Annotated in this window: 111 protein-coding genes, 2 tRNA genes and 1 pseudogene (1 of these 114 cut by a window edge); 61 read left to right on the top strand and 53 right to left on the bottom strand. The window is 62.3% G+C overall.

The features are described 5' to 3' along the window. Positions 1-183: 183 nt before the first annotated feature. From QN219_RS16205 to QN219_RS16175, 7 genes are all read left to right on the top strand, one after another. Positions 184-558 carry a septal ring lytic transglycosylase RlpA family protein gene (locus QN219_RS16205; RefSeq protein ID WP_284000758.1) on the top strand — a complete coding sequence of 125 codons (375 nt, stop codon included), beginning with the start codon at positions 184-186 and terminating at the stop codon, positions 556-558. A gap of 138 nt (positions 559-696) precedes the next feature. Beyond that, on the top strand, positions 697-1,986 hold the full coding sequence (locus QN219_RS16200) for an RsmB/NOP family class I SAM-dependent RNA methyltransferase (protein WP_284000757.1): 1,290 nt from the start codon (positions 697-699) through the stop codon (positions 1,984-1,986). A gap of 147 nt (positions 1,987-2,133) precedes the next feature. Then, a complete protein-coding gene (locus tag QN219_RS16195; protein ID WP_284000756.1) occupies positions 2,134-3,414 on the top strand; it encodes an imelysin family protein in 1,281 nt (426 codons plus the stop codon). A gap of 329 nt (positions 3,415-3,743) precedes the next feature. Next, positions 3,744-5,291, top strand: a complete 1,548-nt coding sequence (locus QN219_RS16190) for a di-heme oxidoredictase family protein (RefSeq protein ID WP_284000755.1) — start codon at positions 3,744-3,746, stop codon at positions 5,289-5,291. Beyond that, entirely contained in the window at positions 5,291-6,418 is a 1,128-nt protein-coding gene (locus tag QN219_RS16185; RefSeq protein WP_284000754.1) for an imelysin family protein, read from the top strand. Before QN219_RS16190 ends, QN219_RS16185 begins: the two co-directional genes overlap by 1 nt. A gap of 212 nt (positions 6,419-6,630) precedes the next feature. After that, on the top strand, positions 6,631-7,620 hold the full coding sequence (locus QN219_RS16180; RefSeq protein ID WP_284000752.1) for a magnesium transporter CorA family protein: 990 nt from the start codon (positions 6,631-6,633) through the stop codon (positions 7,618-7,620). A 77-nt stretch (positions 7,621-7,697) separates the two neighbouring features. Continuing rightward, positions 7,698-8,780 (top strand): DUF1513 domain-containing protein, encoded by a 1,083-nt coding sequence (locus QN219_RS16175; protein ID WP_284000751.1) that lies wholly within the window; start codon positions 7,698-7,700, stop codon positions 8,778-8,780. Between the two features lie 11 nt (positions 8,781-8,791). On the opposite strand, the gene QN219_RS16170 is transcribed toward QN219_RS16175, so the two are convergent. Further along, entirely contained in the window at positions 8,792-9,346 is a 555-nt protein-coding gene (locus tag QN219_RS16170; protein ID WP_284000889.1) for a GNAT family N-acetyltransferase, read from the bottom strand. 219 nt (positions 9,347-9,565) lie between these two features. Between QN219_RS16170 and QN219_RS16165 the strand changes: the two genes are divergently transcribed. From QN219_RS16165 to guaA, 3 genes are all read left to right on the top strand, one after another. After that, positions 9,566-10,018, top strand: a complete 453-nt coding sequence (locus QN219_RS16165) for a PaaI family thioesterase (protein WP_173511520.1) — start codon at positions 9,566-9,568, stop codon at positions 10,016-10,018. After that, entirely contained in the window at positions 10,015-10,653 is a 639-nt protein-coding gene (locus QN219_RS16160) for a 5'-methylthioadenosine/S-adenosylhomocysteine nucleosidase (protein ID WP_284000750.1), read from the top strand. Before QN219_RS16165 ends, QN219_RS16160 begins: the two co-directional genes overlap by 4 nt. Positions 10,654-10,765: 112 nt before the next feature. Beyond that, complete coding sequence (gene guaA, locus QN219_RS16155) at positions 10,766-12,328, top strand: glutamine-hydrolyzing GMP synthase (protein ID WP_284000749.1); 1,563 nt, start codon at positions 10,766-10,768, stop codon at positions 12,326-12,328. A 645-nt stretch (positions 12,329-12,973) separates the two neighbouring features. Here the strand turns inward: guaA and QN219_RS16150 are convergent. Then, a complete protein-coding gene (locus QN219_RS16150) occupies positions 12,974-13,621 on the bottom strand; it encodes a TetR/AcrR family transcriptional regulator (RefSeq protein ID WP_284000748.1) in 648 nt (215 codons plus the stop codon). A 288-nt stretch (positions 13,622-13,909) separates the two neighbouring features. Between QN219_RS16150 and QN219_RS16145 the strand changes: the two genes are divergently transcribed. The 3 genes from QN219_RS16145 (at position 13,910) to QN219_RS16135 (ending at position 16,666) form a co-directional block, all read left to right on the top strand. Next, positions 13,910-14,803: an NAD(P)/FAD-dependent oxidoreductase gene (locus QN219_RS16145; protein WP_284000888.1), complete on the top strand. Its 894-nt coding sequence runs from the start codon at positions 13,910-13,912 to the stop codon at positions 14,801-14,803. 21 nt (positions 14,804-14,824) lie between these two features. After that, on the top strand, positions 14,825-15,298 hold the full coding sequence (locus tag QN219_RS16140) for an isoprenylcysteine carboxylmethyltransferase family protein (RefSeq protein WP_284000747.1): 474 nt from the start codon (positions 14,825-14,827) through the stop codon (positions 15,296-15,298). A 702-nt stretch (positions 15,299-16,000) separates the two neighbouring features. Beyond that, positions 16,001-16,666, top strand: coding sequence for a hypothetical protein (locus QN219_RS16135; RefSeq protein WP_284000746.1), 666 nt, complete (start codon positions 16,001-16,003; stop codon positions 16,664-16,666). 133 nt (positions 16,667-16,799) lie between these two features. On the opposite strand, the gene QN219_RS16130 is transcribed toward QN219_RS16135, so the two are convergent. Further along, the gene (locus QN219_RS16130) at positions 16,800-17,363 is read right to left on the bottom strand and encodes a TetR/AcrR family transcriptional regulator (protein WP_284000745.1); all 564 of its coding nucleotides are present in this window, start codon (positions 17,361-17,363) and stop codon (positions 16,800-16,802) included. 16 nt (positions 17,364-17,379) lie between these two features. On the opposite strand from QN219_RS16130, the gene QN219_RS16125 reads away from it, so the two are divergent. Then, the gene (locus QN219_RS16125) at positions 17,380-17,712 is read left to right on the top strand and encodes a nuclear transport factor 2 family protein (RefSeq protein WP_284000744.1); all 333 of its coding nucleotides are present in this window, start codon (positions 17,380-17,382) and stop codon (positions 17,710-17,712) included. Here QN219_RS16125 and QN219_RS16120 read toward each other — a convergent pair. The 3 genes from QN219_RS16120 to QN219_RS16110 are packed head-to-tail and all read right to left on the bottom strand — an operon-like array spanning position 17,654 to position 21,702. Further along, a complete protein-coding gene (locus QN219_RS16120; protein WP_284000743.1) occupies positions 17,654-19,312 on the bottom strand; it encodes a DHA2 family efflux MFS transporter permease subunit in 1,659 nt (552 codons plus the stop codon). The two genes, QN219_RS16125 and QN219_RS16120, sit on opposite strands and share 59 nt — an antisense overlap. Positions 19,313-19,369: 57 nt before the next feature. Beyond that, positions 19,370-20,605 carry an adenylate/guanylate cyclase domain-containing protein gene (locus tag QN219_RS16115; protein WP_284000742.1) on the bottom strand — a complete coding sequence of 412 codons (1,236 nt, stop codon included), beginning with the start codon at positions 20,603-20,605 and terminating at the stop codon, positions 19,370-19,372. Positions 20,606-20,646: 41 nt separating this feature from the next. Beyond that, entirely contained in the window at positions 20,647-21,702 is a 1,056-nt protein-coding gene (locus tag QN219_RS16110) for an HlyD family secretion protein (protein WP_284000741.1), read from the bottom strand. Positions 21,703-21,796: 94 nt separating this feature from the next. On the opposite strand from QN219_RS16110, the gene QN219_RS34000 reads away from it, so the two are divergent. The 3 genes from QN219_RS34000 to QN219_RS16095 all read left to right on the top strand — a co-directional run bounded on the left by QN219_RS34000 (position 21,797) and on the right by QN219_RS16095 (position 24,370). Then, complete coding sequence (locus QN219_RS34000) at positions 21,797-22,435, top strand: TetR/AcrR family transcriptional regulator (RefSeq protein ID WP_284000740.1); 639 nt, start codon at positions 21,797-21,799, stop codon at positions 22,433-22,435. A 200-nt stretch (positions 22,436-22,635) separates the two neighbouring features. Continuing rightward, a complete protein-coding gene (locus QN219_RS16100) occupies positions 22,636-23,262 on the top strand; it encodes a 2'-5' RNA ligase family protein (RefSeq protein WP_284000739.1) in 627 nt (208 codons plus the stop codon). A gap of 46 nt (positions 23,263-23,308) precedes the next feature. Next, positions 23,309-24,370 (top strand): succinylglutamate desuccinylase/aspartoacylase family protein, encoded by a 1,062-nt coding sequence (locus QN219_RS16095; RefSeq protein ID WP_284000738.1) that lies wholly within the window; start codon positions 23,309-23,311, stop codon positions 24,368-24,370. Positions 24,371-24,554: 184 nt separating this feature from the next. Here QN219_RS16095 and QN219_RS16090 read toward each other — a convergent pair whose 3' ends face one another. Then, entirely contained in the window at positions 24,555-25,025 is a 471-nt protein-coding gene (locus tag QN219_RS16090; protein WP_284000737.1) for an Lrp/AsnC family transcriptional regulator, read from the bottom strand. Between the two features lie 217 nt (positions 25,026-25,242). Here QN219_RS16090 and tatA point away from each other — a divergent pair, with 217 nt between their 5' ends. The 7 genes from tatA (at position 25,243) to QN219_RS16055 (ending at position 31,067) form a co-directional block, all read left to right on the top strand. Continuing rightward, positions 25,243-26,412 (top strand): tyrosine aminotransferase, encoded by a 1,170-nt coding sequence (gene tatA, locus QN219_RS16085; RefSeq protein WP_284000736.1) that lies wholly within the window; start codon positions 25,243-25,245, stop codon positions 26,410-26,412. A gap of 16 nt (positions 26,413-26,428) precedes the next feature. Further along, positions 26,429-27,061, top strand: coding sequence for a YitT family protein (locus QN219_RS16080; protein WP_284000735.1), 633 nt, complete (start codon positions 26,429-26,431; stop codon positions 27,059-27,061). A 66-nt stretch (positions 27,062-27,127) separates the two neighbouring features. Then, positions 27,128-27,478, top strand: a complete 351-nt coding sequence (locus QN219_RS16075) for an ArsC family reductase (RefSeq protein ID WP_284000734.1) — start codon at positions 27,128-27,130, stop codon at positions 27,476-27,478. Between the two features lie 10 nt (positions 27,479-27,488). Beyond that, entirely contained in the window at positions 27,489-27,959 is a 471-nt protein-coding gene (ybaK, locus tag QN219_RS16070; protein WP_284000733.1) for a Cys-tRNA(Pro) deacylase, read from the top strand. A gap of 86 nt (positions 27,960-28,045) precedes the next feature. Continuing rightward, positions 28,046-28,732, top strand: a complete 687-nt coding sequence (locus QN219_RS16065) for a glutathione S-transferase family protein (RefSeq protein ID WP_284000731.1) — start codon at positions 28,046-28,048, stop codon at positions 28,730-28,732. A gap of 279 nt (positions 28,733-29,011) precedes the next feature. After that, positions 29,012-30,268 carry an aminopeptidase gene (locus QN219_RS16060; RefSeq protein WP_284000730.1) on the top strand — a complete coding sequence of 419 codons (1,257 nt, stop codon included), beginning with the start codon at positions 29,012-29,014 and terminating at the stop codon, positions 30,266-30,268. Positions 30,269-30,458: 190 nt separating this feature from the next. Beyond that, positions 30,459-31,067: a pyrroline-5-carboxylate reductase gene (locus QN219_RS16055; protein WP_284000729.1), complete on the top strand. Its 609-nt coding sequence runs from the start codon at positions 30,459-30,461 to the stop codon at positions 31,065-31,067. Here the strand turns inward: QN219_RS16055 and QN219_RS16050 are convergent. After that, positions 31,046-31,906 carry an EamA family transporter gene (locus QN219_RS16050; protein ID WP_284000727.1) on the bottom strand — a complete coding sequence of 287 codons (861 nt, stop codon included), beginning with the start codon at positions 31,904-31,906 and terminating at the stop codon, positions 31,046-31,048. The genes QN219_RS16055 and QN219_RS16050 overlap by 22 nt on opposite strands. A 138-nt stretch (positions 31,907-32,044) precedes the next feature. Between QN219_RS16050 and QN219_RS16045 the strand changes: the two genes are divergently transcribed. Continuing rightward, a complete protein-coding gene (locus QN219_RS16045) occupies positions 32,045-32,542 on the top strand; it encodes a MarR family transcriptional regulator (RefSeq protein WP_284000886.1) in 498 nt (165 codons plus the stop codon). A gap of 52 nt (positions 32,543-32,594) precedes the next feature. Here QN219_RS16045 and QN219_RS16040 read toward each other — a convergent pair whose 3' ends face one another. The 3 genes from QN219_RS16040 to QN219_RS16030 all read right to left on the bottom strand — a co-directional run bounded on the left by QN219_RS16040 (position 32,595) and on the right by QN219_RS16030 (position 36,782). Beyond that, positions 32,595-33,185 (bottom strand): NAD(P)H-dependent oxidoreductase, encoded by a 591-nt coding sequence (locus tag QN219_RS16040; protein WP_284000726.1) that lies wholly within the window; start codon positions 33,183-33,185, stop codon positions 32,595-32,597. Positions 33,186-33,249: 64 nt separating this feature from the next. Next, positions 33,250-34,848: an exodeoxyribonuclease VII large subunit gene (gene xseA / locus QN219_RS16035; protein WP_284000725.1), complete on the bottom strand. Its 1,599-nt coding sequence runs from the start codon at positions 34,846-34,848 to the stop codon at positions 33,250-33,252. A gap of 77 nt (positions 34,849-34,925) precedes the next feature. After that, positions 34,926-36,782, bottom strand: a complete 1,857-nt coding sequence (locus QN219_RS16030; protein WP_284000723.1) for a hypothetical protein — start codon at positions 36,780-36,782, stop codon at positions 34,926-34,928. A gap of 257 nt (positions 36,783-37,039) precedes the next feature. On the opposite strand from QN219_RS16030, the gene QN219_RS16025 reads away from it, so the two are divergent. From QN219_RS16025 to QN219_RS16015, 3 genes are read left to right on the top strand one after another with little or no spacing between them, the layout of a single operon-like run. Next, positions 37,040-38,038, top strand: coding sequence for a glycosyltransferase (locus QN219_RS16025; RefSeq protein ID WP_284000722.1), 999 nt, complete (start codon positions 37,040-37,042; stop codon positions 38,036-38,038). Positions 38,039-38,055: 17 nt separating this feature from the next. Next, positions 38,056-38,751, top strand: coding sequence for a class I SAM-dependent methyltransferase (locus QN219_RS16020; RefSeq protein WP_284000721.1), 696 nt, complete (start codon positions 38,056-38,058; stop codon positions 38,749-38,751). 10 nt (positions 38,752-38,761) lie between these two features. After that, positions 38,762-39,127, top strand: a complete 366-nt coding sequence (locus QN219_RS16015) for a transporter (protein ID WP_284000720.1) — start codon at positions 38,762-38,764, stop codon at positions 39,125-39,127. Between the two features lie 39 nt (positions 39,128-39,166). Here QN219_RS16015 and QN219_RS16010 read toward each other — a convergent pair whose 3' ends face one another. Together QN219_RS16010 and QN219_RS16005 are read right to left on the bottom strand one after the other, a co-directional pair. After that, on the bottom strand, positions 39,167-39,946 hold the full coding sequence (locus QN219_RS16010; protein ID WP_284000719.1) for a helix-turn-helix domain-containing protein: 780 nt from the start codon (positions 39,944-39,946) through the stop codon (positions 39,167-39,169). A gap of 179 nt (positions 39,947-40,125) precedes the next feature. Further along, positions 40,126-41,112: a Gfo/Idh/MocA family oxidoreductase gene (locus QN219_RS16005; protein ID WP_284000717.1), complete on the bottom strand. Its 987-nt coding sequence runs from the start codon at positions 41,110-41,112 to the stop codon at positions 40,126-40,128. A gap of 288 nt (positions 41,113-41,400) precedes the next feature. Here QN219_RS16005 and QN219_RS16000 point away from each other — a divergent pair, with 288 nt between their 5' ends. Then, positions 41,401-42,351, top strand: coding sequence for an aldo/keto reductase (locus tag QN219_RS16000; protein ID WP_284000716.1), 951 nt, complete (start codon positions 41,401-41,403; stop codon positions 42,349-42,351). A gap of 104 nt (positions 42,352-42,455) precedes the next feature. Here the strand turns inward: QN219_RS16000 and QN219_RS15995 are convergent, their stop codons facing one another. Together QN219_RS15995 and QN219_RS15990 are read right to left on the bottom strand one after the other, a co-directional pair. Then, positions 42,456-43,073, bottom strand: a complete 618-nt coding sequence (locus QN219_RS15995; RefSeq protein WP_284000715.1) for a hypothetical protein — start codon at positions 43,071-43,073, stop codon at positions 42,456-42,458. Between the two features lie 60 nt (positions 43,074-43,133). Then, entirely contained in the window at positions 43,134-43,904 is a 771-nt protein-coding gene (locus QN219_RS15990) for an SDR family oxidoreductase (RefSeq protein ID WP_284000714.1), read from the bottom strand. Positions 43,905-44,113: 209 nt separating this feature from the next. Here QN219_RS15990 and QN219_RS15985 point away from each other — a divergent pair, with 209 nt between their 5' ends. Then, entirely contained in the window at positions 44,114-44,605 is a 492-nt protein-coding gene (locus QN219_RS15985) for a ferritin-like domain-containing protein (RefSeq protein WP_284000713.1), read from the top strand. Between the two features lie 96 nt (positions 44,606-44,701). On the opposite strand, the gene QN219_RS15980 is transcribed toward QN219_RS15985, so the two are convergent. Continuing rightward, positions 44,702-45,592: a LysR family transcriptional regulator gene (locus QN219_RS15980; protein WP_284000712.1), complete on the bottom strand. Its 891-nt coding sequence runs from the start codon at positions 45,590-45,592 to the stop codon at positions 44,702-44,704. Between the two features lie 188 nt (positions 45,593-45,780). On the opposite strand from QN219_RS15980, the gene QN219_RS15975 reads away from it, so the two are divergent. From QN219_RS15975 to QN219_RS15965, 3 genes and pseudogenes are all read left to right on the top strand, one after another. Next, positions 45,781-46,776, top strand: coding sequence for an aldo/keto reductase (locus QN219_RS15975; protein ID WP_284000711.1), 996 nt, complete (start codon positions 45,781-45,783; stop codon positions 46,774-46,776). Positions 46,777-46,887: 111 nt separating this feature from the next. Continuing rightward, positions 46,888-47,247, top strand: a complete 360-nt coding sequence (locus QN219_RS15970) for a nuclear transport factor 2 family protein (RefSeq protein ID WP_284000709.1) — start codon at positions 46,888-46,890, stop codon at positions 47,245-47,247. Positions 47,248-47,267: 20 nt separating this feature from the next. Then, a pseudogene (locus tag QN219_RS15965) lies at positions 47,268-47,640 on the top strand (VOC family protein). 203 nt (positions 47,641-47,843) lie between these two features. Here QN219_RS15965 and pheT read toward each other — a convergent pair. The 5 genes from pheT to infC all read right to left on the bottom strand — a co-directional run bounded on the left by pheT (position 47,844) and on the right by infC (position 53,043). Then, complete coding sequence (gene pheT, locus QN219_RS15960) at positions 47,844-50,270, bottom strand: phenylalanine--tRNA ligase subunit beta (protein ID WP_284000707.1); 2,427 nt, start codon at positions 50,268-50,270, stop codon at positions 47,844-47,846. A gap of 35 nt (positions 50,271-50,305) precedes the next feature. Continuing rightward, entirely contained in the window at positions 50,306-51,388 is a 1,083-nt protein-coding gene (gene pheS / locus QN219_RS15955; protein ID WP_284000706.1) for a phenylalanine--tRNA ligase subunit alpha, read from the bottom strand. A 195-nt stretch (positions 51,389-51,583) separates the two neighbouring features. Further along, positions 51,584-51,988 carry a 50S ribosomal protein L20 gene (rplT, locus tag QN219_RS15950; protein ID WP_136506619.1) on the bottom strand — a complete coding sequence of 135 codons (405 nt, stop codon included), beginning with the start codon at positions 51,986-51,988 and terminating at the stop codon, positions 51,584-51,586. Positions 51,989-52,025: 37 nt separating this feature from the next. Continuing rightward, the gene (gene rpmI, locus QN219_RS15945) at positions 52,026-52,229 is read right to left on the bottom strand and encodes a 50S ribosomal protein L35 (RefSeq protein WP_026613581.1); all 204 of its coding nucleotides are present in this window, start codon (positions 52,227-52,229) and stop codon (positions 52,026-52,028) included. Between the two features lie 277 nt (positions 52,230-52,506). Further along, complete coding sequence (gene infC, locus QN219_RS15940) at positions 52,507-53,043, bottom strand: translation initiation factor IF-3 (RefSeq protein ID WP_136506618.1); 537 nt, start codon at positions 53,041-53,043, stop codon at positions 52,507-52,509. A gap of 219 nt (positions 53,044-53,262) precedes the next feature. Between infC and QN219_RS15935 the strand changes: the two genes are divergently transcribed. Beyond that, positions 53,263-54,069, top strand: a complete 807-nt coding sequence (locus QN219_RS15935; protein WP_284000704.1) for an alpha/beta hydrolase — start codon at positions 53,263-53,265, stop codon at positions 54,067-54,069. 274 nt (positions 54,070-54,343) lie between these two features. Beyond that, complete coding sequence (locus tag QN219_RS15930; RefSeq protein WP_284000703.1) at positions 54,344-54,964, top strand: transglutaminase-like cysteine peptidase; 621 nt, start codon at positions 54,344-54,346, stop codon at positions 54,962-54,964. Positions 54,965-55,036: 72 nt separating this feature from the next. On the opposite strand, the gene mbfA is transcribed toward QN219_RS15930, so the two are convergent. The 3 genes from mbfA to efp form a co-directional block, all read right to left on the bottom strand. Continuing rightward, positions 55,037-56,020 (bottom strand): iron exporter MbfA, encoded by a 984-nt coding sequence (gene mbfA / locus QN219_RS15925; protein WP_284000701.1) that lies wholly within the window; start codon positions 56,018-56,020, stop codon positions 55,037-55,039. A 111-nt stretch (positions 56,021-56,131) separates the two neighbouring features. Continuing rightward, the gene (locus tag QN219_RS15920; RefSeq protein WP_284000699.1) at positions 56,132-57,373 is read right to left on the bottom strand and encodes a cyclopropane-fatty-acyl-phospholipid synthase family protein; all 1,242 of its coding nucleotides are present in this window, start codon (positions 57,371-57,373) and stop codon (positions 56,132-56,134) included. Positions 57,374-57,611: 238 nt separating this feature from the next. After that, the gene (gene efp, locus QN219_RS15915) at positions 57,612-58,181 is read right to left on the bottom strand and encodes an elongation factor P (RefSeq protein ID WP_284000697.1); all 570 of its coding nucleotides are present in this window, start codon (positions 58,179-58,181) and stop codon (positions 57,612-57,614) included. Between the two features lie 210 nt (positions 58,182-58,391). Here efp and epmA point away from each other — a divergent pair, with 210 nt between their 5' ends. The 6 genes from epmA (at position 58,392) to QN219_RS15885 (ending at position 64,421) form a co-directional block, all read left to right on the top strand. After that, positions 58,392-59,444 carry an EF-P lysine aminoacylase EpmA gene (gene epmA, locus QN219_RS15910; RefSeq protein ID WP_284000885.1) on the top strand — a complete coding sequence of 351 codons (1,053 nt, stop codon included), beginning with the start codon at positions 58,392-58,394 and terminating at the stop codon, positions 59,442-59,444. Next, positions 59,441-60,493, top strand: a complete 1,053-nt coding sequence (locus tag QN219_RS15905) for a lysine-2,3-aminomutase-like protein (RefSeq protein WP_284000695.1) — start codon at positions 59,441-59,443, stop codon at positions 60,491-60,493. The genes epmA and QN219_RS15905 overlap by 4 nt, the downstream gene beginning before the upstream one ends. A 198-nt stretch (positions 60,494-60,691) precedes the next feature. Next, positions 60,692-61,123, top strand: coding sequence for a carboxymuconolactone decarboxylase family protein (locus tag QN219_RS15900; RefSeq protein ID WP_284000694.1), 432 nt, complete (start codon positions 60,692-60,694; stop codon positions 61,121-61,123). A gap of 1 nt (position 61,124) precedes the next feature. Next, entirely contained in the window at positions 61,125-62,018 is an 894-nt protein-coding gene (gene sigJ / locus QN219_RS15895) for an RNA polymerase sigma factor SigJ (protein WP_284000693.1), read from the top strand. Between the two features lie 28 nt (positions 62,019-62,046). After that, on the top strand, positions 62,047-63,495 hold the full coding sequence (locus tag QN219_RS15890) for an MFS transporter (RefSeq protein WP_284000691.1): 1,449 nt from the start codon (positions 62,047-62,049) through the stop codon (positions 63,493-63,495). A 113-nt stretch (positions 63,496-63,608) separates the two neighbouring features. Then, entirely contained in the window at positions 63,609-64,421 is an 813-nt protein-coding gene (locus QN219_RS15885; RefSeq protein WP_284000690.1) for a class I SAM-dependent methyltransferase, read from the top strand. Between the two features lie 103 nt (positions 64,422-64,524). Here QN219_RS15885 and QN219_RS15880 read toward each other — a convergent pair whose 3' ends face one another. Next, positions 64,525-65,190, bottom strand: a complete 666-nt coding sequence (locus tag QN219_RS15880; RefSeq protein ID WP_284000688.1) for an OmpA family protein — start codon at positions 65,188-65,190, stop codon at positions 64,525-64,527. A 347-nt stretch (positions 65,191-65,537) separates the two neighbouring features. Between QN219_RS15880 and QN219_RS15875 the strand changes: the two genes are divergently transcribed. Then, positions 65,538-66,176, top strand: a complete 639-nt coding sequence (locus QN219_RS15875; RefSeq protein ID WP_173511240.1) for an exopolysaccharide biosynthesis protein — start codon at positions 65,538-65,540, stop codon at positions 66,174-66,176. Positions 66,177-66,266: 90 nt separating this feature from the next. Here the strand turns inward: QN219_RS15875 and QN219_RS15870 are convergent, their stop codons facing one another. Both QN219_RS15870 and QN219_RS15865 read right to left on the bottom strand, forming a co-directional pair. Next, complete coding sequence (locus QN219_RS15870) at positions 66,267-66,794, bottom strand: GNAT family N-acetyltransferase (RefSeq protein WP_284000687.1); 528 nt, start codon at positions 66,792-66,794, stop codon at positions 66,267-66,269. A 2-nt stretch (positions 66,795-66,796) separates the two neighbouring features. After that, the gene (locus tag QN219_RS15865) at positions 66,797-67,375 is read right to left on the bottom strand and encodes an XRE family transcriptional regulator (RefSeq protein WP_284000686.1); all 579 of its coding nucleotides are present in this window, start codon (positions 67,373-67,375) and stop codon (positions 66,797-66,799) included. Between the two features lie 180 nt (positions 67,376-67,555). On the opposite strand from QN219_RS15865, the gene QN219_RS15860 reads away from it, so the two are divergent. Both QN219_RS15860 and lepA read left to right on the top strand, forming a co-directional pair. Beyond that, positions 67,556-68,815 carry an MFS transporter gene (locus QN219_RS15860; protein ID WP_284000685.1) on the top strand — a complete coding sequence of 420 codons (1,260 nt, stop codon included), beginning with the start codon at positions 67,556-67,558 and terminating at the stop codon, positions 68,813-68,815. 82 nt (positions 68,816-68,897) lie between these two features. After that, the gene (gene lepA / locus QN219_RS15855) at positions 68,898-70,724 is read left to right on the top strand and encodes a translation elongation factor 4 (protein ID WP_405052144.1); all 1,827 of its coding nucleotides are present in this window, start codon (positions 68,898-68,900) and stop codon (positions 70,722-70,724) included. Positions 70,725-71,103: 379 nt separating this feature from the next. Here lepA and QN219_RS15850 read toward each other — a convergent pair whose 3' ends face one another. Genes QN219_RS15850 through QN219_RS15840 form a run of 3 tightly spaced genes read right to left on the bottom strand, consistent with a single transcriptional unit; the run spans position 71,104 to position 72,699 of the window. Further along, entirely contained in the window at positions 71,104-71,613 is a 510-nt protein-coding gene (locus QN219_RS15850) for a GNAT family N-acetyltransferase (protein ID WP_284000683.1), read from the bottom strand. 32 nt (positions 71,614-71,645) lie between these two features. Next, positions 71,646-72,197 carry a sugar O-acetyltransferase gene (locus tag QN219_RS15845; RefSeq protein ID WP_284000884.1) on the bottom strand — a complete coding sequence of 184 codons (552 nt, stop codon included), beginning with the start codon at positions 72,195-72,197 and terminating at the stop codon, positions 71,646-71,648. 22 nt (positions 72,198-72,219) lie between these two features. Then, the gene (locus tag QN219_RS15840) at positions 72,220-72,699 is read right to left on the bottom strand and encodes a GFA family protein (RefSeq protein WP_284000681.1); all 480 of its coding nucleotides are present in this window, start codon (positions 72,697-72,699) and stop codon (positions 72,220-72,222) included. A gap of 516 nt (positions 72,700-73,215) precedes the next feature. Here QN219_RS15840 and rnk point away from each other — a divergent pair. After that, entirely contained in the window at positions 73,216-73,611 is a 396-nt protein-coding gene (rnk, locus tag QN219_RS15835; RefSeq protein WP_284000680.1) for a nucleoside diphosphate kinase regulator, read from the top strand. A gap of 99 nt (positions 73,612-73,710) precedes the next feature. On the opposite strand, the gene QN219_RS15830 is transcribed toward rnk, so the two are convergent. Then, complete coding sequence (locus tag QN219_RS15830; protein WP_284000679.1) at positions 73,711-74,166, bottom strand: DoxX family protein; 456 nt, start codon at positions 74,164-74,166, stop codon at positions 73,711-73,713. Positions 74,167-74,433: 267 nt separating this feature from the next. Between QN219_RS15830 and QN219_RS15825 the strand changes: the two genes are divergently transcribed. Both QN219_RS15825 and QN219_RS15820 read left to right on the top strand, forming a co-directional pair. Continuing rightward, positions 74,434-74,715, top strand: a complete 282-nt coding sequence (locus tag QN219_RS15825; protein ID WP_284000678.1) for a SelT/SelW/SelH family protein — start codon at positions 74,434-74,436, stop codon at positions 74,713-74,715. 83 nt (positions 74,716-74,798) lie between these two features. Then, complete coding sequence (locus QN219_RS15820) at positions 74,799-75,143, top strand: VTT domain-containing protein (protein ID WP_284000882.1); 345 nt, start codon at positions 74,799-74,801, stop codon at positions 75,141-75,143. A gap of 3 nt (positions 75,144-75,146) precedes the next feature. On the opposite strand, the gene QN219_RS15815 is transcribed toward QN219_RS15820, so the two are convergent. Next, positions 75,147-75,773 (bottom strand): ribonuclease D, encoded by a 627-nt coding sequence (locus tag QN219_RS15815; RefSeq protein ID WP_284000677.1) that lies wholly within the window; start codon positions 75,771-75,773, stop codon positions 75,147-75,149. Positions 75,774-75,902: 129 nt separating this feature from the next. Here QN219_RS15815 and QN219_RS15810 point away from each other — a divergent pair, with 129 nt between their 5' ends. Next, positions 75,903-76,229: a hypothetical protein gene (locus tag QN219_RS15810; RefSeq protein ID WP_284000676.1), complete on the top strand. Its 327-nt coding sequence runs from the start codon at positions 75,903-75,905 to the stop codon at positions 76,227-76,229. Positions 76,230-76,384: 155 nt separating this feature from the next. After that, positions 76,385-78,352 carry an adenylate/guanylate cyclase domain-containing protein gene (locus QN219_RS15805; RefSeq protein WP_284000675.1) on the top strand — a complete coding sequence of 656 codons (1,968 nt, stop codon included), beginning with the start codon at positions 76,385-76,387 and terminating at the stop codon, positions 78,350-78,352. 99 nt (positions 78,353-78,451) lie between these two features. Here QN219_RS15805 and QN219_RS15800 read toward each other — a convergent pair. Then, positions 78,452-78,536 (bottom strand) — tRNA-Leu (locus QN219_RS15800). Positions 78,537-78,870: 334 nt separating this feature from the next. On the opposite strand from QN219_RS15800, the gene QN219_RS15795 reads away from it, so the two are divergent. Next, positions 78,871-79,323: a BA14K family protein gene (locus QN219_RS15795; RefSeq protein ID WP_284000674.1), complete on the top strand. Its 453-nt coding sequence runs from the start codon at positions 78,871-78,873 to the stop codon at positions 79,321-79,323. Positions 79,324-79,612: 289 nt separating this feature from the next. Beyond that, positions 79,613-80,659 carry a hypothetical protein gene (locus tag QN219_RS15790; RefSeq protein WP_284000673.1) on the top strand — a complete coding sequence of 349 codons (1,047 nt, stop codon included), beginning with the start codon at positions 79,613-79,615 and terminating at the stop codon, positions 80,657-80,659. A gap of 53 nt (positions 80,660-80,712) precedes the next feature. Here QN219_RS15790 and QN219_RS15785 read toward each other — a convergent pair whose 3' ends face one another. Beyond that, positions 80,713-81,045: a DUF6665 family protein gene (locus QN219_RS15785; protein WP_284000672.1), complete on the bottom strand. Its 333-nt coding sequence runs from the start codon at positions 81,043-81,045 to the stop codon at positions 80,713-80,715. A 414-nt stretch (positions 81,046-81,459) separates the two neighbouring features. Here QN219_RS15785 and QN219_RS15780 point away from each other — a divergent pair, with 414 nt between their 5' ends. Then, the gene (locus QN219_RS15780; protein ID WP_284000671.1) at positions 81,460-83,112 is read left to right on the top strand and encodes a hypothetical protein; all 1,653 of its coding nucleotides are present in this window, start codon (positions 81,460-81,462) and stop codon (positions 83,110-83,112) included. Positions 83,113-83,191: 79 nt separating this feature from the next. On the opposite strand, the gene rpsA is transcribed toward QN219_RS15780, so the two are convergent. The 4 genes from rpsA to aroA all read right to left on the bottom strand — a co-directional run bounded on the left by rpsA (position 83,192) and on the right by aroA (position 88,066). Continuing rightward, positions 83,192-84,898: a 30S ribosomal protein S1 gene (gene rpsA, locus QN219_RS15775; RefSeq protein ID WP_284000670.1), complete on the bottom strand. Its 1,707-nt coding sequence runs from the start codon at positions 84,896-84,898 to the stop codon at positions 83,192-83,194. A gap of 257 nt (positions 84,899-85,155) precedes the next feature. Further along, a complete protein-coding gene (cmk, locus tag QN219_RS15770; protein ID WP_284000669.1) occupies positions 85,156-85,794 on the bottom strand; it encodes a (d)CMP kinase in 639 nt (212 codons plus the stop codon). Continuing rightward, on the bottom strand, positions 85,791-86,603 hold the full coding sequence (locus QN219_RS15765) for a hypothetical protein (protein ID WP_284000668.1): 813 nt from the start codon (positions 86,601-86,603) through the stop codon (positions 85,791-85,793). Before QN219_RS15765 ends, cmk begins: the two co-directional genes overlap by 4 nt. 116 nt (positions 86,604-86,719) lie before the next feature. Further along, complete coding sequence (gene aroA / locus QN219_RS15760; RefSeq protein WP_284000667.1) at positions 86,720-88,066, bottom strand: 3-phosphoshikimate 1-carboxyvinyltransferase; 1,347 nt, start codon at positions 88,064-88,066, stop codon at positions 86,720-86,722. 283 nt (positions 88,067-88,349) lie between these two features. Between aroA and QN219_RS15755 the strand changes: the two genes are divergently transcribed. The 4 genes from QN219_RS15755 to QN219_RS15740 all read left to right on the top strand — a co-directional run bounded on the left by QN219_RS15755 (position 88,350) and on the right by QN219_RS15740 (position 90,785). Beyond that, complete coding sequence (locus QN219_RS15755; protein ID WP_284000666.1) at positions 88,350-88,739, top strand: TIGR02300 family protein; 390 nt, start codon at positions 88,350-88,352, stop codon at positions 88,737-88,739. Positions 88,740-88,983: 244 nt separating this feature from the next. Next, a tRNA-Ala gene (locus tag QN219_RS15750) sits at positions 88,984-89,059 on the top strand. Between the two features lie 194 nt (positions 89,060-89,253). After that, a complete protein-coding gene (locus QN219_RS15745; RefSeq protein WP_284000665.1) occupies positions 89,254-90,042 on the top strand; it encodes a YdcF family protein in 789 nt (262 codons plus the stop codon). A gap of 107 nt (positions 90,043-90,149) precedes the next feature. After that, on the top strand, positions 90,150-90,785 hold the full coding sequence (locus tag QN219_RS15740; protein ID WP_284000664.1) for a trimeric intracellular cation channel family protein: 636 nt from the start codon (positions 90,150-90,152) through the stop codon (positions 90,783-90,785). 12 nt (positions 90,786-90,797) lie between these two features. Here the strand turns inward: QN219_RS15740 and irrA are convergent, their stop codons facing one another. Next, complete coding sequence (gene irrA, locus QN219_RS15735) at positions 90,798-91,220, bottom strand: iron response transcriptional regulator IrrA (RefSeq protein WP_173511263.1); 423 nt, start codon at positions 91,218-91,220, stop codon at positions 90,798-90,800. Positions 91,221-91,706: 486 nt separating this feature from the next. Between irrA and fabA the strand changes: the two genes are divergently transcribed. The 3 genes from fabA to fabI are packed head-to-tail and all read left to right on the top strand — an operon-like array spanning position 91,707 to position 94,302. Then, complete coding sequence (gene fabA / locus QN219_RS15730; RefSeq protein ID WP_173511264.1) at positions 91,707-92,222, top strand: 3-hydroxyacyl-[acyl-carrier-protein] dehydratase FabA; 516 nt, start codon at positions 91,707-91,709, stop codon at positions 92,220-92,222. Between the two features lie 48 nt (positions 92,223-92,270). Continuing rightward, positions 92,271-93,491, top strand: a complete 1,221-nt coding sequence (fabB, locus tag QN219_RS15725) for a beta-ketoacyl-ACP synthase I (RefSeq protein WP_269279416.1) — start codon at positions 92,271-92,273, stop codon at positions 93,489-93,491. A 4-nt stretch (positions 93,492-93,495) separates the two neighbouring features. Then, positions 93,496-94,302 carry an enoyl-ACP reductase FabI gene (fabI, locus tag QN219_RS15720; protein WP_284000663.1) on the top strand — a complete coding sequence of 269 codons (807 nt, stop codon included), beginning with the start codon at positions 93,496-93,498 and terminating at the stop codon, positions 94,300-94,302. A 30-nt stretch (positions 94,303-94,332) separates the two neighbouring features. On the opposite strand, the gene QN219_RS15715 is transcribed toward fabI, so the two are convergent. The 11 genes from QN219_RS15715 to rimP all read right to left on the bottom strand — a co-directional run bounded on the left by QN219_RS15715 (position 94,333) and on the right by rimP (position 108,473). After that, on the bottom strand, positions 94,333-94,542 hold the full coding sequence (locus QN219_RS15715; RefSeq protein ID WP_284000662.1) for a hypothetical protein: 210 nt from the start codon (positions 94,540-94,542) through the stop codon (positions 94,333-94,335). A 275-nt stretch (positions 94,543-94,817) separates the two neighbouring features. Next, positions 94,818-95,834 (bottom strand): class I SAM-dependent methyltransferase, encoded by a 1,017-nt coding sequence (locus QN219_RS15710; RefSeq protein WP_284000661.1) that lies wholly within the window; start codon positions 95,832-95,834, stop codon positions 94,818-94,820. An 82-nt stretch (positions 95,835-95,916) separates the two neighbouring features. Further along, positions 95,917-98,070 (bottom strand): polyribonucleotide nucleotidyltransferase, encoded by a 2,154-nt coding sequence (pnp, locus tag QN219_RS15705; protein WP_173511269.1) that lies wholly within the window; start codon positions 98,068-98,070, stop codon positions 95,917-95,919. Between the two features lie 454 nt (positions 98,071-98,524). Next, the gene (gene rpsO / locus QN219_RS15700; protein WP_284000660.1) at positions 98,525-98,794 is read right to left on the bottom strand and encodes a 30S ribosomal protein S15; all 270 of its coding nucleotides are present in this window, start codon (positions 98,792-98,794) and stop codon (positions 98,525-98,527) included. A 326-nt stretch (positions 98,795-99,120) separates the two neighbouring features. After that, a complete protein-coding gene (locus tag QN219_RS15695; protein WP_284000659.1) occupies positions 99,121-100,860 on the bottom strand; it encodes a sensor histidine kinase in 1,740 nt (579 codons plus the stop codon). 343 nt (positions 100,861-101,203) lie between these two features. Next, complete coding sequence (truB, locus tag QN219_RS15690) at positions 101,204-102,139, bottom strand: tRNA pseudouridine(55) synthase TruB (protein WP_284000658.1); 936 nt, start codon at positions 102,137-102,139, stop codon at positions 101,204-101,206. Between the two features lie 11 nt (positions 102,140-102,150). Continuing rightward, entirely contained in the window at positions 102,151-102,555 is a 405-nt protein-coding gene (gene rbfA / locus QN219_RS15685; RefSeq protein ID WP_284000657.1) for a 30S ribosome-binding factor RbfA, read from the bottom strand. 180 nt (positions 102,556-102,735) lie between these two features. Then, positions 102,736-105,396, bottom strand: coding sequence for a translation initiation factor IF-2 (gene infB / locus QN219_RS15680; RefSeq protein ID WP_284000656.1), 2,661 nt, complete (start codon positions 105,394-105,396; stop codon positions 102,736-102,738). 105 nt (positions 105,397-105,501) lie between these two features. Next, the gene (locus QN219_RS15675) at positions 105,502-106,194 is read right to left on the bottom strand and encodes an RNA-binding protein (RefSeq protein ID WP_284000655.1); all 693 of its coding nucleotides are present in this window, start codon (positions 106,192-106,194) and stop codon (positions 105,502-105,504) included. Positions 106,195-106,199: 5 nt separating this feature from the next. Further along, entirely contained in the window at positions 106,200-107,810 is a 1,611-nt protein-coding gene (nusA, locus tag QN219_RS15670) for a transcription termination factor NusA (RefSeq protein WP_284000654.1), read from the bottom strand. A gap of 45 nt (positions 107,811-107,855) precedes the next feature. Next, the gene (gene rimP, locus QN219_RS15665) at positions 107,856-108,473 is read right to left on the bottom strand and encodes a ribosome maturation factor RimP (RefSeq protein WP_284000653.1); all 618 of its coding nucleotides are present in this window, start codon (positions 108,471-108,473) and stop codon (positions 107,856-107,858) included. Between the two features lie 277 nt (positions 108,474-108,750). Here rimP and QN219_RS15660 point away from each other — a divergent pair, with 277 nt between their 5' ends. Next, positions 108,751-110,367, top strand: coding sequence for an MFS transporter (locus QN219_RS15660; RefSeq protein WP_284000652.1), 1,617 nt, complete (start codon positions 108,751-108,753; stop codon positions 110,365-110,367). Positions 110,368-110,512: 145 nt separating this feature from the next. Beyond that, positions 110,513-111,016, top strand: a complete 504-nt coding sequence (locus tag QN219_RS15655) for a GrpB family protein (RefSeq protein WP_284000881.1) — start codon at positions 110,513-110,515, stop codon at positions 111,014-111,016. 10 nt (positions 111,017-111,026) lie between these two features. Here QN219_RS15655 and QN219_RS15650 read toward each other — a convergent pair whose 3' ends face one another. The 3 genes in view from QN219_RS15650 to QN219_RS15640 are tightly spaced (at most 50 nt apart) and all read right to left on the bottom strand, a layout consistent with a single transcriptional unit that may run on beyond the window. Next, positions 111,027-112,265 carry a lytic murein transglycosylase gene (locus QN219_RS15650; protein ID WP_284000651.1) on the bottom strand — a complete coding sequence of 413 codons (1,239 nt, stop codon included), beginning with the start codon at positions 112,263-112,265 and terminating at the stop codon, positions 111,027-111,029. Positions 112,266-112,304: 39 nt separating this feature from the next. After that, entirely contained in the window at positions 112,305-112,910 is a 606-nt protein-coding gene (gene recR / locus QN219_RS15645; protein WP_284000650.1) for a recombination mediator RecR, read from the bottom strand. A gap of 50 nt (positions 112,911-112,960) precedes the next feature. Next, positions 112,961-113,276, bottom strand: the 3' portion of a protein-coding gene (locus tag QN219_RS15640) for a LysE family translocator (RefSeq protein ID WP_269279467.1). The gene runs 296 nt beyond the window's last position; 316 of the gene's 612 nt are visible here — the last part of the coding sequence; its start codon lies off the right edge, out of view; the stop codon is at positions 112,961-112,963.

Below are 113,276 nucleotides of genomic sequence, written 5' to 3'. Positions count from 1 at the left end.
TTCGCAAGAACTTCGCGCAACGATTTAAACTAATTCAAACAATCTTCGATTTTAAATTTTGGCCATTTTTTAATAAATCCTAATCGAGCGTTAACGGTTGAAGCACGTTTTTGCCATTATTCACCCCAATTAGCTCGATCAGCAGGCAAAATTAACTAAACTTTCAAACCGTGGGGGTCTCGCTTGAAACCAGCGAAAATCAAGACTGCTGCCGCAGCAGTGCTATTCACCGCCGGGATGGGGTTGGTCTCGGTATCCGATAGTCAGGCAGCAGGGTCCGCTTGCGGCGGTGCATCCTGGTATGCCCTCTCGTCCAAGACTGCGTCCGGCGAAAGAATGAACGCCGCCCGCCTCACCGCCGCTCACCGCAGCCTCAAGTTCGGCACCAAGATCCAGGTCACCAACAAGCGCAACGGCAAGACCGTCGTCGTTCGCATCAACGATCGCGGCCCCTTCATTCGCGGCCGGGTGATCGATCTCTCCAAGGCCGCCGCTTCGCAGATCGGCATGATCCGGTCCGGAACAGCCAGCATCTGTTACCGCGTCATCAATTCCTGATCCGCCCAATACTTCCGCCCGATTTTCGCACCGGGCGGATTTGCTTACGGGAACTGTCGGTCTCCCGTATTTATGCCGCTTCCGTCTTGCTCTTCGACCCCATCGCCGCTACCACGGCGAAAAAGGAGTTCATCGAAGATGCGATTGGGCGGAAGACTCGCCGGGGCCATCGAGGTTCTTGACGACATAGAGAAGCGGAAGCGTCCCGTCGCCGACGCACTCAAGGACTGGGGCCTTTCCCACCGCTTCGCCGGATCGGGCGACCGCGCGGCCATCGGCAACATCGTCTACGATGCGCTGCGGATGAAACTCTCCCACGCCTATCTGATGGACAGCGACAGCGCGACAGCGCTTGGCCATGCGGTCATGTACCGGCAGTGGGGCTTTACCACGGAGACGCTTGCGGCGGAGTTCGCCGACGACAAGTTCGCACCGGAGTCCCCTTCGGCGGAGGTGATGAAAGCCTTTGCCGAGCGCCGGCTCGAAGACGCGCCCCTTCACGTGCAGGCGGACATTCCGGAATGGACGCAGGCTTCCTTCGAGGAGAACTTTTCTGAGGACTGGCTCGCGGAAGCCCAGGCGCTTGCCGGCCGGCCGACGCTCGACCTGCGCGTCAACACCCTGAAGGCGACCCGCGACAAAGTCTTGAAGGCACTCGAGCGGAGCGGCGCCGAGCCCGCAACGATTGCGCGCCACGGTGTGCGAATTCCGGCCGGCGAAGGCGCTTCGCGGCTACCGAACGTGACGGCGGAAATCTCGTTCCAGAAGGGCTGGTTCGAAGTCCAGGACGAGGGCTCGCAGATAGTTGCCGATCTCGTCTTCCCGCATGAAGGCGAGCAGGTGCTCGACTACTGCGCCGGCGGCGGCGGCAAGACGCTCGCCATGTCGGCGGCCATGAACAACAAGGGCCAGGTCCATGCCTACGACACGGATCGCAAGCGGCTGGCGCCGATCATCGAACGGCTGAAGCGCGCCGGCACCCGGAATGTGCAGGTGCACGAATCGGCGGAGGCCCTTGCGCCGCTTACGGGGCGATTCGATCGCGTGCTTGTCGATGCGCCCTGCACCGGCACCGGTACGTGGCGACGCCGCCCGGACACGAAATGGCGCCTCACGCAAAAGAACCTCGAGGAGAGGTTGGCGCAGCAGGACGAAGCGCTCACGAGCGCCGCCCAGTTCGTCCGCCCAGGCGGCCATCTAATCTACGTGACCTGTTCCGTGCTTCCCGAGGAGAACGAGTCGCAGGTCTATGGTTTCTGCGAGGACAATCCGGAATTCGAGATCCTCTCGGCCGCCGACACCTGGGCAGCACTCTTCGGCACCGACAAGCCGCAGCCGTGGTCCGCCGACATGAAGACGGTCACGCTGACACCCGCGTCCACGGGAACCGACGGTTTCTTCTTCTGCCTTATGCGCCGCAAGCTATAGTTACGGGCTGCGCTGGGCGAAGTAGCACATTGAAAACATTCTAAACTATACACTTTGACACAAGTTTACTTTTGGTCCATGAAAAGTTCGCTTTAGGGGCCCGGAGAGACCTTGCTCGCGGCCCTGGGAGAAGCAAAGGAGAGGGTCATGACCAAGAATTTCATCCGCACCGCCGCGCTGGCGCTCATGACGGCCACATCGGGGCTGGTGCTGCAGCCGGCGAATGCCGCCACCGACGCTGCTGCGGTCGTCAAGCACTATGCTGCCGTTGCACATGCCAAATACCAGGACGCGCTGACGACGGCCGAAGCACTCGACAAGGCGGTCGACGCGCTGATCGCAAGCCCGAGCGAAGACACCTTGAAGGCCGCGCGCGAAGCCTGGCTCAAGGCGCGTAACCCCTATCAGGAAACCGAGGTCTACCGTTTCGGCAATACGATCGTCGATGAATGGGAAGGCAAGGTGAATGCCTGGCCGCTCGATGAGGGCCTGATCGACTATGTCGATGCAAGCTACGGCACCGAAAGCGACGAGAATGCTCTGTTCGTTGCGAACGTGATCGCCAACAAGACGATCAAGATCGACGGCAAGGACGTCGACGCGACGAATATCACGCCGGAATTTCTGTCCGGGACGCTGCAGGAAGCAGGCGGCATCGAGGCGAACGTCGCGACTGGCTACCACGCGATCGAATTCCTGCTCTGGGGACAGGACCTGAACGGCACCGGCGCTGGCGCCGGCAGCCGCTCCTATACCGACTTCGACACCAAAACCTGCACGAACGGCAGTTGCGATCGCCGCGCCGCCTATCTGAAGGCGGCCTCCAGCCTGCTCGTCGCGGACCTCAAGGAGATGGTCGCCAACTGGACGCCGGATGGCACCGCCACCAAGGCAGTCGAGGCCGACCCGAAGGCTGGCCTTGCCGCCATTCTCACCGGCATGGGCTCGCTTTCCTACGGGGAACTCGCCGGCGAGCGCATGAAGCTCGGCCTGCTGCTGCATGATCCGGAAGAAGAACACGATTGCTTCTCGGACAACACGCACAACTCGCATCTCCACGACGCGATCGGCATCCAGGCCGCCTATACCGGTGAATATACCCGTGTCGACGGCACGAAGCTGACCGGCCCCTCGCTTTCCGAACTCGTCGCCGCAAGGGACGCGGCCCTCGACAAGGAAATGAAGGACAACCTCGCCGCCACCGTCGAAAAGATGCAGGCGATGGCCAAGCGCGCCGAAACAGTCGAGGCCTACGACCAGATGATCGGCGAAGGCAACGCCGAGGGCAATGCCACCGTGCAGGCCGCGATCGATGGCCTCGTCGCGCAGGCGAAGACCGTCGAACGCGTCATTGCGTCGCTCGAACTCGGTACGATCGAGCTTGAAGGTTCCGACAGCCTGGATAATCCTAGCGCCGTCTTCCAATAAGCCGAAAAGGCGGGCCGCCCCCGATGCGGCCCGACCCAAGTCCCATGCATGTGACATCCCGCCTCCTAGCGCTGCCGCTTGCCGCGCTCATCAGCGTCACCGCAACAGCAGCGGCGACGGGCAGCGGTCTCGGCCCCGCCGTCAATGCAGAATTCCAACTGAATGCCGCGGCTGAAATCGGGAAAGGCGGAGTCGACACCCCCCTCTGCCCTGCCGGGCATCTCCCCCACAAGGGGGGAGATTGGCCGGAAGCAAAGCCTTGCCTGACGGCGAGTGCGCAAAGGTCGGGGTCGAATACAACCGCACACGCAGCGAGTAATCGGTTAAGCGTGGCATCGCCGTCGCCCCTTGCTGATCTCCCCCCTTGTGGGGGAGATGCCCGGCAGGGCAGAGGGGGGTGCAGCGCCAGGCAGATCGCAGACAACCAGATCCCGTCCTCTTCACGCGAAGACCTTTCCGAGCACGACCGCTCGCGCGCGCTCACCGTCACCCGGCCGACGACGGATTTCTCCAAGGCCGAACAGTTCGAGGCCCTTTCCGCCGGCGCCGCAACGACGATTGCGCCGATCGATCGGCAAATCTTCTCCCAGTTTTCGGCGAACCTACCCTTCGAGGCCGAGCAGAACTTCAAGCTCGGCAAGGCGCTCTTCGAAAAGCTCTGGGTTTCGTCGCCCTCGTCCACGCAGGCATCCGACGGGCTCGGCCCGCTCTACAACGCCCGCGCCTGCGAGAGCTGCCACCCCCGCGATGGGCGCGGCCGCCCGCCGGAAGGGGCGTCCGACGCAACCTCGATGTTCTATCGTCTTGCCCGTGCACCGCGTGACGACACCGAACGGCAAGCGATCGCATCCCATGCCGCGCTCAATTTTCCCGATCCTGTCTACGGCACGCAGCTTCAGGACAGTGCCGTGCCAGGGATCGCGGCCGAAGGGCGCGTCACCATCGCCTACACGGAAGCGCAGGTCGCGCTCGCGGGCGGCGAAACGGTTTCCCTGCGCAAACCACATTACGCCGTCGCGGACCTTGCCTATGGTCCGCTCGATCCGACGACAACGCTCTCACCGCGCGTCGCCTCGCCGATGATCGGTCTCGGACTGATCGAGGCGATCCACGAGGCGGATATTCTGGCGCGTGCAGACCCCGACAACCGCGACGGGGACGGTATCAGCGGGCGGCCCGCCCTGCTCCGCGACGCCAAAACCGGAGCCATGGTGCTAGGTCGCTTCGGCTGGAAGGCGCAGAGCGCGTCGCTACGCCGCCAGGCCGCCGATGCCTTCGCCATCGACATCGGCATTTCCAGCCCGGACAACGACCGCAGCCATGGCGATTGCACCGAGGCGCAGACCGACTGCCTCGCGCTGCCGATCGGCGTTCAGGAACGGCTCGGTCCCGTCGAGGCGCCTGACCCGGTGCTTGGTCTCGTGACCTTCTATGCCTCAAATCTGGCGGTGCCCGCCCGCCGCAAGGCAAGCTTCCCGGAAACGCTTAGGGGAAAGCGGCTCTTCTACGAATCGGGATGTACGGCCTGCCATACGCCGAAATTCGTGACGCGACGCGATACATCGCACAAGGAGCAGGCGTTCCAGTTGATCTGGCCCTATTCGGATTTCCTGCTGCACGACATGGGTGAAGGTCTCGCAGACGGCCAGGAGGTCGGCGTCGCCGATGGCCGCGAGTGGCGCACGCCGCCGCTCTGGGGGATCGGATTGACGCAAACCGTCAGCGGCCACACCTACTTCCTCCACGATGGCCGCGCCCGTAACCTAATCGAGGCCATTGTTTGGCACGGCGGCGAAGCGGAAAAGGCGCGGAACGCCTTCGTCAGCCTGCCGAAGGACGACCGAAAAGCCCTGATCACATTCCTGGAGTCACTCTGATGCGCCTTCGGCATTTCCTGGCACTCGGCCTTCTCCTCATGGCGCACGCCGCGATGCCTGCAGTGGCGCAGGAGGGGAGCGCGCTTTCCCCGCGTGTCCTTGACGAGGCAGCCTTGCCGGGCGTCATGGCGAAGGCCGTGGATAACTTCGTCATTCCCGGCTATCGCGACCTGTCGCACTCGACGACCCTCCTCGTCGAAGCAACGTCGACGCTTTGCCACGCCCCGTCTGAGCCAGCGCTCGAGACGACGCGAGCAGCTTTCTCCGGCGTCGTTCGGAAATGGTCGGCGATCGAAATCGTCCGCCTGGGGCCGGCGCTGGAGCAGAACCGGTTCGAGCGGTTCCTGTTCTATCCCGATCGCAAGAGCACCGGCCTCAAGCAGGTACAGGCCATTCTTGCCAGGGGCGACGAGACAGCAACGGAACCGGGCCGCCTCAAGACAAAGAGCGTCGCGGTGCAGGGGCTGGGCGCGCTTGAATACGTCCTTTACGGCACAGGGGCGGAGGTGCTCGCCGGGAAGAACGGCGACTTCCGCTGCCGCTACGGCCGCGCAATATCGCAGAACCTGAAGGCGATCGCCGGCGAACTGCTTGTCGCATGGGAAAAACCGGACGGTATACAGGCTGCCTGGAAGAAACCCGGACCCGGCAATCCGCTCTTCCGCGACAACAAGGAGGCCGCGACGGAGCTGCTCGGCGTCCTGGTCCACAGCGTCGAGATGGTGAAGGACCAGCGGCTGCGACCCTTTTATGCCGGAGCGATCGACGGGAAGCGGGCCGAGGGTCGTCCGAAGCTCGCCATCTACTGGCGCTCGGAAAATACGATGCCGTCGATCTCGGTGAACCTCCGGGCGCTGCAGACGCTCTTCAACACGGCCGCGATGGAAAGCCTGCTTCCCGCCGACAGCCGCTCGATCGCCGGCTCGGTGAACTTCCTGTTCAAGTCGCTGATCGGCGCAGCGGACCGCATCGATGGTCCGATCGAGGCGGCGCTTGCCGACAGAAAACAGCGGGCCACGCTCGATTTCATCGCTCTCAACACGGCCGACCTGCTCGACAGACTGAACCGGAACTTCGGCGGAGCGATCGGACTTGGAGCCGGCTTTTCATTCGCCGACGGCGATTGACCGGTTTCAGAGAGCTGCCGGGCGCTCAGGTTGACAAGTCGGCCCTTTGGGCGCAAAGGGCATTCCGTGTCCGTCTTCGGGCATGTTTCACCACAAGGATCAACCGGAAATGAACCCCGACAGTCGAAGTCGAGCCTTCACGCTCACGGCCGTCCGGTCCTGATTGATCAGGGCTTCAGGCGGTCGGATGACTTGGCCCCATGGAGCCCCAAATGCTGCGCATCTACAAAAGCCAGAACAGCCATCTCGTGCTCGTCGATCTCCTCAACGGCCTGGCTTCGCCGGAGCCGGTGATCTGGTTCGACCTCTTCAATCCTTCCGCCGAAGAAACGCGGCTCGTCGAAGACAAGCTGGCAATCGCGATTCCTACACGGGACGAGATGCAGGAAATCGAACTTTCCGATCGTCTCTACCAGGAGGACGGCGCCGAGTTCATGACGATGACCGCGGCGGCGAAACTCGACAGCGACTATCCGGCCAAAGTGCCGGTGACGTTCATCCTCAAGGGAACGAGTCTCGTCACGGTACGTCACGCGGATCCGAAGTCGTTTCAGGTCTACGCCAACCGGATCCAAAAGCCGAACGGAGCGGCGTGCGAAACCGGTGAACTCGTGATGCTCGGGCTGCTCGAGGCGATGATCGACCGCACGGCGGATGCGCTGGAGCGCGCCGGCAACGAGGTCGATGCGATCTCGCGCGAAGTCTTCCGCAAGTCGAACGCCAGCGCCACCAAGAAGACGCGCGACCTGCAATCGCTGATCGAGCAGATCGGGCAGAAGGGCGACCTGTTGACGATCATTCGCGAAAGCCTGGTCAGCGTCGGGAGGCTTGTCGCCTATCACGTCGCGATCGAGGGAAATGGCCAGCGCAAGGCGGCAAAGGAGAGCCGTCAGCGGGTCAAGCTGATCCAGCGCGACGCGACTTCACTCGGCGATCACGCGCTGTTTCTCTCGAACAAGATCAATTTCCTGCTCGACGCGACGCTCGGCCTCATAAACCTCGAACAGAACCAGATCATCAAGATCTTCTCGGTGGCGGCTGTCGTGTTCCTGCCGCCAACGCTGGTCGCCTCGATCTATGGCATGAATTTCGACGTGATGCCGGAGTTGAAATGGCAGCTCGGCTACCCCTACGCACTTTCAATGATGGTGCTTTCGGCTTTGCTGCCCTTTCTCTATTTCAAGCGCCGGGGCTGGCTGTAGCGCGATTATCTGTTACACCCAATCGGGATCGGCGGCAGCATCACCGCCGCCATCGTCCCGTTTACGACAAGACGCGCATGAACGCGAAGAGCCTTATCGACCGACGCAGCTTCATCAAAATGGCAGGTGCCGCCTGGGTGGCGGCGCTTGCCCCGCGTGCTGCCCTTGCGCTCGAACGAGCGGATGCCGTCTTCGCTTCGGCCTTCATGGACCCGGACGGCAGCTTCGGTGTCGCGACGCTCACGGAAGAGGGCGAAATTGTCGACCGGACGCTGCTGCCGGCACGTGCGCACGGCATGACGTCCTCACCGGAAAGCCGCCGGGTAGTCGCCTTTGCCCGCCGGCCGGGTACCTATGCCGTGATCTTTTCGCCGGACGGCACGGCCGAGCCGGTCGTCATCACCGCCGCCGAGGGCCGGCATTTCTTTGGCCACGGCTGTTTTTCGGCCGACGGGCGCTTGCTTTACGCCACCGAGAACGACTTTTCCGCCAATCGCGGCATGATCGGCGTCTACGACGGAACCAAGGGATTTACCCGGATCGGAGAATTTCCGACCTATGGCATCGGGCCGCATGACATGACCCTTGCCGCCGACGGGAGGACGCTCGCGATCGCAAATGGCGGCATCGAGACCCATCCGGACTTCGGCCGCACCAAGCTCAACCTCGATAATATGGAGCCGACTCTCACGCTCGTCGACACCTTCACCGGCGCGCTCATCGAAAAGCACCTGCTGCCGAAGGAGCTTAGGCGGCTTTCGACCCGGCATGTGGACATCGATGCGGAGGGAAAGATCTGGTTCGCCTGCCAGTACGAAGGGGCGCGCAACGAGCTGCCACCGCTCGTCGGCCACTTTTCCCCGGGCGAAGACCTGGCCTTTCTCACTCTCCCCGAGCGGACGACCGAAGCGCTCGCGAACTATGTCGGCGCAATCGCCGTCAACCGCCGCGAAGGGCTCGTCGGCCTGACGTCCCCGAAAGGCAATATCGCCGTTACGCTCGATGCCCGGACGGGCACCGTTTTGAAGCAAGAACTTATCGCCGAGGCCGCAGGCGTCGCCGCGGCCGCGCATGGATTCGCGGTTTCCTCTTATGACGGGCGCTTCAAGGAGCGCAAAAGCGCCGTTGCCTGGGATCAGCATATCGTCAGATTGGGATAGACGCCGGCCGATCACATCGCGGCATTCCGGGCGCCAGAAAGCGCTGTGAGATCGTCCCAGCGATAGGCCACCTGATCATAGATTTCTCCGCCGACGCTGACGCGTCCTCGACCGACGACACGGGCACCGAGCCGTTCATAAAAAGCGCGGTTCGGATTGTCCGCCAGCACCCAGGCAAAAAGCGACGAGGCGCCCGTGTCCCGGCAATGCCCGGCAACCGTGCGCACCAGCGCAGAGCCGATGCCGGCACCCTGGAATTCCTCCAGGAGATAGAGCGTATAGAGTTCCCGGTCGAAGGCCGGCGGCATGGAACGCGCCCGCCCGTAACTCGCCAGGCCGATGACCTTCTTGGTGGCCATGTCGACCGCGACGGTGTGGAACACGCCTGCGACGCGCATCCGGCGCGCATGCCGGATCGCCTGATCCTCGACCGTCATCGCATCGAGATATGCATCGGAAATGAGCCCCCGAAACGTCGACCGCCAGGTTTCGACGAGCACTGACGCCATCATCAGGACGTCGTCAGCTACGGCCGGTCGGATTTCAATGCGTCTGATGTTCCTCATTGTAGACATATATGGATCAGCAGGGGTTCGCGAAAGCAAGCGCCGGTCCCAATTCGCGCATCTTTTGCCTCGATGCGGTGGAAGCGCGAAAGCTGGCGCCCGGCGGTTGTCCACGCGCTGATTTTCCGCATCGCTCATGCTTGTCCTGCTTCCGCGCGCGTGCCACTGTCGGGCGACAGCGGGCAGTCGGCCCCGCCCTCGGAAAGGCTTCTTCTATTGATCGACGACAGCGAGCCGCATGATTTTCACGCCCGCATCCGGGAAAGCTTCAACCGCCAAGCGGCAATGCACACCATCGGCGCCGAGTTGACGCGCATCGAACAGGGAACTGTCGAGATCGAATTGCCCTTCGACGGCAAGCTCACGCAGCAGCATGGTTTGCTGCATGCCGGAGTGATTTCCGCCGCGCTTGACGCCGCCGGGACCTATGCGGCCTATTCGCTGATCGACCCCGACGCATCGCTGCTGACGATCGAATTCAAGGTGAACCTTCTGTCGCCCGGCCGCGGCGACCGCTTTCTTTTCCGCGGCGAGGTGACAAAGCCTGGCACGACCATCATCGTTTCGGACGGGCGGGGCTATGCCATCCGCCCGGACGGGCCGGCAAAGCTGATCGCATCGATGACGGGCACCATGATGGTGGTGCGCGGACGCGAGGGGATCGAGGGATGAGCTTTGAACTGAAGCCCGTGGCCGGCCGGAAGATCCTCTACGTGATGGCGGTCGACGCGGAATACGGGCCAAGTCTGCGCGCCCGCATTGCACCGCTGATGACCGGCGTCGGCCCGGTCGAAGCCGCCGTCAGATTGACGCGGACGCTCGCCGCGCTCGATGCCGGCAACAACCTGCCCGATCTCGTCGTTTCGCTGGGCTCGGCGGGGTCCGCCACGCTCGAACAGACCGAAGTCTACCAGGCGACCTCGGTCGGCTATCGCGACATGGACGCGTCCGTGCTCGGTTTCGAGAAAGGGGCGACGCCGTTCCTCGATCTGCCCGCGGTCGTCGACCTGCCGCTACGCATCCCGGGCGTGAAGGAGGCGCGGCTTTCGACCGGCGCCAACATCGTCTCGGGAAAGGCCTATGACGGGATAGACGCCGACATGGTCGAGATGGAGACCTTCGCGGTCCTGCGCGCCTGCCAATCCTTCGGCTTGCCGCTGATCGGGCTGCGCGGCATTTCGGACGGAAAGGCCGACCTCAAGCACATCGACGACTGGACCGAATATCTGCACGTGATCGACGACAAGCTGGCCGCGGCGATCGACAGGCTGGAAGCGGCGATGGAAACCGGTGAAATCAGGCTCTGAAGGCCCTAAATTGTCGGGGTGCAATGTAATCGTTGCACTGATCCCGGGCTTTGATTAAAGGCTCGCCATGATTATGGGTCAGGACCTGACCCAGCTCGTTTGAAGGCCCGACATGACCCAGACAGCCCATCCCGATACCGTCCTCATCATCGACTTCGGCAGCCAGGTGACCCAGCTCATCGCCCGGCGCGTGCGTGAATCCGGCGTCTATTGCGAGATCGTGCCGTTCCAGTCGGCCGAGGAGGGTTTCAGGCGCCTGAAACCGAAGGCGGTGATTCTGTCGGGCAGCCCGGCCTCGACGCTCGAGATCGGCTCTCCCCGCGCGCCGTCGGTCATCTTCGACAGCGGCCTGCCGGTCTTCGGCATCTGCTATGGCCAGCAAACCATGTGCGCGCAGCTCGGCGGCAAGGTGGAAGGCGGCCATCACCGCGAATTCGGCCGCGCCTTCCTGGAGGTCGAGAAGGAATGCGCCCTCTTCGACGGCCTCTGGTCGGTCGGCTCGCGCCACCAGGTCTGGATGTCGCATGGCGACCGCGTCACCGCGATCCCGCAGGGCTTCGAGGTGGTCGCGACCTCGGCCAACGCACCCTTCGCCTTCATCGCCGACGAGAAGCGCAAATATTATGCGGTGCAGTTCCATCCGGAAGTGGTCCACACGCCTGACGGCGCCAAGCTGATCGCAAACTTCGTGCACAAGATCGCCGGCATCAAGAGCGACTGGACCATGTCGGCTTATCGCGCCAAGGCGGTCGAGGCGATCCGTGAACAGGTCGGCGACAAGAAGGTGATCTGTGCGCTTTCCGGAGGCGTCGATTCCTCCGTCGCAGCCCTTCTCATCCACGAGGCCGTCGGCGACCAGCTCACCTGCATCCTCGTCGACCATGGCCTGATGCGCAAGGACGAGGCGGCGAACGTCGTCGCCATGTTCCAGGAACACTACAACCTCCACCTTCTCCACATCGATGCCTCCGACCGCTTCATCGGCGAGCTTGAGGGCGTCAGCGACCCGGAGACCAAGCGCAAGATCATCGGCCGTCTCTTCATCGAGGTCTTCGAGGAAGAGGCCAAGAAGCTCGGCGGCGCCGATTTCCTCGCGCAAGGGACGCTTTATCCGGACGTGATCGAAAGCGTTTCCTTCACCGGCGGACCATCGGTGACGATCAAGTCGCACCACAATGTCGGCGGCCTGCCGGAGCGCATGAACATGCAGCTCGTCGAGCCGCTGCGCGAACTCTTCAAGGACGAGGTGCGCGTGCTCGGCCGCGAACTCGGCCTGCCCGACAGCTTCATCGGCCGCCATCCCTTCCCCGGGCCGGGCCTTGCGATCCGCTGCCCCGGCGGCATCACCCGCGAGAAGCTTGAAATCCTGCGCGAGGCGGACGCGATCTATCTCGACGAGATCCGCAAGGCCGGTCTCTACGACGCGATCTGGCAGGCCTTCGCCGTGCTCCTGCCGGTGCAGACGGTCGGCGTCATGGGCGACGGCCGTACCTACGAATTCGTCTGTGCGCTCCGCGCCGTCACCTCGGTCGATGGCATGACCGCGGACTTCTACCACTACGACATGGAATTCCTCGGCCGCGCCGCGACGCGCATCATCAACGAGGTCCGCGGCATCAACCGCGTCGTCTACGACGTGACGTCGAAGCCGCCGGGCACGATCGAGTGGGAGTGAGGGAAACGGCGATGATAGGCGGCTCTACCGTAGAATTTCCCAGAAAATACAATGATTTGTGGGCAGGGCAGACTGCTAGCCAGGGCACATTATCAATGGAATTGACAAACCCATCAAGTCATTGAAATCGTTGAGAATCGGAGCGCATGGCGCGGCTCGCAGCTTGTAGCAGATCACCTGACGGTACTTTTGACGGTGCTTTTCGCATCCGACAGAGCATTCTAAAAAGTACCGTCATTCGTTTTTAGGGTTTGACGGTACTTTTCTGTGTGTCAATCATTTGAAATATATAACGAAAATTGCCCGTAGCATGACATTTCCGCGCTGACGGTACTTTAGTTATCGACATACATAGTTTCAGCTTAGGCTGCGGTACCGATCAATGTTCCGGACCCGATTGCATATCGTCGGATGGCACCGTCGCATCACCTATCAAATGTTGTCCCGACTGCTGCCGGATCTGCGATGGAGAGAAGCGTCGACCGCATCCAGGCGGGAGCTTGGATGCGGTAGATGCGCGCGTCTTTTTATCGTTGGGAGAAAGATGAGGTGCCGCGATCTGTGTAAGCTCGGCCGCGCGCCGGCCCAATATGACGAAGCGCCTGGACCACGCTCCCGGCCAAGCTGCCCGTAGCAATCAAATGCTTATCCGCCCGCGTGGTCGTTGCCACCGTGCGCGGCGATGAACATGGCGACGGCCGACCGGCAATAGGATTCGATTTCGTTGTCGTCCTCTGCCCTCGCCTCATCGAAGCGTGCGATAATCAGGAGATCGGATCCTTTGAAAAGCGCGGCAAACAAGCGGGCGGACCGGAGAGGATCGGGCACGTTCAGAACCGCCTTCGCGTGCAACTGACGCAACAGGGCCTCGATTTGGGCGATGACATGGGCGGGGCCGGCTTCGTAATGGAGCTTGCTTAACGACTTTTGATTCGTCTTGTCGGCCATGATCATGGCTTCGACACTGCGGACGTCCGAGCTCAACAGCGTGCGAAGCAGGGATGATCCCACCGCCATGAGTTGATCTTCGGCCGAACCGTCGACGCCTTCAAAAAGGGCCTGTGGTGCAAACTGATGGCAGCGGGCCGCGATGGCCGCGCTGAACAGCGCCTCCTTGTTCTCGAAGTGCCGATAGATGCTGAGCTTGGATATCCTCGCCCGCTGGGCGACCTTGTCCAATGTCGTCGCTTGAAAACCCAATTCCACAAAGAGTTCGCACGCGGCGTCGACTATCGTTTGGCCAAGCGCCTGGTTGGCGGGCCGGCCGCGCCGGCCCTGGCTATTTTCGGTCACGACAATTCCAGTCCTTGACAGTATCCTAATTCTTGCATTACGATACCATGTAGTACCTGAAATATGCAAGCCAACGGGTAGATTTCAACTTGTCCTCCAAAGCAAGTTTCCCCGGGGCCGCCCGGCGATATCGAATGCGGCATTGTCCGGCCGGCCAAAACAGTGATGGGCGACTCTCTCGTCGATGCCGAAGCCCTGCTCGCTGCCCGTCTCGGGCGCGTATCGCTGGACGATATTTCGCGCCAGGCCCGGCCCAACCCCTCCATCCACAACACGGAGCTTATCACCATGGATGACGTCATCATCATCGGCGGCAGCTTTGCCGGTCTCGCCGGCGCCCTGCAGCTCGGCCGTGCCCGCCGCAAGGTCACCGTTCTCGATACCGGCCTGCCGCGCAACCGCTTCGCCGGCCACTCGCATGGCCTGCTCGGCCACGATCACAAGCCACCGCTGGACATCCTGGCCGAGGCGCGGCAGCAGCTAGCGCGCTATCCCACGATCAGGCTGGTTAATGCCCGGGCCGACAGCATCTCCGGCGCCATCGACGATTTCTCCGTCCTCACTGGCGATGGCGAAAGCCTTAGGGCGCGCCGCCTGATCCTGAGCTATGGCGTCGCCGACCAGATGCCTGATGTTCCGGGCTTTGCCGAAGGCTGGGGCACGTCCATCGTGCCCTGCCCCTATTGCGACGGCTTTGAAGTCGCCGGCCAGCATTGGGGCCTCGTCTGGTCCGGCCGGCAGTCGCACAATCATGTCAGACTGTTCCACGACTGGACCGACAGGTTGACGCTCTTCGCCGATGGTCACGACATTCCGCCCGATATCCGGGCCGATCTGGCGCGCCGCAACATACCTGTCGTCGATGGCCGGATCACCGAGATCGCCCATCACGGGGGCCATAACGCCACCGTCAAGCTCGATACCGGCCCCAATGTCGCGGTCGACATCCTGTTCGCGCATCCGCGCAACAAGCCGTCCGCAAGCCTGCATGAATCACTGGGCCTCGCCACGGTCGATACGCCCCTCGGCATCGCCCTCAAGGTCGACGAGCGCCGCGAAACCAACATGCCCGGCATTTACGCCGCGGGCGACCTCGCCAACCCCCTCATGCCCTCGGTCACTTTGGCATCATCGCACGGCGCGACCGCGGGCATCTCCGCCCAGCAGTCGATGCTGGTTTGAAAGCACAGATTGGAGATGAGCATGGCCGTCGAACCGGACAGCGCGGGGGTCCGCTTCCCTCCGCCCTTCGTCTATCTGGGAGCGCTGCTGTTGGGGCTGGCGGCGGAGCGGTTCGTCACCCTGCGCTCTTTCGGCATCGACTGGCGGTTGCTGGTCGCGACGGGCGCGCTGCTGCTCGTTGCCGGCGCGGCGATAATGCTTGCGGCGGCGGGGCTGTTCCGGCGGCTGGGCACCAACGTTCCGCCGTCGCAGCCAACGACCCTCATCGCAACGACCGGTCCTTATCGGTGGACCCGCAATCCCATGTATCTCGGCATGGCGCTTATCTATGCCGGCCTTGCGATCGGCTTCGACGGGCCGATCGCCTTCGCCTTGCTCCCGTTGGTGCTGATCGCGATCCAGACGCAGGTGATAGCCCTCGAGGAGCGCTATCTCGAAGCGAAGTTCGGCGACGACTACCGCCGCTACAAGGCCGAGGTTCGCCGCTGGCTCTGACTATTCCGCCGCTGCCGCCTGCGGGGCCTTCTGATAAACCAGCACCGGCTTCCTTGCCGCGACCCCTCCGGGAAGAAGTTCAGCAAGCGAGGGCGCGACATTGCACCTTGAACCGTGCTGTCGCGCCCTCGGAGCGGGTGGGTCTTGAGGTGTCCAGTTTATGCTGCCGGGAGTGTCTAGTTTGCACTGCCAGCGGTATCCAGTTCACCTACAAACGGAGAGGGACGGCGCTTGGATGACGCTGCCGCGGCGGGTCGCGTTGTGGCGCGCCCTCTGCTATGAAAGTTGGTGACGGTACTTTCTTCGTTCGCTGTGAAACCCACCTGAGTTGCCCAAAGTGGGTCCGGAAAGGCGATCGACTTCGATAGATGCCGAAACCGCACAAAATTTTCGTGCTATTTTTCCCTTTGAAATCAAGACCGTAACGTTTTGGCGGCCCATGGGTCGGCTTCTTGCGCGGCAACGAATAAAAAACCTAGCTATATTAATGGCCTAACTAGACTTAGAACAATCGAGTGGGAGTGATTTCTGCCCATCCGACGGTATCGGATTCTGCGCCAGAGCACGCCATAAATGCTGATACAAAATAAGACGCTTCCTATTGGCACCTATCGACGGGCATAGGGTCGATCTAGCAAAGGGTCACAAGTCGCGTCGTGTCGGGTGCGGCACTTCGCGGGAGGACGATCGGATGCACCTGACATGAGCACGCCTCCTCGCCGCAGCACCACCACTGGTCTGCGCCAATTTCTTGATCTTGAGCAGCAGCGCAATTGGATAGAAGGCGAGACGAACTTGCATGACGCCGACGAGCGTTCGGAGTCCCTGGAACAGCGGTTCAAGTACGTCGCGCGGTTTCAGAAGCTTCTTCGTCACCCGCAAGCACAAGAAGTTCTGGAGATTCTGAGACTCTACGGCCAAAACTGCATCCCCGTCCCGCGCAAGACCGAGCGTCACTACTGGTCGGTTTCTTGTCTGCCGTCGACCTCCGACAAGCCGCTTGTCCGCGTTAATGCGAGTTGGATGGAGCTTTTCACGGTCTATGCGGACGGCGAGGGCATCCGTGCGAGATTCCTGGTGCATCTTTCGGATTTCACGACGGACCAGTCACCCGCGCAGGGCCATGTGGACGAGCCCTTTCTCGAGCACTGCGTCACGACGGCTGAAGACGTCGGTTATTTCTTCCCGCGCGGCGAGGACATTTTCGGCATCAATGTGCGGGCCTCCGCTTCTATCCGCAAGTTCCTCGCGACCCGCCGCGTGTTGCGCGCCATTCGGACTTTCAATCTGACGCACATGAACCGAGGTCGGAACGCCTATCAGGCGAGCCACTGCTACAGCCTGGCGGATCACATGTTGGAAGGTTGAGCGGCTCTGGGTGCGCGCACCCTGGCGAGGTTGCCAGCCGCTGCGGCGTCGCTGGCCGCGGTCCCTCCCTTGTACGCGGCCATTGGCGCCCTGCCCCCTCAACCGTCGAAAAGCTTTGTAGCCGGACTGCGGCTCAACGGCGGTCCAGCAGTCTGGCCACCGCTTCGCGGACAAGCGCGGGGACGCTTTCGGGATCATCCAGATAGGCGCTTTCCAGCAAGCCGTCCGATACGGCGACGAGGAGAGAGGCCGTGACGGAAGGAACTGGATCGCCATCCGCGGCAAGAAGGTCGCGGAGGCTGTCGTGATACCATGAGCGGCGCGCATTAACCGCGTGCCGCACTGGGCTGGTCGGGTCGGGATATTCCGCCGCCGCGTTGAGGAACGGACACCCCCGCCATCCCCCCGCGACCACGGCCTCGCTGATGCGCCCCATGATAGCCGCGATCATTTCCCGTGGGGGCTGCTTCGGCAACGCTGCAGTTGCTGCCCGCCCGAGCCTGTCCTGCTCCTCGATATAGGCGACGACGAGTTCGTCCTTCGACGGAAAATGCTTGTAGAACGTCGCCTTGGCCACGCCGGTCTCCGCAATAATGCGGTCGATGCCAACGGCATGAATGGCCCCCTCGTAAAAAAGCCGGGTCGCGGTATCGAGTAAGCGGCGACGCGCGGGACTATCTTCAGGGCGGCTACGCAAAGTTACCCGCGAAATTATGGAACGCTTCAATAGCGCTTTTGAGGCGCACCGCCCCGAAGACCTCGACGACCTGATTGGCGAGGGCTGCGTTCTCGAGAATACGACGCCCGCTCCGGATGGAGCGCGCTACGAAGGACGTGAGGCGTGCCTCAACTTCTGGAAGGGAATCGCATCCTCCGAGTACCTTGTTTTTGAAGCGGAGGAGATTTGGGCCAGCGAGGACCGCGGGATCATCCGCTGGCACCTCCGCTGGAGCGAGCGTGAAGCGGACCAGGTTCGAGGCGTCAACGTCATGCGCGTTCAGGACAGGAAGATCGTCGAAGCACAGGGGTATGTAAAGGGACCATAGGGATCGAGGGACGCAAGCGGCGCGCAGCGCGCACTTTCGCATATCGGGAGAGTCCGATCTTGATGGCGACCAGCACAGGCGCGGCGATGACAAAGAGCAGGGCGACTGCGTTGAACGCGGTGTCGAAGGCGATCACGGTGGACTGGCCTGTGACGACCCTGCCGAGCAGGCTCGTCGCGGCTCGGCCGGCGGCCGCGGCGTCCATTCCTCGCGCCGCGAGCATGGCTGCCGTCTTCGTCAGCCGCTCGCCAACCGCGGGGCCCCCTGCGGTGACGTTGGCGCCAAGGACCGCGACATTGGCGGCGACGTCATGGTCGATGAGTGTCTGGAGTGCGGCGACCCCGATAAGGCCACCAAGCTGGCGACCCGTATTGAAGAGGCCTATCCCGGAGGCGAGATTCCGGCTGTTGAGGTTGCTGAAGGCGATCAGCGTGATCGATAGAAAAAGGAATCCAAGGCCGAAGCCGCGCAACAGGATCGCTGCCATCATGTCGTCCGCGCCGCTTTCGCTGGTCGATCCGGACAGCATCCACATCGCAGCCATGATCATCAAGATTCCGAAGGGCACCGTCGCGACCGGAGGAACGCGGCGGACCTGCACGAGAAAGGCGGCAATGAGGAGCGAGCCGATGAAAAGCGCGCCACTTGGCAACAGCAACTGGCCGGCTTCAGTGGGCGTGAACGCGAGGACGGACACGGCAAACGAGGGAATCAGGAATGCGCTCCCGAACAACGCGGCGCCGGCGACGAAACTGACGATAAAGGCGAAGCAAAAATCTTCCGATTTGAACAGGGCAAAGTCGAGCAGGCCTTGGTCCTTGGCCAACATTTGTTGACCGAGAAATGCCAGCAGCGCCGCTGCACCGACCACGGTCAGCCAAAGAATGCGAGGTTCCTCGAACCAGTCCCATCGGCTGCCCTGGCTGAAGACATAGGTGAAGCAGAAAAGCGCGACGGAGATCAGTGAGAAGCCGATCCAATCAAACGGACGTTGCGCGGCCTTGGCAAACATCGGGCTGTCTGCAATCAGCAGAAGTCCCGCGGCCGCCAAGGCCACCGGCACAATGCTGAAGAAGATCCATGCCCAAGACTGGCTATCGAGCAACCACCCCTGAAGGGCCGGGGCGATGGTCGCGGGAGCGACAACCGACCCCATGGCAAACAGGGCTTGAAGGATCGGTTGGCGGGATCGCGGATAGGCGACAAAAATGATCGCCTGGCCGCCGACAAGCAGGATGCCGCCGGAGAAACCCTGAACAAGTCGAAGCGCGATCAGCAGGTCCAGCCGAGCCGTGATGGCGGCAATGCCGCACGCCATGCCCATGAGGAGCGTTGAGCCGATGATCAGGCTCAGCGGATTGACACGGTTCATCAGCCAGGGGGCGGCCATGAATCCGATGAGCTTGAGAGTGGTGTATCCGATATCCAGCCAGGCGAACTGATCTGGCGTTGCATAGGTGTCGCCGATGATATCGCCGCGCCCGAGCGAAAGCACGGTGCTGGCGATCGCCTCCGTCAGCGTGGCAAGCACTATGCCGGCGACGAGAAGCGCTCCTGTCGCAGGTCTGTCGCGGCTCGGCGCGGCGGCGGCTGTGGTCATGAGCCACTCCCTCGATCAAGCTCGACATGCACCTCGGCATATTGGAGGTCGGCCTTCTTATGTCCCATTTGGAGCCCACCGTTGAGCAAAGCTGCCAGCGAGCGAGTAGAGTTCCGCCGGCTCGATAAATCCGGTGAGTGCATACCGGCCAGCCGCGATCGCTGTTCCGGAATCGAGGAGCATCGCAAATCGCTTGGACATCAGGAGGGGACGGCTGGTCGCGCTGCATACGGCTTGAATCCGGCTCACCAGATTGACGTCTGGCCCTATCACCGTGAAATCGAGCCGCCGGCCCGAGCCTATGTTACCATAACCGACCTCTCCATAGTGCAGCGCGATGCCGGCATGGAGTTCAGCATCGGGTGCCGCGAATCGACCCAGGCCTTCCAACGCACTTAATGAGCCCTGCAGTGCGGCAGAGCAGGACGCGGCGGGACTATCGCGATGAAAAAAGGCGAGTGCCGCATCGCCCATGAACTTGATCACCTCACCGCCCGCGTCGGCGATTGCCGGCACGATGCGATCGAAGTAGGCGTTGAGAAGTTCGAGCACCCGCTCTGCGGGCAATCGGTTAGACAGCGCCGTGAAGCCACGCAGATCACAGAGCATCAATGCGGCCTCAAGCGTTTCGATTTCGCCGCGGCGGATGCGGCCCGCCATTACGCGCCGCACTGTCGTCGCGCCGACATAGGTATCGAGCAGCGTCAACTCGACTCTCCTGAGAGTACGCAGCTCGCAGGCATTGCGCAGAGCCGGAACGATCCGGTCCAACGCAGCCAACTCGGACGGGGCAAAGCCGCTCGGGCATGTCGTCGAGAAGGTTGCGGCACTGACAAGGCCATCGGCATTGCACAGCGGGACGATGACGAATTCGATGAGACCGCGTCCGTGAAAGAGGTCCGTATGGACCCATGCTGGGTCGATGGAGCTATCGAGACGCACGATTACCGGCTTGCGCGTCTCCATGACGCGACGGAGTGGGCTGCCGGCAAAGCCCGGCGAAATTTCGGTGCCGTGCTCCCTGTCCCGAATCTCGACAGCTTCGTTGGGTGCCCAGGCCACGCTGCGGCCAAGAATTTCCGGGTGCAGCGTTCTTAAATTGAGCGTCAGCCGGTCGATTGGTAAACCGGCCGCTCGGAGGCGCCGTCCAAACCCGGCTGCGAGACCCGCGTCGTCCAGTTCGTGGCTTTCATCCCCTACCAGCCATTCGATCAGTTCGATCGTGGCTGCCGAACTAATGGGGCCGCCGCTAGCACCCGGCGGCGATCCGGATCTGCCACATGCTGCGATCATCTTTCCGTCTCTTTTCCTGAACACTCCGCCGTCACGGGCAATTAGCTTGGCGATTTCGTCGTCGCAAAGCCGCTTTCTCGATCGATCTCGACACGGGCGGACAAGCCGGGCACGAGCCGGCCGGGCAACGGATTGCTGGCAAACCGGATCTTCACCGGAACGCGCTGGACGACGCGAACGAAGTTTCCTGTTGCATTGTCTGCGGGAAGCAGGCTGAAGGCAGAGCCACTGCCGGGCGCAAAGCTGTCGACCACGCCTTCAAGCCTATCGTTCGGGTAGCCGTCGATGGTGATCCGGACGCGCTGACCGGACCGGATATGTTCGAGCTGGGTTTCCTTGAAATTCGCCACGACCCACACAGAGTTGACCGGAACGATGTCGAGCAACGAAACCCCTGGCGCGACAAGCCGGCCGATGCGGACCTGGCGGTTGCCGACAACGCCACCGACAGGCGCACGGACGACGGTACTATCGAGATCGATTTGGGCGAGATCGCGCGCGGCCTGTGCCTGCGCCACGGCGGCAACGGCAGCTTCGCGCTGAGCGGCAAGGACGGCGATGCGTTGCTGCTGAGCCTCTACCGTTGCCGAGGCGGCCGCGACGCCCGCCTCGGCTCTCGATCGTGCCGCATCACTTTCATCGACGTGGGCCTGGCTGATTGTATTGCTGCGGATAAGCTCGCGGCGGCGGTCGTAGGCCTTGATCGCGAGGTTCATCTCGGCCACAGCGGAACGTCTCTGGGCCGCAGCCTGTCGAACGAGGGCATGCTGAAGCTCTGTCTCCGCATCGACATTGGTGAGGCGAGCTTGGGCAGCTTCGACATTGGCCACTGCTTGCGCAAGCCGCGCGCGGTAGTCTCGATCGTCGATCCGGAACAGGATGTCACCCGCCCGGACGGCTTGGTTGTCCTCGACCTCCACCGCCGTGACGTAGCCCGCTATCTTTGGGGCGAGCGAGGTCACGTCCCCGCGGACATAGGCGTTGTCTGTCGAAATTTCGCCACTCGAGCGAGCCTGAGCCCATCCTGCGGCCACGACTATTACGGCGCCGAGGCACAGCAGCAAGCCGATGATCTTTTTCCTGTTGATCTGCGCCACGACGCCCTCCGGTAATGCGCGTTACCATTGACACATACGGTAACGGACGTTACCAGTCAAGAGGGTCGATTTTGATGAGAGGGGTTAGAAGGCCGTGGTTGCAGCAAAGTCAGGGCGGCCCAAACGTCGCCGAGAGATCCTTCTTCAAGCGGCCGCCGAGGTCTTTTTCGAACAAGGTTATGCGGCGACAAGCATCGACGCGATCATCGAGCGTGCCGGTGGATCGAAGCGCAACATCTACAATGAGTTCGGCAACAAGGAGGGCCTGTTCGCGGCCATCGTCGCCGAAAACGCAGACAAGGTGCTGTCGACCCTGGTAATCGAGGAAATCGAAGGGCACGATCTCGAGGAGACGCTGACAGCGTTTGGTCAACGTCTCATGGAGCTTTACAAATCGCCAACCTTGATCGGCATCTATCGAATTGCCATCACCGAGACCAATCGCTTCCCTGATCTCGTACGGTCGTTCCACGAACAGGGACCGGGCCGGGCCACGTCCCGGCTCGCCCAGGTCCTTGAGGTCGCGAGGCGACGAGGAGAAATTCGGACGGGTGATTGCCTGCGCGTGGCCGGGCACTTTGTAGGCATGATCCGCGACAATCTTCTTCAGGTCATTCTTGGAATCCGCCCGTCGCCATCGGACGAAGAATCGCGGGTGGCAGTCGCTTCCGCCGTAGAGGTCTTTTTGAACGGTGTTCGACCAAGGCAGGACAAGCAGATTGACCGCCCGTGAGTGACGTGATTCGGACGAAGTCTGCTGTGCATTCAGCGACAGCCTATCTACAAGAATAGCGCCATTGCTCCGGGGCGCCGAACTGCTGCGCTCCACTTGCCGCTCTGGACTTGGCACCATCCCGACCTAGGATTAAATTCACATATCCACAGAGCAGTTCGGGCGCCAGCCGCCGGCTTCGACGCCCTCGGGAGGACGGCATGGATCAGCTTTCGTTCGGCTTCGATACAAGGCCGGCGCAGGTCAGCACCGATCTTCTCTATTTTGCGGTTCTGCCGGAGCCGGCTGCGGCAGAACGCCTGGTCGAGACCGGCCGCCGGCTGAAGAAGAAATATGGCCTGTCGTGCCGGCTCTATCCGCCGGGGCGGCTTCACGTTTCACTTGCCGGTCTCGGCCGCTTCAGCGGCCTGCCGGAGGTGGCCGTTTCGGCCGCTTGCCGCATCGGCAGCAGGATCACGGCGTCACCGTTCAACGTGACGTTCGACCGGGCAGCAAGCTTCCGGACAGGAAGCAGTCGCGCGCTCGTCATGAGGTGTCGCGAAGGCGCTGGTGCGCTTCAGGCCATTCACAGGCAGATCATCGGCTCCCTGGATTGCTCCAGCCGACCGTTCGAGCCGCATCTGACCTTGTTCTATGACGATTACGCCGTACCGGGGGTGCACCTCGAGCCCATCACCTGGACGGTGCGCGATATCGTCCTCGTGCACAGTCTTTATGGCCAGGGCCGTCACCGTCATCTGCGCCGCTGGCCGCTCGCGCCTGATCTGCGGCGCGCCACAGGTCTGCTCGCCAGCCTGGCTTGCGCGGCGGGCCTCGTCAGCACATAAGCACATCCGATAGGGGCGTCGCCCCAAATCTTGAGGACGAGGCAAAGTGGAAATTTCGGAAATCATCATCGCCGGCGACACGCCGGGCGTCGAATGGCGGCTGCCGGTCTTCCGGTTCAAGGGCAGCAGGCCCGAAGCTCCCCGGGTCTATATCCAGGCGGCGCTTCACGCCAACGAACTGCCGGGCACGGCGCTCTCGCATTTCCTCCTGGAGAAGCTGCGCCAAGCAAATGCCGACGGCGCGATCCTCGGCGATATCACCGTCGTTCCGCAAGCAAACCCGATCGGTTCGGCGCAATCGCATTTCGGCGAACTGCAAGGTCGCTTCGATCTCGGCTCCCGCACCAACTTCAACCGCGATTTCCCGCTGATTTCCCTCGGCGAACGCGGCGACCTGCTCGAAGACCTCGACAGGCATTCGGCGACCGATCAACTGAAGCGACAACTGCTCTACATAGCACTCGGCGCCGACCTGGTGCTCGACCTCCATTGCGACGATGAAGGGTTGCAATACGCCTATATCGACGAGGCTTTCTGGCCAGAGGCGGCAGATCTCGCCACCGCTCTCGACATGAAGGCCGTGCTTCTCTCCGACGGAGAAAGTTCCGCTTTCGAGGAAGCTGTGGTCCATGCCTGGAAAAACGAAATCGAGGGCCGGAAGAAGACGGCCCTGCCCGACATGCTTTCCGTGACGGTGGAGTTGCGTGGCACGCGCGACGTCTATCCGGAAACTGCCCGGAAGGATGCCGAGGGCGTGTGGCAGTTTCTCCTCGGGCGAGGCGTCATCGCCGGCGCGCACACTGATCTTCCTGCCTTCGCCGGCAAGGTCGTGCCGCTCGACAACATCGAGATGATCCGCGCGCCTCAAGCCGGCGCGATCCTGTTCCATCGCGATATCGGAGAAAGCGTGAAGGCGGGAGACCTGCTCGCGACGATCATTGCCAAACCCGGGATGCCGGACGGCGCGGTCGAGGTCCGGTCGCCGCAGGACGGCCTTATCGTCACCCGCGTCTCGACGCGCCTCGCTCGCCGCCGGTCGGATGTCATGAAGATCGCTTGTGCGGAACCCTCGCGCGCGGCGCGCAAGCCGGGCACGCTCGAAGCGTGACCCTCTGAAATGGCCCTCATTGGCCCGCCGGCCACCTTTTCCCCGCAAGCGGGGCGAGGGAGACTCGCGGCAACGCTCCGCTCTCCAATCCCCCTTCTCCGCCGCCGAGGAGAGGAGACTGGCGGGCGCAGAACCGTCCCCCGCCAAAAACGGGGAGAAGGTCGCGGCAGCGGGATGAGGGGGCCTACGGCGCGACACCCGTGTGTATTTTCGGACTGTCGAGCAGGATGGTCGAGCGGAGCGTCTTGATTTCGGCGATCTGCTCGAACTCGCTCCAGAGCAGGCGCTTGTAGTCCGCGACATCGCGCACGGCGATCTTCAGCAGGAAATCGAAATCGCCGGCGACCGTATGGCATTCGACGACTTCCGGCATGCGCGAGACCAGTTCGATGAAACGCTGTCCCACCTTGCTGGCGGTGCGCTCCAACGTCACTTCGACGAATGCCTGGAAGCCGATACCGGCCGCCTTCGGATCGATGACGACCGTCTGGCGGATGATGCCCGCCGCATAGAGACGCGCCAATCGCCGTGACAATGGCGCCGGCGAGAGGCCGACCCTTTCCGCCAGTTCATTGTTGCTTCTCGATGCGTCCTCGACGAGCAGGCGGATAATCCGCCGGTCGATCGCATCCAGCTCCGTTTTTCCACGATCCATCCCAGTCCGCTCCAACCCACAACTGCGCAAATCCAGAGAAGAACCTGGCCGGAGTTGCGCAAAAACATGTAAGCAATTTTCAATCTGTTCGCAAATGCAGCGTCGAATTTGCGTTCGAACTGTCTTAGAGAGGTTACAAACAAGTCGCGCATATGGCTTGCCTTTCCGCCTGCCCAAAACGACTATTCCTCAATTGTTAGACCAGAGGGAACCCGGCATGTTTGATGCTCTCGCCCGTCAACCCGACGATCCGTTGCTGGCCCTGATCGGCCTCTACCGAAACGACGAGCGCCCCAGCAAGGTGGACCTTGGCGTCGGCGTCTACCGTGACGAAACCGGCCACACGCCGATCTTCCGGGCGGTGAAGGCGGCGGAGAAGCGGCTATTGGAAACACAGAACACGAAGGCCTATGTCGGGCCCGAGGGAGATCCACTTTTCCTCGACCACCTCTGGACGCTCGTCGGCGGCGACACGGTCGAACGGAGCCATATTGCAAGCGTGCAGACGCCTGGCGGCTCGGGCGCATTGCGGCTCGCCGCCGAACTCATCCACCGCCTGGGCGGCAAACGGATCTGGCTCGGCCTGCCGAGCTGGCCGAACCACGGGCCCATCTTCAAGGCGGCGGGTCTCGAGACGGCAACATACGACTTCTTCGACATTCCCACGCAGACGGTGCTCTTCGACAATCTCGTCGGCGCGCTCCAAGGTGCGGCGGCCGGCGACGCCGTCCTCCTGCATGCAAGCTGCCATAACCCGACAGGCGGAGCGCTGAGCGAGGCGCAATGGCTGGAGATAGCCGCGATTGTCGCGCAGCGGGGTCTCCTGCCGCTGGTCGATCTCGCCTACCAGGGTTTCGGCCGCGGTCTCAATCAGGACGTGGCCGGCCTCCGGCATCTCCTAAACGTCGTTCCGGAGGCGCTCCTTGCCGTTTCCTGCTCGAAGTCCTTCGGGCTCTACCGCGAGCGCACCGGCGCCATCTACGCGCTCACCGCCTCGCCGACCTCCGCCGACACGGTGCGGTCCAACCTCGCCGGGCTTGCCCGCACGAGCTATTCCATGCCGCCGGACCATGGCGCGGCCGTGGTGCGCACAATCCTGGCCAACGACGACCTCGCACGCGACTGGGCGGAAGAACTCGAGGCCATGCGCCTGCGCATGACGGGCATCCGCCGGGCGCTTGCCGAAGGGCTCAGAACGCGCTGGCAGGCGCTGGGCGCGATCGCCGACCAAGAAGGCATGTTCTCGATGCTGCCGCTCTCGGAAGCGGAAGTCATGCGGCTGAGAAGCGAGCACGGCATCTACATGCCGACATCGGGTCGCATCAACATCGCCGGCCTGAAGACCGCGGAAGTCGCCGGCGTCGTCGGCAATTTCACGAGCCTCTGACGGAGGCGGCGGAGAGATGAAGGTCGACGGAGAGGTCAGCATCGAGGCGCCAGTGGAACGTCACAGGGTTTATGAGGACGGGCTCGCGATCCTCACCGGCACGCTTATCGTTTCGCTGGGCGTCGTGATCTACAGCAAGGCGGTGCTTCTGACGGGCAGTACCGCCGGCCTCGCCCTGCTTCTGCAATACGCAACTGGAGCCGGGTTCTGGCTGGTCTTCTCGCTCGTTAACCTGCCCTTCTACGTTCTTGCCGTCCGGCGGCTTGGCTGGCCGTTCGCCTTGCGCACCTTCCTCGCGATCAGCCTCGTGTCGCTGTTTTCCCGGCTGACGGCTCAGTGGGTGGAGTTCGCGCGGATCGATCCGGTCTACGCCGCCGTCGTCGGCGGAGGGTTGATGGGCATGGGGCTGCTTGTTCTCTTCCGCCACCGCACGGGTCTCGGCGGCATCAATATCCTGGCGATCTACCTGCAGGAGAAGTGGGGAATCCGCGCCGGCTATTTCCAGCTTGCCATCGACCTGGCGATCCTTGCGGCCGCTGTCTTCGTGCTGCCGCCGGCCAATCTCCTGCTCTCGATCATCGGCGCTGCCGTCGTCAACATGATACTCGCGATCAACCACAAGCCCGGGCGCTACGTCGGAGTGACCTGAGGCGCGACGGCTTTTCTCGCGAAGCGTGTCGGGCTATGTGTCTGACCGACAACGCGGGAGTTGGCAATGACGGTTACGATCTACGGCATCAAGAACTGCGATACGATGAAGAAGGCGCGCAGCTGGCTCGAAGGCCGCGGCGTTACCTACAAGTTCCACGACTACAAGGCCGAGGGAATCGATCGCGCGCATCTCAAGCGCTGGTGCGACGAATTCGGTTGGGAGACGGTGCTCAATCGGTCGGGCACGACCTTCCGCAATCTGCCCGAAGCCGACAAGCAGGACATGACGGCGGAAAGAGCCATCGCGCTGATGCTGGTGCAGCCGTCGATGATCAAACGCCCGGTGCTCGATACCGATGGCAAACTGCTGATCGGTTTCAAGCCGGCACTCTACGAAGCTCGCTTCGGCGCGTAAGAGGCATGCCATGTCCAAGACGACCCGCGCCACGCAGACGCTCGCAAAAGCCGGCGTTTCTTTCACCGTGCACAGCTACGACTACGATCCCGGTGCCGAGCGCGTCGGCCTTCAGGCGGCCGACGCGCTCGGAGAGGATCCTTCCCGTGTGCTGAAGACGTTGATGGCCGAAATGGACGGCAAGCCGGTCTGCTGCATCGTGCCCGACAGGGAAGTCAGCATGAAAAAGCTGGCAGCCGCCTTCGCCGGCAAGTCGGCGAACATGATGAAGCCCGCCGAGGCCGAGCGTTTGACCGGTTATCATGTCGGCGGCATCAGTCCCTTCGGCCAGAGAAAGAGCGTTCCGACGGCGATCGAGGAAGCAGCGTTTGGCGAAGCGCTGGTCTACATCAACGGCGGCCAGCGGGGGCTGCAGGTGCGGCTTGCGCCGAAGGATGCGCAGGCAGCGCTGAAGGCGATCGTCGCTCCTTTGATTGCCTGACATAGATGCAACTGCATACATCTTGACAGGCCCAGCAGGACATTATATATGCAATTGCATCTATACGACTCAGAGCAGGATTATCGATGACCGCGCCACTGACCCTGATCAGCCACCACCTCTGCCCCTATGTTCAGCGCGCCGCGATCGCGCTCTCCGAAAAAGGCGTACCGTTCGAACGCGTCTATATCGATCTCGGCAGCAAGCCCGACTGGTTCCTGAGAATCTCGCCCCTCGGCAAGGTCCCCCTTCTCCGCATTCCACAGGAAGGGGGCGAGGCGATCCTCTTCGAAAGCTCGGTCATCTGCGAATATCTGGAAGAGACCCAGCCGGGACCGAAACTGCACCCGGCCGACCCGCTGACACGGGCGCGCCATCGCGGCTGGATGGAGTTCGGCTCGGCCATTCTTTCCGATCTCTGGGTCTATGAAACCACCCAGGACACCGAGACGCTGGAAGCCAGACGAGGCGTGCTCAAGGCTAAATTCGCGACGATCGAGGCAGAACTCGGCGACGGCCCATTTTTTGCAGGCCCCGATTTCAGTCTGGTCGATGCCGTTTTCGCGCCGATCTTCCGCTATTTCGATGTGTTCGACACGATATCAGACATGGGCATCTTCGACGGACTGCCGCGCGTTACCGCCTGGAGAAAGGCACTTGCCGCACGGGCAAGCGTAAAGGCCGCGGTAACCGCAGACTATCCGCAGCGGTTGATGGAGTTCCTCAGGAAGCACGAAGCGGCGCTTCTCCGGTCCGGACGCACCGCCGCGTGACGCGGCGACGACAGCGCCGCGCGTCTCACCAGCCGCGCAAATGATGCTGTAGCACTTTGAACTGCTGCATGTTTTATCCTTAAATCGGCTACGACCAAGGAAACATGCAGTAGCAAAAGCCTTCTGTTTTCGGCTGAACCGGTCTAAAACGGGCGCGCCGCTCGATCGCGCGCGTCCCGGACGCACAAGACGGCGACGGTACCGTAAGCCATGCGCTCGTTTCTGCCGGCGATTGCCGCCGATCCTCGGAAACGGCGCGAGAGGACAGCAGGAGCCGCGATGAACGCCCCCCTTCCATCCGCAAGAAATCCCGTCGATCCCGTGAAGCTCGAAAAGCTCGCGGAGGTCGCAGTCAAGGTCGGCCTGCAGCTTCAGAGGGGCCAGGACCTGGTGGTGACCGCGCCGATCGCGGCGCTGCCGCTCGTGCGCCTCATCACCAAGCACGCCTATATGGCCGGCGCGGGTCTGGTGACGACGTTCTATTCCGATGAGGAAAGCACACTTGCCCGTTACGCCCATGCGCCAGACGAGAGCTTCGATCGCGCGAGCGACTGGCTCTACGAAGGCATGGCCAAGGCCTATGCGGGCGGCGCCGCGCGGCTCGCCATTGCCGGCGACAACCCGATGATGCTTTCGGCTGAGGATCCGGCGAAGGTCGCGCGGGCGAACAAGGCGAACTCGATCGCCTACAAGCCGGCGCTCGAGAAAATCACCAATTTCGACATTAACTGGAACATCGTCTCCTATCCGAACCCCGCCTGGGCAAAGCAGATCTTTCCGGACGATCCCGAGACGGTTGCCGTCGAGAAGCTGGCGAATGCCATTTTTGCCGCCTCGCGCGTCCAGGTCGACGACCCGATCGCCGCCTGGAAAGAGCACAATCAGAATCTCAGGAGGCGCTCGGGATGGCTGAACGGCGAGCGCTTCGCGGCGCTGCATTTCACCGGCCCGGGCACCGACTTGACCGTCGGGCTTGCGGACGGCCACGAATGGCACGGCGGCGCCTCGACCGCCAAGAACGGCATCACCTGCAATCCTAACATCCCCACCGAAGAAGTGTTCACGACGCCGCATGCGCTCCGCGTCGAAGGCCACGTGTCGAGCACGAAGCCGCTCTCCCACCAGGGCACGCTGATCGACGATATTCAGGTGCGGTTCGAGGGCGGCCGGATCGTCGAAGCCAAGGCTTTGCGCGGCGAGGAGGTGCTGAAGAAGGTTCTCGATACCGACGAGGGTGCACGCCGGCTTGGCGAAGTGGCGCTGGTGCCACATTCCTCGCCGATCTCGGCGAGCGGCATCCTCTTCTACAACACTCTCTTCGATGAAAACGCCTCCTGCCACATAGCGCTCGGCCAATGCTACTCGGGGTGCTTCCTCGATGGTGCGAATCTCAGCCAGGAACAGATCCGCGCGCAGGGCGGCAATTCGAGCCTGATCCACATCGACTGGATGATCGGCTCGGGCAAGGTCGATATCGACGGCGTGCGTGCCGACGGCAGCCGCGTGCCGGTCATGCGGAAGGGCGAGTGGGCTTGACTACACTCGGCGTCATCGGCGGCGCCGGCTGGCTGGGCGGAGCACTGCTTCGCCCAGCGCTTGCGGACGGCGTCGTTCAGGAGGAAGCGCTCGTCATCTCCTCGCGCAGCGGCACAGCGGAGGTTTCGGAGCCTGGCCGGGCGTCCGTTTTACTAACGATAATGCCGCGCTGGCCGCTGCGGCCGACGTCGTGCTTCTTTCGGTCAGGCCTTCGGACCTCGACGCAATCCGCCTCGACCTCTCCGGCAAGCTCGTCATTTCGGTGATGGCGATGGTGACCAGCCCCGAACTTGCCTCACGCTTCCGGACGAGGCGCGTGATCCGCGCCATGCCCAATGCCTGCGCCGAGAAAAGACTTTCCTTCACACCCTGGCTTGCAAGCCAGGACGCAACCGCCGAAGACTGCCTCTTCACCGAGCGGTTCTTCGCCTCCTCGGGAGAGGCCCTGCGCGTAGGCAGCGAGGCGGAGCTCAACTATTTCACGGCGCTGACGGGATCCGGCCCTGCCTTTCTCGCCGCCTTCGCCGATGCGATGATCCGCAGCGCGATCGCCGACGGCGGCATAGCGCCCGCGACGGCGGAAAGGGCCGTCGGGCGGCTCTTTCTCGGCGGCAGTACGCTTCTTGCCGAGGCCGAGCAAACGCCGGCCGAAATTGTCGAGACCTTCGTCGGCTATGCCGGAACGACCGCCGCCGGGCTCGAGACCATGGCCGCAGCCGATATCCGCACGCCCATTGCCAAAGGGCTGAGAGCCGCGGCGGAACGGGCCGCCGCTGGTCATGCACGCCGAACCACCTGAGCCCGCTGGCTGAGCCACACACTCGCGAGCACGACGGCGATGCCGGCCGATTGGGCGACTGTCAGTTGCTGGTCGAGCACGCCCCAGCCGAGCAGGATCGCCACGACCGGACTGAGGAAGCCGAGCGGCGCAACTGCTGACGGCTCAAGCCGCGAGAGCCCGCGAAACCACAGAAGATAGGTGAAGGCGGCGCCGATCAGGCCGAGATAGGCGAAACCGGCAACATTCGCGACACTTAACGGCGGCAAGGACGGCTCCAAAAGAAGCACCGCGGGAACCAGCAGCAAGCCGCCTGCCGCGAGTTGCCAGGCAGTAAAAGTCAGCGGCGAGACTGGCGGCGCCCAGTGACGGCTGAGCACCGTGCCGAAAGCCATCGAAACGGCGCCGGCGAGCCCGGCGACGACCCCGATTGGATCGAGCGCGGCCCCGGGCGTCAGCACCAGAAGGGCAACGCCGGCCATGCCGGCGATACCGGCGACGACGCTCAGCACCTTGATCGGCGAGCCGATCACCACGCGGGAGAGCACGACGACAATCAGTGGCTGGATGGCGCCGACGGTCGCGGCGACGCCACCGGGAAGACGGTAAGCAGAGACGAACAGCATCGCCTGGAAAATGGAGAAGTTGAGCGCGCCGAGCACGAAGCTGCGCAGCCACCAGTTCCGCTTCGGCATTTGCCGGACTATGAGCAAAAGAAGCAGTCCCGCCGGCAGCGCCCTGAGCATCGCAACCGTCAGCGGGTAGCCGGGTGGCAGGAATTCCGTGGTGACCAGATAGGTGCTTCCCCAGATGGCCGGTGCTACGGCCGTGAGGCCGATGTCGAAGCTGCGCGCGTTCATGTCTCTTTATCTCAAGTATCTTTACGTCAAGATATCTCCATTCTAACCGCAATTATCTTGACGTCAAGATATCTGAAGGTTAGAGCGAACATGACTGCGCGGAAAAAGTTCGGCGCTGCCTCGCTGTTGCGGATCGATATGGAAGAGTTCGAAAAGGACCACGTGGACAAGATCCTGGCGCAGTGGCGCCGGGAGCGGCCGGAGCTAGACGTTTCGGCGATGGGTCTTCTTGGGCGCCTGGCGCGGGTTAGAGCGCATGTCGCAGGGGAGCAGGAAAAGGTCTTCAGCGATCACGGCCTGACATCGGCCAGCTTCGACGTGTTGGCGACGCTCCGGCGCTCTGGGCCCCCCTTTCAGCTTTCCCCCGGCGAATTACTTGCGGCAACTATGGTCACCTCCGGCACGATGACCAATCGTATCGACCAACTCGAGAAGGCCGGCCTCGTCGAGCGGCTCGACAATCCGGAAGACCGGCGCGGTGTGATCATCGCGCTGACGCCGGAGGGTCTGAAACGCATTGACGAAGCGGCGGCGGCCCATGTCGCCAACCAGCAGCGCCTGGTCGCCGGTCTTGAACCCGCAGAACGGGAAGCGCTCAACGCGCTGCTCCGGAAATTCCTGGCGACGTTCGAATGAAATCACCTCTGGAGCGGGGTGCTGGCGGAAAACCGCGCCCACTCATCCTGCTCTAGATCCGGCTCACCAAAGCGCGTACGCGTTCGAGATAGCGCTGGCGCTTCGCCGCTGTCGCCCGATCCATGTCGTGCAGGCTGATCATGCGAAAATCGACACCCTTGCTACAGAAAGCGGCGATGCCGCGCTTGAGCAGCCGCTGCACCGGATTGCCCATGTAGAGATGCACCACCCACCAGGGTGAACCCGTACTGGTCAGCGCCCAGAACAGCTTGATATTGCCGAGCCGCGGGACAATCCGCCCGCCCCCCGGTTCATGATCGAAGGCGACGCCGGGTGCGAAGACGCGATCGAAGAAGCCCTTGAGGATTGCCGGGAAATTGAACCACCATTGCGGAAACACGAGCACCAGCCCGTCCGCCGCCTTGACCCGCGCGATCCACCCCGAGACCTCCGAAGCATCATAATGCTCGTGGAAATAGCTGCCGCGCTCCGTAACGGTCAGCCGCGGGTCGAAGCCCTCGCGATAGAGGTCGAGCAGGTCGACCGTGTGGCCCCTGCCCTCAAGCGCTTTCCTGGCCACGCGCGCGACGCTTGCGGCAAAGCTGTCCTCGAGCGGATGGGCGAGCACCATCAGGATATGCATCGGCATCGATCCAAGCTGCGGCGGGATGCGGTCGCAAAACCGCGGGCACTTGTTCCCAACCCGCTCAAAACAGGCTGCCCTGCTTGGGCGGCCCGGAAGCAGGCTCAGGCGACCGTGGCGAACGCTTCTTCGGCTCTTGCTGCGAAGGGGGCGCGCCGCCCTCGCCTGCGACCGCCGACACGCTGCCATCGACGAATTCCAGCGAGAGCGCCATGCCGGGCTCGACCGCTGCGGCCTGTTTCACCGGCCGGCCCGCCCCATCGCGCACCAGCGCGAAGCCGCGCTTGAGCACGTTGCGATAGGACAGCGATTGCAACACGCGGTCCTGCGCGACGAGCACGCCCTTGAGCCTCCGCATCTCGCCGGCGATAGCGGCGTCAGACCGTGCGCGAAGGCCTGCGACGCGATCCGACGCGCGGTGGATCTGTCCGATGAGCCGCGACGGCAGGGCGCGAAGCGAGGCGTCGGCGGCGGAGACGCGCGACTGGCCGCGATGGACCTGGCGCTCGACGATCCGCTCGGCACGGTTCATCGCCTCCGAGAGATGCCGCCGACGATCGCTGATCCTCGTCGTCAGCAGATCCGACCGGAGATGCGCGGCGATGCGCTCGAAGGCACGGCGCTTGTTGGTGGTGTTCATTTGCAGGCCACGACCAAGGCCCGCCGATGCCTCGTCGAAACGTCGGCGCGGCAGCGCCAACAACTGATCGAGCGAAGGCAGCGCGCGGGCAAGCGAGCGCAGCTCCTGCCGGCGGTTCTCCATCTGTCGTGCGACCGCCGCCTTCAGTCGCGCCGACAGCGCCGACACCTCCGCTTCGAGGTCCGCCTTCACCGGCACCGCCATTTCGGCGGCACCGGTCGGTGTCGGCGCCCGGTGATCGGCGGCATAGTCGATCAGGGTCCAGTCGGTCTCGTGACCGACGGCGGAGATCAGCGGGATATCGGACGCCGCCGCCGCGCGCACAACGACCTCGTCGTTGAAGCTCCAGAGGTCCTCGAGACTACCGCCGCCGCGGGCGACGATCAGCACGTCCGGACGCGGGATCGGTCCGCCGATCGCCAGCGCATTGAAGCCCTGAATGGCTGCCGCCACCTCGTCCCCGGAGCCGTCGCCCTGAACGCGCACCGGCCAGACGACGATATGGACTGGGAAGCGATCCGCAATGCGGTGGAGAATGTCGCGGATGACGGCGCCGGTCGGCGAGGTCACGACCCCGATCACCTTCGGCATGTAGGGCAGCGGCCGCTTGCGCCCGGCGTCGAACAGACCTTCGGCGGCAAGCTTGCGCTTGCGCTCGTCGATGAGCGCCATCAGCGCGCCGGCGCCCGCCGGCTCTAACGATTCGATGACGATCTGATATTTGGACGAGCCTGGGAAGGTCGTGACCTTTCCGGTCGCGATGACCTCCATGCCCTCTTCCGGACGGAACTTCAGCCGCGAGAACGCGCCTTTCCAAATGACCGCGTCGATGCGGGCGCGATCATCCTTCAGCGAAAAATAGGCGTGGCCCGAGGAGTGCGGACCGCGATAGCCGGAAATCTCGCCGCGCACGCGAACCTGGTCGAACGCTTGCTCGACCGTACGCTTGATCGAGCCGGAAAGTTCCGAGACCGAATATTCGGCGAGATTGGACGGCGAAGCGGAATCGAAGAACGAGTTCATGCGACCTTTGTAACCGACGGCGCCCCGAAGATCAGCAGCCGCGCACCGCTATCTACCATTTTTCTGTCAATGGCGGATTATTCTGCGACTTGGGGTAGAACATCCGCCTTGAGCCGGAAGAGCTTCACGCCCGTTTCCGCCGTGACCGGCAATGATTCAAGGAAATCCGGTACGTCCCCTGAGGCGAGACGACCATAAAGCCCCTCGGGCGCCCGTTTTGTGATCATCCGCGTCTGCGGATCGTCGACACAGAAGGCCAGCACGGGGGTGCCCAATGCCTTCAGCATCCGCGCCGCCTCATCCGGCGTCGCCAATCCGATCCGGAGTTCCGCCAACATGCCTTGCGGATTTCTGTGATACGGCGCGCTCAAGGCGCGATGTTCGGTGAACCGCAGGATCGAAGCGCCCATGTTGGACGGATCGACAACAAGGGTCGCGGGTTCGATGTTCTGCAGATCCGGCATTGCCGCCGACGAATAACAGCGGTCCGCGCTCTTCTGCCCGTTGGCCGCGCTCCCCGCCATTTCGTTGACGCCGTTGACAGCCAGCTCACCCGCGACCGCCCACACGGCGGGAACGGAGACGAGCGCAGCGGTGACATAGATCACGGATGCCAGGGGAGCTCCTGCTTCCCGCATCGATTTCGACCTTAAATCGACGAGCAGAAGCGCAATCGGCAAAATGGAAAGCAGGTTGGCAAAGACGGCTGCACGAACCTGCATCAGCGCAATGCCCCAATTGACGAGAATCACCGCCAGCAGGATGAGGGATAGGCCGGTGCGTTCGCCCCGCCAGATGCGCCAGAGGCAAAGTCCTACGGCAAGAAGCCCTGCAGCATAGAAGGTGCCAAGGTTGGCCGGATCTAACTCGGCAATGAACAGGAACGATCGCGCTTCGGTGACGCGATCCAACCACAGCTCGCGGAGCAACGGATCGAGATCGGCAAGCGGATTTCGCAGACACTCCGGCGCGAGACTGAGAAGCACGCCCGCGATCACGACGCCGTTGAAGGAGAGAACCACAAATCGTGCGGGTCGCTGAAGGCGGCTTGCAACGATCGCAGCGCCGGCGAGCAAGACGCCGCCCGTCGCCGATAGGGCGTAGAATGCGATCGAGAGGCTATCGCAGGTCACCGCGCGATAGAGATGCGGCGATACGGTCAGAAAGAAAGCGGCGCTGACGGTTACCGCCAGAGCCGCGCCGAACGCGGCGGCCGCGGCGGCAAACACCTGCCCCTCCCACGCCCATATGACGGCGACGACGAGGCATATAACCGCCACGAAGGGTGTCGTCTCGACACCGATGGCGATTGCCAAGGCAGCGGCAGCACCGGCGATCGCGAAGTTTGTCGCCCTGTATCGCTGATCGACCAACATTGCCGCCATTGTCGCGACCAGGACGAGCTGGACATTGTGATGATCGATCGCACCCGCCAGAAAGCGGTTGCTGGTGGCGACGAAGATCGCCGCGAAACCGAGGCAGAAATGCATGCATTGCGGTCCGCCTATCCGCCAGCCCGCCAACCCCATGGCGGCGAGCAATGGTATGACCAGCAGGAGCGGCCAGATCGCCAAGGCGATCATTTCTGCTCGCTCGGCACCTGCAAACGGTCCGAGAAGGGAAATGAGCGCCGCGAGCGGCAGATCGATGAGACGTGACCAGTGCATCAACGTACCGCCGTCGAGGCCGAGCCTCGTCTGGGTAAGGTCGAACCAGCTTTGACCGGCCAGCAGGTCGCGGACTTGGACAAGTCGCATTACGTCGTCGTTGTCGCGGCCTACATAGTCTTCGGCGAGCAACATCTTGACGATGAGAAAAGCGATCACCGGCAGGGCGTAGGCGAATACCATCGCCGGCAGTCGCGGCCAGAAAGGAGCGTGCGTTGCGCCGGCGTGCTCATGCGACGCAAGTGATATCCCGCCTGTCTCTGCCATCGGACTGTCTACCCGCCGCCGGGATCACGGCAGCGTTTTGGATGGAAACGGTCCAGCAGCGCTGCGTGATCGATCGTTTGATGCGAAGAACCGTGTCACGGCTTCCGCTTGAAGTGCGCCGCGATTCTAGGGGGCGCCGATCAAGAAAGCGTAAAGCCGGCGCTGCCGGATCGCCTCGACGCTCCGACACGCATAGCGTCTTGTTAACCGCACCGCGTGTAGGATCGCGTCAGTTCCCGCCACCGGATCAGCGACCCATGTCCGACCAGCTAGACATCGCCGTCCTCCTGCCTTGCTACAATGAGGCATCGACGATCGGTCACGTCGTGCATGGCTTCAAGACGGCGCTGCCCTCCGCGCACATCTATGTCTATGACAACAATTCCATCGACGGCACGGCCCTGCAGGCGATGCTGGCCGGAGCTACGGTCGTGCGCGAGCGCCGGCAGGGCAAGGGCCATGTCGTCCGGCGCATGTTCGCCGACATCGACGCCGACATCTACGTCATGGCCGATGGCGACGGCACCTATTCGCCCGCCGATGCCGAAGACCTCATTCGCACGCTCCTGACGGAGCAGGCGGACATGGTTGTCGGAACCCGCAGGCATATCCGCGTGGAAGCAGGACGCCAGGGCCACGCCTTCGGCAACCGTATCTTCAATCGCCTCTACCGTTCGATCTTCGGCACCGATTTCAGCGATATATTCTCCGGCTACCGCGTGTTTTCGCGCCGTTTCGTGAAGAGTTTTCCGGCCGTCTCCAACGGGTTCGAGATCGAAACGGAAATGTCCGTGCACGCATCGCGGCTGAAGCTGCCCGTCAACGAACTCGAACTCGACTACGGCCGGCGGCCCGAGGGCTCGCATTCGAAGCTTTCGACGTTCAAGGATGGCGCCAAGATCCTCTGGATGATTGCGATGCTGATGAAGGAGACGCGGCCCTTCGCGTTTTTCGGCCTGATCAGCGCGGCGTTCCTGACAGCAAGCCTCATCTTCATGATGCCGGTGCTCATTGAATATTTCGAAACTGGCCTCGTGCCGCGTCTGCCGACCTGGGTCTTTTCGATGGCCCTGATACTGGTGGCGATCATGATGCTTACTGCCGGCCTCATTCTCGATTCGGTCTCGCGCGCTCGAACGGAGCAGCTGCGGATCCACTACATGACGATCGCCCGGCAAAAGCCGCACGGCGGGAAAAAATCGCAGGCTTCACCTGTCGCGCTGCCGAAGCGGCGGGGCAGGAAAGCTGTCGCCTGATATTAGGGACATTGTCGATGAATCGGGAGACGACAAACCGCATACGCTTCGTCATCGAAGACGTCATTCCCCCCATCCTGCGCGATTCTCGCCTCTTCAGAGGGATGGCGAGTCTTGCCTGGGGCGACCATATCGCCCATCTCGCGCGCTTTCGCGAACGGGCGCCGTTTCTCTCGGCTGCGGAGTACGAACAGCTCTACCGGCAGCATCCGCGCGTGCATGAAGGGACCGACAACTCCGGGGCCTGCATCCGCAAGATCACGGCCGAGATCCGCGGTACCAGCGTCTGCGACGTCGGCTGCGGAACCGGCGCCCTTCTCAAGCGGATCAGAAGCGCCAATCCGACACTCGAGCGGCTTTCCGGCGTTGATTTCGCCATCGACGATGCCTCGGCCATCGACGACGTCGAATATTTTGCCGCCAAGATCGAGGAACTGCCGTTTTCAGATGGAGAGTTCGATACGGTCGTCTGCACCCACGTGATCGAGCATATCCTCGACTATCGCCGGGCGATATCGGAGCTCCGGCGTATCGCACGGCAGCGGGTGATCATCGTTGTGCCGCGCGAGCGGGAATACCGCTACACTTTCAACCCGCATTTCAACTTCTTCCCCTATACGCATTCTTTCCTCAGGGCGATGCATCCGGTGCCCGAGCGACATGAGTGCGTCGACATCGGACGCGATATTTTCTATCGCGAAGACAAGGCGTGAGGCTGCGGGAATGACCGCTTTCAATCTCGCGCCGGCCGTCTGGTTCGGGCTGATCTTTACGCCGATCCTGATCTCGACCGGGCAGATCCTGTTCAAGCTGACCAGCGCCAGAACGGACGACTTCGATCTCCGAGGACTAGCGGCGCTTCTCGCAAATCCGACGCTGCTCACGGCGCTGGCCCTCTATGGCCTCGGTACGATCATCTGGATCTTCACCTTGAGATCCGTGCCGCTGACGCTTGCCTATTCCTTCATGGCGCTGACATTCTGCTTCGTACCGCTGTTTGCCGCCTTTTTTCTCGGTGAGGCCCTTACCATTCGGTATGTCGCCGGCGCCGCGCTCATCATCGGCGGCATGATCGTCATAAACTCCTGACTCATGCGCGCCCACGAAGTCCAGCGGCTTCGCCGATCATCAACCCTGCTGCTCGAAGAATCGTCGCGTTGAGTCGTCGGCCGGAAAGAAGGATTCGATCAGGACACCCTCCACGAGCGCGTCCTGGGTCGAGCCGAAGGTTGAAAGCGTCGTGATGAAGCGCAATTCGGTCGCGCCGAGCCGCAGTTCGATCGGCAGCACCGGCAGCCGGTCGGTCTCCGGATAGTTCTCGATTGCCCGGGCGACCGCCGGATCGGCCAGAAGCCGCTCCAGCCGTCTTTGCAAGGGGCTTCGCGGCCCCTGCAGCCATGCCTCCATGCGCACCCTCTGCACCAAATCCGCGGCGGCCGCCTCCCAATTGATGACGAGCGCGCGGATGCTCTCCGATCCGAGGAAGGCGTCGAGGAAGTTCTGGCCGGGGTCGACGGGAATCTCTGCGGCCTGCGCGAGCGCGGCAAAGGCCGGACTGCTAAGCAGGACAGTATATTCATGGTCAAAGACAAGGCCGGGATAGGGAGCATGGCGATCGAGCATCAGACGGATCGCGCTTGCGACGGCGGCAGGCATCGCGTCAAGCGCGGTGGCAGGGCGCGTCGCCACCCGCGGCCGGTAACCGGCCGCAGTAAAGAGCATGCCCTGGTCCCGAGCCGGGATATCGAGCACCGACGCCAGCCGCAGGATCATCCCCTCGGAGGGTTTCGAGCGGCCAGTTTCCAGGAACGAAAGGTGGCGCGCCGAAATTCCCGCGGCGACGGCGAGATCAAGCTGGCTCATGCGGCGATGCCCGCGCCATTCCTTCAGGTGACGGCCGAATTCCATGAAGTCTTTCTCCGTTGCGCCGGCAGATTGGCCTGACCGAAGCGCAAAATCCATTACTTCGGAGGTAATCGGTTTGATGATCACCTACAGTGCCGCGCATCGTTTCAGACACGCAAAGGACGCTTCCAGCAAATGGCCCGCTCGAGGCGGGCCATCATTCGCCGGCTAATGTTTTGGTTTTAGACCGTGTCCCAGCCATCTTTTTCGCTCGCCCGGTAGATGGCGTCGATGAACCTCTGGTTGAGGCGCGAGTTCTCAAGTGTCACCACTTCCTCAGGCTGACCGAGTGCCGCGCGCGCGAAGGCCTCGGCCTCTAGCTTGTATTGGCGCGCATCCTGGAAACGGAAGAGTTGCGACTGAGCGTGGTTCTGGTTGGTCAGTTCCACTTCCTCGCGGCCGTACCGGTCCGCATTGAAGGGCGATTTCACCTCGATGTAGCCGTTGTCGCCATGGAAGACCATGACTTGGCGGGCGGCAAGCTGGGTCGAGATGTAGAAGCTCAGTTCGAAATCGCCGAAGTCGGCGCGCACGCTCGAGTAGATGTCGGTGCCGAATTCGGGATCACGGTCGGTATTGGCCTGAACGCGAAGCGGTTCCTTGCCGGTGACGAAACGGGTCGTGATCGTCGGATAGACGCCGATATCCGGCAGGCCGCCGCCGCCGAGTTCCGGGACGTTGCGCATGTTGCCGGGATCGCGATTGTAATAGGTGAACGCCCCCTGGACATGCCGGAGCTTGCCGATCGCCCCCTCGGCAAGGAGCGAGCGCACCTTCCGCCACACCGGGCTGTAGGTCACCATGAAAGCTTCCGAAACCAGCACCTTGTTGCGGTCGCGCGCCGCGATCAACGTGTCGATCTCCTCCGCCTTGAGCGCGATCGGCTTTTCGCAGAGCACGTGCTTGCCGGCATCGGCGGCCTTGATGCTCCATTCCACGTGCTGCGAAGTCGGCAGCGGAATGTAGACGGCGTCGATCATATCGGATGCCAGCATTTCCTCGTAGGATCCGAACGCATGCGGTACAGAGAAACGGTCGGCCATCGCCCTGGCCTTGGCGAGATCGCGGCTGGCGATTGCCGCGACGACACAGTTTTCCGCGTCCTGAATGGCAGGCACGACAAGTTCACGGCCGATCTTGGCCGTCGACAGAATTCCGAAACGCAGCATGGATAGACTCCTTCTTGGCTGCGCCGACACTAGCCCCGAGGTACGTACCTAGCAACTATGCGATGCGCAGAAAAGCCGCCCGACGCGGGATGCGGAGAAGTGCGCGCGGTTTCCGCCTGCATTCCCGCACTAACCGATTAAAATCGATCACGTTTATCATTTTCGTCGGCCCCGACCCAAAATCATCGTGCTCTGGCAGGTGTCATTCTGCGCCGTGGTGACTTATCTTTCAGCCCGCAATTCTCCCGATCGCAAACTTGTTTTCATCCAACCATGTGGAGCGAAACCATGGAAAAGCGCAGACTTGGCCGCACCGGCCTTTCGATTGCGCCGCTTGTTTTCGGCGGCAACGTCTTCGGCTGGACAGCGGATGAGAAGACATCCTTCGCCTTGCTCGATGCCTTCTTCGAAGCCGGCTTCAACGCCGTCGACACGGCGGATGTCTATTCGTCATGGGCGCCCGGAAACAAGGGCGGAGAATCCGAAACGATCATCGGCAAATGGCTGAAGCAGTCAGCATATGCGCGCGACGATGCCGTCATCGTCACCAAGGTCGGGTCCGAACTGGGGCCGGACCGGAAAGGCCTTTCGCGGCGCTGGATCATGCAGGCGGTCGAGGATTCACTCCGTCGCCTGCAGACCGACCATATCGATCTCTACCTCTCGCATTGGCCGGATCCGGAGACGCCGTACGAGGAAACGCTTGCCGCCTATGACACGCTTCTCGCCGAGGGCAAGGTCCGCGCCATCGGCGCATCGAACCTCGACGCCACGCAATTGCGCGATGCTCTCGACGTCTCGGCGGCGAAGGGACTGCCGCGCTACGACGTGCTCCAGCCGGAATACAACCTCTATGACCGGGCCACTTATGACGGCCCGTTACGCGATCTCTCAATCGCGGAGGAAATCGGCGTCATCACCTATTTCAGCCTGGCGAGGGGATTCCTTTCCGGAAAATACCGCTCGCACAAGGATCTCGAAGGCTCGGCCCGCGGCGGTGGTGTTGAAAAATATCTCGACGGGCGCGGCATGCGCATCCTCGGCGTTCTGGACGAAATCGCGGAGGATACCGGAGCGAAACAGGCGGAAATCGCCCTTGCCTGGATCATCGAACGCGAAGGCGTGACCGCGCCGATCGCCAGCGCAACCAATCTCGATCAACTGGCAAGCCTCGTAAAGTCGGCAGAACTCAAGCTTTCCGAGGAGGCGATCGGCAAACTGAACGACGTGAGCGCTTAGCGAAGCGGACGACACATGGCGGTCGGGATCGTGGGAGCGGCGAACGAGAAGGCGCCCTCCCAACCCTCCCACAAGGCGAAGGGTGAGGCGAGCGGATTACGACGTCACCGGTGCGGCGGCGGAAACCCGGGATAGAGATGCGCATGGCTGCCCTCGTGGTTGGCCATGCCCGGCTTCGTCAACAGCCCGCGCGGCTCGGCATAGCTTCTAATCGTGCGGCGCGGCCTTTCGTGCCACTGGATGTTGAAGGCCCAGAGTTTTGGAAAGAAGCCGAGCGACGCATAAGGCAAGTGGTCGTGGATCCACCAGGCAAGGCTCTGCCAGCCGCCCTCATGACGCTCCCGATCCCAAATCCACGGAATGACGATGCAAGCGGTGGCGCCCATGCATCCGTCGGCATCACGCATGTCCCATATGTGGTCGGCCGCCGTGGCCGCGTTTGTCGAGCAGTTGAGCTTGTTGGTGTTACCGAAGGCGTTGACCGCCCGGTTTCGATAGGCCGAACGAATGTGCAGGCGACCGAAGATCGCCTGCAGCGGCTCAAGCAGTTCCTCGCAGAGCTTCCTCCCGGCCTCGATGGCAAGATCCGGATCGTCCGGGATGTTCGGAATGTGATAGAAATCGGCAATCTCCGAATGCAGGAAATCCCGCAGGAAGAAGTTTTGCGAGAGCCTGACACGGCCGAGATCTTCGAGCGATTTCATCGATCCGGGTTTCCTCATGCTCGACTCCTCCTTTCATCGCGAGACGGCACTGTGCCCATGCGCGGCATGATTGCAAGATCAGGTCCGGTTGATCGAGACGCCGCCGTCGACGAGCAGCGCCGCGCCGGTGACGAAACTCGCAGCGTCGGACGCCAGATAGAGCGCAGCTTCGGCGATCTCCTCCGGCCGGCCCATCCGTTTCAGCGCGTGCAAGCCCTCGATGAAGCCTCGCGTTTCCGGCGCAGCCCCCGGCAGGTTCGCATGGTTGGACGGCGTATCGGTCCCGCCCGGCAGCAGCGCGTTGACGCGAACCCCTCGCGCTCCGAATTCGACCGCCAACGACTGCGTCAGGCCGACAAGACCGGCCTTGCTCGCCGCATAGGCGGCGATGCCGGGAAAACCTGCCGTGTGTCCAACGAAGCTCGACGTGAACACGAGCGAGCCGCCGCCACGGGCAATCATCGCCGGTAGCTGGTGCTTGGCTGCAAGGAAAGCACTCGTCAGATTCGTGTCGAGCGTCTCTCGCCAGTCCTCGACAGAGAGCGACGGGAGTTCGCCCATCGCACACAGCGCCCCGGCATTGTTGAATGCGACATCCAAGCCGCCGAAGCGGCGGATCGCCAGATCGACAAGCGCCTTGTTCAGGGCTTCGTCACGGACATCGCCGGCGAGGATCGCGGCCTCCCCGCCCTCGTCGGCAATTTGCTGAGCGAGCAGCGTAAGTTCATGCTCGCGCCGCGCGTTAACGACAAGCTGTGCGCCCGCACGGGCAAAAAGCACGGCGGCGGCGCGGCCGATACCGGAACTCGCCCCGGTTATGATCGCGATCTTTCCTTCAAGTCTTGGCATCATGGATTCCTTTCTCGTTAGCGGCAAAGGAATCCCAGATCCGGCGCCAGGCGGCCACCCGATTCCCGAGACTGTGAGAAAGCCGGTCTCCCCGAATATTCGACGTGAGGAACACATCTAGGCGGTAAGTCTGCCTGCCCGGAACAAACGCGGTTCGACAGTGTTTCGTTGGCGCTATCAAAAACCACCACCGGAAAGGATGCCGAAATATGGCCAAGGAAAAGACACTGAACGATCTCTTCCATGATACCCTGAAAGACATCTATTACGCCGAGCGGAAGATCCTCAAGGCGCTTCCAAAGATGGCACGCGGCGCACAGGCACCGGAACTCAAGGCCGCTTTCGAGAAGCACAAGGAACAGACGGAAACCCATGTTGAGCGGCTGCAGCAGGTCTTCGACATGATCGGCAAACGCGCACAGGGCAAAACCTGCGAGGCGATCGAGGGCATCATTGCCGAAGGCGAAGAGATCATGGACGAGTTCAAGGGCACTCCCGCGCTTGACGCCGGCCTCATCTCCGCCGCCCAGGCTGTCGAGCATTACGAGATATCGCGCTACGGCACCCTGAAGACCTGGGCCAAGACCATCGGGTTGAAGGATGCGGTTTCGCTTCTCGACGCTACGCTTAAGGAAGAGATCGTCACCGACGAGGACCTGACGAAACTAGCCATGGCGCAAGCGAACAAGAAAGCCGCGTGATCTAACTCTTCGCCACTGCGCAATTCCCGGCGGAACGCCGTTGCAGGCGTTCCTGGAATTGCTTGAGCGGCGGCCGGTCTCTCTCCGCCGGCCGCCTTACTCCAAATGCCGGAAGAAATCGATGAAGGCTCTCAGCGCCGGGCGCATCTGGCGACGGCTTGGATAGTAGAGGTAGGGGCCGGCATAGGGCGCGCACCAATCTTCGAGCACGCGCTCCAATCGCCCCGCCGCGATATCCTCGCTCACGCGCGACTCGAAGAGATAGGCAAGCCCCGCGCCCCCAAGCGCGGCCTTGATGATCGGTCGATCCTCGCCGAGGATCAGGGGGCCGGCTACCGACACGGTTATCTCCTCGCCCCCCTTTTCGAATTCCCAACGATAGAGCGTGCCGTTCGAAAAGCGACGGCGAATGCAGCGGTGCCCGGCAAGTTCGCGGGGGTGGGCAGGCCTTCCTTGGCGTTCGAAATAGGATGGCGCCGCCACCACGGCGCTTGTGAGGTCCGGACCGACCCTCACGGCGATCATGTCGGCCTCCAGGCTCTCGCCAAGTCTGATGCCCGCGTCATAACCCTCTTCGACAATATCGGTGAAGCCGTCTTCATTGGCGATTTCGAGCACGATGTCGGGGTAGCGCTCCAGAAACGCGCCCAGCCGGGGCGCAAGGATGAGGTCGGCGGCAAAGCGCGGCGCGGTAATGCGCAGGTTTCCCGCCGGTCGCTCGCGCGCCTCCGCCGCGGCTTCCAGCGCGTGAGCGATTTCTTCGAGCGCGGGGCGCAACCGCTCCAGGAGCCGACGCCCCTCCTCTGTCGGCGCGACACTGCGAGTGGTGCGCGAAAGCAATCGCACGCCCAGACTTGCCTCGAGGCTGGCGACCGCATGGCTAACGGCGGATGGAGCGACACCGAGTTCCTTCGCGGCGGCGCGGAAGCTGCCGTGCGCGGCGACGGCGGAAAGGACGGCGAGTTGAGAAAGCTGGGTCCGGTTCATTGATCGAAATGATAGAACAACCCGTGAGAATTGACAGAGATTTTCAGCCGCGGATGACGGTCCTATCCTCCGTGGTGTCGGCCCCCGGTGCGGGCGCGACACCACCGATGACCATCCGCTTCTTTCGACGCCAGCCGCAAGCGGCCCTTCTCGGCCGGAACCGGCGTCGAAGCCTGAAAGGACCTCCCATGAAAATCCGCAAGCTTGGAAATGAACTGACCGCTTCCACCATCGGCCTCGGCTGCATGGGCATGAGTTTCGCCTATGGCGCGGCGGACGAGCAGGAGTCGATCCGCACGCTCCATCGTGCCATCGAACTCGGCGTGACCTTCTTCGACACGGCCGAAGTTTATGGCCCCTATGAAAACGAGAAGCTGCTCGGCAGGGCGCTGAAGGACAGGCGCGACCGGGTGACCATCGCTACGAAGTTCGGCTTCCGCATCGAGCCGGGCAAACCGGCGGCCGAAGCGATCAAGGGGGTCGACGGGCGGCCGGAAAATGCTCGAGCCGTCGCCGAGGCATCGTTGAAACGGCTCGGGACCGACGTCATCGATCTTTATTACCAGCACCGCATCGACCCGAGCGTGCCGATCGAGGATACGGTCGGCGCCATGGCGGAACTCGTGAAGGAAGGCAAGGTGCGTGCGCTCGGTCTTTCGGAGGCGCGTGCCGCCACCATCCGCCGCGCCCACGCCGTTCACCCGATTGGGGCGGTGCAGAGCGAATATTCGTTGTGGTCGCGCGAACCGGAAGAGGAGGTGCTTGCCACCTGCCGCGAACTCGGAATCGGTTTCGTTCCTTACAGTCCGCTTGGACGCGGCATGCTGACCGGCAAGATCGCCAGGGTCGATGATCTCGCCGCCGATGATTTTCGCCGATCGCTTCCGCGCTTCCAGGGGGAAAACCTGGGGGCCAACGCCGCCTTGGTCGCAACGCTCGAAACGCTCGCGGCGGAAAAAGGCATCACCGCCGCACAGCTCGCACTCGCCTGGGTCATCAACCAGGGCGATTTCATCGTGCCGATTCCGGGTGCCCGCAAGATCCGGCATCTGGAAGAGAATGTCGCTGCAGCCGATATCGTGCTTTCCAAGACCGAGCTCGCCAAACTCGGTGAGGTACTGTCGCCAGGCCTTGTTGCCGGCAAGCGCTATACCGATGCTTCGCTGGCGCTGACGAACCGGTAAGGCGCACTCTGCTCCGCGTGCCCTGAACGCACAAGGGCATTTCGGGCATCGCATTTCGCCTGCGATGCCCTACCTATAGTGCAGTCGGCCCCAAACAAGGAGGGATGAGGAATGTCCGAAGAGCAGGCGATCAGCGCGGTGATCCATCTCTACGTCGACGGCATGGCCTTCGCCAACGAGGCGGCGCTACGCAAGGCCTTCCACCCGAACGCCTCGATCGTCGGCAATTATGATGGAGCCATCGAGTGGCTGACCCGCGACGCCTTCATAGCAGCGATCCTGAAGGAAGGTTCGGCACCGCCGGAAACACAGCCTCTCATGGACGTGGAGATGATCCACATTACTGGCGACGCTGCGAGCGTGAAGGTCGTCGATGAATTCGCCGGCTCACGTTATACGGATTACCTGTCGCTGCTAAAAGTCGACGGACGGTGGCTGATCGTCAACAAGGTCTGGCACGTCCATTCATGAGTGCTTGCGCAGACGAGCCGATGTCGGCAGTGGTGATTGGGATTGATCACGTGCAACTCGCGATGCCGGAGGGTGGCGAAGGCGAGGCTCGCCGTTTCTATGCCGACCTTCTCGGCATTCCGGAGGTGCCGAAACCATCCAACCTTTCCCATCGTGGGGGTTGTTGGTTCCATCGTGCGGGCCTCACGATCCATCTCGGCGTGGAGAAGCAGTTTTTGCCCGCCCGCAAGGCGCACCCCGCCCTTCATCGTCGACAACCTTCTCGCACTGATCTCACGGCTCGAGGCGGCCGGATTTAAAGCAACGGAGGATGAGCCACTTGCGGGATTCGTCCGCCGGTATGTCAGCGACCCCTTCGGTAACCGGATAGAGTTGATGCAGCCCTCAGACTGATCGCTTCCGATGGGGAGATCGCTAAGTGCCGTACCTTGCCCCTCACCCAAGTCCTCTTTCCCCGCGCGCGGGGAGAAGGTGGCGGCAGCGGGATGAGGAGCGAACGCGGCGCAAAGAACACATCGCCTCGTCCCAGGGGGGTGCCAAACATTTGCAATGGCTGAACAAGGCCGCCGCATCGTGCGGCGGCCTCTTATGTTTCATCAAGCGCGAAGCACGCCGCCGGTGCTCTTCGCCACGTTGGCGATGATCTTCGACGTCAGCGTCTCGAAATCCTCGTCGGTCAGCGTGCGTTCGACCGGCTGGATCGTCACCTCGATTGCCACCGATTTCTTGCCTTCTCCAAGGGAAGCTCCCTCGAACACGTCGAAAACGTTAACGCCGGTCACCAGCTTGCGGTCGGCACCGGATGCGGCCCTCAGGATCGCAGCCGCCTCGACCGTCTTGTCGACGACGAAGGCGAAATCGCGCTTGACCGCCTGGAACGGCGAAAGCTCCAGCGCCGGCTTGGTGCGCGTTGCCTTCTTCTTCGGCTCGGGCATGGCGTCGATATAGATCTCGAAACCGCAAAGAGCGCCCGATACGTCGAGGGCATCGAGCGTCTTCGGGTGGAACTCGCCGAAGCTGCCGAGAACGATCTTCGGACCGAGCTTGATCGTGCCGGAACGGCCGGGATGATACCAGGCCGGGCCACCGGCCTCGAACTGGACATTACCCATCGGTACTCCGCAGGATTCGAGGACGGCGATGGCATCGGCCTTGGCGTCGAAGACATCGACCGGCTTGCCGCCGCCCTTCGCCGCATTCGACCAAAGCCGGCCGGCGCCATTTAGCGACGCCGTACCGCGGCGGACACCGCCTGCAACGCGACGCTGGGCTTCCGACGTATCGCCTTCATAGGTGCCGGAAACCTCGAAGATGGCCACGTCGCCATAGCCCTTGTCGGCATTGCGCTGCGCCGCGGTCAGAAGCCCCGGCAACAGCGAGGGCCGCATGTCGGACATGTCGGCCGCGATCGGGTTGGCAAGCTTCAGCGCCGGCTGACCGCCGCCGAAGAGCTCCGCCTGCTCTTCCGAGATGAAGGACCAGGTGACGGCTTCGAGCATCCCGCGGCTTGCGAGCGCGCGCTTGGCCTGACGCGTGCGGATCTGCAGCGTCGTTAGAATCTTGCCGTTTACGGCATTGTGGCTCGGCAGGGGCGCGGCGACGATGTTGTCGACGCCATGGATGCGCATGACCTCTTCGACGAGATCCGCCTTGCCGTCGACGTCCGGCCGCCAGGATGGGACCGTGACGCGAAAACGCTCGCCGGAGCCATCGACGCCGAAGCCGAGCTTTTTGAGGATCGATACGCTTTCCTCGGACGAAACCTCAAGCCCCGTCAGTCGCTTCACCTCCGAGACGGGGAAGTCGACGCGCCTCGGCGTGTGGCCCTCGTAACCGACGACATCCAGCTTGGCGGCCGTTCCGCCGCAGAGCTCCAGCACCAGTTCGGTCGCGCGCTCCAGGCCAGGCACCATGTATTCCGGATCGACGCCGCGCTCGAAACGATAGCGCGCATCGGTGATGATGCCGAGCGTGCGGCCGGTCTTGGCGATGTTCATCGGATCCCAGAGCGCCGATTCGATCAGCACGTCGGTGGTCCCACCGTCGCAGCCGGAATGTTCGCCGCCCATGATGCCGCCGATCGATTCGATGCCGTCCTCGTCGGCGATCACCACGTTTGCCGGCGACAGCATGTATTCGCGCGTGTCGAGCGCCAGCACCTTCTCGCCGTCCTTCGCCCGGCGAACCGTGAGATTGCCGGTGACCTTGGCCGCATCGAAAACATGCAGCGGCCGGCCCTGGTCGAAGGTCAGGTAGTTGGTGATGTCGACCAGCGCGTTGATCGGCCGCAGGCCGATGGCGTTCAGCCGCTGGCGCATCCAGGCCGGGCTCGGGCCGTTCTTGACGCCGCGCACGAGGCGGAGCGCGAAGCCGGGGCAAAGATGCTTGTCTTCGCCGAGATCGAGCCTCACCTTTACCGGCGTTTCGCCTGCGACAGCAAAGGACGGTGCCGGCTGATTTCTCAAGATGCCAAGACCGGAAGCGGCGAGGTCGCGGGCAATGCCGTGAACGCTGGTGCAATCCGGCCGGTTCGGCGTCAGGTTGATCTCGATGACCGGATCATCGAGCCCAGCGTAAGCGGCATAGCTCGTACCGATCGGCGCATCCTCCGGCAGATCGATGATGCCGGTGTGATCGTCGGAAATCTCCAATTCCTTTTCCGAGCACATCATGCCGCGGCTTTCGACGCCGCGGATATTGCCGACGGAAAGCGTGACAGCAATGCCGGGCACGTAGGTGCCGGGGGCCGCGAAGGCGCCGACAAGGCCCTTGCGCGCGTTCGGCGCACCGCAGACGACCTGCACCGGCTGGCCATTGCCAGTGTCGACCATCAGCACCTTCAGCTTGTCGGCATTCGGGTGCTGCTCGGCGGAGACGACTTTGGCGATGACGAAGGGCTTGAACGCCGCCTTGTCGTCGACGTCCTCTACCTCCAGCCCGATCATCGTCAGCCGGGCGCAGATCTCCTCGAGCGAGGCCTCGGTCTCCAAATGGTCCTTCAGCCAAGAAAGCGTGAATTTCATGATTTCACCTGTGTCCCAAAAATATCAGCGCGCGATCAAGCGGAGAGTCCGCCGAAGAGCGTCGGCATGTCGAGTGGGCGGAAGCCGTAATGGGTCATCCAGCGGACATCGGCGTTGAAGAAGTCGCGCAGGTCCGGCATGCCGTATTTCAGCATGGCGATGCGGTCGAGCCCCATGCCCCAGGCAAAGCCCTGATACTCGTCGGGATCGAGACCGCCGGCGCGCAGCACGTTTGGATGGACCATGCCGCAGCCGAGGATTTCCATCCAGTCCGTGCCTTCGCCGAACTTGACGATCGGGCCGGAACGGTCGCACTGGATGTCGACCTCGAACGACGGTTCGGTGAAGGGGAAGAAGGACGGGCGGAAACGCATCGTCACCTGATCCACCTCGAAGAACGCCTTGCAGAACTCCTCCAGCACCCAGCGCATGTTGGCGACATTCGCCGTCTTGTCGATCACCAGGCCCTCGACCTGATGGAACATCGGCGAGTGGGTGGCGTCCGAATCCTGCCGGTAGGTCTTGCCGGGGATGATGATGCGGATCGGTGGCTCTTGCGCTTCCATGGTACGAATTTGCACCGGCGAGGTGTGCGTGCGCAGCACCTTGCGCTCGCCCTTCTCATCCGGCTGGAAGAAGAAGGTGTCGTGCATCTCACGGGCCGGATGTCCGTCGGGGAAATTCAGCGCCGTGAAGTTGTAGTAGTCCGTTTCGATGTCCGGCCCTTCAGCGATCGAGAAGCCCATGTCGCCGAAAATCGCTGTGATTTCGTCGACGATCTGGCTGATCGGATGGATACGGCCGCGCTCGGCCGGCGAGGAGCGGAGGGGGAGGCTGATGTCGACCGTTTCGCGCGCCAGCCGCTCGGCGATTGCCGCATCCTTGAGCGCCAGCTTGCGGGCGGAGATCGCATCCGTCACCGTGTTCTTCAGCGCATTGATGCGAGCGCCGCGCGTCTGGCGTTCCTCCGGGCTCATGGCGCCGAGCGTCTTCAGGAGTTCGGAGATCGAGCCCTTCTTGCCAAGCGCACTTACGCGCACCGCCTCGATCGCCGCCTCGTCGGCGGCGGTATCGATTTCCGCCAGCAAAATCCGTTCCAACGTTTCCAGTTCGCTCATTCTGTCCTGCCTCGATGCGGGAATGGTTCGGTATATCGGTTCAATTCTTCAGCAATGTGATCGCGCTCACCGTCTGTCGGAGAGCTCGACCGTGGCTGCGATCACGGCTGGCGAGCCAAATAGAAAAACCCGCGCCAGCCCTGCCAGCGCGGGTTTCCCAACTAATTTCAAGAACGGTTTTGGGAAAACGCTGGCTTAACGGACAGCGCTTTCAAACTCGTTTGCCGTGCCGGCTTCCTTGAGGTAGGCGAGCGCCTTCTTGGCGGCTTCGACGAGCGCGCCGAATGCTGCCGTCTCATGGATTGCCATGTCGGACAGGACCTTGCGGTCGACTTCGATGCCGGCCTTGTTGAGACCGTCGATGAAACGGCCGTAGGTCAGACCGTGCTCGCGGACGGCAGCGTTGATGCGCTGGATCCAGAGGGCGCGGAAATTGCGCTTGTTAACCTTGCGGTCGCGATAGGCGTACTGCTTGGAACGGTCCACCGCTGCCTTGGCGGCGCGGATGGTGTTCTTGCGACGGCCATAGAAACCCTTGGCGGCCTTGAGCGTCTTCTTGTGCTTGGCGTGGGCGGTCACACCGCGTTTTACACGTGCCATGTCATGATCTCCTTAATTATCCAATATGCCCGACGTCTCAGAGACCGTTCGGCAGATAGTTCTTGACGACCTTTTTGCCGTCAGCTTCGGCGAGAACCATGGTTCCGCGTGCGTCGCGAATGAACTTGTTGGACCGTTTGATCATGCCGTGGCGCTTGCCAGCAGCAGCAGCTCTAACCTTGCCGGTAGCGGTGACTTTGAACCGCTTTTTGGCAGACGATTTCGTCTTCATCTTGGGCATTTTGCTACTCCATTGTTCTTGATAGTGCGAAACAGACAGACGACGCCCGTTTCCAGCGTTAAGAACGGCCACGGCATGCCCTGCCGGACCGTTCGGACGGGGGCTTATAACCGCACGTCCTGAAAAACGCAAGCCGGGCAAACGAAGAAGCCGGGCGCGACCCGAACGCCGCGCCACCGGCCCGCGGGCAACCGGCTGCGGGATGGCGCCCATCACAACAAAAAGCCGCCTCAAGCGGCGGCTTCCCGTCATTATCATTTTTCCGTGGCGCGGCCGATCACTTCGGTGCGAGCACCATCATCATCTGCCGGCCTTCAAGCTTTGGCTCGGCTTCGACCTTGGCGATCGCCTGGGTGTCGTCCTTCACCTGCAGCAGAAGCTTCATGCCGAGTTCCTGGTGGGCCATTTCACGGCCTCGGAACTTCAGCGTCACTTTGACCTTGTCGCCTTCCTCGAAGAAGCGGTTCATGGCCTTCATCTTCACCTCGTAATCGTGGGTGTCGATGTTCGGACGCATCTTGATTTCTTTGATCTCGACGATCTTCTGTTTCTTGCGCGCTTCCGCGGCCTTCTTCTGGTTGGCGTATTTCAGCTTGCCCAGATCAAGAATCTTGCACACCGGCGGTTCGGAATTCGGTGCGATCTCTACCAGATCAAGACCGGCTTCATCCGCCATGCGGAGTGCCTGGTCGATCGGCACGACGCCGACATTCTGGCCTTCGGCATCGATAAGCTGAACCCGGGGGACCCGGATTTCCTTGTTTGAGCGCGGCCCCTCTTTAACCGGGGCGTCCGCTTTGAACGGTCTGCGAATGGTCGTACTCTCCTCGAGCTATTGACGTATATATGGTCTGCTTGAACGGTCAGCGCGATCTCAAACGAAGCGCTTGAAACTGTCACCGACGGCAATGTGTGAATTGCGGCGCCAGAGTCAATAGCATGGCTCGCAAGGAAAATCACCCTCTGTCGAAGCATAGGCGAATCTGTTTTAGAAGGAAATCTGCCGCCCCGCCGTCTTTCTAGAGGATATCCGATGTCAACAGCGCCAGCCGAAACGGAAATCACGCGGATCGAGGTGGGCGACGGCACGGCCGCGCGCTCCATTGCCATGCGAATATTTCGCGCAGAGCCGCGCTCCGAGCGCCCCACGCTCGTCTGGCTCGGCGGGTATCGCTCCGACATGACCGGGACCAAGGCCGTCGAGGTCGAGCGCTATGCGCGCGCGATCGGGACGGACTGCATTCGCTTCGACTATTCCGGCCACGGCTCCTCCGGCGGCGACTTCCGGGACGGCACGATCTCGCGTTGGATCGAGGAGAGCCTTGCCGTGATAAATCACGCGGCGCCTGGAAAGGTTGTCCTTATAGGCTCCTCGATGGGCGGCTGGATCGCCTTGCGGCTCATTCAGGAACTCAAACGCCGCGGCAAAAAGGGCCGCGTCGCGGGTCTCGTGCTGATCGCGCCCGCACCGGACTTCACGGCTGAGCTCGTCGAACCCAATCTCACCGTCGCGGAGAAGGCCTCGCTTGCCGAACGCGGCTATTTCGAGGAGCCGTCGCAGTACAGCCCCGAGCCGAATGTCTTTACCTTGGCGCTGATCGAGGACGGCCGCACCAATCGCGTGCTTTCGGGCCCCGTCGAAACGGACTGCCCGGTCCATATCCTCCAGGGCATGCGCGATCCCGACGTCCCCTACACGCATGCACTGAAGCTGATGGAGCACATGCCGGCGGACGATGTCGTGATGACTCTCATTCGCGACGGCGATCACCGGCTCTCGCGCGACGAGGATATTGCCAAATTGAAACAGGCAATCGGCGACATGCTCACGCAAGGCTGACAGCCGCGCGACACGCAACACCCAATCATCTTTCCAACGCGCCTGCGCAAAACCGTTGCGGCGCAAGCATCATTGCCGCCGTTTTCCGGGCGATTTTAACCATAACAGCCGATCCGCGAATCAGGATCATTGACTCCAACGATGCAACAATATTAACTCTTTGTTAACGATTAGAGCAGCGCACGGGGATATCCACGAAAGCTGTCGTCAACTCAGGATTGCGCGGATAGGTCCGGACAGGAAGAGCCCGACCTCCGCGTTGCAGGGGATCTGTATGGCGTCTTGGACAGGGGTTAAGGCTAGTATTGCGGCTTTCTGCGCAGTTTTCATTTCAGCAAACACGGCAATTCCCGCCCAAGCGGGATCCTCTCCATGGATGCAGACCGGCTCGGTAACCTCCCAGCCGATCGGACATTACGAGTTTTGCCAGAAATATCGGGGCGAGTGCGGTGCTCGGTCCAAGACGACGGTCGCGCCACGCGTCACAGATCGCGGCTGGGCCGTCATCCGCCAGGTCAATGCGGCGGTCAACCGCGAGATCACGCCCGTGATCGATCAGCAGATTCATGGCAGGGACGAGGTCTGGTCCTACCCGAGCAGTGTTGGCGATTGTGAAGACTTCGCGCTTGAAAAGCGCCGTCGGCTGATGAAGCGCGGCTTTCCCGCAAGCCAGCTGCTGATGACGGTCGTGCGCAAGCCTGATGGAGAGGGTCACGCGGTCCTTACCGTCCGCACCGCGCAGGGCGACTTCATTCTTGATAATCTCGAAAACAGGGTAAGGCTCTGGACTCAAACGCCCTATCGCTATCTCAAGCGCCAGGCCTCCTATAACAGCGGCCGCTGGGTGACCGTCGACAACGGCGCGGAGGTCGTCGTCGGTTCGGTCGGCAACTGACCAATCAGGACAAGCTATTCAAAAAAGGGCCGGTTGACGGCCCTTTTTTATTTCCATCAGATTTTATGTCCATCAGGCGTTGCCGATCAGGACGCCGGCGGCGAGCACCAGACTGCCGCCAAGGACCACCTGGAAGGCCGCCCTGAGGAAAGGCGTTTCCATATAGCGGTTCTGGATGAAGGCGATCGCCCAGAGCTCGAAGAAGACGATCGCCGTCGCTGTCAGCGTCGCCGTCCAGAAATGCGGGATCAAATAGGGCAGCGCGTGACCCAAGCCGCCGAGCGCCGTCATGATGCCCGAGGCAAGTCCGCGCTTGATCGGCGAGCCGCGCCCGGACAGCTTGCCGTCGTCGTGGGCGGCCTCGGTGAAACCCATCGAGATGCCGGCGCCGACGGAGGCCGAAAGGCCGACGAGAAAGGTCTGCCAAGTATCCTGGGTCGCGAAGGCGGCGGCAAAGATCGGCGCCAGCGTCGAGACCGAGCCGTCCATTAGTCCCGCAAGCCCCGGCTGTACGTAAGTGAGGATGAATTGCCGGCGCGATGTCTGGTCTTCCTCGGCGCGCACGTCTTCGGGCGTGTGCTTTTCGCCAAGCCGGCGGGCCAGCGATTCATGCGACTTCTCGGCAATCGCGAGGTCGCCGAGCAGCTTGCGCGTCGCCGCATCCCGTGTACGCGCGGCCGCCTCAACATAGAATCGGTGGGCAGCCTCCTCCATTGCTTCCGCTTCGTCGCGCGCCTTTTCGATCGGCATCTCGGCGATCAGCCAATCGGGCTTGCGCTCGGGGAAATCGCGCACATGCTCGCGCCGTATCAACGGGATACGATTGCCGAAACGGACGACATGAAGGTCGATCAGTGCCTGGCGGTGCTGGCTTTCCTCTTCCGCCATCTCCTCGAAGACCTTGGCGGAATGCGGATATTTTTCGCGCAGCGCATCCGCATAGGCGAGATAGATGCGGCCGTCGTCCTCCTCGGATGAAATCGCCAGAGCGAGGATTTCCTGCTCGCTCAGGGAAAGAAACGGGCGCTTGAACCGGGAGAAAAGGCGGGAAAGCATCTACAATAACCTTCTTTAGAATAATTCTAAAATAGAAAGCACGGTTGCGCACGTCAAGAGCGCGGCACGCGCGCCCTCGACTTCGCAACAACCACAGTGGAAGGAAGTGCTTCAGATCGAGAGATTGAGTGTGTTTTCCCGGTCGATATAGGCGCGCTGCTGATCGGTGATGTAGTCGCGCACGATCGGGGCCGCGTCACGCGAACGCGACAGCTGCATGTGGAATACGAGCTGACTGCCCGTGCGGAACATCATCTCCGCGCTGATCAGGTAGAACTCCCACATCCTGGCGAAGCGCTCGTCATACATCGCGATCACCTTGTCGCGGTTCTCCTCGAAGCGCTTACCCCAGTGCGCCAGCGTCGTCGCATAGTGCACGCGCAGGAATTCCAGATCGGTCACCCACAGGCTGTTCTGCTCGACGACCGTGAATACCTCCGAAAGCGCCGGCGAATAAGCGCCGGGGAAGATGTATTTGCGCAGCCACGAGCTCGCCATGCCGGGCGGGCTCATGTGCCCGATCGAGTGCAGCACCGCGAGCCCGTCATCCGGCATCAACGCATTCAGCTTCTTGAAGAACTCGTCGTAGTGGTGCACGCCGACATGCTCGAACATTCCGACCGAGACGATGCGATCGAAGGGGCCATGGACGTCGCGGTAGTCCTTCAGCTCGAAACGCACGCGATCGGCCATGCCAGCTGCGCGGGCCCGTTCCGAGGCGAGCGCCTGCTGCTCCTTCGACAGCGTCACCCCCAGGACCTCGACATTTTCCAGCGCCGCCAGATAGAGCGCCAGATCACCCCAGCCGCAGCCGATATCGAGAACCTTCATCCCCGGCTTCAGGCAGAGCTTGGCGGCGAGCAGCCTGAGCTTGTTGCGCTGCGCCGCCTCCAACGTCTCGTCGGGATCGCGGAAATAGGCGCAGGAATAGAGCATGTTCTCGTCGAGGAAGAGCTTGTAGAAATCGTTGCCGAGATCGTAGTGGTGCGCGACGTTCTGCTGCGCCTTGCCCTTCGGGTTCGCCTGCTGGCGCTTGCGGAAACGCATCTTGATCGCCCGCAACACCTTCTGGATCGGATAGGAACCAAGCGACAACCGGTTGATCGAGAACAGCGTAAGGAAATCTCTAAGGGTCGATCCCTCTTCGAAGCGCATCGTGCCGTCCATATAGGCCTCGCCCGCAGCAAGCTCGGCATTGAAGACGAGGCTGCGATAGAGCCGCTTGTCCGTCAGCCGCATCGTCACGTGCGGGCCCGGCTCGCCGGAGAAGACATGGCGTTTGCCATCGGCGTCGATCACCGTCAGGCGACCCTTACGGATAAAGGACTTCATCATATGCGACAGTGGAAACATGCAGGACCTCGCGTGACAGGATCGCCGTGAGAACGCGGCAGGACGCAGGTGGAAAGTTCACCTCGCGTCCGGCCCCGCTCCGGACCGCGGCATCCTAGCATCGGCTCGACAAAATGCGCGCCCTATTTGCAGGTATAGGAGGCGCATATGAAACGAAAACGGGGACGGCAGTCCGCGACCGCCGTCCCCGTCTTATTTTCCCGCCTGCTGCATGACGCGCGGCGCTGTAGGACTTCGATCAGTCCTTGGCGCGCTCGACGTAGGAACCGTCTTCCGTTGCGATGACGACGCGGGTGCCCGCCTGGATGTGCGGCGGCACGAGCGTGCGCACGCCGTTGGAGAGAACCGCCGGCTTGTAGGACGAAGAAGCCGTCTGGCCCTTGACCACCGGCTCGGTCTCGGTGATTTCGAGGATGACGTGACGCGGCAGGTCGATGGCGATCGCGAGGCCCTCGTGGATCGAAAGCATCACGGCCATGCCTTCCTGCAGATAGGCCTTCAAATCGCCGATGTCCTCGGCGGTCATGACGAGCTGGTCGTAGCTTTCCGGGTTCATGAAGTGGAACCCTTCGCCATCTTCGTAGAGGAAAGTGTGTTCGCGGTCTTCGACGAAAGCGCGCTCGACCTGCTCGGTCGTGCGGTAGCGCTCGGAAACCTTCACGCCGTCGGAAATGCGGCGCATGTCGACCTGGGTGACCGGCGTGCCCTTGCCCGGGTGGAAGTTCTGTGCGGTAAGCACGACATAGAGCTTGCCGTCTACGTCGAGAACGTTGCCCTTGCGGACAGAAGAAGCGATGACCTTGACCATTAGTCTTCCTTGTAACAGAGGTATGCGCGACACGGGCGAGCCGGGAAACCCGGCCCTGAAGGACGCGAAAGCTAAGATTTCGCGCCGCAACTACCTTAATTTCGTGCAAATAGCCAGCCTGCGCCGGCTCTCTCGCGAAGAAACTTGGCACGCGAAGAAACTGGCACTCGAAGAAACTTGGCACACGAAGAAAGCTTGGACCGACCGATCATGCCGCATGCTTCTCCCTGGTGGACACCGGATGTCCATGCCGACCGGCGCCCGTTTCTGATCGGGCGCAACCGTATCCAATCGGCATTGCGGCGTTTCTTCGACGAACGGGATTTCGTCGAGGTCGATACGGCGAGCCTGCAGGTGTCTCCGGGCAACGAAGCACATCTGCATGCATTTGCAACGCAGGCGCTCGGCCATGACGGCGCCGCCCACCCGCTCTATCTCCACACCTCGCCGGAATTCGCCTGCAAGAAACTGCTGGCCGCAGGCGAAAAGCGGATCGCCTGTTTTGCCCATGTCTACCGCAACCGGGAGCGGGGACCGCTGCACCATCCCGAATTCACCATGCTCGAATGGTATCGCGCCGGCGAGAGCTATGAGGCACTGATGCGCGACTGTGCCGAAATCCTCGCCCTCGCTGCCGAGACGACAGGCACACGCTCCCTCTCCTATCACGGCAGAACCACCGATCCGTTTCTCGAACCCGAGCGGCTTTCACTGGCCGAAGCCTTCGAGCGCTTCGCGGACATCGACCTGTTTGCCTCGATCGCCGAGGACGGAGCGACCGATCGGGACCGGCTGGCCGCGGCCATGAGGGCTTCGGGCCTGCGCGTTGCCGACGACGACACCTGGGCGGATCTTTTCAGCCGCGTGCTCGTGGAAAAAATCGAGCCCAATCTCGGTTTCGGCCGGCCGACGATCCTCGACGAATATCCGGTCGCCGAGGCGGCGCTCGCCAGGCCGACGGCGCGAGACCGCCGCGTCGCCGAACGCTTCGAGCTCTATGCCTGCGGCGTCGAGCTTGCCAATGCCTTCGGCGAACTGACGGATGCCGCCGAGCAGCGCCGACGCTTCGAACTCGAAATGGCGGAAAAGGCGCGCGTCTATGGCGAGACCTATCCGCTCGACGAAGACTTCCTGTCAGCTCTCGCGATCATGCCCGAGGCGAGCGGCATCGCGCTCGGCTTCGATCGCCTGGTGATGCTGGCGACGGGGGCTTCGCGCATTGATCAGGTGCTATGGGCCCCGGTCCCGGAGGCAAGCGCATGAGCGCTCAGCGCCCTATCAGAACGGCGCGCGAACTGGTCGGCGCCGGCCTAGTCGCACCGGCGGACGAAGAAGCGGTAGCGCGTGTGACCGCGCGCTATGCCGTCGCGATCAGTCCAACAATTGCCGACCTCATCGACCGTCAGGACACGGATGATCCGATCGCCCGTCAGTTCGTACCCGATATAGCCGAGCTGACGCAAACGCCAGAAGAGCGCGCGGATCCTATCGGCGACGGTGCGCACAGTCCGGTTTCCGGGATCGTCCATCGCTATCCGGACCGCGTGCTGCTCAAGGCCGTCCATGTATGCCCGGTCTATTGCCGCTTCTGCTTCCGCCGAGAAATGGTCGGGCCGCAGGGGCTCGGTACGATTGCGCCAGCCGAGCTCGATGCGGCGATCGCCTACATCGCGGAACATTCGGAGATCTGGGAAGTGATCCTCACCGGCGGCGATCCGCTCGTGCTGTCGCCCCGCCGACTCCACGAAATCATGGAGCGGCTTGGCGCGATCGACCACGTCAAGATCGTCCGCTTTCACACCCGCGTGCCCGTCGTCGAACCGGGGCGCGTCGACGCCGAACTCGTTCAGGCGCTGAAGGCCAGCGGCAAGACGACCTATGTGGCGCTCCACGCCAACCACCCGCGCGAGCTGACGGCCGAGGCGCGCGCCGCTTCAGCACGTCTCATCGATGCGGGCATCGTCATCGTGAGCCAGTCGGTGCTGCTCAAGGGCGTCAACGACGACGCGGCCGTGCTTGCGGAGCTCATGCGCGCCTTCGTGGAAACGCGGATCAAGCCCTATTACCTGCATCACCCGGATCTTGCCCCCGGCACAAGCCATTTCCGGCTGACGATCGAGGAGGGCCAGGCGCTCGTCGCGGCGCTTCGTGGCCGCGTCTCCGGGCTCTGCCAACCCACCTATATCCTCGATATCCCCGGCGGCCACGGCAAGGCGGTCGTCGGCGCAAGCACGATCGCGGCGGAAGGCGGCGGTTGCTACACGGTCACCGACTTCCGCGGAAACGAGCACGCCTATCCGCCGAGGGGATGACCTTTCCGAAAAGATCTCTACAGCGCCGCGCGTCCGATCGGACGCGCTGAGATCGCTGTAGCACTTTGAAGTGCTGCATGATTTTGTCCTAAAAGCGATTCCGATTTAAGGAATCATGCAGTACCCACGTCACAGGCGTCCATGGTCAATCGTCAACTGATCGCAAGCATCAATTGACTGAGCAAATGGAGACAGACCATGACCGATATCAAAGCCGTCCGCTACGAACAGGAGATCCCGGACGTGCTCGGCGCGCTCGCCGACGTGCACAACAAAATGGACAGCCACGGCCTCGACCGGACGATCCACCACCTGGTCCAGCTTCGCGCCTCGCAGATCAACCGCTGCGGCTTCTGCGTGAAGATGCACACGAAGGAGGCCCGTGCCGATGGCGAGACGAGCGAACGGCTCGACCGCATCGTTGTCTGGGATCAGGTCGGCGACTTCTCCGAGCGCGAAAAAGCCGCGCTTGCCTGGACCGAGGCTCTGACGGAACTCGAACCGCGGACGGATTTCGCAAGCTTGCGCGCCCGTCTTCGCGAGCACTTCAGCGACAACGAGATCAGCGTCATCACCTCGACCGTGGCGATGATCAATCTTTGGAACCGCATCCAGATTTCGAGGCATTGACATGGCGGGTGACGACAAGAGCGGCATGTTCGAGGAGGCGCGCCCCCGCCTCCTCGGCCTTGCCTACCGCATTCTCGGCTCGCGCGCTGACGCCGAGGACGCCGTGCAGGATACGTTCCTGAAGTGGCAGGCGGCCGATCTTTCTGCGATCGAAACTCCGTCGGCCTGGCTCACCACCGCCTGCACACGCCGCTGCCTCGACCTGCTCAAAGCCGCTCATCGCAAACGCGTTGATTATGTCGGCGCGTGGCTGCCGGAACCGATCCACACCCCAAGCGACGACAACGTCGAGGAGAAACTCGCGCTTACTTCCTCACTCACGACCGCATTCCTGCTGATGCTCGAACGGCTGACGCCCAAGGAGCGGGCAGCCTACCTGCTGCACGAGATCTTCGGTCAGTCCTATGACACGATTGCCGAAACGCTCGACATGCAGGAGGCAGCCGCCCGCAAGCTGGTCTCGCGCGCAAAATCCAATATCGGCGTGGCCCAAACCCGACATACGACGCCGCGCGAACGGCAGGACGCGTTGCTCACTGCTTTCCACAAAGCTATTCACGGCGGCGATCTTGCGGGTCTCTCGGCACTGCTGTCTGCCGACGTGAAGCTGACCGCAGATGGCGGCGGCAAGGCAGCAACGGTACTCGCCACCCTTTCCGGCAAGGAGACCGTCATGGCCTTCATTGCCGAGCGCCTGACCGAATACTGGTCGCATTACCGGTGGGAAACCGCACAGCTCAACGGCGGACGCGGCATCGTTCTACGGAGCGAAGGCGGCGACGACGTCGCCGCGACGGTTTCCTTCGGCTATGACGACAAAGGTCGGGTTTCCGATATTTTCATCGTCCGCAATCCGGACAAGCTCGCCCATCTCGACGAAACAGCCGTTCACTGAAATGGCCGCCGATCAACGAGGCTCAGACATGCTCGACAAGACAAAAGACGCTCCGGTCGCGGCAGACGCGGGGTGGATCACGCTTTTTTCCGGCGGCAACGCCATCCATTCGCTCGTGCTCAGCGGCGGCGTCGCGCTGCATGCGCTCAACATCTATATCGTCACGACCGTTATGCCGTCGGTTGTGCGGGACATCGGCGGGCTTGACTACTATGCCTGGAGCACGACGCTGTTCGTCGCCGCGTCCATTCTCGGTGCGGCGCTCTCGGCGCGGCTGCTCGGCCGGGCCGGCGCCGGCGGCGCTTACGCGGTCGGCGCGCTGATCTTCGGCATTGGCTCGCTCACATGCGCCGTTGCACCCAACATGGCATTGCTGCTTGCCGGCCGCGCCATCCAGGGCCTCGGCGGCGGACTTCTCTACGCGCTTGCCTACGGCGTCATCCGCATGGTCTTTCCGGCGACGCTCTGGGCGCGTGCGATCGGGCTCATATCCGCCACCTGGGGCACGGCGACACTCATCGGTCCCGCTGTCGGCGGTGTGTTCGCCGAATACGGCGCGTGGCGGACAGCCTTCTGGTCGCTCATGCCCTTGACGACACTGCTCGCCGTCCTCGCCCTCTCGGCCCTGCCGCGGACGACATCGGGCACGCGCGGTCCACTACCGCTGACGCAACTCACACTTCTCATCGGCATCGTCCTGGTGCTGTCGGTGAGCGGAACCCGCACGGCGATCGGCGAACAGATTGCCGGTGCCGGTGCTGCGCTCGTGCTCTTTGCTATGCTTGTCGCCAGCGAACGTCGCGCGGCTGCGAGGCTGCTGCCGAAAGGCGCCCTCGACCCTCGCACGACGCTCGCCGCGCTCTATGCGACCATTGCATTCGCCATGATCGGCATGCAGCCGGAGATCTACGTTCCCTATCTGCTGCAGGAACTGCACGGGCGGTCTCCCCTGGTTGCCGGCTATATCGCTGCGCTGATGGCGCTCGGCTGGACGGCTGGATCGATGACGAGCGCCCATTGGCAGGGCAGCCGCGCACGCAAGACGATCGCCGTCGGCCCTGTCTTCGGCCTCGCCGGCCTCCTGACGATCGCCGCCTCCATGCCGGTCATCTCTGCCGGCTTCGCTGTGATCGCCTTGCCGCTCTGCCTCGGCATCGCAGCCGTCGGCTTCGGCATCGGGCTTGCGTGGCCGCACATCGTCACGGCCGTCTACGGCGCGGCGCCTGCCGGTGAAGAGGAAAAGGCATCCGCGGCAATCACGACGGTTCAGCTCTTCGCCGCATCTCTCGGTGCAGCACTCGCCGGCATGACGGCCAACCTTGCCGGTATCGACGAGGGCACGGCGCAAGGCGACACCTCGGCCGCGATCTGGCTCTTCGGGCTCTTCGCACTCGCGCCCGCCTTAGGCATTATCGCTGCAGTAAGAGCCGGTCGTGAAACCGCAAATCGACATATGCAGAACCGAGAAATGAATTAGAGTCGCGAACTCGAACATTGCGGGATGCGCGCTCGCCGCGCGCAGCTGCGGTTTGCGAGGCTTCTGCGGAGATGATCGAAGGTCATCGCCCGTCGACGTCGTTGGAGAGAGCCATGGCACCGGAGATCTGCTTCACTGGCGTCAAGGCGACCCCGCTGATCACGCTCCGGGCGAAGGCGGAGGAGAGCGCCATGCCGGACTCCGTCCTCCACGACCATTTCGCCGCCGCCGCGCTCGCGCGCATTGGCGAGGACCTTACGCACCTGAAGGTCGGCCACGACATGACGATCGCGATCGCGCTGCGAGCCTATCTGCTCGATCGCTGGAGCGCGGCCTTCCTCGACCGGCACCCCGATGCGACAGTGCTGCATCTCGGTTGCGGTCTCGACAGCCGTGTCTTTCGCCTCGATCCGCGACCGCCGGTGCACTGGTTCGATGTCGATTTTCCCGACGTTATCGCGCTGAGGCGGCGTCTTTACCCCTGCCGCGAGAACTATGCGATGATCTCGGCCTCGATCACCAGCGAGACGTGGCTCTGCCAATGTCCATCCGACAGGCCTGCGCTGATCGTTGCCGAGGGCGTTTTGCCCTATCTGGGGCAGAACGAGGTGCCGCTGCTTCTGCGTAGGCTCGTCGGCCATTTCCCATCCGGCGAGATCGCCTTCGATGCCTATGGCCGGCTCATGATCTGGTTGCTGAGCCTCAACCCCACGATTCGCGCGACCGGCGCCGATCTTCATTGGGCCCTCGACAATCCGGCGGAACTCGAGCGGCAGGTACCCGGCCTGACGCTGGCGGAGGACCAAGCGAGTTGGAGCAATGCCGAGATTGCGTGCATGTCGCCGCCTATGCAGATCGCGCTTCAGATGCTGAAGATGACCCCGATGCTACCGCCGATGGGGCGCCTGCTTCGCTATCGATTTTGACACGTCCGCATTGCCTGCGATGCCCGATCAAGGAAAGGGCCGCGCGGCATGCCGGCGGCCCTTTTTCGTATCCGTGATTTCGCTCGTATCCGTGATTGGCGGATCAGCCCTGCTTGATCGGCGCGATCGAGATTTCGACGCGACGGTTCTGCGCGCGGCCGGCCTCGGTGGCGTTCGAAGCGATCGGCCGTTCCATGCCGTAGCCCATGGTCGAGATGCGCCGCTGGTCGATGCCGCGGCTGCCGAGATAGTTGGCAACGGATGCGGCGCGGCGCTCGGAGAGATCCTGGTTGTGGGCGGCGCTGCCGGTCGAATCGGTGTGGCCGTCGACGTCGATCAGCGTCCGGTTGAACTTGCGCAACACGATCGCGACCGAGTCGAGCGTCGGGTAGAAGGGCGGGATCACCTGGTCGCGGTCGGTCGCAAAGGTGATGTTCGACGGCATGTTGAGAATGATGCGGTCGCCCGCACGCGTCACCGAAACGCCAGTGCCCTGCAGCTGGGCGCGCAGTTCCGATTCCTGCTGGTCCATGTAATTGCCGACCAGACCGCCGCCGAGTGCACCGATACCGGCGCCGACAAGCGCGGCATCGCGCCGTCCCGCGGCGCTGCCGCCGACCAGAAGGCCGGTTGCGGCGCCAAGGCCCGCGCCGATCAGCGCACCGCCCGCCGTATTCGACATCTTCTGCTCTCCCGTATAGGGATCGGTGGTGGTGCATCCGGAAAGGTAGACGGCCGCAATGGCCAGGATGGCGCATTTCTTGATCATCGAATCGATTGTCCCCATTGGTGCTGAAGGTGCTTCATACTATCGATTAAGGCAGGAAGATGAAGAGGCATTCCGTTCGCACTGCAACCGGCGGAATGCACCTTTATGTTGCACGCCGGCAACGGTCGCGGCAGCCCGACAAAATGGCCCGACGCCGCCATATTGCTGTCCAGAGCACCCGGTAACCGATCCTTCACATGCCCGTGCTATACGGGCCCACTGCATGGTTTATTGAATCGGACCGATTTAGGGCAAGGCCATGCAGCAGTTCAAAGCCTTACAGCCTCTATTGTGCATCTGAAACGGCGCACGGTGCTGCAAGGGCGACAGAAGCGGGGACGACAAGCATGGCGGTCGAGTTCGGTGACACGGAACGTAATCTCAGCGACACGCTGAACGACATGATCGCCTCGATCAAAGGCAATACCATCACGCTCCGCGAGCTGATGATCGAAATCGGCGAGCATGGTTTTCTGCTGCTTTGCGCCTTGCTGACGCTGCCGTTCCTGATTCCCGTTTCAATTCCCGGCGTCAGCACTGTCTTTGGGGCCGCGATCATCCTTATCTCGCTGGCGATCACCCTCAACCGCCTGCCTTGGCTGCCGCAACGCATTCTCGATCGTCAGATCGAAACGGAAAAGCTCGTACCGACCCTGAAGAAGGGGGCGGCCCTCGTCTCAAAGCTCGACCGCTTCGTGCGGCCGAGACTGCGTTTCCTGACGCAGGGCGCGGTCATGAACCGCTTCAACGGCCTTATGATCATGGCCGGCGGCGTGCTCTTGATGTTTCCGCTCGGCCTGATCCCGCTGTCGAACACGCTGCCCGGCATCGCGATCCTGCTCTTGTCGCTGGGCATCATCCAGCGCGACGGCCTGATGGTGGCGGGCGGCTATCTTTTCCTGGTCGCAACCACGATTTATTTCGCCGTGCTCGCCTATGCAGCCCTTGCGGCCGGCCAGGGACTCTCCAGCTTCTTCGTTTCGTGAGCGGCAGGCCGGCAGGAAGCAGCTACAGCCGCTTGCAGCCGTCGAAATCAGTCCGGATGCAAAGCTGGGCGGTCAAAGCAATGAAATGATCTAAGGCGCGAGATGCTTGTAGAAGAAGGTCGTGCCGCAATAGCGGCCGTCCGGCATCAGCGCATAGTCGGGAACGACGCCGGCGCGCAGCCAGCCGAAGCGCTCGTAGATCGCCTCCGCCGGCTCGCCGGTGGCCGTATCGAGCACCAGCACCCGTCTGCCGCGCCTCATCGCCTCGATCTCCGCTCTCTCCATCAGGCGACGCGCAAGACCAAGACCACGGGCGTCCCGATGTATGAGCAGCTTCTTGACGTCGGCGCGGTGCGGCTGGTTGGGCATCGTGCCGATCCCGAGCTGTACCGTGCCAACCGTGCGGCCGTCGACCTCGGCGACGATGAGCACGGCGTCGGCCCGGGCAACCGCGGCGGCGACGCCCTCCCAGAAGGGCGAGGCATCCTTTGGCGGAAACGGCTGCATGAACCCGACCGATGCGCCACCCTCGACGCAATCGGAAAGGATCTCGGCGAGCGCCGGCAGGGCGGCGCGGGTTTCTTCTTCGGAGAGCACGCGGATGTTTATCTCGGGCATGGCTAAACCTTGGTGCGGCAGAGAATGACGGCGTAGTGGGCCGGCTCGTCATAGGGATTGTGAAAGACATGGGCCTCCTCCAGTCCCATGAAGAGACAGTCTCCCGCCTCGAGCAGATGGGAGCCGTCCTCCATCGTCAGTTCGAGCCGTCCGGAGAAGAGCCAGAGGTGCTGGCTAATGCCACGGTCCGCCGGCTGGCGCTCGAAGACGACGCGGGCCCTGGGCGGAAACTCGACCTCGACGATATCGACCGGCGAGCCGACGCCTTCCGGCGAAACGGACCGGCGCAGGTAACCGCTCTCGGGATCGCGCCAGAGCCGCTGCTCTGCCCTTCTGGCGATCGGCGAAGTATCTTTGACATCGAAGGCGAAGAGCGCCGAGAGTGTCGTGCCGAGCGCGCTGCAAAGCTTCGCGAGGAGCTGTGCCGTCGGGCTCGTCTCGCCGCGCTCGATGCGCGAGATCATCGCGCGGCTGACGCCGGAGCGCGTCGCAAGGTCATCCAGCGTGAGCGCCTGCTCGGTTCGCAGCTGCCGCACCCGCTCGCCAACGGCATGTTCGAGAGGATCGTTTACCTTTTCCATTATCTGAGATTGCATTTCCCATATAGTGGAGTCAAGCCGCGGTGGACCATCAAATAAATTTCGTCCATGCCGCTTTGGCGACAACGCGGCGCCACATCCAGCGCTATGGTCTCGAGAGCATTCAATTCGCAAAAGCGTTCTTCTTCAATACTTTAGAAATCTCTTTTTCAGAGGGGCAGCATGGACGTCGCGCAAGCCAGGCACAAAACCCCTTCGTCGCTCACGTCGATCGCCAGCATTGTCGTGTCGATGACGGCAGTCGCGATCGGCAATGGAATGATGCTCGCCTATGTCCCCTTCGTGCTGACGCGGTCCGAGGCGCCGGACTGGGTCCCGGGCGCCGCGGTGACCGCCATCGCCTTCGGCGGGCTCGTCGGCTGTGTGATCGCCGGGCCGCTCATCCGCCGCGTCGGCCATGCCCGCGCCTTCTCCTGCTCCATGGCTCTCGTCATCCTCGCGGCACTGATGATCAGCCTTGGCGTCCATCCGATTCTCTGGGTGTTCGCGCGCTGCCTCTACGGTGCCGCCGGCAATACGAATTTCATCATCAGCCAGAGCTGGCTGAACCACGCCAGCGAAAACCATTGGCGCGGCAGGGCGATGGCGATGTTCTACATGGCCTATGTGATCGGTCTCGGTGCCGGCGCCTGGCTCTTCGGCCAGATCCCGGCGGACGGCAACCTTGCACCGATCATCACGATCCTCTTCACCACCATCGCAATCCTGCCGGTCGGCCTCACCCGTCTGCCGACGCCGCCAGCGCCCGCCAATGTCAGCATCGACATTCCGATGGCGTGGCGGAATTCTCCCGTCGCCTTCGTCGGCGTGCTTGCCGCCGGCGGTCTTTCCATGGTGGTGCAGGGCTTCACGCCGATCTACGCCGCCGCCAACGATGTCAGCCAGAAGGACGTGGCGGCGCTGATGTTCGTCATGCAGTTCGGGCTGATCTTCATCCAGTATCCGATGGGCGCGCTCTCCGATCGGATCGACCGCCGTATCGTGCTGATCGCCACCTGCGCGCTGATCGTCGCCGCTGGTTTCGCGGCACTTGGCGTTTCCTTCGCCAATCTCATCCTGCTGATGCTGGTCTTCGCGCTCTTCGCCGGCGCCGTCGAGACGATCTACTCGATCGCCAATGCGCACGCCAACGATCGCGCCGATCCGGCCGATTTCGTGCCGCTCGCCAGCACCATGCTCGTCGCCTGGTCGACGGCCGCAACGATCGTGCCGATGCTCGTTACCATGCTGACGCCCGCCTTGGGGCAGCACACATTCATCTACGCTGCAATGACCGTGGCGGTCCTCTACGCGGTTTTCGTGTTCCTGCGCCTCGGCAGCCGCAAGAGAGTTCCGCCGCAGCTCTGCGAAGGCTTCGAACTCAAGAGCGCGCAGGTGCCGAATGCCGGCGCGCTGATCGAGGCGGAAACGCGGTCCGAATAGGCGTGCACGGCCGCCGGACTATAGTGAACGAAGTCTTCATTTCCCGCTTTGCGCCGCCTGATCACGCTGCTATATGCGGCCCATGAGCACAACATCTTCCAAGACGCCCCTGTCGCACATCCGCAACTTCTCGATCGTGGCCCATATCGACCATGGCAAGTCGACGCTCGCCGACCGGCTGATCCAGTCGACCGGCGGTCTTGCCGAGCGCGAAATGTCCGAGCAGGTGCTGGACAGCATGGATATCGAGCGCGAGCGCGGCATCACCATCAAGGCCCAGACCGTGCGCCTGCACTACAAGGCCAATGACGGCGAGACCTATGTGCTGAACCTCATCGATACGCCCGGCCACGTCGACTTCGCCTATGAAGTCTCGCGCTCGCTTTCGGCGTGCGAGGGCTCGCTGCTCGTCGTCGATGCCAGCCAGGGCGTGGAAGCCCAGACGCTCGCCAACGTCTATCAGGCGATCGACAACAACCACGAGCTCGTCACCGTGCTCAACAAGATCGACCTGCCGGCGGCCGAGCCGGAGCGGATCAAGGAGCAGATCGAGGAAGTGATCGGCATCGATGCGGCCGACGCCGTGCTGATCTCGGCAAAGACCGGGCTCGGCATTCCGGACGTGCTCGAGGCGATCGTGCACAAGCTGCCGGCGCCGAAGAGCGAAGGCGGCGACGCCGCTCCGTTGAAAGCGCTGCTCGTCGACAGCTGGTATGACGCCTACCTCGGGGTCATGGTTCTGGTGCGCGTCATCGACGGAACCCTGAAAAAGGGCATGACCATCCGCATGATGGGAACGGATGCGAAATACCAGGTGGAGCGCGTCGGCGTGCTGACGCCGAAGATGGTTGCGATGGATTCGCTCGGTCCCGGCGAGATCGGCTTCATCACCGCCTCGATCAAGGAAGTGGCCGATACCCGCGTCGGCGATACGATCACAGAGGACAAGCGGCCAACGGCCAAGGCATTGCCGGGCTTCAAGCCGGCCCAGCCCGTCGTCTTCTGCGGTCTGTTTCCCGTCGACGCCGCCGATTTCGAGGACCTGCGCTCCGCGATGGGCAAGTTACGCCTTAACGATGCGTCGTTCTCGTTCGAAATGGAATCCTCCGCCGCGCTCGGCTTCGGCTTCCGCTGCGGCTTCCTCGGCCTTCTGCACCTTGAAATCATCCAGGAGCGGCTGGAGCGCGAATTCGATCTCGATCTGATCGCGACCGCGCCATCGGTCGTGTACAAGCTGTTCATGAACGATGGCTCAGAGCGTGAGCTTCACAACCCCGCCGACATGCCGGATGTCGTCAAGATCGCTGAAATCCACGAACCGTGGATTCGCGCGACGATCCTGACGCCCGATGATTATCTCGGCGGCATCCTGAAGCTCTGTCAGGATCGGCGCGGCATCCAGGTCGAGCTCACCTATGTCGGCAGCCGAGCAATGCTGACCTACGACCTGCCGCTCAACGAAGTTGTTTTCGATTTCTATGACCGGCTGAAGTCGATTTCCAAGGGCTACGCCTCCTTCGACTACCAGATCACTGATCACCGGGAAGGCAACCTCGTGAAGATGTCTATCCTCGTCAACGGCGAGCCGGTAGACGCGCTGTCGATGATGGTGCATCGCATGGCGGCGGAAAAGCGCGGCCGCGAAATGTGCGAGAAACTGAAAGAGCTGATCCCGAAGCATATGTTCAAGATCCCGATCCAGGCCGCCATCGGCGGCAATGTGATCGCGCGCGAAACCATCTCGGCACTGCGCAAGGACGTGACCGCCAAGTGTTACGGCGGCGACGCTACCCGCAAACGCAAGCTTCTGGAAAAGCAGAAGGCCGGTAAGAAGCGCATGCGCCAGTTCGGCAAGGTGGAGATCCCGCAGGAAGCGTTTATCGCGGCCTTGAAGATGGGCGATGAGTGATTGCGTCATTTGAAGGGGCGATGCTTGTGATTGGATCCTCGGGTCAAGCCGGAGGATGACGAGTGGATTGGGCCTCCTGCCGCATCCGCGTCCCTCGGAAACGATTCGATACCCCTGACGGCTTGATGACCGGCGTGGCGGATGGCTGAGAGCCCCTGCGGCAAATGCAGGTGCACGGGACCGACTGCACCTCTCCGCCGTCATCCTCGGGCTTGACCCGAGGATCCATGCTCACCAAAGCTCGAAATAGAGGTCTCGCCAATTCGGATTCATCCTCTCGATCCGCCCGATCTTCCACCGGCGATTCCAGCCCGAGAATGATGGATCGAAGGGTCGGCGCATTGACCATGAGGCACCCGGCGCCGCGCTCGCAAGTACCTCAAGCCTGCTCGAGCGGATACCGCTTCGAGATTCGATCAACGGCTCGCCCATCCCTCAGCGGCACTGCCTTGTCGATCTTGTAATCGACGAAGCCCATCTTGCCGTAGTAGGCCAGTCCGCTGGTGTTGTCCGCACGAATGGTCGCGTTGATTGCCTGGAAGTCCGCGGCATGCGCATGCGCCTTCGTGGCGGCAAAAAGCGCCGTTCCGGCACCGCGAACTTTCGCGTGAGGACGGGCGAAGGTTCCGATATCTACCCAACCATCCGGGAGGCCATCCCAGCGTTCCAATCCCTGAAAGGCGCAGGGCCGGCCGTCAGCATCCTCCGCGACGTAGCAACTGACGAAGCCCGGACTTGTCAGAAAATGCGCGGCAAAGCTTTCGTCGGTGAACGGCACTTCGTGGGCGGTGGTGCCGCCGATCCGTATGATCTCGTTCAGAAAAGCGCGAAGCGCCGGCACGTCCGCGGTGCGCGCCGGACGAACCTGTATCACCACGTTATCGGCCATCGACAAAGCCCTCCTGTTCCTTTCTTCGGACCTCACCGAAGAACCCGCGCCGGATTCCCCACCACCGTCGCACCCGCTGGCACATTGCGCGTGACCACCGCGCCCGCTCCGACGATCGCGCCGTCGCCGATCGTCACGCCACCAAGAATGATCGCGCCGCCGCCGATCCAGACGTTCTCGCCGACGGCGACAGGACGGGCGATTTCGAGTCCCTCGCGGCGCAACGCCGGATCCTTGTGGTGTTCGGCGCAATAGATCTGCACGCCCGGTCCCAGCATCGTGTCGCTGCCGATGACGACGGAAGCGGTGTCGAGGATGGTGCAGCCGGCGTTCAGGTAGACGCGGGCGCCGAGCGTTATATTTATGCCATAAGCGCAATGGAACGGCGCCTCGACGAAGGCGCCATCAGCCACCCCAGCGAAGAGCGCTCTCAAGACCGGGGCCATGCTGCCACGCTCGTCCGGCGGCAGGGAATTGTGCTGGTGAACCGCCCTGCGCGCGTGATTGCGCAACTGATCGAGTTCCGGGTCGATACAGCAGTACCATGCGCCCGCCGCCATCTTCTCGCGCTCGCTTTGCGTCACAGCCATCTCTCTCATCGATGTCCTATCCCTTCGCATTGGCATGCGCCCGGTCGCGCCGCGCCAGGCTTTCCTTCGGCCACAGCGCCTGCATGTCGTAATATTCGTCGAAAGCCTTGGCGCCGTCCGGAAGAGGCACCCAGTCGAGTTTCGAGCGCGTATAGATGTGCACGTCCGGCGGAAAACCGGATGGCCGGTCGAGTGTCGCGATGCGGACGAAGGAGAGCCATTTGCGCCGGCCATAATCGCTCCAGAGCGCCGACTGGCAATCGGCGCAGCGATAGACGTCGTGCGGGCGGCCGCTCGAGGTCGGCAGCGTGACCATGACGGGCTCGCCTCGCAGGAGCTCGACGTTTTCCGCCTCCAAAATGCCGTTCAGCACGAAAGCGCTGCCCGTCTGCCGCTGGCAATCGCTGCAGTGGCAGCAATGGACGAACATCGGCCGATCCTTCAGCCGATAGCGGATGCGTCCGCAAAAGCAGCCGCCTTCGATCGCTTCGCTCATAGCCAAATCTCCTCCATCACGAAACTGCCTTGCTGTCTGGCGGCGGCCGAGGGATCGGTCAATCTTGTCGGTCGCCAGACCGGCCGCTACCTCCTGTCAGCGAGCAACATTGAACACGGCCGACACCACGGTTCAAGAGGCGGTCATATGACCTTGACTTCGCCGCCGAACTTTCCGACTCTGCGCCCATGCTGACGCTTGCGATCCATTTCCGTTGTTCCTTCCGGGTCTGCCCTATCGCAGGAACCTGACCCCGGCCCGGATGCGTGCGCTCTCCGGGAAGGGGAGCCTTTCGCATCGAGAACGTCTGCGGCCATTCCGCAGGCCTCAATGCGGCGAGCGCAAACATCTCACAGGAACAATCGCGATCATGGCGCCTCTACAGCGGCGCGCGTCTTATCAGACACGCAAAGGACGCTGTAGCACCTTCAATTGCTGCAGGTCTTTATCCGTAAATCGGCTCCGATTTAAGGAAACATGCGGTCGGCGACCATGCGCCCAAACACGGATATCGTCATGGCGGACAATGCAACCCGCAAGAAACTTCCACCGATCGTCATAAACGCCGAGGATCACGCGCGCCTTACTGCACTCGCCTCATCGGCCCTCGACCGCATCCCCGACGTCGCCGAAACCCTGCTTTCGGAGCTCGAACGGGCCCGCATCGCCACGCGTGATTTGCCGAAAGACAGCGTGCAGATGGGCTCGACCGTCGCCTTCGATGCCGACAACGGCTTTGCCAAGGAGGTGACGTTGGTCTACCCCGGAGAGGCCGATATCGAAGCGGGCCGGATTTCCGTGTTGACGCCGATCGGCGCGGCGCTGATCGGTCTTTCCGTCGGGCAGTCGATCGATTGGCTCGATCGGGCGGGAAAGGTGCACCGCATGACGATCCGCAGCGTGGCGCCGTGAACCTTCGTCATGCAGGTTAACGTGCACCTGAATATACGCGCGGTGCCATAGGTGGCAGAGGGACGCGGCGGGTAAGCGGCCGCGTCACCGTCTAAGAGATCAGAACTGCTTGCCGAACCTGGCATCGACCGATTGGCTGTTGGCGCCGCGGACAGCGAAGAAGAATGTGATCGCGGCCCAAAGGATCGATTTCTCGGCGCCGCCGAGCCCCTGGCCCTGCACGATGCCGTGGAAATAGACGGTGACCAGCAGCACGATCGTCGCCGCGAAGGCAGCAGGGCGGGTCAGCAGGCCGATGGCGATGAAGATCCCGCCGAAGAATTCGGTGGCGGCGAGCAGCGGCGACCAGAAGACACCCGGATAAAAGCCCAGCCCTTCCACCATGCCAACGGCACCGAAGGGATCGAGGATCTTGCCGTAACCGTGGGTGACGAGCAGAGCGCCCGCAAGCACGCGCAGCAGCGTTTCGGCGAAGGTGTCGAGCGACAGGTAGATCTTTTCGAGCGCCGGCAGGATCGCGCGCGGGCGGGCTGTCGTAGCGGTGGTGTCGGTCATGATTTCCTCTGGGCTGGTAGCACTGCAGCAATTCTCTTGCTGGCTGCTGTTCGCAATTCAAGCTTCCCTCGATAAAAACATGACTATTAAAGTTAACATGTATGTGAAGAGAACGTGAAAGGCTGGTTGTTACCATCCCGGAGCACCGATATGGTTTGAACGCTAGAACGGGATGGGGAAAAGTGTGCGCGGTTTTCCGCCCGCATCCCGCTCTAACTTATTAGAATAGATCATGTTTATGATCTAGCGCGAACAGGAAAACCTGAGATGAGCGAAAGGCCCCGCGTCACGATCCTCTATTGTACCCAGTGCAACTGGCTGCTGCGCGCCGGCTGGATGGCGCAGGAGCTGCTGTCGACCTTTGCCGATACGCTCGGCGAAGTCGCACTTATTCCCGGTACCGGCGGCAATTTCGAGATCCGCGTCGATGGCGAGCTCGTCTGGGAGCGCAAGCGCGATGGCGGTTTCCCCGGGCCGAAGGAGCTGAAGCAGCGAGTCCGCGACGTGATCGAGCCGGAGCGCGATCTCGGCCACGTCGACAGGAGCTGAGCCTAGATTTCGGCATCATCTCCGGCGTCTTTGCGGCGGCCTTCCTCTCGGCGACGCTGCTCTTCGGTCTTTCGGAAGCGGCGATCGTCGCAGCGGCGCTTGCGGGCGAGACAAACCGCGCCGCCCTCTTTCTGGCCGCGACCGCGGGCAACGTCCTTGGTGCTATCGTCAACTTCGCGCTTGGCCGCTTTCTCATTCGTTTTGAGAACCGCCGCTGGTTTCCGGTTTCGGCGACGGCGCGGCAAAGAGCCGAGGCGCTCTTCCAGCGCTACGGCCAGCCGGTCTTGCTTTTTTCCTGGCTGCCTGTCGTCGGCGATCCGCTGACGCTTGCCGCCGGTCTGCTAAGGACGCCGCCCACGCTGTTTCTGATCTTCGTGACGATCGGCAAGGCGGCGCGCTATGCCGCCGTCCTGTGGCTGACGCCGTAAACGTCAGCTGTGGGCGAAGATGTCCGTTTCTTCCCACCCGAGCAGGTCGAGCTTGGCGCGTGTCGGCAGGAAGGCGAAGCAGGCTTCGGCATGCTCCATACGGCCATCGCGCAAGAGACGCGCCATCAGCTTGTCGCGCAGCGCATGGAGGTGAAGCACGTCGGAAGCGGCGTATTCGAGCTGTGCCGGCGAGAGGATGTCGGCTGCCCAGTCCGACGACTGCTGTTGCTTGGAAATATCGACGTCGAGCATTTCCTTCAGGTTGTCCTTGAGCCCATGCCGGTCGGTGTAGGTGCGCGTCAGCCGCGAGGCGATCTTGGTGCAAAAGACCGGTGTAGTCGTGACGCCGAAGGTGTGGAAGAGCACGGCGATATCGAAGCGTCCGAAGTGGAAGATCTTCAGGCGCGTCGGATCAGCGAGCATGGCAACAAGGTTCGGCGCTTGCTTCTGTCCGGCGGCGATGCGGATCACGTCAGCCGTGCCGTCGCCTGGTGAAAGCTGCACCACGCAGAGGCGGTCGCGGCGGGGGACCAGGCCCAGCGTTTCCGTGTCGATCGCGATGGCGCCCGTGTAGCGGGCGGCATCGTCCGCGGAAATATCGCCTTCGTGGAACCTTATTGTATTCGCCATCGAAAATCCCCAGATGAATTTAGCACGTGAATTGGAACACAGTTGGCCTATAGCGCAAGTTTGCCGGAGGCAATACCGTACATTCTCCTGTGCGACTCTGCCGATCCCTTCCCGAGAAAGCCCGAGAGCATGATTTTGCTTCGATCCGTCCTGGTGCCTGTCTCCACCGCCTTCCTCCTGGGTGTCTCGACGGGCGCTGCGCTCGCGACGCAACGCGCGCCGCAGTTGGCTCCGGCCTACTATGACCTTCCGGGCGTCCGCGCCGAGGATCCGCTGCGGGATCCGCCGAGGGTGGCTTGCGAGCAGGTCTTCGTCGATCGCTGGGCGCCATTCGAGTCCTCGCGCGGGCCGGGCTACGACACGGTCTACAAGTGCCGCGAGGGCGACGGCCCGGCCTTTCGGGGAAGTCGATTGCCGCCCTCGCTCGAACGCCAGAAACGGGGTTTGGGCTATTAACCGGCTGTCCCACGCGAGTTCCACGTAAGCAATTGCTTACGTTTTGGATTCAACCCGCGCCTTTCACCCACGACTGCCGCGCCAATTAACAAGTTCTATGCAAACGCCGTGCAATGCTGCAAAGATTGGCGGCGAACTTACAGACGGGAAAACGCATGCGCGGCTCCGACGAGAACAGGCACCCCGCGATCTGGACGCATTCTCTCCGATCCCTGTTTGCCCTCGTGATGGTTGCGATGCTCATCGCGGTATCCGCCACGCTGGTCGGCCTCGACTACCGCCGATCGCGCAATGCCGCGATCGAAGATGCCGAAGCCAGCATGCGCGCCTTCGTCAGTCGTCTTGTCGACCGGCTCGGCGTCCTTTCGGGTGACACATCGGCATTGGTCGGCCTTGTCGCGTCGGTGGCCAATTCCTTCCTTGTGCCGCCGCCGGAACGGCAGAACGACAAGATCGCGATTCTGCGCGAAGGCATCATGCGATCTCCGCATATCGACGGGATCTACGTTGGCTACCCCGATGGCAGGTTCTTCCAAGTCGTCGATCTGGGAATGCCCGCGTGGCGCATGGCGCTCGATGCGCCACGCGGCGCGATGCTTGCCGTGCGCTCGATGGAAAAAGACGCCGAAGGAAAGCCGGTCAACCGCCTGCTGTTCCTCGATGCAGCCGGCATACACTTCGCCGAGCGCCGAGCGACACCGACCGGCTTCGACCCGCAAACCCGCCCCTGGTATCAGGCCGCTGTCGACGGGAAAGCTCCCGTGTCGATCGGACCTTACGAAATGGCCACGACCGGCAAGCTGGGAATGACGATATCGCAAGCCCATCACGGAAACGGAAAAATCGTCATCGGCGCGGACGTCGTTATTGACACGATCACCGACTTCCTCTCGCGCGAGCGGCTCACCGACGGTTCCGTTTCATTCATCCTCGACGCGGTCGGACGGCCGATCATCCACTCTGATCCCGCCATGATGCGGCGTATCATGGCGGCTAAACAGAAATATGACCCGGTCGCTGCGCCGCAACACGATCCGCTCGTCCAGAGCATCCGGCTCAACCCCCCTCCCCCGGGCAAGGCGAGCTTCGTCGACGTCGGCGATCGCACCTATCTCGTCGTTGTGACGCCGCTGGCGTCGGCCCTGCTGCTTTCCGGGCATCGGGTCGTCGTCGCCGCCCCCCTTGACGAACTGATGGCGACCGCCAACTCCGTCCTGCTCCAGGGCCTCGCGGTTTCTGGCGCCGTCGTGGTGCTCGCCGTCCTCAGCGCGCTCGTTCTCGCGCACCTGATTACGAAGTCCCTGCATCAGTTGACCGCCAGTGCCAACCGCCTGCAGGATCTGGATTTCACGACACCGATCGACGTGCCCTCGCGCGTCACGGAAATCTCGACGCTGAACGGCGCGATGAACAAGGCGCGCGACGCGATCTCCACCTTCGCGCTCTATGTGCCCAAGGAACTGGTGCGCCGGGGCGTCGAATCCGGGCAATTTAGCGGCCGCGCCGCCTGGCGCCAGGAGGTGACGGCGCTTTTCACCGACATCTACGATTTCACCACGATCAGCGAGCGCCATGCGCCAGAGGACGTGGTGGCAATGCTTTCGGAATATTTCGATATTTTCAGCGAGATGGTCGACGCTCACAACGGCACGATCATCCAGTTCCTCGGCGACTCGGTCTTTGCCATGTGGAACGCACCGGTCGCCGACGAACGACATGCCGAACATGCCTGTCGCTGCGCCCTCGCCGTTGAGGAAAGGCTGCGGGCATTCAACGAAAAACAAAGAGCAAGGGGCCTACCGGAATTCCGCACGCGCTTCGGAATTCACACCGGGACGGCGGTTGTCGGCAGCGTCGGCGCGAAGGAGCGGCTGCAATATACGGCGATGGGCGACACGGTAAATGTCGCCTCGCGGCTTGAGGGCATGAACAAGGATTTCACCACGACGATCATGGCGAGCGGCGCGGTCGTTGCCCAATGCAAGGACGTCATCGCATTCCGCCCGCTCGGCGCAGCGCAGGCCAAGGGGCGGGCCACTGCCCTCGACGTCTACGAGGTCCTGAGTGCGAGTCCCGTCGTCGGAGTGAAAAGGGTGGAAGCGCAAACCGGAAATGCAGCCTAGGCATCAGCGGCAAGTCCCAAATCGCAGGCAACAAAAAAGCCCGGATGACCGGGCTCTTTTTGCGTTTCACGACCGCGAGAGGCAGTCTGAAATCGGAAATGGTGCCCAGAAGAGGACTCGAACCTCCACGCCTCGCGGCACAGGTACCTGAAACCTGCGCGTCTACCAATTCCGCCATCTGGGCGACGGACCGGCATGTAAAAGGCCGAGGGCGAAGTGTCAACAGGCATTTTGAAGTTTTCACGCCCGGACGCGAAAAAGCACTGGAGAGTGGCGGTGCTTCGTCGAGACCCGCCTTTCGCGGTCCGGTCGGGTTAGTTCAATCCGTAAAGATAGGGCGAGAATTTCAGTGACATGAGTGCCGGTGAGGCGCATGCTTTCTCCGACGGCTGATCGGCGCGGAAATCCGACTCAGCACGCATGCGCGCGATCCGACGTCATGGAATAAACCAACCAAGACAAACGTTTATGGAGCAGGGACAAACCGGAAAGCACGTCTTTCGGAAAGTGAGGAAAAAATGACGGGATTTCGGAATTTCGTTATGAGCTGCGCGCTGGCGGCCGCCTCCATGATCCCCCCTGTCGCGCCCGCCCAGGCCATGCCGCGCCCGGTGCTCGATACAGCAGTCGGGTCACCCGCAGATGTCCAGACCGTCACCCACCGCGGCCGGGGCTATTATCCGCGCTGGCGGGGCGGCTACTACGGCGGCTGGCCTGGCTATCATCCCGGCTATCGCCGGGCCGGTATAAGCTTCTATTTCGGGCCGGGCGCCGGATACTATCCGCGGCGCTACTACTACGGGAACCGGTATTATTACGGGACCCGCTATTACGGTCCGGGCTATTATCCCGGTTACTACCCCTACCGACATAATCGCGGCTACTATCCATACCGATACCACGGCCCCGGTTATTACGGCCATCGGTATTACCGACCGGGCTATTATGGGGGCTTCGTCCCGGGCTGGTAAGGCTCGCTCGAACGAGGCGCGGCGGCGGCTTTCGCCGAGCCTCCTTGATTTTTGAAGCTGCGAACGGGCAGACTGCCGCGTCGGGCATCGCAGAAGCGCGGGCCTATCGCTTTCCGACGATCCGAGGCGGGCCGTGACCGCCTTCGGAAGGGCGTAGTCGCGCATCGCGGCTGTCGCGCATGCCGCATACATCGCGCTGTACCGCTTCCTGAAGCTGCATCGTTAAGGCGCAGTTAACTTCGGCCGCCTATCGTTTCAGACCGGTACAATCAGATGGCGGATTGAAACGATGCTGTTTCCGACCCAGCAGGCAAGCGCGACCGTCTCGACCACACTCGTGGGTTCGATCATCGAGGACATCGAAAAGCGCCGCGCAGAGGAAGAGGAAAAGGCGAAAGCTACCAAGGAGGACAAGATCCTCAAGGCGCGAATCAAGTCGGACGGGGCGCAGAAGGCTGCCAACGACAAGATCAACAACCACTTCTTCAATCGCGCCGTAGTCGACGTCACCGAGCTCAAGCTGGAACTGATCGGCAAACTGGGCGAACTCCTTGACCTTGAGCGCGCGGATGGTCAATCCGCCTATGCCTATGGCCGCCAACTCGAAGAGGCGCTCTCCGGCCTGCAACCCGAGCAGGTCCGCATGGTCGAGAAGACGCTCGGCCTCGACACGCTCGACCTCTCGCTTGCGGAAGTCCTGGCCGCGATCAAGAACCCCTATGGCACGGAAGACGACAAGCTTGAGGCCGCGCTGCAAACCAAGACGCAAGATGGTGGCCTCACCGCCGTCGAGACGGCGAAGGTCCTGCAGCGGTTGAAGGATGCCGCCAATCCGAAATCGCTTGAGGAACTGAAACTCGAACGGACCGAAAGCGATCCGACGCGCGTCGAGGATGAGGAAACCCATGCCGAGCGCGAAAGGGCGATCCGCGCGCTGGAGGCGAAGGACAATCTCGACGATGTCAAGGAGCTTCACGAGGCTGTAAGGAAGCGGAACGAGGTTGCCGCCGACATCGACGCCGGGAAGAGCCCGCCAGAAGGGCAAGGCGTCGATCCGACCGAGATGCTGACGGTTCTCGCCGCTGGCGCCGAGGTCGCCGAAACGCAGGAGCGAAACGACGGTAGTGCCCACCAGCAGGCCACGCTGGAGAGCCAAGAAAGCGAGCGCGACAATGCCGGCATCACGGAGGAAGAGGCGAGCCTCATGGCAGCACTCCATGAGGACGGCGAACAGCAAACCCACAAGCGGGCGGAGGCCCGGGATCTGTTCGTTCTTCACGTCGACGAGGACGGCATCTACGATTTCATCAGGCGCAAGTTGGCTGGATCACAATGATGCTCGCATCAAGCCGATCGGCAATATGATTGCTTCCGAGGCGCCTGGCCTGATCATCCCTTCCTGACGATCCCGACACGAGCCATGACCTCCTTCGGAATGCCGTAGCGACGCACCGCATCTCGACTGTCGCGCAGGCCGCATATCTCGCGTTGTATCAGGAAAGCCCAGACGGCATCGGCCGCTTCGTCGAGAAGCCTCTGGCGGACGGACGGCCCGTGCTTGCTGGCATCGTAGCCATTCAGCGCCGCGAGTGCCTTCTCCACCTTCAAGCCATGACGACCCAGCGCGTCCGCACGCTCCGCCATCAACTCATATTCGAGCACGTTCACACCGCCTCTGGCGGTATCCAATCGGCTCAGCGATTGCGGTGGGCGAAATGTCATTGGCAGCTCCGTGAAGGCCACTGCATGATTCCTTAAATCGGAATCGATTTAGGGACAAACATACAGCAATTCAAAGTGCTACAGCGACATTAACGCGTCCGGTTGGACGCGCGGCGCTGTAGGGGCAGCATGAACCGGCAATGATCTTCACGCAAGTGGCCGGCGGCTCGCGGCTCGTTCGGCACTATGGTTAAGACTTCATAAACCTCTTCAGCTTAGTCTTTGCGATCATGCCCCGATTATCCACGGCCAAGCCGTGGCTGGCCCGGCCGACCGGCCGTTGCGCGCATGAGGCGCTCTCCGACAGCAATCATGAAAGTCCGCCAGCATCGGAGTGACTGCAGCGACCTTTGCTTACCCGAAGAGGTGCGAGGCGCCGCAGATATGACATTGCTGCGGCGAAGTGGAACCAGGATGCTGCCCATTCTCACGATCAGAACCGCGGCCGGCCCACGCGAAGAAACCACCGCGCAGGCCCGCAATGCGACGCTTCCATCAGGTCAGCGCGCCGAGGCGATCCAGAAAATTCTCGATGCGCTCGGCCGTCATCTGTCCGGCAAGGAGGTTCTGTCCAGGGACGCGCTGGTGCGGCTGATGGAGGATCTCGCGCGCATCCTCAAATTTCCCCCCTTGCCGCAGGAAAGCGGCCGCGATTTCGTCAAACGCCTGATCGGCTTTCTCGAATCCATGCCGATGCCGGAGCGGCTGCTCCTGGAGCGGCAACTCGGCGGACGTAGCCTCGCGCACCGCATCGCCGTCCTGACCGCGGTGTCGAACCGGAGCCAAGCATCCGCATCGATAGCTGCGAGCGCAGCGCCCTCTTCACCTCAGCCGCAGGACGCGACCGCCATCCGCAATCTGCCGGTGCAAACCGCCGTTCCGCCCCAGTTCGCTGCGATAAATGCGTCCGCATCGAGCGATGTCGTATTGCTTCAGTCGATCTTGAAGAAGACCTTCAGTGCCGACGAAGAAGGGGGGCCGGTCGAGGCGATGCTTGAAGGCGCAATGGACGAGATGCCTGAAGACGCGGCCGAGACGGGGTCTTCGAAGGCTTCGGAGCCACGCGCGCGCGCGCCCCAACTCTCAGCCGCTGCGAACAAGGAAGCGACAGCGGCGCTTGGGGGCGGTCTCGCGCAGGATGAACTGGCAGCGTTCGATACGGCACTCCCGCTGCCGCAGCCAGAAAGCGAGGGAGCAGACACCGGAGGTGGCGCGGCGGAGACCCGGAGCTTGGCTGGCGAACCGGTAAGTCCCGAGCCCACTCCGTCCGATATGCCCGTCGGCACCCAACCTGACGATACCGAACAGGTCGGAAACAACACCGAGACGGGCTTGCTTCAGCAGGAAGCCGATGAAACTGGATATGGTAACGGGCTCGACGCGGACGGCACCTGCGGCCGTCCCCTGGCCGACACGGAAGACGGCCGGCAGCAGACGCAGCCTCGGGCTTCGCGCGGAGAACCAAGTGGGCAGTCCGCACGCTCCTTGGCCGACGCCATGAAGGTGATCATCCGCGACGGCATCGGCCTTCCCGAATTCGTCGACGAAGGCGGAAGGCCGGCGGCGGAACCGGAGGGCGGTGACACTCGGCAGCCAGCCGCGGCGCCATCTAAGAGTGATCCGGCGGAACGTTCACGGGACGCCGGCATCCGCTCCCGTAACGGGAGCGAAGCCCCAATCGCCGACCATGGCCCCACCGATGAGCCCGACAAGGCAGCGCAACGTTCGCCGATGCAAGCTCGGGGTCAAAACCCCGGCAACGATCCGGCCATGCAGCAGATGCTCTCCAGGCTCGTCGAAAGCGGACTTCCCCGGGAGGCGATACCCTTCGCCATGGTCCCTTATCCTCCCGCGAAGGTGGAGGTCGACGACGCAACGGACACGACCGACCGCCGTGAACAGGCCCGCGACGGCGAGAGCGACACCGGAGCGGACGCAGAGGATAGCGATGACGATCGCGAAGCGCCGGCAAAGGGAACCGTAGACGACGGAAAGGAGGACCCGGAAGAGAAACCCGCCGCGATCGACGCCTACGGCCTCTACAGAAAGCTCGGCGATCTTGGCTAGCTCGCTTTCTTCACCCGCTCAAAGAAAAAGCCCGCGGAGATCGCTCTCCGCGGGCTCGTTATTTCCAGTTCAGCAACGATTATTCGTTGGTCTGGCGGTTCTTCAGAGCGGCGCCCAGGATGTCGCCGAGCGAAGCGCCGGAGTCGGACGAACCGAACTGAGCGACGGCTTCCTTCTCTTCCGCGATTTCCAGAGCCTTGATCGACAGCTGGATCTTGCGGTCCTTCTTGGAGAAGTTGGTGACGCGGGCGTCAACAACCTGGCCAACCGAGAAGCGCTCCGGACGCTGTTCGTCACGGTCACGCGACAGGTCCGCACGACGGATGAACGCGGTGATGTCTTCGTGGTTGACGAGCTTCACTTCGATGCCACCATCGTTGACCGCGATGACTTCGGCCGAAACGACGGCATTCTTGCGCAGTTCGCCGGAAGCGGCAGCTTCACCGACCGCATCCTTGCCAAGCTGCTTGATGCCGAGAGAGATGCGCTCCTTCTCGACGTCCACATCGAGAACGACAGCACGGACGACGTCGCCCTTGTTGTATTCTTCGATGACCTGCTCGCCCGGACGGTTCCAGTCGAGGTCGGAGAGGTGAACCATGCCGTCGACATCGCCGTCGAGGCCGATGAACAGGCCGAATTCGGTCTTGTTCTTGACTTCACCTTCGACTTCGGTGCCAGCCGGATGGCTGTGCGCGAATGCCTGCCACGGGTTCTCGAGCGTCTGCTTGAGGCCGAGAGAGATACGACGCTTGGTCGGATCGACTTCGAGAACGACAACGTCGACTTCCTGGCTGGTGGACAGGATCTTGCCGGGGTGAACGTTCTTCTTGGTCCAGGACATTTCCGAGATGTGGATCAGGCCTTCGATGCCCGGCTCCAGCTCGACGAACGCACCGTAGTCGGTGATGTTCGTGACGGTACCGGAGATCTTCTTGCCGACCGGATACTTCGCGCCGATGCCATCCCACGGATCGGACTCGAGCTGCTTCATGCCGAGCGAGATGCGGTGGGTTTCCTGGTTGATGCGGATGATCTGAACCTTGACCTGCTGGCCGATGTTCAGGATTTCCGACGGATGATTGACGCGACGCCATGCCATGTCGGTCACGTGCAGCAGACCATCGATGCCGCCGAGATCGACGAATGCACCGTAATCGGTGATGTTCTTGACGACACCCTCGACAACCTGGCCTTCTTCGAGGTTCTGAACGATTTCAGAACGCTGCTCGGCACGGGACTCTTCCAGAACCGTACGGCGCGAGACCACGATGTTGCCGCGGCGCTTGTCCATCTTGAGGATTTCGAAGGGCTGCGGGTTGTGCATCAGCGGGGTCACGTCGCGAATCGGACGGATGTCGACCTGCGAACGCGGCAGGAAGGCTACGGCGCCGTCGAGATCGACGGTGAAGCCGCCCTTGACCTGGTTGAAGATGATGCCTTCGACGCGTTCGCCGGCTTCGAACTTCACTTCGAGGCGCTGCCAGCTTTCCTCGCGGCGAGCCTTTTCGCGCGACAGAACGGCTTCGCCGAGCGCGTTTTCGATGCGCTCAACATAGACTTCGACTTCGTCGCCGACCTTGAGCGAGCCGTCCTTGGCCTTGGCGCCGAATTCCTTCAGCGGTACGCGGCCTTCGACCTTCAGACCGACGTCGACGATGGCGACGTCCTTTTCGATCGCGGTGATGATGCCCTTGGCAACATAGCCTTCGGCAAGGTCCGTCTTCGCGAAGGACTCTTCGAGAAGCGCTGCGAAATCATCACGGGTGGGGTTGGTTGCAGACATAAAATCTCCTGATGCATCTCGTGAGGAGACGCACATGCGCCGGGGGTTAGCGTTAAACTGGCCTGAACCCAGTCCGCCCCATTCGAAGGAGCAATCCGGCGCGTGGACGGAATTTCAGGCTTTTCAGAGAGTGATGACTATTCTGCGAATTGTCATCACTCTCTAGATTCTTTGAGTTCGCATGATCGATTCAGAAAACCGCGACGCACTTTTCGGGATCTAAGGCGATCCGGCCGGAGCCGAAAGATGGCCTTTCTTCAAATCTTCTTTTGCAAGGCCGCGTCGATCAGCGTCTTCGCCGCCTGGAATGCCGCCTCTATACTCATTTCGGAAGTGTCAAGCAAGTGCGCATCATCGGCGGGCCGCAAGGGGCTGTTGGCCCGGCCCATGTCGCGCTCGTCGCGCTTTTTCACATCCTCGAAGATCGCGTCGTAATCGGCCGTCCCGCCGCCTGCAATGATCTCGTCGTAACGCCGTTTCGCCCTGACTTCGGGCGAAGCCGTCACATAGAGCTTCACGGCCGCGTCGGGACAGACGACGGTGCCGATATCGCGTCCGTCGAGCACGGTTCCGGGCTCCCGCCGCGAAAAGGCACGCTGCGCCTCGACCAGAGCGCGGCGAACGGCAGGCATGATCGCGATCTTCGACGCCGCCTCGCCGATCGCGTGGGCGGAAAGCACCGAGCGCTCGAGACCGGCGAGTTCGACATTGCGCGCCATCTTCTCGGCGACCGCCTCGTCGTCGAGCGGCAGCCCCGCATCGAGAAGCGCCTTGGCAGTGGCGCGATAGGTAAGCCCGGTGTCGAGATGATGAAAGCCGTATTCCTCGGCGATCCGGCGCGAGAGCGTTCCCTTGCCAGCCGCGGCGGGGCCATCGATGGCGATCGTAAGTGTCATTTTGCAACCTGCATGTGGATGTGATCGTCGTGTCTGGCAGCGCGACAACCTTGAAACTTGATGTTTTCTGCGGAGACGCCAAGCCTTTGTGCCAGATGTGGCTCCACGAATATTTTCTCTACGCCGAACCCTTGGCCTTCATCGGAAAGCCAACGGAGCGCCTCCCGGGTTCGCTTTTCTTCAAGCGACAAAGGCCGCCACAGCGCTTGAAGGACATGCAAGTCCCAACGCAGCGTCAAGATATCACGGCGGTCTTCACACGGCAGAGCGCTGTTTTCGCCTGGCTGCTCGAATGCAAAGTAGCCGACCGGAGAACGTGTAGCCTTGTCGAGAAATCGCCCCTCGTTGTCCTGATAGTAAAATGCCACATCAAGCTTTCGGCCATCCGAGTGGGACAGATGCGGTAACAGCGGAAAGCCATCGAAGAAGGGAAAGTTCCCATCGAGCGCCAAGGTGGTCGTCTCCGGGAACACCTGGTCCATCTGCCGCGATAGGGCAAGCGCCGCCTCTCTCAGCCTCGGAACGACATACTGACGGTTCAGTAAACAGTACAAGGAGGACTGCATACGGAGCCGCGAAGCATTGTCGAAGCAAGGAAGCGGGACCCGGCCAAAGATGGGTGCGACGGCATGGCTCAGCGTACTTCCAGCCGCGTAGAGGCTGGCAAATAGCACGAGAAATCCGGCAAAGCCGATCCGTTTCCTCCATGGGCGTGTAATGCAGAGCGAGAGGAGCCAGATCAGGCCGCCGATCTGCGTCAAGAGCGTGAGGAAAACTACGACAGCCACCGTGGGCAGCCGTCCAAGCATTCTCCTCAGCCTCATTCGACTTCACCCTTGCAGAGAGTGCCTATGATCGGCGTCCGGGCGCAGAGCCATTAGCGCCGCACGAGCACGACAGCGCACCCAACATGCATATATTAATCTCACTCCATGTTCGCGCCGAGCCTCGTCATTAGATCCATGAACTCCGGGAAGCTCGTCGCAATCATCGTCGCGTCGTCGACCGTCACTGGATGTTCCGAGGCGAGTCCCATGACGAGGAAGCTCATGGCGATGCGGTGATCGAGATGGGTCTTGACCTCACCGCCTGAGGGGTTGCCGAGGCCCTTGCCGCTGGGGCGGCCGCGCACGACCAGCGAGGTTTCGCCTTCATCGCAGTCGACGCCGTTGAGCTTCAGGCCGTCGGCGACGGCGGAGAGGCGGTCGGATTCCTTGACGCGCAGTTCATCAAGGCCGTTCATCACGGTCGCGCCTTCGGCGAAGGCGGCAGCGACGGCGAGCACCGGATATTCGTCAATCATCGACGGCGCGCGCTCTTCCGGCACGGTGACGCCCTTCAGCTCCGAATGACGCACGCGGAGATCGGCGACATCCTCGCCGCCGGCGAGGCGCGCATTCATGACTTCGATGTTGGCACCCATTTCCTGCAGCGTCAGGATGAGGCCGGTGCGCGTCGGGTTCATCAGCACGTTCAGGATGGTGACGTCCGAGCCTGGCACGAGGAGGGCGGCCACCAGCGGGAAGGCGGTCGAGGACGGGTCACCGGGCACGTCGATCACCTGGCCCGTCAGCTTGCCGCGGCCTTCGAGGCGAATTGTGCGCACGCCGTCTGCGTCGGTCTCGACGGTCAGGTTAGCACCGAAACCCTTGAGCATCTTTTCCGTATGATCGCGCGTCATCACCGGCTCGATGACCGTGGTGATGCCGGGCGTATTGAGGCCGGCGAGCAGCACGGCGGATTTCACCTGGGCGGAGGCCATCGGCACGCGGTAGGTGATCGGGTTCGGCGTCGTCGGTCCATGCAGCGTCACCGGCAGCCGGTCTCCTTCGGCCGATTTCACCTGGACGCCCATTTCTCTCAGCGGGTTCAGCACGCGCCCCATCGGCCGCTTGGTGAGCGAGGCATCGCCGATGAAGGTCGAGTCGAAATCGTAGACTCCGACGAGGCCCATGGTCAGCCGGCAGCCGGTGCCGGCATTGCCGAAATCGAGCGGCGCCTCGGGGGCGAGCAGGGCACCGTTGCCGACGCCGTCGATGATCCAGGTCTCACCCTCCTTGCGGATCTTCGCGCCCATCGCCTGCATCGCCTTGCCGGTATTGATGACGTCTTCGCCTTCGAGCAGGCCCGTAATCCGCGTCTCGCCCGAAGCGAGACCGCCGAACATGAAGGAGCGGTGCGAAATCGACTTGTCGCCGGGAATACGGACGGTGCCCTTGAGATCGGACGACTTGCGTGCGGTGGCGGGCTTCGGGCTCAAGCCATGCGACATGATGTTTTCCTCTGACAATCCGGCTAGGACGGCCCGCAAATCGCCCACCCGGAATGCAGGCGCGGACGAACCGTCATCTGGCGCGCTCCCTAACATAAAGAGTGAAAGGGGTCATCTCCCGGCGCGAAGAAAATGAGGGGCCGGCCGGCGACGGAAGTTTGCCTTTGACAGATGCTGTCAAGACGATTATGGGGACCGGCTAATCATCATAAGCTTGATACCCTTTCCACCGCCGGCTGACCGGCAAGAGCCGGCTCGTCCGGCCATTCAAGAGGCTTTGACTGTGGCAAAACCGGAACTTGGAACAAAGCGCATCGACCCGGAAACGGGGCGCAAATTCTACGATCTGAACCGTGATCCGATCGTCTCCCCCTATACCGGCAAGTCCTATCCGCTGTCCTTCTTCGAGGAGAGCTCCGTCGCCAAGGTGCTCGAGAAGGAAGAAGAGGAAGACGTAACGGAAGTCGACGCAGAGAACACCGAAGTCGAACTCGTTTCGCTCGAGGATGCCGACGAGGAGGCATCGGGCGGCGACGACCTTCCGGATCTCGGCGATGACGACGTTGAAATCGACGGCGACGACGACGACACGTTCCTCGAAACCGACGACGAAGACGACGACGACGATATGAGCGACCTCATCGGCGTCTCCGACGAGGATGAAGACGTCTAATAGTTTCGGGGACGTGGGCGGAAGAACCGCCGCACGCATGCCGCATTAAGCGTTTCAAAATACGCACGAAAGCTGCCCCGCCCGCTGCAACTCTCGCGGTCGGGGCGCTTCCCGGGACGAGAAATAAAATCGCACCGGCCTTGAATTTTCGGCTTGCCATCCGCGAAAAGCAGAAGTAATAAGCCGCCACTCGCCGGGCACAAAGCCCGACGATTTCCCGGAACCGGCATTGCCGGACCCTGATGGGGCTATAGCTCAGCTGGGAGAGCGCTTGCATGGCATGCAAGAGGTCAGCGGTTCGATCCCGCTTAGCTCCACCAAACTCTTCCGATATCACGATACGAAAACCTGTGACGGCCAAGGCTGCCCTTCTTCGCACGCATTGCTCGGCAATACCGTTGCGTACGCGACGATGACACTTTCGGGCGGTGACGAGTACGAGGGCCTTGTTGTCCACTCGATCATGCCGGATTTTACAGAAAATTAACCGGCCGGGCGCCAGAACAGTCATCTCATGTTTCTTGCCTCCAAGATCTTCTGGCTCCTTGCCCAGCCGCTTTCGCTCGCTTTCTTCAGCGTTCTCATCGGCTTTCTGCTGGCGCTGCTCGGCCGCGCACGTATCGGCGGCGTATTCGGCTCATTTGGCCTCGTGGTGTTGTTCCTGAGCCTCTTCACGACGACGGGCCCCTATTTCCTGCAGATCCTCGAGGACCGGTTTACCCGCCCCTCGTCGGAACCCGCAGAACTCTCCTGCATCATCGTGCTTGGCGGCGCCTTTGAGAACGTGGTTATTGCCGGGCGCGGCGGGATCGAACTCAACCAGGCAGCGGAGCGCTTCGTAGAGACGGTCCGGCTCGCCAAGGCTCATCCTGCCGCGCGCATCCTCGTTTCGGGCGGTGACGGCTCCTTGAGCGGCGGCTATGCGGGCGACGCCGAGATCTCGAGGACCTTCTTCGACACGTTCGGCATCGCCCCCGACCGCCTGATCCGTGAGGAGGAATCGCGGACCACCTTTGAGAACGCGCGAAATACCAAGGATTTGCTGAGCGCGAGCGGGATGGAGCGTTGCGCGCTCGTCACCTCGGCCTATCACATGCCGCGCTCCATCGGCCTCTTTCGTTCGTTCGGCATCGAGGTTATGCCCTGGCCCGCGGACTATCGAACGAGTGGCAACGTGCGCCTCGGTTTCGATTTCACCCAGCCCTCGCTCAATGCGCAATTGGCGACGACGGCGGCCAAGGAATGGACAGGGCTGCTTGCCTACTATCTCCTCGGCCGGACGCAAACGATCCTGCCGCGATGACGCAGCGCCGGAGCAACGCTTGCTGCCCGCTGATTTGTTAGGAAGCTTGCGGTAAAAATCATGGAGCGCATCGATTCCGGATCGACGCGGCACAGAGCGGAGCATCCATGCCGATCCTCGAAATTCTTGACTATGCCGGCGTGGCCGTCTTCGCGGCGACCGGCGCGCTTTCGGCGTCCCGCAAGCAGCTCGATATTATCGGCTATCTCTTCCTGGCGTCGGTCACCGGGATCGGCGGCGGCACGATGCGCGACGTGGTCCTGGGTGCCACACCGGTGTTCTGGGTGCTCAACCCGACCTATCTGCTCGTTTGCGCCTCGGTGGGCCTGATCCTGTTCTTCACGGCCCATCTTTTCGACTCGCGCTATCGCATGCTGGTGTGGCTCGATGCGATCGGTCTTTCCGCCTATTGCGTCATGGGGGCAGCGAAGGGCCTGGCGGCGACGGGTTCGCCGACCGTCGCCCTTGTCACCGGCATGCTGACGGCGACCTTCGGCGGCATTCTCCGCGACCTGCTGGCGGGCGAGCCGTCCGTGTTGCTGAGGCCGGAGGTCTATGTCACCGCCGCGCTCGTCGGCGCCGGCGCCTTCGTGTTCGCCACAATGGTCGGCATGCCGCTCATCGCGACCTCGGCACTCGGCGTGCTCTCCGCCTTCGCGGTGCGCGGCGGCGCACTGAAATACGGCTGGACCTTGCCGACCGGCAGGGCAGGCCCGGGGCGCGACCCGAGGGACGTGATGTAGCAGGTAAAGGGGTTAGCGGTCGGACTTACGGCGCAGACGTACCACGACGTCGACGTGCGAGATCTCCATGCCTTCCGGAGGCTCCGGAAGATTGTCGATCTGGATGTTGCTCACCGGAATGTCGAGCACCTCATTCTGCCCTTCGACGAAGAAATGATGGTGATCGGAAACATTGGTGTCGAAGTAGGTCTTGGCGCTTTCGACCGCGAGCACGCGGATCATTCCCGCTTCGGTGAACTGGTGGAGCGTGTTGTAGACGGTCGCGAGCGAAACCGGAACGCCCGCCTCGACCGCCTCCTCGTGCAGTTCCTCGACGGTCAAATGACGGTCGCCCTTTGCGAAAATGAGGTCCGCAAGCGCGATACGCTGGCGCGTCGGGCGCAAACCCGAGTTGCGCAGCCTGTCCTGCGAACACATTTGTGGTGCTTTCGTCATGCGCAGCCGCTTCGGTATCCTGGCTAAATTCACAGGTTATCTGTTTGCGATATAACTTCTGCTGGCGCCGCTTTCAATAGATTCCGAGCTTCCAGGGGCGCAAACGCCTGAAAATCGGCCCAAAGCGGGGGAAGGCTGGCATTTAGCTCTGGTCGTGCCCACATTCATATTGTAAGCGACGGCGCAACGATATCGCCAATAAGAGCCGGATGAGAGAAAATGTGAAGCGGCATTCCGCCGGCATCCGTACTAACCTACTGCATGTTTCCTTAAATCGGAGCCGATTTAAGGATAAAAACATTCAGCAACTCAAAGTGCTACAGCGCCCTTTGCGCGTCTGACAAGACGCGCGGCGCTGTAGGGGTCTCGCGGAGCGCAAACTGCGACAGGCAGCATAGCCATTGGCGCAGGCCACGCTTCAATTTAGTCCGAACTTGCACTAAAGCAGGTCGGAGAACATTCAGTCGATCGGGGAAACAACCATTCATGACGACCAGACAATCCAGCTTCAGCTATGAGGAAATCCTGACCTGCGGCCGAGGTGAAATGTTTGGCCCCGGCAATGCCCAGCTTCCATTGCCGCCGATGCTGATGTTCAACCGCATCACCGATATCTCGGAAACCGGCGGCCCCCACGACAAGGGTTACGTCCGCGCCGAGTTCGACATCACGCCGGATCTCTGGTTCTTCCCCTGCCATTTCATGGGCGATCCCGTCATGCCCGGCTGCCTGGGTCTCGATGCCATGTGGCAGCTGACCGGCTTCTTCCTCGGTTGGCTCGGCGAGCCCGGAAAGGGCCGCGCGATCTCCACAGGCGAGGTAAAATTCACAGGCATGGTGACGCCGAAGAACAAGCTGGTCGAATACGGCATCGACTTCAAGCGCGTGATGCGGGGCCGCCTGGTGCTCGGCATTGCCGACGGCTGGATGAAGGCCGACGGCGAAGTGATCTATAAGGCCAGCGATCTCAGGGTCGGTCTTTTCCAGGAAAAGGCGGACTGAGCCGCAAAACGGCCAAGACGGGTTCAAGTTTAAGAGAAGGTCATTACCATGAGACGGGTTGTTGTCACGGGCCTCGGCATCGTTTCCTCGATCGGTAACAATGCCGACGAAGTCACCGCGTCGCTGCGCGATGCGAAGTCGGGCATCACGTTTTCCCCTGACTTCGCCGAGAATGGCTTCAAGTGCCAGGTCTGGGGCGCGCCGTCGCTCGACCCGACGGAACTCGTCGACCGGCGTGCCATGCGCTTCCTGTCCCAAGGAGGCGCCTGGAACCATGTGGCGATGAAGCAGGCAATCGCGGACTCGGGACTCGAAGCCGGCGACATCACCAACGAGCGCACCGGCATCATCATGGGCTCGGGCGGTCCCTCGACGCGCACCATCGTCGAGGCTGCCGACGTCACCCGCAAGAACGTGAGCCCGAAGCGCATCGGCCCGTTCGCGGTCCCGAAGGCAATGTCGTCGACGGCGTCGGCCACGCTTGCGACCTGGTTCCAGATCCATGGCGTCAACTACTCGATCTCATCGGCGTGCTCGACCTCGGCGCATTGCATCGGCAATGCCGCGGAGATGATCCAGTGGGGCAAGCAGGACGTGATGTTCGCCGGCGGCCACGAGGATCTCGACTGGACCATGTCCAACCTGTTCGATGCCATGGGCGCGATGTCCTCGAAGTTTAACGAGACGCCGTCGTCGGCCTCGCGCGCCTATGACGTCAACCGCGACGGCTTCGTGATTGCCGGCGGCGCCGGCGTGCTGGTGCTCGAGGAGTTGGAGCGTGCCAAGGCCCGCGGCGCCAAGATCTACGCCGAAATCGTCGGCTATGGCGCGACCTCCGACGGTTACGACATGGTCGCGCCCTCCGGCGAAGGCGCCGTGCGCTGCATGCGCCAGGCGCTCGCCACGGTGAAGGGCGACGTCGATTACATCAACACCCACGGAACCTCCACCCCGGTCGGCGACTCCAAGGAAATCGGCGCCATTCGCGAAGTGTTCGGCACCAATATGCCGCACATCCAATCGACCAAGTCCCTGACGGGCCACTCCCTGGGCGCTGCCGGCGTGCAGGAATCAATCTATGGCCTATTGATGATGCAGGCCGGCTTCATCGGCGAAAGCGCGCATATCAGCGAGCTCGACCCCGAGTTCGAAGGCGTACCGATCGTTCGCAAGCGGATCGACAACGCAAAGATCGACACGGTTCTTTCGAACTCCTTCGGTTTCGGCGGCACCAACGCGACGCTCGTCTTCCAGCGCTACAACGGATAACACAATGAACGGACTGATGAACGGAAAGCGCGGCCTCATCATGGGTGTGGCCAACAACCATTCTATTGCCTGGGGAATCTCCAAGGCGCTGGCCGCCCAGGGCGCCGAACTTGCTTTCACCTATCAGGGCGAAGCGCTCGGCAAGCGCGTGAAGCCGCTCGCCGCCGAGGTCGGTTCCGACTTCCTGCTGCCATGCGACGTCGAGGATATCGCCTCCGTCGATACAGTCATTGCGGCCATCAAGGAGCGTTGGGGCCGGCTCGATTTCGTCGTCCACGCCATCGGTTTCTCCGACAAGAGCGAGCTGAAGGGACTCTACGCGGACACCACGCGCGACAATTTCAGCCGCACCATGGTCATCTCCTGCTTCTCCTTCACCGAGATTGCCAGGCGGGCCGCCGAACTGATGAGCGAAGGCGGCACGATGCTGACACTGACCTATGGCGGCTCGACGCGGGTCATGCCAAACTACAACGTAATGGGTGTTGCCAAGGCGGCGCTCGAAGCCTCGGTGCGCTATCTCGCCGCCGACTACGGCACGCGCGGCATCCGCGTCAACGCGATCTCCGCCGGGCCGATCCGCACACTCGCCGGCGCCGGGATCTCGGACGCACGCGCGATGCTTTCCTGGCAGCAGAAGAATTCGCCCTTGCGCCGCACCGTGACGATCGACGACGTCGGCAATTCCGCGCTGTACCTTCTTTCCGATCTTTCGCGCGGCGTGACCGGCGAGATCCACTATGTGGATTCCGGCTACAACATCACCTCGATGCCGACACTCGAGGCGTTGCGAACGGCCGACGCGGAGTAAGGTAGCCGATCCGGGTTGTCGCAACCCGGATCAGGCCGCTGTCGCCCAAATCAATGCGAGCAGGATAGCCGCCAGCGCGAGGCCGACAACGGTGGACGCGCCGCGCATGTATTTCAGCCTTGCCGGCGCCAGCGGCACGCGATAGAGGCTGCGCAGGAACGGCAAGGGAACTTCCGCCGTAGCGCCATGTCCCTCGGCGTTCTTGATATCGCGCGCGATCACCTCTTCAACATCTTCCATCATGGGGGGTCGAGCGGGTCCAAATCCCATAGCCTGCTCCTCTACGATCACGATGGCCGGCATCAACATGGTGTGCCCGATCGTTCTTTCTGGCAACAGGAAAGCGGCGCGTCACAAGGAAGCGACACGCCATCCGAACAGACCGGATCAACCGCTACCATAACGCCTTAAATCGGAGTCGATTCAAGGAGCCATACAGCAATTCAAAGCGCTCCGCCGCCCTTTGCGCCTCGACGCACGGCGCTGCAGAGCGGCGCAAGCCGACCTGGATTGCTCTACCGTTTCGCCCAGAGCACCTTGAAGCGCGCGTTGCGGCAGGTCTCGCCACTTTCCTTGAAGTTTTCCGCGAGAACCTGCTCATAGGGCAGGCCGCGATTGGCGACCAGCATCAGCTTGCCGCCGTGCTTTAGAGCCTTGGCAGCGGATTTGATGATCGCGGCGCCGAGCGACGGTTCTGCGGCATGTCCCTCGTGGAAGGGCGGATTCATGACGATCAGGTCGTACTTGTCGCGCGTCTCCTCGGTGGTCAGGTCGTGCCAATAGAAGCGGGCCGGCGTCGAGGGTGCGTTCGCCGTCATGTTGACGCGCGCCGCCTCCAGCGCTTCATAATCCACCTCGAAGAGATCGATGCCCTTCAGCCCAGGCGAGGCATGGGCGAGCATCACCGACAGATAACCCCAACCGGCACCGAAATCCGCCGCATGGCCGGTAAGATCTTTGGGCAGACGGGAGGCAAGAAGCTCGGAACCCGCATCCACGCGGTCGTGGGAGAACATGCCGGGCGACGCCTCGAACAGCCCATCGACACGCACCGGCACCTTGGCGAGCGCCGACACGGCTTCCGAGACATCTTCCGGCCGCGTGAACCAGAAAGCAACGCCATGGTATTTCGGCAGAGAATCCCCATCCCAGCCGAATTTGCCGATCTTCTTGCGCAGAGGCTGGATGCCGTCCTCCTTGCCGCCTGCCACCACGATCAGCGCGCCGCCGCGGGTGCGCTTGAGCGCCTCGGCGATCCGGTCCTCGTTCTCGCCCTTGTGCTTGCCGCAGAGCACCAGTGCCGCGTCATAGCCCTCGCCCTCGGCAAGCGGCGTCACGTCGACACGCGCCGCTTCCAGCGCGCGATGGAGAGACTTGAGCGGCTGCACGGCGGCAATCGACGCGGAAAAGTCCCGCGGCAGCCTGTAGCCCGCCTCCGCCCCAAGGAAAAGCACGCGCTCGCCCTCCCCCGGCGGATCGATGACACCGGTATCGAAAGGGTGAAACAGGGTTTTCAGTGCGTCGCGGCTCATGGGATCGAATCCGTTCTTTGCTTACAGAAAGGGGGCGCGAAGCGATCCGCTCCGCGCCCCCGAGTCCCTTGGCGGGGCCGGCTTATTCAGCCGCTTCGCCGCCGTCCTTCTTCTCGGCCTTCTCGGCGACGACTTCCTTGCCGGTCGCCTGATCGACGACCTTCATGGAGAGGCGAACCTTGCCGCGCTCGTCGAAGCCCATCAGCTTGACCCAGACCTTGTCGCCTTCCTTGACGACATCAGTCGTCTTGGCGACGCGCTCGGAAGCGAGCTGCGAGATATGGACGAGGCCGTCACGGGCGCCGAAGAAGTTGACGAAAGCACCGAAATCGGCGGTCTTGACGACCGTGCCTTCATAGATCTGACCGACTTCCGGCTCGGCAACGATCGAGTGGATCCACTTGCGGGCCGCTTCGATCTCCTTGGCGGAGGAGGATGCGATCTTGACCGTACCATCGTCCTCGATGTTGATCTTGGCGCCGGTCTTTTCGACGATTTCGCGGATGACCTTGCCGCCCGAGCCGATGACTTCGCGGATCTTGTCGACCGGGATGTTCATCACTTCGATGCGCGGCGCGAATTCGCCAAGCTGGCCACGGCTCTCGGAGATGGCCTTGGCCATTTCGCCGAGAATGTGCAGACGGCCGCCCTTCGCCTGATTGAGCGCTACACCCATGATCTCTTCGGTGATGCCCTCGATCTTGATGTCCATCTGCAGCGACGTGATACCGGCGTCCGTGCCTGCAACCTTGAAGTCCATGTCGCCGAGATGATCTTCATCACCGAGAATGTCGGAGAGAACGGCGAAGCGGTCATCTTCCTTGATGAGGCCCATGGCGATACCGGCGACCGGCTTGGCAAGCGGGACGCCTGCATCCATCAGCGCCAGCGAGGTGCCGCAGACGGTGGCCATCGAGGAGGAGCCGTTGGACTCGGTGATTTCGGAAACGACGCGCAGCGTGTAGGGGAACTGTTCCGCCGTCGGCAGCATCGGGTGGATGGCGCGCCAGGCGAGCTTGCCGTGACCGATTTCGCGACGGCCCGGGGAACCCATGCGGCCCGTTTCACCGACCGAGAAAGGCGGGAAGTTGTAGTGCAGCATGAAGTTTTCCTTGTACATGCCCGTCAAGGAATCGACATACTGCTCGTCTTCGCCAGTGCCGAGGGTCGCAACGACGATCGCCTGGGTTTCACCGCGGGTGAAGAGCGAGGAACCGTGCGTGCGCGGCAGGATGCCGACTTCGGCGACGATCGGGCGGACCGTGACGAGGTCGCGGCCATCGATACGGCTCTGGGTGTCAAGGATGTTCCAGCGAACGATCTTGGCCTGCAGGTGCTTGAAGACCGAAGCGATTTCTTCCGCCGTGTGAGCAGGGTTCTCGATGCCTTCCGGCAGGAAGTGTTCCTTCACCTTGGCCTTGACGGCATCGACCGCAGCGTAGCGGGCAGCCTTCTCGGTGATCTTGTAGGCATTGCGCAGTTCGTCTTCGGCAATCGAGAGCATGGCGTTTTCAAGCGCGGAATGATCTTCCGGCTCGAATTCGCGCGGTTCCTTGGCAGCGACTTCGGCGAGCTTGATGATCGCGTCGATCACCGCCTGGAAGCCCTTCTGACCGAAGACCACAGCGCCGAGCATGATGTCTTCCGGCAACTCCTTGGCTTCCGATTCGACCATCAGCACGGCTTCCTGCGTGCCTGCGACGACGAGGTCGAGAGAGGATTCGTCCATCTCGTCCAGGTGCGGATTCAGCACATATTCGCCATTGATGTAGCCGACACGGGCACCGCCGATCGGCCCCATGAACGGAATGCCGGAAAGCGTCAGCGCGGCGGAGGCGGCGACCATGGAAACGACATCCGGATTGTTTTCCAGGTCATGCTGCATGACCGTGACGATCACCTGCGTGTCGTTCTTGTAGCCTTCCGGGAACAGCGGACGGATCGGCCGGTCGATTAGGCGGGAAACGAGCGTTTCGTTTTCGCTCGGGCGGCCTTCACGCTTGAAATAACCGCCGGGAATCTTGCCGGCAGCATAGGTCTTTTCCTGGTAGTTGACGGTGAGCGGGAAGAAATCCTGGCCCGGCTTCGGAGCCTTGGCCGAAACGACGGTGGCAAGCACCACGGTTTCGCCGTAGGTCGCGAGAACGGCACCGTCAGCCTGACGCGCGATCTTGCCGGTTTCGAGCTTGAGCGGACGCCCTGCCCATTCGATTTCTACCTTGTGGGTCTCGAACATGTTCTGTCCTTCGTGTGCGGGAGACCTTCCGCGGCTGTTGCAGCGCGGATGATCTGAATGCCGCTTGGTGGTGGCGCATCACGGGCAAGACAACGGGAGGCTTCAAAAAGAACCGGCTCGTTACCGCTTTGCCGCGCTGCCCGTGTGGTAGCGCTCCGGCAAGCAGGCGCCGAAGCATCCTGCAATCCTGCCCCATGACGGGCCATCGGTTGATCCGCGATACCGGCCCATCCGGTCCGCTGGACGTTCTCTCCCGGTCCTGCGCCTCCGGCGCTCGAGGAGAGATAATCAAGGCGATCAAACGCCCTGCTGCATGCCTCCTTGAGCCGACCGGTCCAAGTACAAAACATGCAGCGATTTCAAGCACTACAGCGACCTTTGTGCGCCTGAAAGGACCCACGGCGCTGTAGAAAAAAAGCCGGCGGACCGCAGGCGGCCCGCCGGACAAAGTCGTTTAGCGACGGATGCCCAGGGCACCGATCAGCTTGGTGTAGCGCGCTTCGTCTTTCTTCTTCAGATAGTCGAGGAGCGAACGACGGCTGGAAACCATCGCGAGAAGACCACGGCGGGAATGGTTGTCCTTCTTGTGGCCCTTGAAGTGTTCGGTCAGGTTGTTGATCCGTTCCGTCAGGAGCGCAACCTGGACTTCCGGAGAACCGGTGTCGCCTTCAGCGGTCGCGAATTCCTTGATGAGCTGAGCCTTGCGCTCTGCATTAATCGACATCGGATGATCCTTTCAGTTCGAGGATTTCAGGTCGCCGGCAGCCGGGATGTCGTCCAGCCGGGGCCGTTCATACGAAGAGGCAGCGCCTTTCGCTGGCGTGCCTATAAACGAAATGTACCGAAAAGGAAAGGGTCATGAAACCCGCGATACGAAGCGCACTCGCCATGCTTCAATTGCCGGTTTGCTGCCGGCCCACAGGCTACAGTGCCGCACGTCTCATCAGACACGCGAAGCAGGTTGTAGCACTTTGAATTGCTGAATGTCTTCGCCCTTAAATCGGCTCCGATTTTCGGAAACATGCAGGACTTCCAAGAAGTGAGGCGCCATCAACTTCCCGTTTCGGCCGTTCCGTCGTCCCTGCCGCCGCGCGGAATCCGGATGGTCCACTCGATGCCGTCGGGGTGCATGGTCCTTTCGAGTTCGGCCCCGAGCGCCATGCCGAGCATGCGCTCGAGCACGACCGTCCCGAAGCCCGTTCGCGCCGGCGCCTGCCCGGGTGCTCGCTTGGGTGGCGCGGCGATATCCGCCCCCTCCTCGCGCCAGCGAATGGCGATCATGCCATCCGAGACCCACCAATCGAGCCTGATGATACCGGTCGCGTTGGCCAGTGCGCCGTATTTGGTCGCGTTCGTCGCAAGTTCATGCAGCGCCATGCCGAGCATCTGCGCCACCTGTGGTTCCAACCGCAAGGCCGGACCGCTGAGGACGATGCGCTGCGGATCGTCGGGTGCAAACGGTTGCAGCTGGTTCTGCGCCAGTTCACGGAGATCCACGCCGAGGGCAGCGTTTGCGACCATCAGGTCGGTCGATCGGGCAAGGCCCGCTATACGTTTTCGAAATGCCTCGGCGAATTCCGATGCGTTCTCGGTGGAAGAGGCGGACTGGTTCAACATCGATTGAATGACGGTGAGCTGATTCTTCGAGCGGTGCGCGACCTCCCGCATCAGAAAGCGGATTTCCCCTTCCGCCTTGCTGCGGGCCGCCGCCGCCCGGGCGAAGGCGCTCGATACGTCTTCGACCTCGGTGATCACGTATCGACGTGGTTTGATCGGCTCGCCGGCACCGAGACGTCGTGCGTCCATTGCAAGCAGCTTCACCCCTTGCGAGAGCAGGCGGGCGATGGTCAATGATCCCGCCACGGCGATGCTTGCGAAGATGATGCCGCCGAGCGACAGCCATAAGAACGACCACAGTATCGGCGCGTCGACGAGCGCACGCGGCGCCCAGGCGGCGATGCGCCAGCCGGTCACCATGGAAAATTCCGTCGCGACGCGATAGTCCATGCCGTTTTCGCTGATGTTGGCGACGCCGATGCTGATCGCCGGCAGCTTGTCCAGGAAGAACGCTTCGCCCGATTTAACGGCGGCATCCGAAGAAACAATCACCTTGCCTTCGCCGTCCACCAATGCGGCATTCCAGCCGGGCGACAGCGTGTTGCGATTGACGGCCTTGGCCATGCCCGCGGCATTCTGCGTCAAGCCCAGCAGATAGCTCTCCCCTGTCGGTAAGCTCACCGGAAGATAGACGTTGAAGACCCATCGCCCGTCGGTGTTGTCGAAGAACACGCCCGAAACGAGCGGACCCTTGTTCTTGAAGGCAAGTTCGATCGACTCCGGATCCGATGCCCGTCCAAGCGGTGCGCCAAAGGGAAGGCGGGTATTCAGTCTCTGCTGGTGATTCCTGTCTATGACGACCAGATCGGAATCGCTGTCGGCCAGGGCGACCGAAGCCTGGTCGTAGAAGACACGCATGTCGCGAAGCTCGATCGCACTCGAGGCCGACAGCACCTTGAGCGTCGTCAGCATGCCCTCGATCTCGCGCTCGACGATGCGCGTGACGGAGCCCGTCGAGGCTTTCAGGAGCGATGTCACGACCTGCTCCTGCGCGTCCACGCTGCGCTTCAGGATGACGAAGGCGAAGATGAAGGAAGGCACGATCGCGATCAGCAGCAGCGAGATCAGATAAAAGCTGAACGGCCGGCGCAGACGGTCCCGAACGAACGCCGCAGCAGCCTGCAGGTCGCCGCGCGAAGCTTCTTCCTGGTCTTTCCCTGACACCTCAGTCACCCCGGCCGCCTCTCACCGTCTGTCGTCGTGCCCCGGTGACCACGACAAGGTCCCGTGCACTCCACGCGCCGGCCATACAACCGCTACGGGTTGACGCGAATGGCGTAATCGCGACCTCGGATTGGCCTCGACTGCTACGAATGGCCATATCCGCAGCTTGCGCCGAACAGATCGAATCGTCACCAGCCGATCATGCGTCAGCGTTCCGCCAAACGCAAACCGTCTACAGCGGCGCGCGTCTTTTCAGACGCGCAACGCACGCTTTAACGCTTGGAATTGTTGCATGTTTTATTCTTAAATCGGCTAGGATTTAAGAATAAAAACATTCAGTACAGCGGTCGGATCAAGACGTGGCAAACACCCGCTTCGGTCGGAATTCGCCTTCGGCGACCTCGCCGATCGCCACGAGCTTGCCCCGCGCCGTCGCATAGGCCTCGGGAGTGGGCAGAGGTGCCTCGCGGCCGCGCAGGATGATCGGATTGCCCATCTTAAGGCGATGGGCCTGGTCATCGCTGACGGCAATGTGCGGCAATCCGGAAAGAGCTTCACCCGTCTCGATCAAAAAATTGTCCAGCGCCGCGAGCCGCTCGGCCTCGTCCTCGACCTTCTCCAGCGCAACGAGATCGGCAAGCGGCACCATGTCGTCCTCGCCGAAGGGGGCCACGAAAGTGCGGCGCAGCGAGGCGATATGGCCGAAACAGCCGAGATCGCGGCCCATATCGCGGGCAAGCGAGCGGACATAGGTTCCCTTGCCGCACTCGATCTCGAAATGCGCCAGATGCGGCGTGCATCCGATCAGCGAAAGCCGGAAGACCTCCACCTCGCGAGCCGGAATTTCGACCGCCTCCCCGTCGCGGGCGAGATCGTAGGCGCGTTCGCCGTCAATCTTGATCGCGGAGAATTGCGGCGGCACCTGGCTGATCACACCGGTATATTTCGGCAGCAGCGCGCGGATCGCCTCTTCCGTCGGCCGTTCAGCAGACGAACGGGCGACTTCGCCCTCGAGATCGTCGGTTGTCCGCTCCTCGCCCCAGGCGACGGTGAACTCGTAGATCTTCCGGCCATCCATCACGTAGGGCACGGTTTTCGTCGCGTCGCCAAGCGCGATCGGCAGCATGCCGGAGGCCAGCGGATCAAGCGTGCCGGCATGGCCCGCCTTTTGCGCCTTGAACAGCCACTTGATCTTCGAAACGGCCTCGGTGGAACCAAAATCGAGCGGCTTGTCGAGAATAAGCCAGCCCGAGACCGGGCGCCCCTTGGGTTTGCGTGGTTTGGACATCGTTGCCTGTTCTATTCTTCGTCGGCATCGGGATCGAGATCGCGGCTCACCTCGGGCGAGCGCAGCAGCGCATCGATCTTCTGGTAGTTGTCGAAGCTCGTGTCGTCCCTGAAACGGACGTCCGGCATATATTTCATCTGACGGAGCTGCGGTCCGAGCCGTCCGCGAATGAACTTCGCGTTGCGGTTCAATGCCTCGATCACCGCGCCATGATCGGTCACGCCGAGAGGAGTGACATAGGCGGTAGCGATCTTCAGATCCGGCGACATGCGAACCTCGGAAATGGAAATCACCGTCTTTTCGATCAACGGATCGCGAACCTCGCCACGCTGCAGGACCTGCGTGATCGCGGCGCGCACCTGTTCCCCGACACGCAGCATGCGCTGGGAAGGAGCGGAGGATGTGGATTTAGTCATCATGCTTACCTCGGATCACGCTGTGATCTTGGATTGAATTAGCTCAAAATCACAAACGGGATCGATATCTAATCAAACGCGGGATGCGGGCGGCGACCGGCCGCGCTTTTCTTATCCCGCTCCAAAAAGCGCGAGCGCCGAAGCTCAGTCGGCGCTCGCACGATCTCAACCGGACGGATATCAGAGTGTGCGCGTCACGTGTTCGACGCGGAAGCACTCGATCGTATCGCCGGCGCGGATGTCTTCGTAGTTCTCGAAGGCCATGCCGCATTCCTGGCCGGCCTGGACTTCCGAAACTTCGTCCTTGAAGCGCTTGAGCGTCTTGAGCTTGCCCTCGTGGATGACGACGTTGTCGCGCACCAGGCGGACGCCCACGCCACGCTCGACCTTGCCCTCGGTGACACGGCAACCCGCGACCTTGCCGACCTTGGTGATGTTGAACACCTCCAGGATCTCGGCATTGCCAAGGAAGGTTTCGCGCCGTTCGGGCGACAGCAGACCGGACATCGCCGCCTTCACGTCATCCACCAGATCGTAGATGATGTTGTAGTAGCGGATTTCGATGCCGGCACGCTCGGCCGCATCGCGCGCCTGCTTGTTGGCGCGGACGTTGAAGCCGATGATCGCGGCGTTCGAGGCTTCGGCGAGCGAGATATCCGACTCGGTGATACCGCCCGCGCCCGAATGCACGATGCGCGCGCGCACCTCGTCGGTCCCGAGCTTCTCCAGAGCGCCGGCAATTGCTTCGATCGAGCCCTGCACGTCGCCCTTGATGACCAGCGGGAACTCCTTCATACCGGAGGTTTGGAGCTGGGTCATCATCTGCTCGAGCGAACCGCGCGAGCCGGACTGGCGCGCAACCATCTTCTCACGCGCAAGCCGCTGGCGATATTCGGAAATCTCGCGCGCACGGCTTTCGTTCTCGACGACCGCGAACTTGTCGCCGGCGGCCGGCGTGCCGGACAGACCGAGGACTTCAACCGGCGTCGACGGGCCGGCGGACTTCACATGCTCGCCCTTGTCGTTGACGAGAGCACGCACGCGGCCCCACTGGTCGCCGGCGACGATGATCTGGCCGGGGGTAAGCGTACCCTTCTGAACGAGAACGGTGGCGACCGCACCGCGGCCGCGGTCGAGCTCGGCTTCCACCACCGTTCCTTCGGCCGTCCGGTTCGGATTGGCCTTGAGGTCGAGGATTTCGGCCTGCAGCAGGATCGCCTCGAGCAGCCTGTCGAGGTTGGTATGGTTCTTCGCCGAGACTTCGACGTCGAGAACTTCACCGCCCATCGATTCAACGAAGACTTCGTGCTGCAGCAGCTCGGTGCGAACCTTCTGCGGGTTCGCCGTCGGCTTGTCGATCTTGTTGATCGCCACGATGATCGGCACGTTGGCCGCCTTGGCGTGGTTGATCGACTCGATCGTCTGCGGCATCACGCTGTCATCGGCCGCCACGACGAGGACGGCAATGTCCGTCGCCTGGGCACCGCGAGCACGCATGGCCGTGAAGGCAGCGTGGCCGGGAGTGTCGATGAAGGTGATCTTCTGACCGTTCTGCTCGACCTGATAGGCGCCGATGTGCTGGGTGATCCCACCCGCTTCGCCGGCAACCACGTTGGCGTGGCGGATCGCGTCGAGCAGCGACGTCTTGCCGTGGTCGACGTGACCCATGATCGTGACGATCGGCGGACGCGAATCCATGCTCTCTTCGGTGTCGGTGATGTTGAAAATGCCTTCCTCGACGTCGGATTCGGAAACGCGCTTGACCGTGTGACCGAATTCGCCGGCGATGAGCTCGGCGAGATCGGCATCGATCAGGTCGCCCGGCTTCATCATCTGACCTTCCTTCATCAGGAACTTGATGACGTCGACGGCGCGTTCGGACATGCGCTGCGACAGCTCCTGAATGGTGATCGTTTCCGGCAGAACGACTTCGCGCGAGATCTTCTCGCGGGTCTCCTGCATCTGGCTTCGCTTGAACTTTTCCTGCCGGCGACGCATCGCCGAGAGCGAACGTCCGCGCTGACCGCCGTCTTCGTCGACGGCAGCCGTCAATGTCAGCTTGCCCTGGCGACGGCCGTCATCGCCCTTGGGACGCGTGACCGGCTTTGCGGGTTCCGGACGCACGACCTTGCCTCGCGCGGGGCCGGCGCTGCGTGCACCGCGATCATCCTCCTCCTCGTCACCCGCGCGACGGCCGCGAGGCGCGGCTGCGGCAGGCGCCGGCGGCGCTGCGGGAGCCGGACGCGGTGGTTGCGGACGGTTGTCAGGGCGGCGTTCTGCGGTGACGGTTGGCGCGGCAGCGGCCGGCCGCGCTTCCTCGACCTTTTCGGCGGCAACCGCCGGACGTTCGGCTTCTTCGGCGGCGCGGCGAGCAGCCTCTTCCCGTTCACGGGCAGCGCGCTCTTCCTCCTCGCGTCGACGGCGGGCTTCCTCTTCAGCGCGGCGCTTGGCTTCCTCGGCATCGCGAACCTGGGCTTCCGCCAAGGCGCGACGGCGGGCTTCCATCTCACCGGCGGAAAGATCATTCAGCACAACGCCGACGCGCGGGCGGTTCTGCTCCTGGCGCGGCTGATGCGGTTGCGGCTGTGGCGCGGGGCGGCCGGACGGCTGCGGCGGCATGGGCCGCTGTTCCGGCGCACGCGCTGCAGGCGTTGCGGGCGTAATCGGCCGTTCGTCTTCAGGACGGGAATGACGCCGCTTCTTGGTTTCAACCACTACCGCCTTGGTGCGGCCGCGGCCCATATCCTGACGCACTGTCCCCTGCTGAACCCCGGAGGGTTTCAGGGTCAGCGTCTTCTTGCCCGCTACGCTGATCGTCTTGTCGTCTTTGTTGTCGGTCATTCCGTTCCGTTCCTAGCGATCAGGGCCGGATACGAAACACCTGACCCTGTCTTCCAAATTGTCTCAAACAATGCTCGCGATGCCGGCCTTTGCCGGTGACGCGTGTCATTGCTGTGGCTTGCCAGCGCCGCCTTCGGCCCGGACCGGGACAGATCCTCGGTACTTTTCGAGCATGATTGCGCGCTTCACTACACCCTCACCCGCCTGCCCTGCAAGCGCTGCGGCATGGATAAAAGCATTACTTCCCAAAAGCCCGTCCATTTCTGCCCCCGTGAAGGGGCGGAATGCGGCTATTTCCTTTCCGTCTTCGGCGACGAAACTCATCGCCTTGCGGGCCTGATCGATCTTGCGCACCCCGTCGGCGGCGGCATCGATCGCGTGGAATACGGCAAGCGCCGCGAGACCCCGCACCGCCTGTTCCGTCTTCGTCGCCCCGGAGATGAACTGGCCCGCCTTGCGCGCCATGTTCATCATTCCGGCAAGCTGCTCGGCGAGCAGCCTGTCGACATCCTCCGCCAGCGCGGCGTCGGCCTTGACGTCGGCCTTGAGAGCACGGGCGAAGAGCTTCTTCGCTACCGCCTTCTCGACAAGCGCCCGTTCCGCCTTGACCCAGCATCCGCGCCCGGGAAGCTGCCGCTTCAGATCCGGCACGACGCGCCCGTCGGGACCGGCAACGAAGCGGATCAACTCGTCAGGCGACCCGCTCTCGCGGCTGACGATGCAGGTCCGGCTGCTGCCGCTCCGATCCTTCGGACCCTTGTCCGAAGGCAGGGTGTCAGCATCGGTTTCCGCAATCATCGTGATCAGGCGTCCTGCTCGGCGCCTTCGGCGACCTCGATCGGCTCTTCCGCCTCGCTCGCCAGATCCTCTTCGGTGATCCAGCCGGCGGCCAGACGCGCCTGGACGATCATCGCCTCGGCCTCTTCGCGGGTTACCTCGAACTTCGAGAAGATGCCCTCGAAGCGCTTGGTCTCGCCGTCCTTGCGCTCGGTCCAGCCGACGAGATCGTCGGCGGCGCAACCGGCGAAGTCCTCGACGGTCTTGATGCCCTCTTCGCCGAGCGCAACCAGCATCTGGCTGGTCAACCCGTTGATCGTGCGCAGTTCATCGGCGACGCCGAGTTCCTTGCGCTTGGCGTCCATCTCCGCCTCGATCTTGTCCAGGTACTCGCGGGCGCGGGTCTGGATCTCGGTCGCCGTCTCATCGTCGAAACCATCGATCGATGAGATTTCGTCGAGCTCTACATAGGCGAGTTCCTCGACCTGCGCAAAGCCTTCGGAGGCGAGCACCTGGCCGACCATCTCGTCGACGTCAAGCGCTTCCATGAAGAGCTGCGTCCGCTCGTTGAACTCCTTCTGACGGCGTTCGCTTTCCTCCTGCTCGGTGAGGATATCGATATCCCAGCCGGTCAGTTGGGAGGCGAGGCGGACGTTCTGGCCGCGGCGGCCGATGGCAAGCGAAAGCTGCTCGTCCGGAACCACGACTTCGATGCGCTCGGCATCCTCGTCGAGAACCACCTTGGCGACTTCCGCCGGTTGCAGTGCGTTGACGATGAACGAGGCCGGGTCCTGTGACCACGGAATGATGTCGATCTTCTCGCCCTGAAGCTCGCCGACGACGGCCTGAACGCGGGAACCGCGCATACCGACGCAGGCGCCGACCGGATCGATCGACGAGTCGTTGGAGACAACGGCGATCTTGGCGCGCGAGCCGGGATCGCGAGCAACCGACTTGATCTGGATGATGCCGTCGTAGATTTCCGGCACTTCCATGGTGAAGAGCTTGACCATGAACTGCGGATGCGTGCGCGACAGGAAAATCTGCGGCCCGCGCTGTTCGCGGCGCACATCGTAGACGAAAGCGCGGACGCGGTCGCCGTAGCGCATGTTTTCGCGCGGGATCATCTCGTCGCGGCGGATGATGCCTTCGCCACGGCCGAGATCGACGATGACGTTGCCGTATTCGACACGCTTCACCGTACCGTTGACGATCTCACCGACGCGGTCCTTGAATTCCTCGTACTGGCGGTCACGCTCGGCCTCGCGAACCTTCTGCACGATCACCTGCTTGGCCGACTGCGCGGCGATGCGGCCGAAATCCATCGGAGGCAGCGGATCCGCGATGAAATCGCCGATCTTGGCGTCGGGATTGCGATCACGAGCAAGCTCCAGCGGGATCTGCGTCGAATAGTCGTCAGCCTTCTCGACCACTTCCAGAAGGCGCTGCAGACGGATTTCGCCGGTCTTCGAATTGATGTCCGCACGAATGTTCGATTCCGAGCCATAACGCGAACGAGCCGCCTTCTGGATGGCATCCGCCATCGCGGCCAGAACGATCTCGCGGTCGATCACCTTTTCGCGTGCCACAGCATCTGCGATCTGCAGAAGTTCGAGCCGGTTAGCACTGACTGCCATATCTTGTCTCCGTCTGGTTGCAGGGGCCTTGAGGCGCGCCCTGCCTTATTCGATAGGTGAATCTTCGTCTTCGAAATTCTCGTTGGCGGCGCGCGCCGCCTTCGCCTTTTTGTCGGCCGTCAGCGCATCGCGGATCAGGTCGTCGGTCAGGATCAGGCGAGCATCCGAAAGCGCCGTGAACGGGATTGCGACAACCGCCTCCTCGCCATAGGCGGGCTGGTCCCGCTCGAGACGGAAGCTGTCCTCGTCCACCGACACGATCTTGCCGCGAAACCGCTTGCGACCGTCGACCATCACCGAAGTCTCGCATTTCATCAGATGGCCCTGCCAGCGGAAGAAATCGGACTTGCGCACCATCGGGCGGTCGATGCCCGGCGACGACACTTCCAGATGATACGCCTTGTCGATCGGATCTTCCACATCGAGAACAGGCGAAATGGCCTTGGAAACCTCTTCGCAATCCTCGACGGTCATGGTGCCGTCGTTGCGCTCCGTCATGACCTGCAGCGTCAAACCGTTCTGGCCGGACATGCGGACGCGCACGAGCCGGAAGCCCATCTGCACGAGCACGGGCTCGATGATGTCTGCAACACGCTGATCGAGACCGGTTTCGGTGATCAGCCGCGGTTCATTTGCATTTTCAGCCGTTGTCTTATCGGACAAACGATCGTCTCCTCATCGGACCGGCTAATAAAAAAGAGCGGGTCCTGTCGGGCCCACTCTTCATCTAACCGATCAAGAATTTGAGGCTCATATACGCTTCATCGCCGCAAATTGCAAGGCTTGTGGCCGCGGCCCGGGACGGCGGCCGAGAGTGGGGTCGCTTTCCCGTCCGATTGTAAATTTCAGCGGCTGGCACGCCACATTTCGCAGTCTATAAGGAAGCATCCGCTTCGCTACGCTTTGGTCAAACGAAAGAGAAGACGAGGTGACGAACCGCATGTCGCCCCTGGCCCCCTTCAAACATGACACGTTCCGGATCATCTGGATCGCCAGTCTTGCCTCCAATTTCGGCGGACTGATCCAGGCGGTGGGCGCTGCCTGGCTGATGACCTCCATCTCGCAGTCGGTGAACATGGTGGCGCTGGTGCAGGCCTCCACTGCGCTGCCGATAATGCTTTTCTCGCTGGTGTCGGGTGCGCTTGCCGACAATTTCGACCGACGGCGGATCATGCTCATCGCACAGATTTTCATGCTCAGCGTCTCGGCCGTGCTTACCGTCTGCGCCTATTTAAGCCTGATCACGCCGTGGCTCCTTCTGCTCTTCACCTTCCTGATCGGGTGCGGCACGGCGCTCAACAATCCATCCTGGCAGGCATCGGTCGGCGACATGGTGCCGCGCGATGACCTGCCGGCGGCGGTGGCACTGAACAGCATGGGCTTCAACATTACCCGCAGCGTCGGTCCGGCGATCGGCGGCGCGATCGTTGCAGCCGCAGGTGCCGCCGCAGCCTTCGCAGCCAACACACTCAGCTATTTCGCGATCCTCTTCGCCGTTGCCCGCTGGAAACGGGACATTCCGGAAAACCCCTTGCCGCGAGAAACACTCGGCCGGGCGGTTTCGGCCGGGCTTCGCTATGTCGCGATGTCGCCCAACATCGGCAAGGTCCTGCTGCGCGGCTTCGTCTTCGGCCTGTCGGCAAGCGCCATCCTTGCCCTGCTGCCGCTCGTCGCCCGCGATCTGGTCGGCGGCGGTCCGCTCACCTACGGCATCATGCTTGGTGCCTTCGGGCTCGGCGCGATCGGCGGCGCGCTCCTCAGCGCCAGGCTTCGCGAACACCTGTCAAGCGAAGCGATCGTGCGCTACGCCTTCGCCGGCTTTGCCGTAAGCGCGGCGGTTACGGCGATCAGCACTGAGGCGTGGCTAACCTCGCTCGCCCTCGCCGTCTCCGGCGCCTGCTGGGTGCTGGCGCTGTCGCTGTTCAACACCACGGTTCAGCTCTCGACTCCGCGCTGGGTGGTCGGGCGGGCACTTTCCCTCTACCAGACCATGACCTTCGGCGGGATTGCCGGCGGCAGTTGGCTCTGGGGCGTTGCCGCCGAGCAATACGGCGCCGCCAACGCGCTCATCGGCTCCTGTCTCCTCATGCTTGCCGGAGCGGCCGTCGGCTTACGTTTCGCCCTGCCGGAATTCAGGTCGCTGAACCTCGACCCGCTCAACCGTTTCAACGAGCCGCCGCTTCAACTCGATCTCAAGCCGCGCAGCGGCCCGATCGTCATCATGATCGACTACGAGATCCACGAACCCGACATTCCCGAATTCCTGACGACCATGGCGGAACGCCGCCGCATCCGCATCCGTGACGGCGCGGGGCACTGGGCACTGATGCGCGACCTCGAAAACCCGACGACCTGGACCGAAACCTATCACGTGCCGACCTGGGTCGAATATGTCCGGCACAACCAGCGGCGCACGCAGGCCGATGCGGCGGTCGGTGACAAGCTGACGGCGCTCCACCGCGACACGGCGCCGCCGCGCGTCCACCGGATGATCGAGCGGCAGACCATCGTTCCAGAACACTATGAGCGCTACAAGCGGCCGGTCGAGATGCATTGAGGTGCGGACACGAAAATCTGACACTTAGTACCGGAGCGGAAATTCCGGTTTTCGCTCTTAGGACAGCCCAGCCAGCAATAAGGCATTCTACCAACTCTTCGAATCGGACATGCTGCAATCAAAATCCAACCGAGTGACTGCACCAATGAGCGCGATAAAGGTTGTTGATTACAACCCAGCATGGCCCGGTCTATTTGAGGAGGGAAAGAGTCGGATCATGGAACTGATCGGTGGCATGGTGGATGACATTCACCATGTCGGGAGCACATCGGTCGTCGGCCTTTGTGCGAAGCCCAAAATTGACATCGACGCAGTGCTTCGCAGCAATGCGATCGTTGTCGACGCAGTCGAGCGAGTGAAGGTGTGCTGCGACTTTACCTTCCACGGCGATCCATACAGTGATGGCATGTGGACGTTCACCTCAGGCCACGGCTCCTATGGCACTCGGCTCTATCTCTGCGGGCCGGAGAACCCCACGCACTTCAAACGCATGCTATTTCGCGATTGGCTCCGTACTCATCCGGTTGACGCTGCCGAATATGCCGCTCTGAAGCGCAAACTGGCAGCGGAGGCAAACGGCGACTGGAAATTCTACACTGGCGGCAAATCTGACTTCGTCGCGAAGATCGTGCGACAAGCGTCCGCCTAGTGCGGTTCAGTCAGCGCAGCTGCGCCTTCAGCGAGGCAGCCGGGAAGCAGGTGGCGGACAGGCCGTTCTTCGCCTGCCAGTCGCCGAGCGAGCGGCGCGTCTTGTAGCCCGGCAGGCCATCCACCTTGCCGACGTCGTAGCCCTTGGAAACGAGCGCCTTCTGCATCGCCAGCACGTCGGAACGCAGCATGTTTCCGACATCGCCCCACTGTCCCCGGAAGGCGCCGCCGCCGGACGCGATGCGATCGGCCAGGTTGCCGATGAAGAGCGCGTAGAGATCCGAATTGTTGTATTCCTTGATCACGTAGAAATTCGGCGTGACGATGAATTGCGGTCCATGGATCCCGGCCGGCACCAGCATCATGCCGGATGCCGCGCGCTCCGCCGGCGGAAAAGCCTTGCCGGAGATGCGGGAGATACCCATGCCGGCCCAGTCGGTGATCGGGCGCGCCAGATCCGGCCCTTCCTGGGCGCAGGAAACGGTCTCGGGGATCAGGACTTCAAAGCCCCAGTCACGACCGCCCTGCCAGCCTTTCTTCGAAAGGTAGTTGGCGATCGAAGCCAGGCTGTCCGGCACCGAATTCCAGATGTCGCGGCGTCCATCGCCGTCGAAATCCACGGCATATTTCAGGAAGCTCGACGGCAGGAACTGCGGCTGGCCCATGGCGCCGGCCCACGATCCGCGCATCTGCGTCTCCCGGACGTCGCCGCTTTCGAGAATGTGCAGCGCGGCGATCAGTTCGCGCCGAAAAAGCTCGGGCCGCGTCGACATGAAGGCCTTGGTCGCCAGCACGTCCATGATCGGATGCGGGATCTTCGCCCGCCCGAAGCCGGATTCCCGGCCCCAGATGGCCAGCACGATCGGCCCGGGAACGCCGTATGTGCGTTCGATGCGCTTCAAGGTCGAGGCGTGGGCGGAGGCTAGGCTTCGGCCGGTCACCGCCAATCCCTGCAGTCGCTTCTCGGAAAAATAGGAACCGGGAGATGAAAACTCCGCCTGGCTCTGCTTGCGCTCCTTCGGCTTCGGGAAGCCGGGAGGCGCAAGGTCGGGCAGGTCCCAATTGAGCTTCACATCGGCAAAGGCCGCCTTGAAGGATGCGGCCGAGATGCCGGATTTCTGCGCCTCTGGCCAGAGGTCGTTCTGCAGCCATTGGCGGAACTGCCCCTCCACGTCGGCTTTCGAAGCCGCGAAGGAAAGGCCGGCAAAGGAGCTAAGGCAAAGGATCAAGGCAGAAAGGAGTTTCAGCATCTGGCTTCCTGAATGAGGTGGCGCGCGATGCGCGCGGCGTCAGATTGTCGTGCGTGCCCGCAAGGCGGCCGCCAAAGTGCCTTCATCGAGATAATCAAGCTCGCCACCGACAGGAACGCCATGGGCGAGACGCGTGATTTTGACATCCATGCCTTCGAGCTGATCGGTGATGTAATGCGCCGTCGTCTGCCCCTCGACCGTCGCATTGACCGCGATGATCAGCTCGCGCACGCCGCCCTTCGCAACACGATCGACCAAGCCCTTGATGTTGAGATCGTCCGGTCCGATCCCGTCGAGCGGCGACAGCGTGCCGCCGAGCACGTGATAGGCGGTATTCATCGCTCCTGCGCGCTCCAGCGCCCAGAGGTCGGCGACATCCTCGACGACGATGATAACCGACTGGTCGCGCCGCTCGTCGGCGCAGACCGTGCAGGGATCGATCGTGTCGACATTGCCGCAGCAGGAGCAGATGCGGACCTTGCGATGCGCCTCGCCCATCGCTTCGGCGAGCGGTCCGAGCAGTTGCTCCTTCTTCTTGACGAGGTGCAGCGCCGCCCGGCGGGCGGAACGGGGGCCGAGGCCCGGCACTTTCGCCAGAAGCTGGATGAGTTTTTCGATTTCGGGGCCGGTGACTCGCTTTGCCATGCCGGGCTTTTAGCTCAATTCATCAGCAAACGGAATCGCTTTGACGCCGATCAGCGCACAGCGATCGCGACCGCAGCGCCGGCCATCGTGCCGGCGCTGGCGCGGTTGGCGATCCGGACCGCACGGCGGCTCCTCAGGAACTGGCGCGCCTTGGCGGCCATCACCACCCAGCCGAGATCGATCGCGACGAGCACGACGAACATGGTCGCCACCAGCTCCGTCCAGCCGAGGAAAGTGACCGAACCGAGATCGATGATCGACGGCAGCAGCGCCACGTAGAACATCATGATCTTGGGATTGCCAAGCGTGACGGTGAGGCCGGCAAAGAAGAGCTTCGACGCCGACCGGGTTTCCGGCAGGTTGTCG

This window comes from Sinorhizobium sp. 8-89 (genome assembly GCF_030124325.1).
GTDB lineage: Bacteria > Pseudomonadota > Alphaproteobacteria > Rhizobiales > Rhizobiaceae > Sinorhizobium.
The sequence above is the reverse complement of the archived record's forward strand: the minus strand, read 5'-3'. Positions and strand labels throughout refer to the sequence as shown.

Bases quoted from the DNA above. Each gene is read 5' to 3' on its own strand.
- QN219_RS16200 (WP_284000757.1), top strand. From the start codon at position 697: ATGCGATTGGGCGGAAGACTCGCCGGGGCCATCGAGGTTCTTGACGAC.
- QN219_RS16195 (WP_284000756.1), top strand. From the start codon at position 2,134: ATGACCAAGAATTTCATCCGCACCGCCGCGCTGGCGCTCATGACGGCC.
- QN219_RS16185 (WP_284000754.1), top strand. From the start codon at position 5,291: ATGCGCCTTCGGCATTTCCTGGCACTCGGCCTTCTCCTCATGGCGCAC.
- QN219_RS16180 (WP_284000752.1), top strand. From the start codon at position 6,631: ATGCTGCGCATCTACAAAAGCCAGAACAGCCATCTCGTGCTCGTCGAT.
- QN219_RS16175 (WP_284000751.1), top strand. From the start codon at position 7,698: ATGAACGCGAAGAGCCTTATCGACCGACGCAGCTTCATCAAAATGGCA.
- QN219_RS16170 (WP_284000889.1), bottom strand. From the start codon at position 9,346: ATGAGGAACATCAGACGCATTGAAATCCGACCGGCCGTAGCTGACGAC.
- QN219_RS16160 (WP_284000750.1), top strand. From the start codon at position 10,015: ATGAGCTTTGAACTGAAGCCCGTGGCCGGCCGGAAGATCCTCTACGTG.
- guaA (WP_284000749.1), top strand. From the start codon at position 10,766: ATGACCCAGACAGCCCATCCCGATACCGTCCTCATCATCGACTTCGGC.
- QN219_RS16145 (WP_284000888.1), top strand. From the start codon at position 13,910: ATGGATGACGTCATCATCATCGGCGGCAGCTTTGCCGGTCTCGCCGGC.
- QN219_RS16140 (WP_284000747.1), top strand. From the start codon at position 14,825: ATGGCCGTCGAACCGGACAGCGCGGGGGTCCGCTTCCCTCCGCCCTTC.
- QN219_RS16135 (WP_284000746.1), top strand. From the start codon at position 16,001: ATGAGCACGCCTCCTCGCCGCAGCACCACCACTGGTCTGCGCCAATTT.
- QN219_RS16125 (WP_284000744.1), top strand. From the start codon at position 17,380: ATGGAACGCTTCAATAGCGCTTTTGAGGCGCACCGCCCCGAAGACCTC.
- QN219_RS16120 (WP_284000743.1), bottom strand. From the start codon at position 19,312: ATGACCACAGCCGCCGCCGCGCCGAGCCGCGACAGACCTGCGACAGGA.
- QN219_RS16115 (WP_284000742.1), bottom strand. From the start codon at position 20,605: ATGATCGCAGCATGTGGCAGATCCGGATCGCCGCCGGGTGCTAGCGGC.
- QN219_RS16100 (WP_284000739.1), top strand. From the start codon at position 22,636: ATGGATCAGCTTTCGTTCGGCTTCGATACAAGGCCGGCGCAGGTCAGC.
- QN219_RS16090 (WP_284000737.1), bottom strand. From the start codon at position 25,025: ATGGATCGTGGAAAAACGGAGCTGGATGCGATCGACCGGCGGATTATC.
- tatA (WP_284000736.1), top strand. From the start codon at position 25,243: ATGTTTGATGCTCTCGCCCGTCAACCCGACGATCCGTTGCTGGCCCTG.
- QN219_RS16080 (WP_284000735.1), top strand. From the start codon at position 26,429: ATGAAGGTCGACGGAGAGGTCAGCATCGAGGCGCCAGTGGAACGTCAC.
- QN219_RS16075 (WP_284000734.1), top strand. From the start codon at position 27,128: ATGACGGTTACGATCTACGGCATCAAGAACTGCGATACGATGAAGAAG.
- ybaK (WP_284000733.1), top strand. From the start codon at position 27,489: ATGTCCAAGACGACCCGCGCCACGCAGACGCTCGCAAAAGCCGGCGTT.
- QN219_RS16065 (WP_284000731.1), top strand. From the start codon at position 28,046: ATGACCGCGCCACTGACCCTGATCAGCCACCACCTCTGCCCCTATGTT.
- QN219_RS16060 (WP_284000730.1), top strand. From the start codon at position 29,012: ATGAACGCCCCCCTTCCATCCGCAAGAAATCCCGTCGATCCCGTGAAG.
- QN219_RS16050 (WP_284000727.1), bottom strand. From the start codon at position 31,906: ATGAACGCGCGCAGCTTCGACATCGGCCTCACGGCCGTAGCACCGGCC.
- QN219_RS16045 (WP_284000886.1), top strand. From the start codon at position 32,045: ATGGAAGAGTTCGAAAAGGACCACGTGGACAAGATCCTGGCGCAGTGG.
- QN219_RS16040 (WP_284000726.1), bottom strand. From the start codon at position 33,185: ATGCATATCCTGATGGTGCTCGCCCATCCGCTCGAGGACAGCTTTGCC.
- xseA (WP_284000725.1), bottom strand. From the start codon at position 34,848: ATGAACTCGTTCTTCGATTCCGCTTCGCCGTCCAATCTCGCCGAATAT.
- QN219_RS16030 (WP_284000723.1), bottom strand. From the start codon at position 36,782: ATGGCAGAGACAGGCGGGATATCACTTGCGTCGCATGAGCACGCCGGC.
- QN219_RS16025 (WP_284000722.1), top strand. From the start codon at position 37,040: ATGTCCGACCAGCTAGACATCGCCGTCCTCCTGCCTTGCTACAATGAG.
- QN219_RS16020 (WP_284000721.1), top strand. From the start codon at position 38,056: ATGAATCGGGAGACGACAAACCGCATACGCTTCGTCATCGAAGACGTC.
- QN219_RS16015 (WP_284000720.1), top strand. From the start codon at position 38,762: ATGACCGCTTTCAATCTCGCGCCGGCCGTCTGGTTCGGGCTGATCTTT.
- QN219_RS16010 (WP_284000719.1), bottom strand. From the start codon at position 39,946: ATGGAATTCGGCCGTCACCTGAAGGAATGGCGCGGGCATCGCCGCATG.
- QN219_RS16005 (WP_284000717.1), bottom strand. From the start codon at position 41,112: ATGCTGCGTTTCGGAATTCTGTCGACGGCCAAGATCGGCCGTGAACTT.
- QN219_RS16000 (WP_284000716.1), top strand. From the start codon at position 41,401: ATGGAAAAGCGCAGACTTGGCCGCACCGGCCTTTCGATTGCGCCGCTT.
- QN219_RS15995 (WP_284000715.1), bottom strand. From the start codon at position 43,073: ATGAGGAAACCCGGATCGATGAAATCGCTCGAAGATCTCGGCCGTGTC.
- QN219_RS15990 (WP_284000714.1), bottom strand. From the start codon at position 43,904: ATGCCAAGACTTGAAGGAAAGATCGCGATCATAACCGGGGCGAGTTCC.
- QN219_RS15985 (WP_284000713.1), top strand. From the start codon at position 44,114: ATGGCCAAGGAAAAGACACTGAACGATCTCTTCCATGATACCCTGAAA.
- QN219_RS15980 (WP_284000712.1), bottom strand. From the start codon at position 45,592: ATGAACCGGACCCAGCTTTCTCAACTCGCCGTCCTTTCCGCCGTCGCC.
- QN219_RS15975 (WP_284000711.1), top strand. From the start codon at position 45,781: ATGAAAATCCGCAAGCTTGGAAATGAACTGACCGCTTCCACCATCGGC.
- QN219_RS15970 (WP_284000709.1), top strand. From the start codon at position 46,888: ATGTCCGAAGAGCAGGCGATCAGCGCGGTGATCCATCTCTACGTCGAC.
- pheT (WP_284000707.1), bottom strand. From the start codon at position 50,270: ATGAAATTCACGCTTTCTTGGCTGAAGGACCATTTGGAGACCGAGGCC.
- pheS (WP_284000706.1), bottom strand. From the start codon at position 51,388: ATGAGCGAACTGGAAACGTTGGAACGGATTTTGCTGGCGGAAATCGAT.
- rplT (WP_136506619.1), bottom strand. From the start codon at position 51,988: ATGGCACGTGTAAAACGCGGTGTGACCGCCCACGCCAAGCACAAGAAG.
- rpmI (WP_026613581.1), bottom strand. From the start codon at position 52,229: ATGCCCAAGATGAAGACGAAATCGTCTGCCAAAAAGCGGTTCAAAGTC.
- QN219_RS15935 (WP_284000704.1), top strand. From the start codon at position 53,263: ATGTCAACAGCGCCAGCCGAAACGGAAATCACGCGGATCGAGGTGGGC.
- QN219_RS15930 (WP_284000703.1), top strand. From the start codon at position 54,344: ATGGCGTCTTGGACAGGGGTTAAGGCTAGTATTGCGGCTTTCTGCGCA.
- mbfA (WP_284000701.1), bottom strand. From the start codon at position 56,020: ATGCTTTCCCGCCTTTTCTCCCGGTTCAAGCGCCCGTTTCTTTCCCTG.
- QN219_RS15920 (WP_284000699.1), bottom strand. From the start codon at position 57,373: ATGTTTCCACTGTCGCATATGATGAAGTCCTTTATCCGTAAGGGTCGC.
- efp (WP_284000697.1), bottom strand. From the start codon at position 58,181: ATGGTCAAGGTCATCGCTTCTTCTGTCCGCAAGGGCAACGTTCTCGAC.
- epmA (WP_284000885.1), top strand. From the start codon at position 58,392: ATGCCGCATGCTTCTCCCTGGTGGACACCGGATGTCCATGCCGACCGG.
- QN219_RS15905 (WP_284000695.1), top strand. From the start codon at position 59,441: ATGAGCGCTCAGCGCCCTATCAGAACGGCGCGCGAACTGGTCGGCGCC.
- QN219_RS15900 (WP_284000694.1), top strand. From the start codon at position 60,692: ATGACCGATATCAAAGCCGTCCGCTACGAACAGGAGATCCCGGACGTG.
- sigJ (WP_284000693.1), top strand. From the start codon at position 61,125: ATGGCGGGTGACGACAAGAGCGGCATGTTCGAGGAGGCGCGCCCCCGC.
- QN219_RS15890 (WP_284000691.1), top strand. From the start codon at position 62,047: ATGCTCGACAAGACAAAAGACGCTCCGGTCGCGGCAGACGCGGGGTGG.
- QN219_RS15885 (WP_284000690.1), top strand. From the start codon at position 63,609: ATGGCACCGGAGATCTGCTTCACTGGCGTCAAGGCGACCCCGCTGATC.
- QN219_RS15880 (WP_284000688.1), bottom strand. From the start codon at position 65,190: ATGATCAAGAAATGCGCCATCCTGGCCATTGCGGCCGTCTACCTTTCC.
- QN219_RS15875 (WP_173511240.1), top strand. From the start codon at position 65,538: ATGGCGGTCGAGTTCGGTGACACGGAACGTAATCTCAGCGACACGCTG.
- QN219_RS15870 (WP_284000687.1), bottom strand. From the start codon at position 66,794: ATGCCCGAGATAAACATCCGCGTGCTCTCCGAAGAAGAAACCCGCGCC.
- QN219_RS15865 (WP_284000686.1), bottom strand. From the start codon at position 67,375: ATGGAAAAGGTAAACGATCCTCTCGAACATGCCGTTGGCGAGCGGGTG.
- QN219_RS15860 (WP_284000685.1), top strand. From the start codon at position 67,556: ATGGACGTCGCGCAAGCCAGGCACAAAACCCCTTCGTCGCTCACGTCG.
- lepA (WP_405052144.1), top strand. From the start codon at position 68,898: ATGAGCACAACATCTTCCAAGACGCCCCTGTCGCACATCCGCAACTTC.
- QN219_RS15850 (WP_284000683.1), bottom strand. From the start codon at position 71,613: ATGGCCGATAACGTGGTGATACAGGTTCGTCCGGCGCGCACCGCGGAC.
- QN219_RS15840 (WP_284000681.1), bottom strand. From the start codon at position 72,699: ATGAGCGAAGCGATCGAAGGCGGCTGCTTTTGCGGACGCATCCGCTAT.
- rnk (WP_284000680.1), top strand. From the start codon at position 73,216: ATGGCGGACAATGCAACCCGCAAGAAACTTCCACCGATCGTCATAAAC.
- QN219_RS15830 (WP_284000679.1), bottom strand. From the start codon at position 74,166: ATGACCGACACCACCGCTACGACAGCCCGCCCGCGCGCGATCCTGCCG.
- QN219_RS15825 (WP_284000678.1), top strand. From the start codon at position 74,434: ATGAGCGAAAGGCCCCGCGTCACGATCCTCTATTGTACCCAGTGCAAC.
- QN219_RS15815 (WP_284000677.1), bottom strand. From the start codon at position 75,773: ATGGCGAATACAATAAGGTTCCACGAAGGCGATATTTCCGCGGACGAT.
- QN219_RS15810 (WP_284000676.1), top strand. From the start codon at position 75,903: ATGATTTTGCTTCGATCCGTCCTGGTGCCTGTCTCCACCGCCTTCCTC.
- QN219_RS15805 (WP_284000675.1), top strand. From the start codon at position 76,385: ATGCGCGGCTCCGACGAGAACAGGCACCCCGCGATCTGGACGCATTCT.
- QN219_RS15795 (WP_284000674.1), top strand. From the start codon at position 78,871: ATGACGGGATTTCGGAATTTCGTTATGAGCTGCGCGCTGGCGGCCGCC.
- QN219_RS15790 (WP_284000673.1), top strand. From the start codon at position 79,613: ATGCTGTTTCCGACCCAGCAGGCAAGCGCGACCGTCTCGACCACACTC.
- QN219_RS15785 (WP_284000672.1), bottom strand. From the start codon at position 81,045: ATGACATTTCGCCCACCGCAATCGCTGAGCCGATTGGATACCGCCAGA.
- QN219_RS15780 (WP_284000671.1), top strand. From the start codon at position 81,460: ATGCTGCCCATTCTCACGATCAGAACCGCGGCCGGCCCACGCGAAGAA.
- rpsA (WP_284000670.1), bottom strand. From the start codon at position 84,898: ATGTCTGCAACCAACCCCACCCGTGATGATTTCGCAGCGCTTCTCGAA.
- cmk (WP_284000669.1), bottom strand. From the start codon at position 85,794: ATGACACTTACGATCGCCATCGATGGCCCCGCCGCGGCTGGCAAGGGA.
- QN219_RS15765 (WP_284000668.1), bottom strand. From the start codon at position 86,603: ATGCTTGGACGGCTGCCCACGGTGGCTGTCGTAGTTTTCCTCACGCTC.
- aroA (WP_284000667.1), bottom strand. From the start codon at position 88,066: ATGTCGCATGGCTTGAGCCCGAAGCCCGCCACCGCACGCAAGTCGTCC.
- QN219_RS15745 (WP_284000665.1), top strand. From the start codon at position 89,254: ATGTTTCTTGCCTCCAAGATCTTCTGGCTCCTTGCCCAGCCGCTTTCG.
- QN219_RS15740 (WP_284000664.1), top strand. From the start codon at position 90,150: ATGCCGATCCTCGAAATTCTTGACTATGCCGGCGTGGCCGTCTTCGCG.
- irrA (WP_173511263.1), bottom strand. From the start codon at position 91,220: ATGACGAAAGCACCACAAATGTGTTCGCAGGACAGGCTGCGCAACTCG.
- fabA (WP_173511264.1), top strand. From the start codon at position 91,707: ATGACGACCAGACAATCCAGCTTCAGCTATGAGGAAATCCTGACCTGC.
- fabB (WP_269279416.1), top strand. From the start codon at position 92,271: ATGAGACGGGTTGTTGTCACGGGCCTCGGCATCGTTTCCTCGATCGGT.
- fabI (WP_284000663.1), top strand. From the start codon at position 93,496: ATGAACGGACTGATGAACGGAAAGCGCGGCCTCATCATGGGTGTGGCC.
- QN219_RS15715 (WP_284000662.1), bottom strand. From the start codon at position 94,542: ATGGAAGATGTTGAAGAGGTGATCGCGCGCGATATCAAGAACGCCGAG.
- QN219_RS15710 (WP_284000661.1), bottom strand. From the start codon at position 95,834: ATGAGCCGCGACGCACTGAAAACCCTGTTTCACCCTTTCGATACCGGT.
- pnp (WP_173511269.1), bottom strand. From the start codon at position 98,070: ATGTTCGAGACCCACAAGGTAGAAATCGAATGGGCAGGGCGTCCGCTC.
- rpsO (WP_284000660.1), bottom strand. From the start codon at position 98,794: ATGTCGATTAATGCAGAGCGCAAGGCTCAGCTCATCAAGGAATTCGCG.
- truB (WP_284000658.1), bottom strand. From the start codon at position 102,139: ATGTCCAAACCACGCAAACCCAAGGGGCGCCCGGTCTCGGGCTGGCTT.
- rbfA (WP_284000657.1), bottom strand. From the start codon at position 102,555: ATGACTAAATCCACATCCTCCGCTCCTTCCCAGCGCATGCTGCGTGTC.
- infB (WP_284000656.1), bottom strand. From the start codon at position 105,396: ATGACCGACAACAAAGACGACAAGACGATCAGCGTAGCGGGCAAGAAG.
- QN219_RS15675 (WP_284000655.1), bottom strand. From the start codon at position 106,194: ATGATTGCGGAAACCGATGCTGACACCCTGCCTTCGGACAAGGGTCCG.
- nusA (WP_284000654.1), bottom strand. From the start codon at position 107,810: ATGGCAGTCAGTGCTAACCGGCTCGAACTTCTGCAGATCGCAGATGCT.
- QN219_RS15660 (WP_284000652.1), top strand. From the start codon at position 108,751: ATGTCGCCCCTGGCCCCCTTCAAACATGACACGTTCCGGATCATCTGG.
- QN219_RS15655 (WP_284000881.1), top strand. From the start codon at position 110,513: ATGAGCGCGATAAAGGTTGTTGATTACAACCCAGCATGGCCCGGTCTA.
- QN219_RS15650 (WP_284000651.1), bottom strand. From the start codon at position 112,265: ATGCTGAAACTCCTTTCTGCCTTGATCCTTTGCCTTAGCTCCTTTGCC.
- recR (WP_284000650.1), bottom strand. From the start codon at position 112,910: ATGGCAAAGCGAGTCACCGGCCCCGAAATCGAAAAACTCATCCAGCTT.